This window comes from Lentzea flava (assembly GCF_014648475.1).
In the GTDB taxonomy this organism is placed as follows: Bacteria; Actinomycetota; Actinomycetes; order Mycobacteriales; family Pseudonocardiaceae; genus Lentzea; species Lentzea flava.
In genome coordinates this window covers 54497-167944 of sequence record NZ_BMRE01000002.1, presented here as the reverse complement: position 1 = coordinate 167944, position 113448 = coordinate 54497, and the positions used below count along the sequence as shown (strand labels likewise).

The window sequence follows — 113448 nt, the reverse complement described above, 5'->3', positions numbered from 1 at the left end:
GGCAGCACCACCCACGTACGTGATCCGGCCGTCGACGACGTCCACGACCGCGTCGCGCAACACGGAGCAGGACGGGTCGCAGGGCAGGACCACCGGGGCGTGCAGGCGCAGTGACATGCGGGGAATCCTGCCACTGTGATGCCGCTCACAAGCATGCATAGTCCGCATCGAGTGGGAATCCTGTCGCCGTCGGGTGCGGGCCGACCCCCAGGGTCCGCCCCGATTCAGACTTCTCCCCAACCGAGGGGCCCGTCGAGCACTACCCGGCGGGCCTTTCGTGCCTCCGAGGCAACCCCGGCGGCTCCGGCGACGTCACATGATCATGTCGAAGAAGCCGAGCACGTCCTGTGGAGACTTCCGGCGCGCGCAGAAGCCCGCCACCCCCAAGCCGCCGACTCGGCGCTGAGTTGGCATGATCACGCCTGCACGGGTACGGGCGTGATCATGCGGAGGCATCAGTGGCCGACATCGACCCTCAGAACGACGACCAGTTCAGCGATGTCGAGATGACGCAGGAGTTCGACGTCATTCGCGACGACCGCTAAACAGTAGGACGAGTACTAGGCAAGCGGCAGTTCGGCGCGAACCGTCCACCCGGTCGGTTCGCGTCGGCCTGCGGAGAACGTGCCACCCAGCAGTTCCACGCGCTCGCGCATGCCCACGAGCCCGTAACCTCCCGATCCGCCAACGGGAACGCCGGATGCGATCCCGTCGTCGGACACCGTCAGGAACAGCGAACCGTCCCGCGAGGACAGCGAGACGTCCACTGAGGACACCGCGGCGGCGTGCTTCTGGGTGTTGGTGAGGGATTCCTGCACCAGCCGCAGCACCGAGCGCGCGAGTTCCTGCGGCACCGCGTCCTGCAGGTCGAACGACAGCCGCACCGGCAGCCCGGACTCCTCCGCGAGCGCGCGGACGTCGTCCACCAGCGACGAAGACGCGGCCGGACCGGCGGATTCGCCGTCGCGCAACGTCCCGACCAGCCGCCGCATCGCGGTCAACGCCTCGTAGCCGGACGACTCGATGGTCGGCAGCACCTGCTCGGCCGCCTCACGACTCAACTGACCTGCCTGGGCGTGCACGACGATCGCCGTCACATAATGCGCCACGACGTCGTGCAGTTCGCGCGCCAACGCCATTCGCTCCGCGTTCTGCGCCGCCGCGACGGACGCCGCCAGTTGAGACGAGCGTTCGTTGTCGCGGGCCCGGAAGTACAGCCCGGTGCCCACCGCCATGATGAGCAGGACGGCAGCGGCGATCGAGTAGTTGAAGGCGTCCGGGCTCCACTCGTCGTACGCGACCGGTGCCACGATCGGCCAGCCGAGGACCTCCGCGGCCGCCATCGCGGCGAGCACCAGCACGGTTCCCACGACCGCACGAGCGCGGGAGGCCTCGCGCACGAGGATCGCGATGGTCGCCATCGCGGCGCCCGTCATCGAGATGTTCGAGCCGCTCCAGAACAAGTGCGGCGTGATGGCCACGCCGAGAAGCCGCATGTAGACGGCCGTGCAAGCGATTGCGAACGTCAGCGCCAGCGCCGCGTCGAACGGCCTGCAGGGCGCCAGCACGGCGATCACGCAGATCACCACGACACCCGGTACCTGCCACCAGCCGGGACCGGTAGTGATCGCATTGGTTTCCAACAGGGCGATCGCGGTGAGCGAGAGCGCCAGCGGCCACTGGCGTTTGGCGAGCAACCGCCAGTTCAGATCCGTGCTCTCCACCCGGTACACGGTAAAGCCGGGAGTCTGATTCCGCGTCCGACCGCAGGCTCACCCGGCATCAGCCAGAAGGCTGAGTGGGCGACCTGCGGAAATACCCTCCCGGCGGATGCCGGATCACGCCCCGGTCACGGACTCTGGAAGAGCGGAAGTCGGGGAAAACGGAGGACGCCATGTTGTCAGTTGTGTTCACTTGGGCCGCCGCTGTGGTCGGCCTGTTGGTCCTTGCGCTGATGGCCCTGTCGGGCGTGATGATCGACTCCCAGAGGTAGGCACAGCGTTAGGGAAAACTCGCACGCCAGCGTGTGATGGGGAAGTCAGACGCTGGTCAGGGAGTGTTGCTGGCGGAGCAGTTCCGCCAGCCTGCTGGTCGGTTGCGGACGGGTCTCGTCCAGCGCGGCGGTGAACCGTGCGGGCGCACCGGTACGAGCACGGGCGGCGGCGGCCGGGTCCAGGCGGAACGCGGGCCTGGCCGCGGAAGGACGTTGGCGGGAGCGCAGCCACGCGAGCCTGTGCAGCGCCTCCGCGTGGTGGTCCGTGATGGTCACGGACGCCTTGTCGAACGAGTGCAGCACTGCGGCGTTCAGGTGAACGGTCGCGAAGTCCCGCCACAGCGTGCGTTCGGACGAAGTGTCCAAACCCAACGCCTCGGCGACTTCGCGTGCCACACCGTAAGCGCCTTCCTCTGCCAGTGACCGAGTGCCGATCTCGGCGCCCACGAACCAGGAGTTGAACGGCGCGGCGGGGTAGTTCACGCCACCGATCGACAGCCGCATGTTCGAGATGACCGGAACCGCGTGCCAGCGCAGGCCCATCTCGCCGAACCACGGCAACGTCGGGTGTTCCAGCGGGACTTCGTGCACGATCTCGGACGGCAGCGTGAACAGCCTCGGGCCCTCGTGCTGGGTCTCCACCACCAGCGGCAGCAAGTCGAAGCGCGAGCGGCGCGCCGGCGGCCGCCATCCCATGCCCTGCATGGTTTCGGTGAACTGGGTGTAGCGACGGTCCCCCATCCCGTCGGCGTACCCGGCGTACCGGATCAGCTGTTCGTTCCAGATCACCGGACCCGGCGATCCGGGCGCGTCCGGCGCGAAAACCGTTACCAGCGGCCGGATTTCACCGCCGTTCGTCGCCAGTCGCAGGTGCTCGACGCATTCGCCGGCGACAGCGGCGGCGTTGCGATAGCCCCGCAGATCGCGGACTTTCAGGCGTCGCCAGGGAACACCCGAAGTGCACCAGCCGGAGTCTCGCAACGCGATCCGCGCGCCGTACGCGAGCTCGTTCGTGGTGTGGCGGTAGGTTCCGGTCTCGGCGATCTCGGCGCGCACCTGGGCGATGCGGGCGGACAGCGAGCCTGCGTCGGAGTGCGCCGCGTGGAACATGCGGACGAACTCCTCCGCGACAGGGAGGACGTCGGGGGTCACGGAGCGGAAACCTAAGGCCGGAACGGCTTCACGCGTCACTGCCACTCGGGGCATTTCGGGTGATCAACACCCGCCACCCGATGGGGTGACAGTTAGACCCGTAGTGGCCGAACCCCCAGCTTGAGACCTCGATCAGGTGAGGTCGTTCCGCTTGAACATCAGATCGTGGGAAACGCGGCCCTCGTTCACGGCCCGCTGCTCGAACTTCGTGACGGGCCGCCAGTCCGGACGAGGCGCCCAGCCGTCGTACATGTTGGTCAGCAGCCGCTCGCCGGAGCACACCTCGAGCATCTGCTCCGCGTAGTGCTCCCAGTCCGTCGCGAGGTGCAGCACACCGCCCGGCTCCAGCCGCGACGCGACCAGCGCCACGAACTCCGGCTGCACGAGCCGGCGCTTGTGGTGCTTCTTCTTCGGCCACGGGTCCGGGAAGAAGATCCGCACGCCGTGCAGCGACGCGGGTGCGACGTGGTCGGTGAGCAGGTCGACGGCGTCACCGCGCAGCACGCGCAGGTTGTCCAGCCCGCCGAGGTGCTCGGCGCGCAGCAGCAACTGGGCGAGGCCCGGCTTGTAGACCTCGACGGCCACGTAGTTCAGCTCGGGCGCGGCGGCCACGAGCTGTGAGGTCGTCTCGCCCATGCCGGACCCGATCTCCAGCAGCACGGGCGCGGAGCGGCCGAACCACGACGTGAAGTCGACGGGGCCTTCCGGCAGCGACTTCACGTCGTTGCCCATCTTCTCCCAGTACGTGTCCCAGGCACGCTGCTGACCCACCGTCATGCGCTCGCCGCGCTGGACGAAGCTGACGATGGAACGGTGGAACTCAGGCCTGGTCACGACCGGACAGTCTAGGCAATCAGTTCGATGTCCTCGATCTGGTCACGCAGGTCGGCGACCGTGAAGTCGATCGGGTGGGCGTGGCCGGGCCCGCGGTGGGCCGGGAACAGGTGCACGAACCCGCGGTGCGAGTCGGTGAACTGCACGGTCGTGGGGGTGGCGGGTCCGTAGACACCGCTCTCCGACGGCACGAACTCCCAGTACCCGACCTCGCCGAGGTCGACCCAGGGCACGAACACCCAGCCGGGACGTGACGAGAGCAACTCGGTCACCGCGTCCTCGACGGCGTGACCTTCGGCACGGGAGCGCAGCCGGCCGCGGTCCAGCGCGCGCAGCCACCACGGGGCTGGCGCGTCCTCGACGGCGCGCACCGCGCGGTACATCGTGAGCACTTCGTTCTCGTTCGCGCGGTTCACCCAGGAACGGCGCGCATCTGCAGGGGTGAGGGCGATTTCGGCAGGGTTGGGAGCTTCGAGCGCGCTTGCCCACTCGAGGCCGAGCATTGCTTCGACACGGACCACTGGCCACCTCCGCAGCGGGGATAACCCCATTGAACGCGACTCCAAACGCCGGTGTTGTCCGCAACGCCCCTTTTCACGGCTTGTTAACAGCTCCCTTACGCAACGTGTGACCCCGGGCACGTTGCGCCTCGGCGTGGAAACACGATGTAGGAAACGTGCCCCTGCTCCCCGCGCTCGCTGTCGCGCTGCCCCTGCTGCTCGCCGCGCAGACGATCGAGGAACAGGAGTGGCACCTCGACGCCCTCGACATCTACTCGGCGCAGGACCAGGCCCGTGGTGACGGCGTGGTCGTCGCGGTGATCGACTCCGGCGTCGACGCCAAGCACCCCGACCTCGCGGGACGCGTCTTGCCCGGGACGGGCTTCGGCAGCTCCAAGGGCACCGACGGCACCACCGACACCGACGGCCACGGCACCGGGATGGCCGCGATCATCGCCGCGACCGGGAAGAACGGCGGCGCGCTCGGCATCGCGCCCGGCGCCAAGATCCTCCCGATCGCGAGCGCGGATAAGGAGCAGTTCTCCCTCGACGTCGTCGCCGAGAGCATCAGGTGGGCCGCCGACCACGGCGCCAAGGTCGTCAACATGTCGCTGGGCTTCTCCAGCTCGATGACGCCGAGCCTGGTCAAGGCCGTGAACTACGCGATCGAGAAGGACGTCGTCCTCGTCGCCGCCACCGGCAACGAAGGCAAGGAGGTCTCCGCGCCCGCCAACATCGGCGGTGTGATCGCGGTCGCGGGCACGAACCGCGAGGGCAAGCCGTGGAAGTCGTCCAACGTCGGCGCGGACACCGTGCTCGCGGCACCGGCGGAAGGCATCGTCACCGCCGCGCCGGAAAGCGTCTACGCCAGCGGATACGCCGAAATGGACGGCACGAGCGCGGCGTCGGCGATCGTGTCCGGGGTGGCCGCGCTGGTCCGCTCGAAGCACCCGGAGATGCCGGCCAAGGACGTCGTCAACGCGCTGATCAAGACCGCGCAGGACATGGCGGAACCCGGCCGCGACGCCACGACCGGGTTCGGCATGGTCAACCCCGTGGGTGCGCTCACCGCGCAGTTGCCGCCGGTGGAACGCAACCCGCTGCTGCCGCCGCCGAAACCGTCGACCGCGCAACCGACTCCGACGCTCGCCGCCCAGCGTCCGGTGCAGCCGGTCGTCGAGATGAAGGACCGGTTGCCGTTCGTCGCGGCCGTGGCGGGTGGAACCGCGGTGATGACCGGACTGCTGATCGCCTTGCCCGCCATCAGGTCCCGGCGGCCCAAGCCGGTCGTCAGTGCGCGTGATACTCCACCGACTCCTTGGTGAGCTGCATGAAGGCCTCCTCCAGCGACCCGCGCTGAGGGCTGAGCTCGTGCAGCACGATCTGGTTCTCCGCCGCGATCTCGCCGATCTGCGGAGCCGGGATGCCGTGCACCACAAGGGCTCCGTCCACCGCGTCCTCGGTGACCGTCGCACTGGCCGCGAGGATCTCGCGCAGCTTCCCCGCGTGCGGTGACCGCACCCGGACGTGGTCCTGGGTGGCGTCGCTGATGAACTGCTCGGTGGTCGTCTGCGCGATCAGCTGGCCCTTGCCGATCACGATGAGGTCCTGGGCGGTCTGCGCCATCTCCGAGAGCAGGTGGCTCGACACGAACACCGTGCGGCCCTCGTCCGCGAGCCGGTGCATGAACTGCCGGATCCAGAGGATGCCCTCGGGGTCGAGACCGTTGACCGGCTCGTCGAACAGCAGCACCTCGGGGTCGCCGAGCAGGGCGCCCGCGATGCCGAGCCGCTGGGCCATGCCGAGCGAGAACCCGCCGGCCCTCTTGTGCGCGACCTCGCTGAGGCCGACGATCTCCAGCACCTCGTCGACGCGGCTGACCGGGATCTTGTTGGAGACGGCCATCCACTTGAGGTGCGAGCGCGCGGAACGGTTGGGGTGCACCCACTTCGCGTCGAGCAACGCGCCGACCTTGCGCAGCGGCTGCTTGAGCTCGGTGTAGTGCTTCCCGTCGATCGTGACGTCACCGCCGGTGGGGGTGTCGAGGCCGAGGATCATCCGCATGGTCGTGGACTTGCCGGCGCCGTTCGGGCCGAGGAAGCCCGTCACACGACCGGGTTTCACGATGAACGACAGGTCGTCCACGGCCTTCGTCCGGCCGTAGTGCTTGCGCAACCGCACTGCTTGGATCATGGCCTCTCCCGTTCACTCGAAGAACTGATCGGGACGCAGGCCGTCCCCCCGATGGACGGCCTGCGTCCCGCTCCCCCTTTATTCGGAACCGGTCACGCGTCGCGGCGCTTCGCGACGACCAGCGCGACCACCAGCAACGCGACCGCGATGCCGGCGAAGTAGGCCAGCGATCCCCACTGGCTCAGCTTGAAGTCGATGCCCGCACCCGGCTGTTCCGCGGTGTTGCCGCCGCCCAGGGCCAGGAAGTGGTTGGCGTTCTGGAACGGCAGCCACGCCTGGATCTTGATGCCGACCTTCGGGATGATCCCGATCAGGCCTTCGAGCAGCATGGTCCACACGAGCAGGATGGCCACGGCACCGGCGGTCTGGCGGACCAGGATGCCGACCGCGATCGCGAGGACCGCGCCGATCCCGTACAGCAGCCCGACACCCGCGACGTGCCGCCACTCGGCGCCCGTGTTGATTGCGAGGTCCGACGTCGGCGACATCACCTTCGCGAGGCCCCACGAGCCGAACGCGATGATCTCGCCGAGAGCGGCGGCGATGAACGCGACCACGACGGTCTTCGCCACCAGCGCGGACGTGCGGCTCGGCACCGCGAGGAACGTCGCGCGGATGGTGTTGAAGCGGTACTCGGTGGTGACCGCGAGCGCCGACATGACCAGCACGACGGCGAGCGCGAGCTGGCTGCTGCCGAACTGCGTCAGGCCGATGGACATCTGGCCCTTCTCCGTCGTCCCCGCGATGATCGCGGTGAGACCGACACCCAGGACCAGGGCGAGCGCCGTGCACCAGTAGGGCGAACGGGTCGAGAAGAGCTTGATTCTCTCAACTGCCAACAGGGTCATCGCCACTCACTTCCCGATCTCTGCGTGGTACTCGACAGCATCGCCGGTCAGCTGCATGAACGCCTCTTCGAGCGAGCCGCGCTGCGGGCTCAGCTCGTGCAGAACGACACCGTTGGCTGCGGCGATGTCCCCGATCTGGTCACTCGTTGCACCCGATACGGACAACGCACCGTCCGCGCCGTCACGAACCGTGAAGCCCTTGTCCACCAACAACGGCCCGAGTTTGAAGAGCTGGGGGCTGCGCACCAGAACGGAGTTCCCCGTCGAGCGGTCGATGAACTCCGCCGTGCTGCTCTGCGAGATCAGCTTCCCCTTGCCGATCACCACGAGCTCGCTCGCCGTCAGCGCCATCTCGGACAGCAGGTGGCTCGACACCAGGACCGTGCGGCCCTCGGCGGCGAGGTTCTGCATGAACGTGCGGATCCAGAGGATGCCCTCGGGGTCCAGGCCGTTGACGGGCTCGTCGAACAGCAGCACCTTCGGGTCGCCGAGCAGTGCCGCCGCGATCCCCAGCCGCTGCGACATGCCGAGCGAGAACCCGCCGGCCTTCTTGCCGGCCACCTGCGTGAGGCCGACCGCCTCCAGCACCTCGTCCACGCGCCTCGCTGGCAGCCCGTTGGAGACGGCGAGCCACTTCAGGTGCGACCGCGCCGACCGGTTGGGGTGGACCCACTTCGCGTCCAGCAGGGCACCCACCGTCCGCAGTGGACGGTGGAGCTCGGTGTAGGGCTTCCCGTCGATCAGCACGCGGCCTGCCGTCGGTCGGTCGAGCCCGAGGATCATCCGCATCGTGGTGGACTTGCCGGCGCCGTTCGGACCGAGGAACCCGGTCACCCGTCCAGGTTGGACGGTGAACGACAGGTCGTCGACCGCGACCGTCCTGCCGTATCTCTTGGTGAGGCCGATTGCCTCGATCATCAGCGTTCCCCTCTCGGTGACAGGCACAACTCTCCTGCTCCGAGGGGGTCCGCCACATCGCCCAGCGGTCTGCGGCCACCGTCAACTTCAGTCGTCCGGTGCCGCTACCTGAGTCGTAGTTGAATGCTTCTCATGGGTTACACCGAAGCTCCAGAAGGCTGGTGGCGCGAGTTCGTGCTGGCCAAGCCCGCCCGCACCGGCAAACTCGCCGTCACCCGCAAGGACGGCAGCCCGCACGTCGCCCCGGTGTGGGTGGACCTCGACGGTCCTGACGTCGTCTTCCTGACCTCCCGCGACACCATCAAGGGCAAGTCCATCCTGCGCGACGGCCGGGTCGCCCTCTGCTTCGACGACGAGACCCCGCCCTTCAACTTCGTGACCATCACGGGCCGCGCCCAGGTGGACGAGGATCCCGATCAGCTGAAGTACTGGGCGGGGCGCACCGCCGCGCGGTACATGGGCGACGACCAGGCCGACCGCTACGCCGAACGCAACGGCGTGCCCGGCGAGATGGTGGTCAGGGTCAAGGTCGACAAGGTCGTCGCCAGGGTGAACATCTCGGACTAGACGGTGGCGACGGGCTCTCGGCCGTTGTTCTTGGCGTACGCGTCCTCCACGCCGACCAGCACATCGACCACCTCGAAGTAGTGGTCCCAGAACGGGGTTTCCCGCAGCGCGTCCACGAGCAGCTGGTACGACTCGTGGTCGCGCGCCTCCCACACCCAGACGTCGCTCACCCGCACCGAGTAGAACTCCGTGTCGTAGAAGCGCGATCGCACGCCGTCGACCTTCTCCCGCAGCACGGGCAGGATCTCGGTCTCGAACGCCTCGAACCGCTGCGGGACGGTGAGGGACAGCCACTTCGGCGTGGCCTTGATGAGCATGAACGCGGTCAGCTTCGCTTCAAAGGTCATGGTCACGACGCTAGAAACCGGCCAGGCTTTCGTGCCACGCAACTTCAGCAAGGTTGAGTTGCATACGATGCAAACATGCCGGACCAGCTCGATCTGAACCTCCTGCGCGTGTTCGACGCACTGCTGCAGGACAACAGCGTCACCACAGCCGCCGAGCGCCTGCACCTGTCCATCCCGGCGACCAGCAGGGCGTTGGCACGGCTGCGGCGGGCGATGAACGACCCGATCCTGGTCCGCGCCGGCCGGGGGATGGCACCGACGCCGTACGCGCTGCGCGTCGCACCGAGGGTCCGCTCGCTGCTCGACGAGGCCTCCGCGTTGATCAACGCCAAGGAGCTCGACCCCGGCGAGCTGCGGCGGACGTTCACCATCCGGGTGGCGGAAGGTGTGGTGACGCCGCTGGTCAAGGCCGTGGCCGCGCAGGCGCCCGGCGTGGTGCTGCGGTTCGTGGCCGAGGGCGACGAGAGCGCCGAGGCGTTGCGGGACGGGTCCGTCGACCTCGACATCGGCGCCGGAGACGACACCGAGTCCGACATCCGGTCCGTCGTGCTCTTCCGCGAACGGATGGTCGGCATCGTCCGCGCTGACAGCCCACTCGGGAATCGCCCGACGCTGCGGCAGCTCTGCCGCTACCCGCACGTGTCGGTGTCGCGTCGAGGCAGGGTGCGCGGCCCGCTGGACGTGGCGCTGCAAGCCGCGGGCCTGCACCGGCACGTCGCGGCGGTCGTGCCCTTCTACTCCGCGGCCGTCCAGCTGGTGGCGTCGAGCGACTACGTCGGCCTCGCCTCCCGCCGACTCGCCGAGCAGTACCCCGGCACCCTGCGCTGGTTCCCGATCAGCGCGGATCTGCCCGAGGTGGAGGTCCGCATGCGCTGGCACGCCCGGCTCGACGCCGACCCCGCGCAGCGCTGGCTGCGCGAGACCGTCCAGGCCTGTGTCTAGGCGGGGAAGAACCGCTCCAACGCCACCGCCGCGCCGTCCTCCAGCACGGTCGCGGTGACCTCGTCGGCCACCTCCTGCACGGTCACCGGCGCCTGACCCATCGCGATGCCGTGCGCGGCCCACTGCAGCATCTCGACGTCGTTGGACCCGTCGCCGATCGCGAGCGTGTCCTCGGCGTCGATGCCGAGCGAGACGCGCAGCTCCTCCAGCGCCCGGCCCTTCGTCACGTCCGGCGGCACCACGGTCATCCATGCCTCGGTGTGGTCGACGTGCCACGAGACACCCGGCAGTTCCAGCTCCCGCACGGCGAACGCCAGCTCTGCGGGTGTGTGGTCGAGCCAGCGCATGACCAGCCGGGCGGTCGGGGTGGCGGCGATCTCGTCGAACGACGCAGGAGTGACCACGCCCCACAGGTCGCCCGGCAGGAACTCGCCGAGCGAGAGGCTGCCGACGCCGGTCTGCTCGACCGCGAACACCGAGCCGGGCAGCAGCGCCTGCAGCGTCTTGATCGTCGGGCCAGGTTCGAACGTCGTGTGCTTGAGGATCTCGTCGCTCACCGGGTTCCACCACACGGCGCCGTTCGCGCACAGCGCCAGCGATGTGGGCAGCTGCGGGGCAATGGGTGTGGTGCCGACGATGCTGCGGCCGGTGCAGAGCACGACATGAGTGCCGTGTTCCGCCACTCGCGTGATGGCCGCCTTCACTGCAGGTGAGATGTCGTTCGAGCCGACAGTGGTCAGGGTTCCGTCGATGTCCAACGCGACCAGGCGCGGTCTCCAGTTCACGTGGAGCCACCCTATGCGAAGGTTAGTGAATTGTGGTTCACTAATCGGGTGGCACGGCCTCGCACCATCTCCGACGAGCGGATTCTCAGTGCAACCGCGACGGTCATCGACCGGCGCGGACCGGAGTTCACGGTGGCGGACGTGGCGGCGGAGGCCGGGGTGTCGGTCGGCGCGGTGGCGAAGCGGTTCGGGTCGAAGAGCGGCCTGCTGCAGGCGCTGACCCGAGCGGGGACCGAGGAGGTCACCCGCCGGATGCGCGAGGCGGGCACCGTGCGCGAGGCGTTGCTGACCTGGTTCGACCGGCTGGCCGATCCCGTCGTCGCGACGAACAACCTCGCGCAGCTGGGCGTCGACCTGATCGACCCCGAACTGCGGGCGTTGCTGGCTCGGCACTACGCGGTGCTGGAGTCGGAGCTGGAGGTCCTGTGCGCGGCGGAAGACCTGCCGCCCAACGCGGCTCGCGTGCTGGCCGCGCTGGTGTACGGGATCGCGATGGACTGGTCGGTACGACCACGCGGGGAGCTGTTGGCACGCATGGAGGAAGACATCGATCTGGTGCTGGAGGGGATGCGCTGATGGCCACCTGGGCCGAGTTCACGGCTGAACAGCCCGACCTGGCCGCGTTCGCGGAGAGCAGGTTCGCCGTGGACCGGCACGCGTTGATCGCGACTCTGCGCAAGGACGGCTCGCCGCGGATCAGCGGTGTGGAGCCGGACTTCGCGCACGGTGAGCTGTGGGTCGGCATGATGCTCGACTCGCTGAAGTCGCGTGATCTGCGCCGCGATCCGCGATTTTCGTTGCACTGCACCACGACCACGGCCTCGATGACCGCGGGAGGTGACGCGAAGATCAGCGGGACGGCCGAGTACTGGACCGACAAGGAGCAGTACCTCAAGGACCTCTACGACCGCACCGGGTGGATGCCGGAGGGCGGCGAGCTCGACCTGTACCGGCTGAACGTCACCGAGGTCGTGTCGCTGACCGTCGAGGGCGACGAGATGATCGTCCTGTCCTGGCACGAGGGAAGGGGAATCCGCCGTGTCGCCAAGAAGTGAACCCGATCTGAGCGGGAAGGTCGCGGTCGTCACGGGCGCCACGAGGGGTGCGGGCCGGGCGATCGCGGTCGAGCTGGGCGCGGCGGGGGCGACGGTGTTCGTCGGCGGTCGCACGACGCGCACGCAGCAGTCCGAGGTCGGCCGGTCCGAGACGATCGAGGACACCGCGGACCTGGTCACCAAGGCCGGTGGCGAGGGAATCGCCATCAGGTGCGACTTCACCGATCCGTCCGATGTGGACGCTTTCGCGGCGCGGATCGACAAGCTCGACATCTTCGTCGACAACGCCTGGGGCGGCGAGAACCTCGTCGAGTGGGGCAAGTTCTGGGAGCACGACCTCGACCGGCAGCTCCACCTGTGGCGCAACGGCGTCGAGTCGCACCTCGTGGCGATCCACAAGCTGATGCCGCTCGTGATCCAGTCCGACGACGGTCTCGTGGTCGAGGTGACCGACGGTGAGGACGGCGAGGCGTACTTCGTGAACCTCGCCTACGACGCCGTGAAGAACACCGTCCGGCGGTTCGGCGAGGTCCTGGCGAAGGACCTCAAAGATCACCCGAACGTGACGGCGGTGGCGGCGACGCCGGGCTTCCTGCGCTCCGAGCAGATGCTGGAGACCTTCGGCGTCACCGAGGCGAACTGGCGCGACGCGATCGAGAAGGTGCCGGACTACGCGCTGTCCGAGACGCCGCACTACCTCGGCCGCGGCCTCGCCCACCTGGCGGCCGACAAGAACCGCAGGCGGTTCGCCGGGCAGTGCCTGTCGTCGTGGCGGCTCAAGCGCGAGTACGGGTTCACCGACCTCGACGGCTCGCAGCCGGACTGGGGCCGGTGGTGGGACGACGTGGTGAAGCCGCGGATCGCCGGGACGATCGTGAACGCGGATCCGGAGGACTACCGCTAGGCGTCGCCGGGGCGGACGAGACCGGTCTCGTAGGCGAGCACCACGGCCTGCACCCGGTCTCGCAGCTCCAGCTTCGCGAGGATCCGGCCGACGTGCGTCTTCACCGTCGCCTCCGACAGGAAGAGCTTGCGGGCGATCTCCGTGTTGGACAGGCCCTTCGCGATCAGCACGAGCACCTCGCGCTCGCGTTCGGTCAGCACGTCCAGCACGCCTGCGTCGCGCAGCTCACCGCCGCCGTCGCCGAGGAACCGGCCCAGCAGCCGCTTCGTGACGGACGGCGAGACCACCGCGTCGCCCGACGCGACCGCGCGCAGGGCGGACACCAGGTCGGACGGCGGCGTGTCCTTCAGCAGGAACCCGCTGGCACCGTTGCGCAGCGCGGACAACGCGTACTCGTCCATGTCGAACGTGGTCATGACCAGCACCTTGGCCGTGTCGGCCTCGGTGATGCGCTTGGTCGCCTCCACACCGTCCAGCACGGGCATGCGGACGTCCATCAGCACGACGTCGGGGCGCAGCTTGTCGGCCATCTGCACCGCGTCGAGACCATCGGCGGCCTCGCCGATGACGTCGATGTCCTCCTGCGCTCCCAGCACCATGCGGAAGCCCATGCGCATGAGTTCCTGGTCGTCGACCAGCAGCACCCGAATCACGTGATCACCCTATGCGGCGAGCGGGAAGCTCGCCCGCACGCGCCAGCCCCCGCCGGGGTTGGGGCCCGCCTCGAACTCGCCGCCCAGCACCGCAGCCCTTTCCCTCATGCCGATCAGTCCGTTGCCGCCGGACACCTTGACCACGTCGTGCGGTGTGCCGAAGCCGTTGTCGATCACTTCCAGCCGGAGCTCCTCCGGCGTGCGGGCGAGGCGCACCAACGCCGTCGTGCCCGCGCCGGCGTGCTTGATCGTGTTCGTCAGCGCTTCCTGCACGATCCGGTAGACGCTCAGGCCGACGCCCGCGGGCAGGTCGTCCACGTCGCCGGAGATCTCCAGCCGCACCGGCACGCCGGCCGCGCGGGTGTTCTCGGCGAGCTCGACGACGCCTCGTGCGTCGGGTTGCGGAGCCCATTGCGTCTCGGCGTCATCGCTGCGCAGCACGCCCAGCAGGCGCCTCATCTCGGTCAGCGCGAGGCGGCCGGTCTCCGCGATCGTGCGGACCGCGTTCTCGGCGACCTCCGGCTGCGTCCTGATCGTGTAGGCGGCCCCGTCCGCGTGGACGATCATGACGCTCACCGCGTGCGCGACCACGTCGTGCAGCTCGCGGGCGATCCGGGAGCGCTCCTCGCCGACCGCGATCTTCGCCTGCTGGTCGCGTTCGGTCTCGAGCAGCTTGAGGCGTTGTTCCAGCTCGCTCTGGTAGGCGCGGCGGGCCCCGATGAACTCGCCCATCGCCCAGCTGAAGCCGAAGATCACGAAGACCATGAACACCAGGAACACGGCCTGGATCTCGGCGATCTGGAAGACCGCCCACAGCAGCGTGCCAGCGAGCAGCCAGCCCGAGTAGATCAACGCCGACCTGCGGCCGATGTACGCGACGAGCGTGTACAGCGCGATGGCCAGCGCGAAGTCCGACATCCGGACCGGTATGCCGCTCTCGCCGCCGTGCGTGAAGAGCTGCAGGAACCCGCCCGCGAGGATCAGGTAGCTGGTGCCGAGCGGGTGGTAGCGCCGGAACGGCAGCGGCCCGAGCATCAGGAGTGTGACGGCGAGGTACGCGGAGAACGACACCCCGCGGTCGACCGCGGAGACCGCGACCGCCATGTCGAAGATCAGCAAAAGCCCGGCGATCAGGGAGTCCCCGAACGCCGGGTGAGCCTTCATCCACAGGCTGAACCGCCGCACTGGACAAGGTTAGGTGCGGGTCGAACTTCCGCGCGTCGCGCCACGGAATGACGTCGTCTACGACTCCAGTGTGAGTTATTGTGTCGAGGGGTTGGTACAAAGTTTGGGGGCGCGATGGCCGAGTGGGCCTGGACCGTTGTGATCATGGGCGCCATCGGCCTGGTGCTGACGATGATGCTCTGGCCGACGCCGTCGACGGGCAAGCGTCTGCTGAAGAAGTGGCAGGTGCCCGATCCCACGGAGGCGCAGGTCACGGACGCCGTGCGCTACCTGCGGAAGCGCCGGCTGCTCTACCCGTGGATCTACGTGGCCGGTGCGTTCGGCCCGGAGTTCGACAGCGACATGACCCGCCTCGTGATCATCGTGCTCGGTGGCGCGCTGCTCGCCGAGCTGATCGCGTTGCGGCCACCGCGCAGCGCCCAGCGGGTGGCGTCACTCGTCCCGCGCGGGCTCACCGACATCGCGGCGAAGGGTGTGTTGATCTCGTACATCGTGATCGTCCTCGGCGTCCTGGTCCACCTCTGCCTCCAGCAGGAGTGGCAGCGCGTGTTGTGGCTCGGGGTGTCCGTGGCGGCGGTCGCGGTGATCACCTGGGCGGCGGTCGCCCGTCCTGCCACCGGCGACCAGCAGGTCGACATGGCGTTGCGCACCCGCAGCGTGCACGTGTCGGCCGGTCTCGGCGCGGCGGTGGCCGCTGTGCTGATCCCGGGGAAGTGGGGGTTCATCGGGATCCTCGCGTGGATCGCGATGGCCCACACCAAGCCGCTGCCGACGAAGATCAACCGGTGACCGCTCCCCGAATCGTCGTCGACGTCGACAACGGCGTCGCGCCGTGGCGTCAGGTCCGCGACCAGCTGATGAGGTTGATCAGCGGTGGCGTGCTGCCGGTCGGGTCGCGGTTGCCGACGATCCGCCAGCTCGCCGCCGACCTCGGACTCGCCGCCGGCACCGTCGCGCGGGCGTACCGCGAGCTGGAGACCGACGGCGTCCTCACGACAGGACGAAGGCAGGGCACCGTCGTGGCTGCCCTGCCTTCGCATTCACCGGACCCGCTCTCCGCCGCCGCGGCGGAGTTCGTCGCCGTCGCTCGGTCGCTCGGCGCCAGTGAGGGGGAGGCACTGGACGCCGTGCGCGCCCGTTACGGGGCTGAGTAAGGCGACTCGATCTTGGGTGCGGGTCGCGGTTCGCCGACGTGAGCGTGCCGCTCCTCGTAGATGCGGTGCTCCTCCGCCATCTGGTCCGCGAGCTGCTGTTGGAGCTGGCGGTCCCGAATCCTGGCCAGGATCGCCATCGTGACGCCGTGAGCCAGTGCCAGCAGCAAGAGGACGATGCCGAGCTTCATCACGACATCCTTGGTGGCGTTTCCGGTCTCGACGCTGATGAGCGACACCAGCGCGAGCAAGCCCAGCACGACGAGGTGGAACAACACCACCGCGAGCCGGATCATCGAGGTGGCTTCTTCGTCGTCGTAGGCGCGTTTCAGATAACCCCTGCCGCTGTGGTAGATCAGCTGGCCGTCGATGACGACCAGGACGATCCCCAGCACTAGGAACGTCACGTAGCTGTCTTCCATGAGCTGTGGCTACCCGCGCACACACGCGCACAAACCGTGGCACGATCAGTGCCCGTGACGGCGTTGCAGGGACAACAACTGGCCGGTCCGCTGTGCGCGGCGGTGGCCCAATTGTGTGTTGCCTTGCAACCACAGGTTTCCCAGCAGACCGCCCTCGGTTTCCAAGAGGTGTTGCGGCGGCTGCACGCGCCGTTGCAGGTCGCGGTGGCCGGGCGGATCAAGTCCGGGAAGTCGACGCTGGTCAACGCGTTGATCGGCCGCCGGGTCGCGCCCACCGACGTCGGCGAGTGCACCCGGCTCGTGACGCGGTATCAGTACGGAACGGTCGACCGCATCGAAGTGGTGCTGCGGGACGGCCGGCGGCAGGTGCTGCCGTTCGACGCGAACGGCATGATCCCCGCTTCTCTTGGCGTGGAAGACGTTTCGCACATCGAGGCGTACCTGACGAACGCGGTGCTGCGTGACTTCACAGTCATCGACACGCCAGGTCTCGGTTCGCTGGACGCGGCGTCGGTCGCGCGCACCGAGGAACTGCTGGATCCCGTGTCCCGCAACGCGGTCGCGGGCGCCGAGGCCGTCCTCTACGTCGTGACGCAGGGCATCCGCGCGGACGACCACTCGACGCTGGCCGCGTTCACCGCCGCGACCGCCTCCCGCGAGGCAGGGCCGGTCAACGCCATCGCCGCGCTGAACAAGGTCGACGCCGTGGCGCCGGAAACCGTCGAGGGATCGGACGGCGACGTCTGGCGGGCAGCGGAGATCCTGGCGGGCAAGCAGGCGGCGCTGCTGAAGCCGCGGGTCGCGGATGTGCTGCCGGTGATCAGCCTGCTCGCCGAGTCGGCGGAGACCGGGGAGTTCACGTCGGCGGACGCGGAGGCGTTGCGGCAGCTGGCGGCCCTGGACGCGGACACCCGCACGATGATGCTGATGTCCGGCGACCTCTTCACCTCGTGGGACTGCGACGTCCCGGCGGGCGTGCGGTCGAGGTTGCTGGAGAAGCTCGACCTCTACGGCATCGGCCGTGCTCTCGCTGCGCTGGACGCCGAGCCGGCGCTGACCGCCGGTGCGTTGCGGCGCGTGCTGTTCGACGCCTCCGGGTTCGCCGCGGTGCGCGGACGGCTGGACGCGGTGTTCCGCGCGCGGGCCGACGGCATCAAGGCGGCGGCCGCGCTGGCGTCGGTCACGTCGCTGGCCTCGGGCGACCCCGGCGAACGGCAGCGCGTGCACGACGCGATCGAGGTGCTGCTCGCCCGGCCGGAGGCTCATCAGCTGCGGCTGCTGGAGGCGTTGACGCTGGTCTCGTCCGGCGCGGTGACGCTGCCACCGGATCTGACGGAGGAGGTGCTGCGCGTCGGCAGCACCCCGGACGTGCCCGGCCGGCTCGGGCTGACCGGCCGGCCGTTGCCGGAGCTGGTCGCGTACGCGCTGGAACGGGCCGGGTGGTGGCGTTCGTACGCCTCGTTCGGCGCGACGCCCGCGCAGGCTCGGGTGGCGCACGTCGTCCACAGGGCGTATTTCCTCATCTGGCAGCAACTACGTGCTGGGGGGCACCGATGAGCGTGAATGGAACCGATCCCACCGGTGTGGCGTCGGACGACGGTGTGGAGACCATTGCCGACGAGCTGCTCGACCAGGCGCTGGCCGAACGCCGCGCACTGGTGCAGCTGTGCCTGTACGCGCTGGACCGCGCCAGTGCGGGTGTGGTCGAGCGGATCGAGGAAGGCCTCTCGACCATAGGGGTCGTGGCCGTGCGCGCCGACGGAGAGCGCTTCGACCCGTCGTTGCACGAGGCCGCCGGAACGGTGCCGACCGATGACGTCTCGCTGCAGGGCCTGGTCGCCGAAACCGAGGTGCCGGGCTTCTGCGACCGCGGCCGCGTGCTGCGGGCTCCGATCGTGACGGTCTACACGGCCCGATGAGCACACTTCCCCAGACCGTCCGGCAGACGCGCGAACGTCTCACCTCTCTCGTGCGCGAGCTCGACCCGTCGATGGCCGACTGGGTCGCACGTCGCTCGGCTCCGGAAGTGTCGTCCGTGGTGATCGTCGGTGAGACCAACCGCGGCAAGTCGTCGCTGGTCAACGCCCTGCTGGCCACCCCAGGCCTGTCCCCGGTCGACGCCGACGTCGCCACGTCCACCTACCTGGTCTTCCAGCACGGCCCCGACTGGGCCGCCCGCGCCTGCTACCCCGGCCTGCTCGCCCCGGTGACGTTCCCGCTGCCCGCGTTGATCAACTGGGTCTCCGCTGCCCACGAGCTGCCCGAGGGTGAACTGCCCCCGCGCTACGTCGAGGTCGACGCCCCGATCCCGCTGCTGGAACGGATGTCCGTTGTGGACACTCCGGGCGTCGGCGGCCTCGAGTCGGTGCACGGCGAGCTGGCGCTCGAAGCCGTCACGTCCGCCACCGCGCTGGTCTTCGTCGTGGACGCCTCGTCGCCGTTCACCCGCGGCGAGCTGGACTTCCTCAAGCGCGTCGGCGATCGCGTCGAAACCGTCGTCTTCGCGCTGACCAAGACCGACCAGTACCGCGGCTGGCGCCAGGTCCTCGACGCCGACCGCGCGCTGCTGGCCGAGCACGCCCCGCGCTTCGCCGACGCCGTCTTCCACCCGGTGTCGTCGCGCATGTTCGAGATGGCCGCCCAGGCCCCGAACCCGGACGCCGCCGCCATGCTGCGCGAACGGTCCGGCATCGCGGCCCTGCAGACCGCCTTGCAGGAACTGGTGGCCGGTCGCGCCGGAATGCTCGCCGAGGCCAACGCCCTGCGCGCGCTGTCGACCGTTCTGGACGAGCTGGCCGTCCGCCTGGAACACGAGAAGCGCGCTTTGTCCGTGGGCGAGGACGAAGCAGCCGTTCTGCGTGCCCGCCGCGAGGAGCTGCAGACCGAACGCCGCTCGTCGACCCGCGGCTGGCAGGTCCGGCTGCGCGGCGAGATCCAACGCGCCCGCGTGGAGAACTCCCACGAGATCTCGCGGCAGATGCGCGACCTGCAGACCTGGTACCGCCAGGCCATCGACACGGCCGACCGCGCCGCCCTGGCCGTGCTGCCCCAGCAGGTCGACACGGCCCTGCAGGTCGTGTCGGGCCGCATCTCCACGGCGCTGTCCGTGCGCCTCGCTCAGGTGACCGACGCGGTGCTCGCCACGCTCTTCAGCGCCGAGGAGCTGACGTTGATCCGCGGCCAGTTCGCGCGCGGCGAGCAACCGCCTGTCGTGTTGCGCCCCAAGGAAAAGCGCCCACCCACGGCTGAGGACAAGCTCCTGGTGTTCATGGGCGTCTCCGGCGGTCTGGGTGCGGGCAAGCTGGCCGTCATGCCGCTGGCGGGCCTCGGCATCGCGGTGCTGAACCCGGTCGTGCTCCCGGTGACCATCGCCCTGGGCCTCGGGGCGGGCTGGTGGATGGCCCGCACCCGCACCCACACCGCGGAGAAGCAGCACGTCAAGCAGTGGCTCTCCGACGCCATCGCCGACGCACGCTCCACAGTGGACCAACTGGCCGCCGAGCAGCTGATCGAGGCCGAGCAGGCCCTGTCGCTCGCGTTGGACGAGGCCCTCGCGAAGCGCATCGAGGCGATCGAGGCGGAACTGCGCGAGGTCGACAAGGCGCTGCGGATGGAGGCCGGTGAGCGCGGCCGCGAACTGCAGTCCGTGACGCGGCAGCTCGCCGAGGTCGAGTCGGGCCGCGCCAAGGCGGAGGAACTGCTCGGTCGGATCAGGTCCGTGCGCGACCGGGCGTGAGGCCGAAAAAGGCTCAACGAGCGACTTGTCAGACAGGTACGGGTGCCTGTCCAATTCACCTGGGTGATCGACTGAACTTAATCGAGTGATGCTCATTTTGCCTGGTCAAGGCGTTCTTGCTGGAACAACTTAATTCGGCGTTTCCCCGTGCGCACGGCTTGCTACAAAACGAGTGAGCAAGCTAGTTCACGATTGCGTCACTGAATGGGAATGGCCGGTAATAGCGGAACTGCTTCGCTGCCGAATATGAAGCTGCAACGAGACCAGGTGGTGGCGGCGACCCTCGTGGGCACCGTGGTCGTCGTGCTCGGGTTCGCGTCGGGCATCGGCCGCATCCCGCAGGCGCAGAGCACGGTCAGTCAGCCGGACCACCACGCACAGGCGCCGGTCCCGTCGCCGACCGGGCAGCCGCACCAGCCCGCCGTTCCCGTGCCGCAGCCGGTGGCGCACAACCCGGTCCCGGCCCCGGTCCCGCACCTGCCGGCGGGGCCGCACGTTCCGGCGCCCACGCATCCGCATCCGACCACACCGCCGGTGACGACGAAGCCGCCGACCACGCCTCCCACGACCGAGCCTCCCGAACCATGTGACGCCGGCGCGATCACCAAGCTGCTGCGACAGCTGGGACTGCTGTCGCTGCTCGACGAACTGCCGATCGTGCACGAGCTCCCGGCAGGCACGAAGAAGGCCGAGCGACTGTCCCTTGTGGAGCTTCCGCTGCTCGGTGACCCCGTCGACCTGCTCGACGACCTGCTCGGCACGACGTGCACGCTCGTCGTGGACGAGAAGACCGACCGCGTCACGGCACTGCTGGACACGCCATGACCGAAGCGGCGAAGTCGTGGTTCCTGTTCGCCAGGTCGTTCGACTACCTCGGAACGACGCTCTTCGTCGGCGGCTTGGCGTTCATCGCGTTGTTGTGGCCCGACGGCGCGGACACCGCACGAGCGAGGCGGTTGATCGTGTTCGGCTGGCTGTGCGGTTTCGCCGGCACCGTCGCGAGCCTCGCTCTCAACGCCGCCTGGGTCGCGGGCCGTCCGCCGTCCGCCGCGTTCGACCCGTCGGTGCTGCTGCCGCTGTTCGACGCCCCGTTCGGCCGGGTGTGGTTCGCCCGCACGCTGTTGTGGCTGCTCGCGGTGGTCGTGCTCGCCGACCTGTCCCGGCGCGGCGCACGGGCGGCCAGGTCGTGGTCGTGGCGCGTCGGCGCTGGTGTGGTCGCACTCGGTGTGTTGCGCACCAACGGGATGACGGGCCACGCCCTGGACCTGCCCGGCTGGGGTCAGGCGGTCGTGTTCGTGCACCTGCTGGTCGTCTGCGTGTGGGTCGGCGGGCTGCTGGTGTTGCTGCTCGCCGTGCTGCCCGCCCGTGACCGCGAGGTCCTCACCGCGGTGCTGCCGCGCTACTCGAAGCTCGCGATGGTCTCGGTCGCGGTGCTGACGGTGGCGGGCGCGCTGCTCGCGTGGCGGCTGGTCGGCTCGCTGAACTCGTTGCTGCACACCGGATACGGCCAGCTGCTGCTGCTCAAGCTCGGTCTCTTCGCCGTGCTGCTGCTCCTCGGACTCGCGAGCAAGACCTGGGTGGACCGGCGGCTGAGCGTGGCCCCGACCACCCGCGCGCTCGCGCTCTCGGTCACCGCCGAGGCGGTTCTCGCCGTCGCCGTGCTCGGAGTGGCCGCCTTCCTCGTCACGACCGGCCCCGGTCGCTGACCCCGCAGAAGAAGGGAATCCACTGTGGACAAAGGAAACCGGTTCGCCGTGCTGGTAGCGGCACTCGGCATAGCGGGAACCGCGCTGTGCCTGAGCCTCGTGGGCCCCGGCCAGGCGGCTCCGGTCGGCGTCGATCTCGCCGCCCAGCAGGGCGAGGCCGCGCCGGCAGCTCAGCAGTCGACGTCCGTCGAGATCATGGGCTACGCGTTCCAACCGGCCACGCTCACCATCAACGCGGGCGACACCGTCGTCTGGACGAACCACGACACCGCACCGCACAACGTGGTCGTGACCAACGGCCCGGAGAAGTTCACCTCGCCCACGCTCCAGCAGGGCCAGACCTACACCTACACGTTCACCAAGCCGGGCACGTACTCGTACTACTGCTCGATCCACCCGGACATGAAGGCGTCGGTCACGGTCAACGGCAGCACGCCCACGACCACAGCGCCTCCGACGACCACCACCCCGCCCACCACGACTCCTCCGACCAGCCACCCGACGACGCATCCCACCCCGACGACGACCACCCCGCCGACGGGAACGCCCGAGTGCATCAAGAAGGAAGCGCTCGCGCCGTTCATCGCGCACCTGAAGGCGGCGCACCTGGAGACCTCGCCGCTGCAGCAGGCGCAGGACGCGCTGGCGTTCGACAACTACATCAAGGCGCACACCGTGCTGCTGGAACAGATGCTCGACCCGGTCCTCAGCTCGTCGCTCGACCGTGACGTGCTGGCCCCGTTCATCGCGCACCTGAAGGCGGCGCACCTGGAGACCTCGCCGCTGCAGCAAGTGCAGGACGCGCTGGCGTTCGACAACTACATCAAGGCGCACACCGTGCTGCTCGAGCAGATGCTCGACCCGGCGTTCAACCAGGCGATCTGCTGATGAAGCGCGGCCTGGCCGGCGTTGTCCTGGCCGCGTTCGCCGTGCTGACCTTCGCCGTCAGCACGGCGTCCGCCGCCGAGACGCACCAGATCCCGATCGCGCGCTACGCCTACGTCCCAGCCACGATGACCGTCCACGTCGGCGACGTGGTCACGTGGACCAACAAGGACGAGGCCTCCCACGACGTCGCGGGCGGCACGTTCCGCTCGCCGATGCTCGCCACGGGCCAGTCGTGGAGCTACACGTTCACCCAACCGGGCACGTTCGACTACATCTGCTCCGTGCACCCGGACATGCGCGCGCAGATCGTCGTGCTCGCCCACGAGACGACCGCCGCCCCACCACCGCCCGTGCAGCAGCAGCCAGTCGTGCAGCAACCCGCGACGACGACCACGACCACTTCCGTGCCTCCGACCACCACTTCGACCAGCGCTGTTGCGGCGGTCGCGGCACCGCAGCCGACGTCACCGGCGTTGCCGCCGATGCTGCTGCTCGCGGGTCTGGTCGCGGCGGTCACGACGTTGTGCCTGCTGATGATCGGCTCGCGGCCCGACCGGACCTAGCGGCAGGCCGCCGGATGGCGGAGGTTGGCGAGGGAACCGAACCGGCATAACGTGGGTCATACCGGTACATGAGCAGTAGGAGGTGTGTCCCGGTGTACATCGACGAGAACGGTGCGGCCGACGCCGAGCTGAAGGTGACCGTCGAGGACGAGGAGTACACCGCCGACGTCACCTTCGACCTCAACGACGACGGCGTGAACGACTCCGCCGTGGTCGAGACGGATGACGGTGGCCACCTCGCGTTCACCGACACGAACGGCGACGGCGACGCGGATCTGATGAGCACGTTCGACAAGGACGGCAATCTGCTCAGCCAGGCGCGGTTCGAGGAGAATTCCGGTGAGTGGGTTGCCGTCGACCCGCACGACACTCAGCAACAAAAAACAAATTCCGCGCCTCAGCAGACGATTGTCGTGGACACCGACGAAGGCGATCGAAACGTCGGGCAGGCGACGGAGGACACCGACGGCGACGGCAAGGCCGACACCGCGGTGGTTCGTGACGACGCCGGGGACACCTGGCTGTTCACCGACAAGAACGGCGACGGCAAGGCCGACGTGGCGACCGAGATCACACGATCGGGCGAGGTCACGATGTCGGAACACCGCGGTGACGACTGGGTCGAGGTCGAGCACGGGCACATCGAGGCCGACGGCCGGTACGTGACGGACTCCAAGAGCGGCATTCTGGACGACTCGGACGACTGGTTCGAGGAAGAACGGTTCGAGGGAGTCGTCCGAATCGATTCCACCACCGGGCAGTGGATCAGCCCGAACTGAAGCGCAGGTCACAGGCCCCGGTGTGGTGAGAACCGCACCGGGGCCTCTTGTGTTTTTCCGACCTCAAGCGCGCCTTAACGCCGTCCGAGTGCTGAATCGATTCCAGAATCGGTTTTGTGAGAGAAGCGACAGGCTGGGGGTGCGTTACCTGCCATTCACCGGGCTAACCTCGATCCATCCCCTTCCACGCACGCCCGGCCCCACCGGGCGTCTGGAGCTATTCCCGAGGACGACGAAGTCCCCACACCGGACGACCCACCGCGCGTCCTCGGGCAGCCGAGGCGTTCAGTCAGGAGACGAGACGAGATGACGGCAGTGACCATTCCCGGTCTCGAACAAGCACCTACCAACCACGCGCGTTTGCTCGCATGGGTTCAGGAAGTCGCTGAGCTGACCTGCCCCGACGAGGTTGTTTGGGCTGACGGGTCCCAGGGCGAATGGGACCGTCTCACGCAGAAGCTCGTCGATGCCGGCACGTTCGTGCCGCTCAAGAAAAAGCCCAACTCGTTCTGGGCCGCCTCGGACCCGAGCGACGTCGCTCGCGTGGAGGAGCGCACGTACATCTGTTCGGTGCGCGAGGAAGACGCGGGCGCGACGAACAACTGGATGGACCCTTCCGAGATGAAGGCCATCATGACGGAGCTCTACCGGGGCTGCATGCGTGGCCGCACGATGTACGTGATCCCGTTCTGCATGGGCCCGCTCGACGCGGAGAAGCCGATGCTCGGTGTGGAGATCACCGACTCGGAGTACGTCGTCGTCTCGATGCACATCATGACCCGGATGGGCACCAAGGCCCTCGCGCTGTTCGGTGAGGACGCCGACTTCGTCCCGGCGCTGCACTCGCTCGGCGCGCCCCTCGAGCCCGGCCAGGAAGACGTGCAGTGGCCGTGCAACGAGACCAAGTACATCTCGCACTTCCCGGAGACCCGCGAGATCTGGAGCTTCGGTTCCGGCTATGGCGGCAACGCCCTGCTCGGCAAGAAGTGCTACTCGCTGCGCATCGCGTCCGTGATGGCGCGCGACGAGGGCTGGCTCGCCGAGCACATGCTGATCCTCAAGCTCACCTCGCCGGAGAACAAGGCGTATTACATCGCGGCCGCGTTCCCGTCGGCCTGCGGCAAGACCAACCTCGCGATGCTCGAGCCGACCATCCCCGGCTGGAAGGTCGAGACGCTCGGCGACGACATCGCGTGGATGCGCTTCGGTGAGGACGGCCGCCTCTACGCGGTGAACCCGGAGAACGGCTTCTTCGGCGTCGCGCCCGGCACCGACTACCACACGAACCCGAACGCGATGCGCACCATCGCCAAGGGCAACTCGCTGTTCACGAACGTGGCGCTGACCGACGACGGCGACGTCTGGTGGGAGGGCATGGGCGAGCCGCCGGCCCACCTCACCTCGTGGAAGAAGCAGGACTGGACGCCGGACAGCGAGGAGCTCTCCTCGCACCCGAACTCGCGCTACTGCACGCCGATCGAGCAGTGCGACATCAAGGCGCCGGAGTGGGACGACCCCAAGGGCGTGCCGATCTCGGCGATCTTCTTCGGTGGCCGTCGCGCCACGACGATCCCGCTGGTCACCGAGTCGCGCGACTGGCAGCACGGCACCTTCATGGGCGCCACGCTGTCGTCGGAGACCACGGCCGCAGCGGTCGGCAAGACCGGCGTCGTGCGCCGCGACCCGATGGCGATGCTGCCGTTCATCGGCTACAACGCCGGCGACTACTTCCAGCACTGGGTCGACCTCGGCAAGCGCGCCGACGCCGACAAGCTGCCGAAGATCTTCTACGTCAACTGGTTCCGCCGCGGCGACGACAAGCGCTTCCTGTGGCCGGGCTTCGGCGAGAACTCGCGCATCCTGAAGTGGGCCATCGAGCGCATCGAGGGCAAGTCCGCCGCTACCGAGACCCCCATCGGCTACATCCCGACGGCAGCCGACCTCGACCTCGAAGGCCTGGACGCGCCGGTCGAGGACATCGAGGCCGCGCTCGAGTTCAACGCCGACGAGTGGCGCGCCGAGATCCCGCTGGTCGAGGAGTGGTTCGCGAAGATCGGCGACAAGGTCCCGACCACGCTGCGCGACCAGCTGGAAACCCTGAAGCAGCGCCTGGGCTGAGTTCCTGGGTGTGTTTGATGACCCAGCGGTCAACGGCGACCGCTGGGTCACCTTTTTGAGGTACTACTAGTGGTGTGACGCAGGACGAGGACTTCCTCGGCGGACTCCACTACGACGGCACCAGGCGCGACGTCGAGGTCGGCCCGACAACGGGCATCGTGCGCTACTACCCGGTGCCACCCGCTCCTCCTGCCCGCACTCCGTGGTGGCGCTACACCCTCGTGTTCGTCCTCGGTTTAGCGATCGGTACCGCTGTCGGAGTCGTCCTGTGCAGCAATTTCCTCTGAATCAGTGCAGCTCACCGTCCATTTGAGACGAAGTTGTCCACAGGTGTGGACGGCTCTGTGCACAGGTTGTGGATAGCTGTGGACAGCCCCGGGGACTTCTCCACAGCTCGCGAAAACGGTCTTGCCGCAGGAATGAACCTGCCCCGCTCCGGGAACGTCTTAGGTACGTGATGACGGTCACAAAGATCGTCGCCGGAGGAGAGGGAGGTGTGCCGTGGGGATCGCAGGAATCGCGATGCTGGTGCTGTCCCTGGCCGCCGTGCTGATGGTCGTGGTCGCCGGGTCAGTTCGGGAGCGGGTTGTCGCGGATGCCGAGGAGAGTGCCGCTGAAGGTCTTGGTGGCCTCGGCGTAGCAGATCGCGTACGTCCAACCCTCTGACCAGCCCTGGGAACCGGGCATCCGCCACGCGGGGAACACGTCGGTGCGCTTGTCCGAGCCCACGTAGTCGTGCACGGCCTTGGTGCACTTGTCCTTGGCGATGGCGTTCATCTGGTCCTTGGACGGCGTGGGGTCGTTGTACTTGCCCAGCGGGACGACGCCACCGGGGACGGCCTCGGCCATGTGCGCGCCGTTGCACGCGGTCGGCTTCACGTCCGGGTCCTTCGACGGCGAGCCGCCCAGGCAGATCTGGTACGTGTTGAAGCTGGAGCCTTTCAGGACGTCCTTCAGGGAACCCTTGCGCGGCAAGGCCTTCCCGTCTGGGGTGAGCTCGACGACGGTGCACAGCCGCCAGCGGTCGCCCTTCTTCCAGCTCGCCTCGTTCGGCCAGAACGCCCACACCTGCAGGCGGGTCGCACCCGCGTCGGCGCTGCCGAGGTAGTCGCTGATCGTCGAGTAGCACGACGGCAGCGCCGCCTTGCGCAGCGCCTGCGTGTCCGGGTAGGTCGACGGCAGGCCGGAGATCTCGCCGACCGCCATCACCTCGGCGTCGTGGCTCGCGGCGCAGTCGACCGGCTTGAGCTCCGAGGAGTTCATGCACTGCCCCGGCTTGGGCAGCGTCGGCGCGTCTGCGGCGGCGGTGGACGGCATCGGGCCTGGGACGGCCTGACCACCGACCTGGATGGCACAGGCGCTCAACGCCCAGACGATCGGGATGATTGCCACCGCCAGCCGCACACGAGTCACACCACAGAGACTAGGGCCTTGACCTGATCGGCGATGTCCCGACGCTGTTTTTCGAAGGTCGAATCCGTCAGCGCGGCCGGATCGGCCGGCTGGCCGAGCACCGGCGTGTGGAGGTGTCCGCCGAGGACATTCGTTGCGCCGTAACCGATTCGCACGCGGTTGGCCCGGTACATGCTCTCGTTGGAGAGGTAGTTCCCGCCGCCACCGACAGCCGCGACACGGCCCGGCGTCGGTTCGTCCGTGCGGCACTCCTGCGTGCTGCCGACGACGACCCACTCGCAGAAGCTCCGGTTCAGCACGACCGGGAACGGGCCGGTGCCCGCGTCGATCATCTTCTGGAACGGCAGCGTCGTCTCGATGAACTCGATGGCCGGCTGCGGCCAGCCCGCGGCGTCCGGGACGCTGCCGTACGAGCCGACGTTGTTGTTGTCCGCCGAACCGCCACGCCAGCGCGCCGCCCACCGCTCGATGTCGAAGCGGCCCGGCCTGCCCTGGCTGATCGTCACGAACGCGTCCGGCTTCTGCTCCAGCGCGGAGCCGTAGAACTGCTCGACGATCCCCTCGTCGAACCCGCCCCACAGCACCGGCAGCACGGCCGCCTGCAGCACGACCCTGCCGGACGGCGTGGTGATCTCACGGCCGTCGAGCTGCAGCGCCGCCGCGCCGGCCGGGTTGGCGCGCCGCACGTTCGTCCCGGTGAGCTGGAACGGGTCGAAGCCGGTCACCGCGACCTTGCGCACGCCCGGCCTGGCGGGGAACGCCGAGTCGCGCAGTCCTCGTGAGGCCCAGTCGAACTGCTGGATGAGCTTCGCGCGGTCGTGCACGGACAGCGCGAACCGCGGCTTCCACTGGCGCAGCGCGGTGGTGAGCTGCAGACGCGCCCAGTACAGCGGGCGGTCGTCGTAGGCGTCGTGCGGCAACGGCTGGGTGCTCTGCGCACGGGCGACGGCGGCCTTCCACAGCGCGTTGCCCTCGCGTTCCGCGAACTGCTGCGCCTGCCTGAGGACGGCCTGCCGGCAGAGCTTGGTGGTGAAGTCCGTGACGCGGCCGTCGAACCCGGCGAGCTTCACGAGAGAGGGGCCGACGGCGGGACCGCCGGGCACGAGTGTGTCGTCGAGCCGTTGTTCCTCGACGGTCAGCGGGACGGTGGTGTCGTAGCAGTCGGCGTCCTGGGCTTGGGCGACGCCCGGCACGACCGCGAGGCCTGCCGCGATGACGAGTCCGGCGATGATTTTCACGCTTCGATCTCAACGGAAAAGGGCCACCCGTCGAAACCGACGGGTGGCCCTTTTCGTTGACCGAGTTGTCTCAATGGGTCGCGACGGGCTTGACCCTCGGGCTGTCCTCGTCGACGTGGTAGTCGGACGGATCCGTCTGGTCGGTGCCGTTGAACGCCTTGGCCCGCTTGGCGATCAGCGTGACGATCACCGCGACCAGCAGGTTGACGAAGAGCGCGACGATGCCGACGTAGATCTGCGTCGTCGACGCCCCGAACGGGTGCCAGCCGAAGATCGAGATCTTGCCGAGCGGCAGTGCCGAACCGGCGAAGTGCGCCTTGTTCACGGCCGGGTTGCCGATGTTGTAGAGCAGCCACATGCCGTAGCCCATGCCCGCGACCCAGCCCGCGACGAGGCCGTAGACGTGGAACCAGCGGGTGTAGAGCGCGATCGCGACCGCCGGCAGCGTCTGCAGGATCATCACGCCGCCGATGAGCTGCAGGTCGATGGAGAACTGCGGGTCGACGAACACGATGAACGCGACCGCGCCGAACTTCACGACCAGCGACGCGATCTTGGCCTGCTTGGCCTCCTGCGCCGGAGTGGCGTGCTTGTGGATGTACTCCTTGTAGACGTTGCGCGTCCACAGGTTCGCCGCCGCGATCGACATGATCGCCGCCGGCACCAGCGCGCCGATGCCGATGGCCGCGAACGCGATGCCCGCGAACCACGACGGGAAGTTGTGGCCGAAGAGCTCCGGCACGATCGTGTTGGTGTCGGGACGGCCGGTCGCCTGGTTGACGATCGGCTTGGTGCCCGCGCTGATCGCGACGTAGCCCAGCAGCGCGAGCAGACCCAGCACCAGCGAGTACGCCGGCAGCGCGACCATGTTGCGCTTGATGACGTTGCGGCCGCGGCTCGCGAGGATGCCGGTCAGCGAGTGCGGGTAGAGGAACAGCGCCAGCGCGCTGCCGAGCGCCAGCGTGGCGTACTGCAGCTGGTTGGTGCCGGTCAGCAGAATGCCGTCGGTCTTGGACTGCGTGGCGTCGAACTTGGCCTGCGCGTCGTTGAAGATCTCGCCCCAGCCGCCGAACTTCGCGGGCAGGTAGACGATCGCGACGAGGATGACCAGGTAGATCAGGATGTCCTTGACGAACGCGATCAGCGCAGGCGCCCGCAGACCGGACTGGTAGGTGTAGAGCGCGAGGATCACGAACGCGATGAACAGCGGCAGGTGGCCGAGGATGCCGCCGCCGTTCAGGCCCATCGAGCGCAGCACGGCCTCGAGACCGACGAGCTGCAGCGCGATGTACGGCATGGTCGCGACGATGCCGGTGATGGCGATCAGCAGCGCCAGCCAGTGCGAGCCGTACCGGCCCTTCACGAAGTCGGCCGGCGTCACGTAACCGTGCACGCGGCTGACCGACCACATGCGCACCAGCGGCAGGAACACGATCGGGTAGAGGATCACCGTGTACGGCAGCGCGAAGAACCCGGTCGCGCCCGCGCCGAACATCAGCGCCGGCACCGCCACGAACGTGTAGGCGGTGTAGAGGTCGCCGCCGACCAGGAACCACGTGATCCAGCTGCCGAACTTGCGGCCGCCCAGCCCCCACTCGTCGAGGTGGTCGAGCGTCTCGCCCTTCTGCCACCGCGCGGCCACGAAGCCCATGACCGTGACGAGCAGGAAGAGGGCGCTGAAAACGATCAGCTCAGTCCACTGCATCACTTCGCTCCCTCGTCCAGGTCGTCGACGCCGAGCTTGTCCGGCTTGCCGGTGACGACGGGCTTGTCCTTGGTCTTGACGTAGACCAGGCCCACGCACAGCACGCCGAGGGGCACGAACGCGAACTGGTACCAGTAGAAGAACGGGAGCCCGAAGATGCGGGGCTCGTCCATGTTGAACCACGGCGTGATGAGCATGAGCAGCGGAACTATCAGCAGCAGGTTCCAGTTGCTCCAGCGCAAGCCGGTCTTGGGATCCGACGGCATGGTGGGCCCTCCGTGTACGCGGTGTTGCGCGGATGTTAGGCCTGATGACACGTGTCGTCAGCTCCGTGATCGGAATCGTTGCACTCGGCTTAACAGTCCCTTTGGACTATTGCGCGTCCAGGCGGTTGACGAGGTCCTCCTCGGCGGCGTCGAAGTACTCGTTGAGCTGGTCGACCGCCTCGCTGACCTGCCCGTTGTTCAACAATTCGACAATCCGGCGATTCCACGGCACGTACGTCTGGTAGAAGTCGTTGATCTCCTGCGCCACCCGGAAGGCGAGCATGAGCTCGGCGAAGAGGCGGTCGGACTCGTCGCTGAGCCGCGTGCTGCCGGCGAGCCTCACGATGCCGCGGTGGAACTGGATGTTCGCCTGACCGGCCTTGGTCCAGTCGTTCTTCTCCGCCCTGGCGACGGCCTGGCGGACGGGCGCCCTGACCGCCTCGCGCTGGGCCTCGGTCACGGTGTCCCACAGGCGGAGCGCGCCGCACTCGATCACCCGGCGGGCGGCGTAGAGGTCGCGCACGTCGTCGCCGGTCGGCCTGCGGACGAACACGCCTCGGCTGTGCTCGTGCACCAGCAGCCGGTCGCGGGTGAGCAGCCGGAACGCCTCTCGCAGCGTGTTGCGGCTGACTCCCAGCGCACCGCCGATGGCTTCCTCGCTGAGCCGCAGGCCGGGCGCGAGCTCGCCGTCGAGCACCCGCTCGCGCAACATGTCCGCGACCTTCTGCGCGGTGCTCGCGCGCTCCAGGTCGGCCTTGCCCTGCGCCAGCGTCGACACCCACGTCTCCGTCACCTGCCAAGTCTATTGCAGGATCGTTCTATTGCAGTATCGTAGAATCGTTCAACAATCCAACGATCCAACAAAACCGCAAGCGTTGGAGGACGGCCATGGACCTGAACGCGGACCTCGGCGAGGGCTTCGGCCACTGGACGCTAGGCGACGACCGCGCCCTGCTGAAGGTCGTGACCAGCGCAAACATCGCCTGCGGCCACCACGCCGGCGACCCGGACACCATGCGCGAGGCGTGCGCCCACGCCGCCAACGCAGGCGTAGCCATCGGCGCACACGTCGGCTACCGCGACCTGCCGGGTTTCGGCCGCAGGTTCATCGACGTCGCCCCGGACACGCTCACCAACGAGGTCCTGGCCCAACTAGGAGCGCTGTCGGTGTTCGCCCGAGCCGCCGGAACACGCATCTCCTACGTGAAGCCACACGGCGCCCTCTACAACACCCTGGTCCGCCACGAGGCCCAAGCCGACGCCGTGGTGGACGCGGTCCGCCTGTTCGACCCGTCCCTGGCCGTCCTGGGCCCACCAGGCGCAGTGTGGCTGAAGCGCGCCTCAGTAGCGGGCCTGCGCGTCTGGCACGAGGCGTTCGCCGACCGCGCCTACACCTCCGCAGGAACCCTGGTACCGCGCACCGAACCCGGCGCCGTCCTGCGCGACCCCGCCGAAATCGCGGCGAGGTGCGTCCAACTCGCGACCGAGGGCTGGGTCCGCAGCGTCAGCGGACGTCCGGTGCGCATCGCCGCCGACTCCATCTGCGTGCACGGCGACACCCCGAACGCCGTGGAGATCGCCCGCACGGTCCGCACGGCCCTGGAATCGGCCGGTGTCGCGGTCGGACGTGTCGAATCGCCCCTGCGCCACACCCGTCAGGCGGTCTGACCGACTGCGCCACACCCGCGAGGCGGTCTGACCGACAGATGGCGGCCTGACACCGCGAGGCGATCTGACTGTCAGACCTGCTCGGTACGTTGGGTCGCGGGGGATCCGGCACCCAAGGGGACCCTTGCGCGAGCGTGCCTAGCGCACCAGCGCCGCCGTTCCACAGCCCAACATGCCCGCTCCGCTGGGCCGCCCGCACCTCGGAGCCCGGCCAGCTACGACAGCCCCGGTGTGCGTCTTCAGCGCCCTCCGCACGGGTTCGAGCAGCAAACTCTTCTGTGTCGCACCCGCGAGGCCGGTTAGCGAACGGGGACGGCCGCCCCCAATCCGCCTAGCCGCGCCGCCCGCCTCCAGCCCAGCCAGGTACGACAACCGGCGCGCACCTTCACCGCCCTCCGCACAGGCTCAAGCGGCAAACCCGCTGCACCACACCCGCAGCCCGGTCAGCGCACCAGCGCCGCCGCCCCCACCAGCCCGGCCTCCCCACCCAGCCGAGCCGCCCGCACCTCCAGCCCAGCCAGGTACGACAACCCGGCGTACGTCTTCAACGCCCTCCGCACCGGCTCGAACAGCAACTCCCCAGCCTGCGCCACCCCACCCCCGATGACCGCCAGCTCCAGGTCGCACACGGCAGCGGCACCGGCGATAGCCATCCCGACGGCCTGACCGGCCCGGTCGAACGCCTCGAGCGGGATCTCGTCCCCGGCCAGCGCGGCGGCGGCCAGCACGGCGGCGTCCGCGTCGTCGGGCGCCTGCCACCCGGCGCGGCGGGCCCACGCCACCATCCGGGGGCCGCCGGCCACGGTCTCGACGCACCCGCGCCCACCGCACGTGCAGAGCTCGCCGTCGGGCTCGACGACGATGTGGCCGATGTGCCCGGCGTTGCCGGTCCGCCCGCCGAACGGCCGCCCGTCGAGCACCAGCCCGCCGCCGACACCGGTCGACACGACCAGCCCGACCATGAACCGGCTGCCCTGCCCGGCCCCGCGCCAGTGCTCGCCCAACGCCATGCACACGCCGTCGCCGGCCAGCTCCACCGGCACGTCGGGGAACAACGACGACACCGCGGACCGCAGCGGGAACGCCTGCCACGAGGGCACGTTGATCGGTGAGACGGTGCCGGCGACGGTGTCCACGGGCCCGGCCGAGCCGATGCCGACGCCCGAGACGGCCTCACCCCGCACCACCGACGACACCACGGACACGACGGCGTCCCAGGGGTCGGAAGCCGGCGTGGGCACCCGAGACGACCGCACCACCGCACCCGACGGGTCCACCAGAGCGGCAGCGATCTTGGTGCCGCCGAAGTCCAGTGCCAGCACCAGATCAGTCACGGTGACCCATGTTAACCAGCCACTTCGAGCCTGATCACCGGACTGGTCCTGACCAGCTCACCGGCCGCCACCTTCACCACGGCCGACCACGAGCCGGCCGCCGCCCACGCCGGCGGCGAGAAGTCGAAGTCGAGCGCCAACCGCCCCTGACCGGGCACCACACCGGACGTGCTGAACGGCCCGACCAGCTCCCAGGTCTCCCGCGGCGACAAGATCCAGGCCTGCACCGGCAGGTCGCCGTGCGCTCCGGAAGCCAGCACCACCCGCAACGACGACGAAGTGCCGGGCGCCGCCGACACCACCGAGGGCGACGAAGCCACCCACAACACCTCGACGGGATCCTCGAAGTCCCACTCCGGCACGGTCAGCAGCACCACGTCGTAGACCTCGAACGGCAGTCCGTCCAAAGTGGCCCGCACCGGATAGCAGCCAGGTGTCCGCGGCGGCACCAGCCGCACGTCGGCTGACACGTACCCACCGGCGGGGAGCGACACCGGCAACGTGTCCCACGAAGCCGACCACCCGTCCGGCAGCGACAACCGGACGACACCCTCGAACGCCTCCCCGTCCGACACCGCGACCACCCGCAGCCGGGTCGGGCCGAGCACCTCCAGGTGCACGTTCGCGGCGAGCCCTCCCAGCGGCGCGGGCTCGTGCAGCCAGTACCGCCCGAACACCGGCGTGACGGCGGGCGAAACCGGTCCCAGCGGTGGCCCGGCCACCGTCAGCCGCGGGGCCACGGCGGACAGCGAACCGTGCGACGGCGACCGCGAGCCCAGCACCCCCACCAGCGGGGAAGGCCCGAGGTGGTCGACCTCGTGCCACAGCGTGAACGTCGACGACCCGACCATCTTCTCGCCGACCTCGCTGTGCCAGACCGTCACGGGCCCGGTCAGCCGCGGCGGCTCCAGAACGGGACCGTCCACAGCGACCAGAGAAGCGATCGGGTCGTACGACAGCACGTAGTGCGTGGACGCGATCTCCGTGCCGAAGCCCTGCTTCCACCCGTGGTCGACGTCGTCCTCGACCAACGAACACGTCCGCCATCCGCGCGCCGGCACGTCACGCGCCAGGAACGTCACGGTGGTCCCGTCGACCAGTGTCGGCAAGGCCTCACCGTCGTGGGCGACGTGCACGTTCCGAGGCGAAGGCAGGTGCACGGACACGACGTCCGTGCACGGCACGTTCAACGGGTTCCACACGACCACCGACGAGTCCACAGTGGACGTCAACGCCGCCAATGACCGCGAGATGATCTCCGAGTGCAGGTCGAAGGCCTCACGCGGATGCGCCGCCGCAGCCCGTGTGAGCGCAGCGGTCGGATAAGCCGCACCGGTCAGCCGGGCAGCGTGCGTCGCGAACACCGCCGCGGCCGAGTCGTCGAGCGGAGCGGGAGGCACCGGCACCTTGCCGCGCACGTAGTAGTCGCGCGGCAACGAGCAGATGACCCGCGGCCACGTGTAACGGGCCTGCCAGTCGTGGTGGATCGCGGTCGTCCACGGCGAGGGCATCGAGCGCGGCGCCCCGACCGGCAGCATCACGTGCGGCGCCGAGGCGGAAGACCGTCGCGCCAGGAACGACGAGTAGACCGCCCGCTCGGCCTCGCCCAGCGACGAAGCCTCCAACGGCGATCCGGCAGGCAGCGACCAGAGCAACGGCGCTACACCGACCACATTGGACGGAGAGCCGACGACCTCGATCCGTCCCTCGGAGATCAGCCGCAGCAGCAGCGACCGGTGTTGCGGAAACGTGTCCCAGTAGGGCTGCAGCAACTCCACCGACGTCACGGCGAACCGGTAGGCGGGATCGGTCAGAGCCAGGTCCAGATGAGCCCGCAACACCGGGAAGGGCGCATTGGCCGCCACGTGCCCGACGAGGTGCACCGTCCACCCTGGAGTGCCCACGACCAGCGAGAACGTGCACGAATCCTCGCCGGCCGCCGACCTCACGACGGCCTGAGCGGGCACCACCGAGCCGGGGGAGTGCTCGGACACGTCGACGGCGACCTCGTAGCCGAACGGTCCCGGCATCAGCGCACCGCCGTGCCGCGGCGAGTGCAGACCGGGTCCGGAGACGTGCGCGTGCACCGGTCCCGCCAACGTAGGCGAGGTCACCCGCACCACCTGCAGCAGCGCGGTCCGAGGCCCGACGAAGAGCTCGGTGGACTCGGCGGCGATCACTGAACGATCGCACCACCGTTCAGTACCAGACGAAATACCCCGATGGTGGCGTCATCGTTTCAACATTCGTGTCAAACCAGCGGCCACCGTCGTCGCGAGAATCCAGCCCGTCACGATCAGTCCCGACGCGATCCACTGCGACGCACCCGGCGTCTGCCAGCGGTTCTTGTTGCCGAAGTCGACGATCGGCACCACCAGGTCGATGGTGTAGAGCCACGCGTTCCACGGCAGGTGGTCCTGCTCGTTGATCGGCACCAGCGGCCCCTTGAACTGGAACCACATGCTGCCGAGCATCCACGCCGCGATCAGCCATCCGAGAGCGCGCGCCGGCCGGTAGCCGTAGCCGACCATCGAACGCTGCAGGAAGCTCCACAGCAGCACCAGCGGACCGAAGAACCGCATGCCCTCCGCGACCGCGCGGTACCGCAGGCGTTGCTTCTCGATCAGCACCGTCGAGGCGTGTTCCTCGTTGCCCGCCGCGGTCAGCATTTCGGCGAACTGGTCGTACGGGCGCGGGCGGTAGCTGCGCCGCATCGCGTGCCGCAGCCAGCGCAGCCGTTGCTGGACCTGGGCGTCGTCGCGGAGGTCGATCGGGTAGGCGAGCGAGTCGTAGCGGAAGTCGTCGAGGTCGATGAAACCCGTGGCGTTCCAGAAGTTCTCGTTGTCGTCCAACGACGTGCAGCGCGCCTGCCGCAGCGTCACGAGGCCTTTCGGCGGCGACACGACGTTGAGCATCAGTTCCTGCACCTGCATGCCCATGGCGTTCAACGCGTGGCTGTCGAGCTTGTAGCCGAGCACCGCGCCGTTGAAGTTCGCCATGCGGCCGATGGTCGCGCGACGGCACCGAACGCCGCCGTGTGCGACGAACTCCTTGTCGCCGCGCGCGCAGATGAGGTCGCGGCCGATCGTGGCGCCGCCGATGTCGAGCGACGGCTTCTCCCGCGGCTGGTGGCGGTACTTGCCCGGCTTGATCAGGCGGCTGCCGCGCAGGTCGAGGTTCGCGCCCACGGTGATGCCGCGCAGCTCCAGGCCGCCGGAGATCTCCGACTCGCGCACCACGAAGTTGCTGCCGATCTGCGAGCGGTTGGTCAGCAGGGCGTCGGCGGCGGGATTGTCCACAACGGCCCGCTCGATCGTGATGCTGCCGCGCACGTGCGTGTCGACCATGCGCAGCTGACCCTTGATCCGCACACCGCGGCCGACGATGTCGCCGCCGATCTCCGCGCCGTCGACGTGCAGCGCGCGGCCGGATCCGGTCGGGTCGGTGCCCACGGCGGGTGGCGACACGGCGTCCAGCACGGCGTCTGCCAGCGACATCGTTCCGCCCACGCGGGCGTTCACGGCGCGGACCGTGCCGTGGCTCGTGAAGCCGCGGTCGAGCTCCAGGTCGCCGGACACGTCGACGCGGTCGAGGATCAGCGTCGCGGACGGGTCGGCGTGCGGGTCGGTCGTGTCCTCGAACGCGTCACCGCGCGAGAGCATGGCGCGGCTCAACGACAGCGTGGAGCTGATCCTGGCGTTGGCGAGGAACACCACGCCGTGCGAGGTGAACGCGCCGAGCAGGTTGCCGCCGACCTGCATGCCGTTGCCGTTCAACGTGAAGCCGTCGGCGTTCTCCAGCACGGCGCTGCCGAGGTTGACGTTGCCACCGATGCGGGCGCCCGCGAGGCGCACCTCGCCCTCGGTGTGGATGCCGAACGCGAGCAGCGCGCCCGCGACGGTCAGCCGGTCGCCGTGCACGCACAGTCCGCCGGGAACGCTGAACCTGCTGTCGCGCAACAGGACCGAGCCCGCGATCTCGGCGTCGGTGAGGTCGATCAGGTCCGACACCCGGCAGGCGAGCAGCGAGACGTCGTTGCTGCTGCTGAGGTTGCGCGCCTGCAGCCCCGGCAGATCGCAGTCGGTGAAGGAGATGCCGGCGAGGTTCGCCTGCCGCAGGTCGGGTGCGGCTTCGAACTGGCAGCGCTCGAACTCGAGCACGTACGGCACCTCCACCGCGCGCAGGTCCAGCACGTCGGTGACCACACGGTCCACCACGCGGATGACGGGCGGGGTGCTCGGCCTGCGCCGAGGCAACCGCCACCCGCCCGTTCCGTCGTTCTCCCCCGAGAGTCCCCGCAGCACCTCGGCCGCGGTGACTTTCCCCCTCGCCACGCGGCCCTACTCCGGGTCGCCAGGACCGTGGTGCGTCGGGTCGAGGACGCGGCGCAGGAACGTCCTGGTGCGTTCCTCCTGCGGGTTGCCGATCACCTCGGCCGCGGGGCCCTCCTCGACGATGTAGCCGCCGTCCATGAAGATCACCTTGTCGGCGACCTCGCGGGCGAACTGCATCTCGTGCGTCACGACCAGCATCGTCATGCCCTCGTCGGCGAGCTGGCGCATCACGCCGAGCACGTCACCGACGAGCTCGGGGTCGAGCGCCGAGGTCGGCTCGTCGAACAGCATCACCTCGGGGTCCATCGACAGCGCGCGGGCGATCGCCACGCGCTGCTGCTGGCCGCCGGAGAGCTGCGCGGGCATCGCGTTGGCCTTCTCCTTCAGCCCGACCCGCTCGAGGTTGCGCAGTGCGACCTGCTGGGCTTCCTTCTCACCGCGCTTGAGCACCTTGCGCTGCGCGACGGTCAGGTTGTTCAGCACGCTGAGGTGCGAGAACAGGTTGAAGGACTGGAAGACCATGCCGATCTTCGTGCGTGCTTTGTCGATGTCGACGTCCGGGTCGGTCAGCTCGACGCCGTTGACGACGATCTTGCCGCCGTTCGGTTCCTCCAGCAGGTTCACGCACCGCAGCAACGTCGACTTGCCCGAGCCGGACGGGCCGATGATGCAGACCACGTCACCCCGGTTGACCGTGACGTCGATGCCCTTGAGGACGTCCAGCGTCCCGAACGACTTCTTCAGTCCGGAGATCTCGACGAAGACCTCGCTCATACGACCGACACCTTCTTCCCGCCGGTGCGACGCTCCAGGTGCCGCGACAGATAGCCGAGCGGCAGGGTGATGATCAGGTACAGGAAGCCCGCGATCACGATCGGCGTCATGCCCCGGTACTCGTTCATCGCCTGCCTGCCGAACTGGGTGAGCTCCCGCTCGCTGGCCGCGAGACCGATGACGTAGATCAGCGACGAGTCCTTCGTCAGCATGATGAGCTCGTTGGTGAGCGGCGGCAGGATGATCCGGAACGCCTGCGGGATCACGACCGTGATCATGGTGCGGGACGCGGACATGCCGAGCGACCGCGCGGCCTCGATCTGGCCCTTCGGCACCGCCTGGATGCCGGCGCGGATCGTTTCGGCCATGTACGCGCCCGCGACGATGCCGAGCGCCAGCATGACCGTGGAGTAGGTGTCGAAGCGCAGCTGGAACGCGGTCGGGACGCCGTAGGCGAAGGCGATGAAGACCAGCAGCGCGGGCACACCGCGGAAGAACTCGATGTAGGCCGTCGCGATCCAGCGGTACGGCCCGACCGAGGAGAGCTTCATCAGTGCCAGCACCAGGCCGAGCGCCAGACCGAACGCGAAACCGAGCGCGGAGTAGATGATGGTGTTCTTCAGCGCGACGACGATGATGTTGGGGAAGAGCTTCGCCGCGACCTCGAAGTCGAGGAACGCGTGCTGGATCTTGCCCCAGTCGGCGAACACCGCCAGCAGGACGATCGCGACGATCAGGACGCCGTACTGCACGCCTCGGAACACTTTGGCGCGTTGGCGCTTGGACATTGCCATGAGGTGCTACCTCGCGAACTGAGGTTGGACAAGGAGCAGGGCCGGTGCGCGCGCACCGGCCCTGGGGCAAGCCGGGTTACTTCTTGTCCGGCTTCTTGCCGAACCACTTCTCGTAGATCTTGTCGTACTCGCCGCTCTCCTTGGCCTTCTTGAGCGTCGCGTTGATCTTGTCGAGGAGGGCCTTGTTGCCCTTCTTCACGCCGATGCCGTACTGCTCACCGGTCTGGAACTCGGTGACGACCTCGAGGTCGGCGTTCTTCTTGACGTAGTCGTAGAGGACGCCGTTGTCGTTGATCGCCGCGTCGACCGCGCCGGTCTGCACCGCGGTCAGCTGCAGGGCGAGGTCCTCGAACTCGATGATCGTGTAACCGCCGGCCGCCTCGTTCTTCTTGGCGTACTCCTGGCCGGTCGTGGAGGCCTGGACACCGATCTTCTTGCCCTTGAGCGCCGCGAGGTCCTTCGCGCCGGAGCCCTTCTTCGCGACGAGCGCCTGCGTGGCCTCGAAGTACGGGTCGGAGAAGTCGAAGTTCTGCTTGCGGGTGTCGGTGATGGTCATACCGGCGGCCGCGGCGTCGCACTTGTTGTTGTTCAGGTCCTGGCCGGACTGGATGCCCTCGAACGGCGTGTCCAGGATCTCCTGCTTGACGCCGAGGTCCTTGGCCACGAGGTTGCCGAGGTCCACGTCGAAGCCGACCGTCTGGCCGTCCTTCTCGAACTGGAACGGCTCGTACGGCAGGTGCGTGCAGACGGTCAGCGTGCCGCTCTTCACGAGCGGGACCCCGCTGTCCGTGCTCCCGGTGGTCTGCGTGCTCGTCGCGCATCCGGCCACGGCGAGGGCCAAGGCGGGGAGTAGGGCGAGCAAATGTTGCCTGGTTCGACGAGCCACTGCGTCACTCCTCGTAATGTCGCGGACGAGTGAACGGGATCCTGCCACTCGGGTGACGTGGTGGACAGCACGTGCGTGTTACAGGCCACTTGCTTGCAATAATTTTGCGTCAAATGGCGATGACAGCCGCAGGATCTTGCGCGAAATAGCCTATATCACACAATGTCTGCACGTATTGCACCCGAATGGTAACCGACTGCGATCGTGTCCTTGATCAGGATTTGATCACGGCAGGCGCTGCTCAGCGCCTGCGTGCGGTCAACAGGCCCGCCACCAGCGCCGTCCATCCGGTCTGATGGGTCGCGCCGAGCCCTTCGCCCGTGTCGCCGTCGAAGTACTCGCTGAACGTGACGTGGTTGCGCCAAAGCGGTGACTCCGAGGCTTCGATCCGCTTGCCGTCCGACGGCCGCCGCCCGTCGCCGTCTGGCAGGAAGAGCGCGATCAACCGGTCGCTCAGCTCGTCGGCCACCTGCCCCGCGGTGAGGTGGCGGCCGGAGTGCGTCGGCATCTCGACCTGGAACGTGCCGTCGTGGAACGCGCAGACGGTCCTGAGCGCCTCGACGAGCAGCGCGTTGGTGGGCAGCCAGACCGGGCCCCGCCAGTTCGAGTTGCCGCCGAACATCGGGCTGGTGGACTCGCCGGGCTCGTAGCCCATCCGGTGCTCCTGACCGGCGACCTTGACCTCGAGCCCCTCGCGGTGGGCGGCGCTGAGCGAGCGGATCCCGTGCGGCGAGAGGAACTCGTGCTCGTCGAGCATCCGGTGCAGCACGCGGCGCAGCTTGTGCTCGTCCAGCAACGACACGAACGCGCCGCGCTTGTCGTGGAACGTGATGAACTGCCGCAGCTCCGGCCGGCGCTTGAGCAGGTGCTCCAACCGGCTGGTGAACCCGTGCAGCTCACTGAGCACCCACGGCTCGAGGACCGCTGACGCGAGGAGCGGGATGAGGCCGACCATCGACCGCACCCGCACCGGTTCGGACTCGACGCTGCCGTCGGGGTGGCGGCGCGAGACCCGGTCGTAGCAGAAGCCGTCCTCGTCGTGCCAGATCCCGCTGCCCGACGACCCGAAGTGCGTGAACGCCTCCGCGATCGACAGGAAGTGCTCGACGAACTTCGTCGCGACGTCCTCATAGGACTCGTCGGTGCGCGCAAGCTCCAGCGCGATTTGCATGAGGTGCAGGCTGTACGCGGCCATCCACGACGTGGCGTCCGACTGCTCCAGCCGCCACTCGCCCAGCATGGGCTCGGACCTGTTGACCGGCCCGATGTTGTCCATGCCGAGGAACCCGCCCTCGAACAGGTAGCTGCCGTCGGCGTCCTTGCGGTTCACCCACCACGAGAAGTTGAGCAGCAGCTTGTGGAAGATCTTCGCCAGGAACTTGCGGTCCTTGCTGCCGTCGGCCCGGTAGACCTGCAACGCCGCCCACGCGTGCACAGGCGGGTTGACGTCGCCGAACTCCCACTCGTAGGCGGGAATCTGGCCGTTCGGGTGCATCATCCACTCACGGCAGAACAGCAGCAGCTGCTCCTTCGCGAACGCCGGGTCGACCAGCGTGAACGGGATCGTGTGGAACGCGAGGTCCCACGCCGCGAACCAGGGGTACTCCCACTCGTCCGGCATGGAGATCACGTCGGCGACGTCGAGGTGCCGCCAGTGCACGTTGCGAGCCTCTGGCGTGCGTCTGCTCGACGGTGCTTCCGGCTTGGTGGGATCGCCGTCGAGCCAGTCCCGCGTCCGGAACCGGTAGTGCTGCTTGGTCCACATCAACCCGGCCAGCGCCCGCCGCAGCACGTGCTTCTCTTCGGGGTTCGCTTCGGGCGCGATGGCGTCGTGGAACTCGTCGGCCTCGAGCTTTCTCGCCCGGAGGGTCTCGTCGAAGCTGGGCCCAAAAGGGTCCGGGTGCCCGTCGCCGCCGGTCAGCCGCAGCCGGATCGCCACCGTCTCGCCCGGCTCCACGGGGTCGAACGAGTACCAGGCCGCGAACTTCGTGCCCGCCGCCTCGTCGCCGTCCGGCCCGACCACCTGACAGGTCGACGTGCTCCCGTGCACCACGTAGTTGCAGATGCCGTCCTTGGTCCACGGCGACGGGTTGCGCTCGGCCCCGAAGAGCGACATCTCGTTGCTCTCGTTGTCCGTCATCAACATCGACGGCGCCCCGTCGAGGTGCAGCGTGTACCGCCCGAGGTTCCCGTGGTCAGCCGTCACCGTGCGGCCGGTGGCCGTGCTGGCCACGAGCTGACAGGGCCGCTCGTCCCGGCCCCAGGCCCACGTGTTGCGAAACCAGAGCTGAGGGAGCAGGTGCAACGGCGCGTCGTCGGGCCCGTGGTTGGTCGCCCTGATCTCGACGCAGATGTCGTCGGTGCCGGCCTTCGCGTAGGTGACCTCGACGTCGAAGAACCGGTTCTCGTCCAGCACCCCGGTGTCGGCCAGCTCGGGCTCGCGGTTCTCCCGCCCGGCGTTGCGCGCCATCTCCCGCAGCTGCCCGTACGGGAACTCCTTCTGCGGATACCGGTACACCACCTGCATCCACGAGTGCGTGGGCGTCCCGTCCGTCAACCACCAGTGCTCCTTGACGTCCTCACCGTGGTTGCCCTCGCTGTTGGTGAGGCCGAAGTACCGCTCCTTGAGGATCGGGTCGTTGCCGTTCCACAGGGCCACGGCGAGGTTGAGGAACCCGTGGACGTCGCAGATCCCCGCGATGCCGTCCTCGCCCCACCGGTACGCGCGCGCACGGGCGTGGTCAAAAGGGAACGACGCCCACGCATCGCCCTCGGGCGAGTAGTCCTCGCGGACCGTCCCCCACTGGCGGCCGGACAGGTACGGCCCCCACAGGCGCCAAGGCGAGGTCGGGGTCTCCGACTCCGCGAGGCGCGCCCGTTCCGCTTGTTCGCCCATCGCCCCAGTGTGGGACACGGGGCCCGGCACCTGGTCGGGCCCACGTCAGGTCTGAGTCATTCCTCACTAAAAAGCCGGGTGGAGCATGACCTGAACGGCCCATTTCGATCGGGCTCGAACGAGTGCACCATTCCGTGGTGGACGAGACGCAAGTCTTCGAGTGGGCACTCAGCGTGGGTCTGCAAGACAACGAGATCCGCAGGCAGATTGACGCTGGTCTCATTACCGAGCGCGATCTGCGCGAGTCGGCCCGCCGTGCCCAGTCCGACATCCTCGCTACCGCACGATCTGAGCAGGAAACGTTCGAGGCGGTGAACCCGTTCGCGCCGTTCGTCCTGTGGGCGGCGCGGATCGCGGTTGCTCTGGTGCCAGTTGTGGCGGGGCTGGGGTTCGTGCTTCCTTTCGGCTGGTGGTGGATTGTCGCGACCGTGGTGACCGCGCTGGTCCTGTTCTTCCTCGTCGCGGTTGACTTGTGGATCCCCGGCGGGAAGAGGTTTCTCGCCAGCTACCCGAACAGGGCGCGCGCCGACTGGATGTTCGCGATGGCGGAACGGGGAGTGCTGCCAGTCCTCCGCGCAGAGGTCAACAGTGTGGACGTGACGCGCGGTACGACGTTGCCGTTCACGGACTCGAAGGGTCTGTTCGGAGGCACGCCGTTGGTTGCCCATCAGCGGACCCTTGCCGGTGAACGACTTGCCGAGTTGGTGCGGTCGGTCAACGGCGGCAGCTTCGCGCTCGCCGGCCCGCGTGGCGTGGGCAAGACGAACCTGCTGCGGGCGTTTTGCGCCGGTACCTATGCCGTACCCGATCAGCCAGAGGATCTGACCGTGCTCGCTTCAGCACCCGTCGAGTACGTGCCGAGGGAGTTCTTACTGCACCTGTACGCCGAGATCTGCCGGGCTGTTATCGCCCGAGGTAACGCGCCTCACCTGGTCAAAGCCGCAAAATCTGGGCTCGTCTCCATTGCGTACGTCCAGACTCGCAGCAACGAGGTGAGCGGTAAGTACGGCTTCAAGGGCGCTGAGATCAGCCTCAAGCGCGGAGACAGCATGGCAGGCCGGGCGCCGACTTATCCCGAGGTCGTGAACGACTTCCGGGCGTTCGTCCAGGCACTCGGCCGGGTCGTCATCGCAATCGACGAGATCGACAGGATCGGCGCCGGGGAGCAGGCGCGGCGGTTCCTCAGCGAGCTGAAAGCAATCTTCGACATCCCTGGTTGTTATTACCTGGTGTCCGTGTCGACCGAGGCCCAGCATGACTTCGAGTTGTCCGGGATGGGCCTTCGCAGCGTCTTCGACAGTTCGTTCGACGAGGTCATCAGGGTCGACTACCTGGACTTCGATCTCGCCAGGAGGCTACTCGGTCGGTTGGTGATCGGGTTGCCCGAACAGTTTGCCGCGCTGGCTTACGTGTTCTCCGGCGGGTTGGCACGGCAGTTGATCCGCGCCGCTCGGGACGTGCTCAGGCACAAGGAGGGCACAACACTGAGCGAAGTTGCGCGGACGCTCGCCAACGACGAACTCTACCGCGTGTGTGAGACGACCTCTGATGCCCTGACCGCGCTGGACGATCCCGAGGGAGTTACAACGCTGTTGCGAGCGTTGATGAGTCGGCCGGTCGACTTGCAAGGCGTCTACCAGGGCGAATCCAAGGCAGTCCGTGAACTGCGAGACCTAGCCGCAGCCCGGATCCGGTTCCTGGAGGTTGTGGTCGAGATCTTCACCGACGGCCTCGACGAGGTGCTCCTCGACGATCTTGACGCGCTCGCGAGGGCGCGTCGCTACGTGGGGAGCAACCCCGTCACCGGCCTTGCGTTGCTTGAGGAGTTCAGCGCTGCTTGGACTGCGCGTCCAGCACCAACGCGACCGCCTCGGTGATCCGAGCCGCGTGCGCCAGGTGCAGCCACTCGTCGGGAACGTGGCAGTTCGAGTCCGGCCCGACCGCGCCCGTGACCAGGAACTGCGCGTCCGGGTAGGCCTCGTGCAGCAGCCCCATGAACGGGATCGACCCGCCCAGCGACACGGTCCGCCACGGCGCCCCGAACACCTCCTTGCCGGCGTCGTCCAGCGTCGCCGCCAACCACGGCGCGAGCTCGGGCGCGTTCCAGCCGTCCGCGGCCTCGACGCGCGAAAGCTCGACAGTCGCGTTGTAGGGAACGTCCGTGGTCAGCCGCTCCTTCACCGCCTCCAAGGCAGCGGCGGAGGAAGCCGTGGGCGGCAGCCGGAACGAGAGCACCAACGACGTGAACGGCCGCAGCACGTTGCCCGCGTCCTCCGGCGACGGCAGGCCGTCCGCGCCCGTGATCGAGAGCGTCGGCCGCCACCCGGTGCCCAGCGCCTGCTCCACCTCGTCGGTGGACATCGGCTGCAGGTCGCCGACCCGCGGCACCGGACCCCACAACGCGCCCGGCGCGGCCTCGACGGCCTCGCGGACCTCGGCCAGGCGGTGCGGAGGGATCTCGACGTGCATCTCCGGGACCAGGATCTCGCCGGTCGCGGAGTCCTCCAGCCGGTCGAGCAGCACGCGGGCGATGCGGAACGACGACGGCACCATGCCGGACGACATGCCGGAGTGCAGACCGCCCTCCAGCACCCGCACGGTCAGCGTGACCTGCACCAACCCGCGCAGCGACGTGGTCAGCCACATGCGGTCGTAGTCCGAGCCGCCCGAGTCGAGGCACACGACCAAGGACACCTGGCCCAGGCGAGAAGACAGGTGCTCCAGGTAGGCGGGCAGATCGGGCGAACCTGACTCCTCGCCGGTCTCCAGCAGCACGACGCAGCGGGAGTGCGAACCGCCTGCCGCGCGCACGGCCTCGATTGCGGCGATTGCGGCATATCCGGAGTAACCGTCATCCGCGGAGCCACGGCCGTAGAGACGTCCGTCACGCAGCACCGGGGTCCACGGGCCGAGCCCTTCGCTCCAGCCGCCCACCGGCGGCTGCTTGTCGAGATGTCCGTAGAGCAACACCGTGTCGTCGCCCGCGTTACCGAACGCGGGGACGTCGACGAGCAGAAGCGGCGTGCGTCCCGCCAGTTGGACGACCTCGAGCACCGCGCCGGGCAGCGAGCGGGAGGCGATCCAGGCGCGCACGTGCTCGATCGCGGCGGCCAGTTCGCCGTGCTCTTCCCAGGCGGGATCGAACGCGGGCGAGATCGCCGGCACGGCGACGAGCTGAGACAGGCTCGGGACGATGTCGTCGTCCCAGAGCGTCCGGACAGTGCTGGTCACAACTGAGCGGTCCACCTCTCGATCCTGTCACGACTCGCCCTCCGCTCGCGTCCACAACCGTGTCCGTGGAGACCTCCGACGAAGTTAACGATCGGTAACCGGGACAACGACGTCCGGTAATCGGACGGCGTAGTCGGAGGGCAAAAGGTCGAACCTCCGACTGTTGTCGCTGATCAGAACGTTGACTCGTGTGTTACGAAGTGGGACGGGTCTCACCAACACGGGTGAGGCCGTGTCAGGATGTGGTCGTAAGCCACCGTCAACGCCGACGGATGCCTCCGGCCCCACAGGGTTGGCGGTGACCGCCGGCGTCGCCGCACGAGGTCGTCACGAGCGATCGGGCGGTCGGAGAGACAGAGGAGAAGGCGCATGTCGTCCCCTGAGCAATGGACGCACCCTGAGCCGGACGCAGCGCCGGCCGCCACTGCCGCAAAACCGACAGCGGAACAGGTGATCGCAGGCTTGCGAGCGACAGACGAGGGTGGCGCCGACCTGGTGCAGCTCCTCACTCCCGAAGGTGAGCGGGTCACGCACCCGGACTTCGACATCGACATCTCGGCGGAGGAGCTGCGCGGCCTGTACCGCGACATGGTCCTGATCCGCCGGGTCGACCGCGAGGCGAACGCGCTGCAGCGCAAGGGCCAGCTCGGCATCTGGGTGCCGCTGCTCGGCCAGGAGGCCGCGCAGATCGGCGCCGGCCGCGCGATGCGCCCGACCGACATGGCGTTCCCCAGCTACCGCGAGCACGGCATCGCGTGGACCCGCGGCGTGCACCCGACGGAGTTGCTGGGCATCTTCCGCGGCACCGACCAGGGCACGTGGGACCCGGTCGAGAAGCGCTTCCACCCGTACACGATCGTCATCGGCAACCAGGTCCTCAACGCGGCCGGGTACGCGATGGGCCAGAAGTTCGACGGCAAGGTCGGCGACGACGACGGCGAAGCCACCATGGTGTTCTTCGGCGACGGCGCGACCTCCCAGGGTGATGTGCACGAGGGCTTCGTGTGGGCCGCGGTCTACGACGCGCCGCTCGTCTTCTTCTGCCAGAACAACCAGTGGGCCATCTCCGAGCCCACCGAGCGCCAGTCGCGCCTGCCGCTGTACCAGCGCGCCCGCGGCTACGGCTTCCCCGGCATCCGCGTCGACGGCAACGACGTGCTGGCGACCCTGGCCGTCACGCGCTGGGCGCTGGACGAGTGCCGCCACGGCAACGGCCCGATCCTGATCGAGGCGTTCACCTACCGGATGGACGCGCACACCACCTCCGACGACCCGACGCGCTACCGGCTGTCGGACGAGCTGGAGCTGTGGAAGCTCAAGGACCCGATCGAGCGGGTCAAGGTCTACCTGGTCCGGCAGCAGTGGGCCGACCAGGAGTTCTTCGCGGGCGTCGAGGCGGAGGCGGACGAACTCGCCGAGAACCTGCGCGAGTTCTGCGTCAACATGCCCGACCCGCCCGCTGAACGGATCTTCAGCAACGTCTACGCCGAGGGCAACCCCAACCTCGAAGCGCAGCGCGACGAATTCCTCGACTACGTCTCGGGTTTTGCTGGAGGTGAGCACTGATGGCTGCTCCGACCATGGACCGATCCACGACCGCTGCCCCGGCGACCCCGGTGCAGACGCTCACGATCTCCAAGGCGCTCAACATGGGCCTGCGGGCGGCCATGGAGGCCAACCCCAAGGTCATCATGATGGGCGAGGACATCGGCAAGCTCGGCGGTGTCTTCCGCATCACCGACGGCCTGCAGAAGGACTTCGGTGAGCAGCGCGTGCTCGACACGCCGCTCGCGGAGTCCGGCATCATCGGCACCGCCGTCGGCCTCGCGATCCGCGGCTACCGCCCGGTGTGCGAGATCCAGTTCGACGGCTTCATCTTCCCCGGCTTCGACCAGATCGTGTCGCAGGTCGCGAAGCTGCACTACCGCACCCAGGGCAAGATCAAGCTGCCCATGGTGATCCGCGTGCCCTTCGGCGGTGGCATCGGTGCCGTCGAGCACCACTCGGAGTCGCCCGAGTCGTACTTCGCGCACACCGCCGGCCTCAAGGTCGTCTCGTGCTCGAACCCGTCCGACGCGTACTGGATGATCCAGCAGGCGATCGACTGCGACGACCCGGTGCTCTTCTTCGAGCCCAAGCGCCGCTACTACGAGAAGGGCGAGGTCGACACCACGGCCCAGCCCGGCCCGTTGTTCGCGTCGCGGACGCTGCGCACCGGCACGGACGCGACCCTCGTCGCGTACGGCCCGATGGTCCGCACGGCCCTCGACGCCGCCACCGCGGCCGCGGAGGACGGCACGTCGCTCGAGGTCATCGACCTGCGCACGCTGTCGCCGCTGGACCTCGCGCCGGTGTTCGAGTCGGTGCGCCGCACCGGTCGCCTGGTCGTCGTGTCCGAGGCGCCGTCCGAGTCCTCGATCGCCAGTGAGATCGCGGCCAAGGTCCAGCAGGAGTGCTTCTACTCGCTGCAGGCACCGGTGCTGCGGGTGACCGGTTTCGACACCCCGTACCCGCCGTCGAAGCTCGAGGAGGAGTTCCTCCCCGACCTCGACCGGGTGCTGCACGCCGTCGACCGCTCTCTCGCCTGGTAAGGGGACAACCGGAAATGCCGCAGTACAAGCAATTCCCCCTGCCCGACACGGCAGAGGGGCTGACCGAGGCCGAGATCCTCACCTGGCACGTCAAGCCGGGTGACACCGTCACGGTCAACCAGATCATCGTCGAGATCGAGACGGCCAAGGCCGCCGTCGAGCTGCCCTGCCCGTGGGCGGGCGTCGTGACCGAGCTGCACGCCGAGCCCGGCCAGACCGTCGAGGTCGGCGTCCCGATCATCACGATCGACACCGACCCCGGTGGCGCCGCCGCACCCGCACCCGCACCTGCTGCCGCTGAGGCGAACGGCACCTCGTCGGGCAAGATCGGCGAGGAGATGCCGGGCGGTCGCATCGCGACGCTTGTCGGCTACGGCCCGAAGTCCGGCACGGCCAAGCGCCGCGCACGCAAGGACACGGCTGCCCCCGCTGCCGCTGTCGCCGCTCCGGCTCCGGTCGTGGCACCGCAACCCGTTGCGGCGCCTGCTCCCGCTCCGGTCCAGGCTCCCGGCGGTTACGTGCCGCTGGCCAAGCCGCCGGTGCGCAAGCTGGCCAAGGACCTCGGCGTCGACCTGTACTCGCTCACGGGCTCCGGCCCCGACGGCGTGATCACGCGCGAGGACGTCGAAAGCGCCGTCGCCGCACCGGCTCCCGCCGCTGCACCGTCCTCTGTGGACAACGGCGCGCGCGAGCGCAGGGTGCCGATCAAGGGCGTCCGCAAGGCGACCGCGCAGGCCATGGTCGACAGCGCCTTCACCGCACCGCACGTCACCGAGTTCCTGACGGTCGACGTCACGCCGATGATGGAGCTCCGCGCCCGCCTGAAGAACCACCCGGAGTTCCGCGGCGTGAAGCTGACGCCGCTCGCGTTCTGCGCCAAGGCCGTCGTGCTGGCCACCCGCCGCACGCCGGACGTCAACGCGACGTGGGACACCGCGGCGAACGAGATCGTCTACAAGGACTACGTCCACCTGGGCATCGCGGCCGCCACGCCGCGCGGCCTGGTGGTCCCGAAGGTCCGCGACGCCGACCGCATGTCGCTGAAGGAACTGGCGATCGCACTCGATGAGCTCGCCACCGTCGCCCGCGACGGCAAGACCGCCCCGGCCGACATGATGAACGGCACCATCACGATCACCAACGTCGGCGTCTTCGGCGTCGACACCGGCACGCCGATCCTCAACCCCGGCGAGTCCGCGATCCTCGCCCTGGGCGCGATCCGCGACATGCCGTGGGTGGTCGACGGCGAGATCAAGATTCGCAAGATCTGCCAGCTCGCGCTCTCCTTCGACCACCGCGTGGTCGACGGCCAGCAGGGCTCGCAGTTCCTGGCCGACGTCGGCGCGCTGCTGGCCGACCCCGGCTTCGCGATGACCTACTGAGAACAGCTCGGTATGTGACGGGCCCGCGGATGTCGATCCGCGGGCCCGTTCGTTCGACGCCCGTGCATGAACAAGCGACTCTCTCTGTTGATCGCCGCAGCCCTGCTGGCCAGCCCGGTCGGTGTGGCGCAGGCTTCCGAACCCGGCCTCGTGCGCACCGACGCCGGCCCTGTCCGCGGCACCGTGCTCGCCGATCGCCAGGTCTACCAGGGCATTCCGTACGCGGCGCCGCCGGTGGGTGAGTTGCGGTGGCGCTCGCCGCAGCCGGTCGCGCCGTGGACGACACCTCGTGACGCCACCAGGCCGGGCCCGGTCTGCGCCCAGTCGGCTGGTGCTGGATCGCCGAGCAGCAACGAGGACTGCCTGTACCTCAACGTCACCACGCCCTCCACGCACGGCCGCAGGCCGGTCATGGTCTACCTCCACGGCGGCGGCAACAGCTACCTGTCCGGCGACGGCTTCAACCCTCGGCGCCTGGTGGTGCAGGGCGACGTCGTGGTCGTGACGATCAACTACCGGCTGGGCTTCTTCGGTTTCTTCGGACACCCGGACCTGCCGGAATCGGGCGCGTACGGCATCGAGGACCAGCAGGCCGCGCTGCGGTGGGTGCAGCGCAACGCCGCCGCGTTCGGCGGGGATCCGCGCAACGTCACGGTTTTCGGTGAGTCCGGCGGCGCGTTCGACGTGTGTGCGCACGTGACGTCACCGAAGTCGCGTGGGCTGTTCCAGAAGGCCATCGCGCAGAGCGGCGGCTGCTCCACCAAGTGGGGTGCCAACGGCGTGATCCACGACAAGCCGGCCGGTGCTCCTTGGATCACGAAGGACGCGGCCGCGGCCGATGCGGTGGCCATCTCGGCTCAGCTCGGTTGCTCGGACGTCGCGTGCCTGCGTGCGTTGCCGCCCACGGCTTTCACCGCCATCGACCGCGGCGCGACCCCGGTGGTGACGGGCAACAGCGTGCTGCCGGTGCACCCGGTCGACGCGCTGAAGTCCGGCCGGTTCAACCGCGTCCCGGTGATCTGGGGAAACACCCGTGACGAGGGCAGGCTGACGTCGGCGACCGTGCCGGAGCCGTTCGACTACCAGGCCCTGCTGGTGCAGGGCTTCGGTCAGGAGAAGGCCGCCAAGATCGCCGCCGAGTACCCGGAGGGCGAGTCCGCACGTCTTGCCTACGGCTCGGTGCTCACTGACGGCGTGTGGGCGTGCAACCAGCTGTCCGACGATCGGTTGCTCTCCCGCTACACGCCGACGTACGGCTACGAGTTCGCCGACCGCACCGCGCCCGTTGGGTGGTTCAAGGACCTCTTCTCCGAAAGCTTCCCCGGCGGTGCCGCGCATTCGTTCGACCTGGCCTACTTCTTCGACATCCCGATGTTCGACCTCAACCCGGCACAGCAGCAGCTCGCCTCGACGATGATCCGCGACTGGACCACGTTCGCGCGGACGGGCAAGCCGGGCTGGGCGCGGGGCACCGTGCAGGAGTACTCGCTGGAGCGTGTCGGCCCGATCAACGGCCTGACCAGGCACAACTGCTCGTTCTGGAACTCGATCGGTTAATCGGGTTTGACTCTCCAGTCACTGGAGGGTTCAGAGTTGTCCCCGTGACGCGCTACCAGATCGGCGAGCTGGCCAAGATGACCGGCCTCACCGTCAGAACAATCCGGTTCTACTCCGACCAGGGCCTCATCCCGCCCACCTCGAGAACGGTCGGCGGCTACCGGACCTACGACGGTGAGGCGGTCGCGAAGCTCAAGCTGGTCCGCACGCTCAGGGATCTGGGCGTGGACCTGCCGACCGCCGGGCGGATTCTCGCCCGCGAGGTGACGGTGACCGACGTGGCGCGGGCACATGCGGAAGCGATCGACGCACAGATGAAGACGTTGCGGCTGCGCCGCGCCGTCCTGCGCGCCGTCGCCAAAGGAGGGGAGATGGAACTGATGAACGAGTTGGCACGGATGTCGGACGAGGAGCGCCAGCGCATCCTCGACGACTTCTTCGAGGAGGTGTTCGGGCCCTACGAGCTGGATCCGCAGTTCGAGCAGCACATGCGATCCGTGCGGATCGAGCTGCCGGACGACCCGACGACCGAGCAGCTGGAGGCCTGGGTCGAGCTCGCGAAGCTCGTGCAGGACCCGGACTTCCGCGAGTCGGTCAAGCGGATGTCCCAGCAGCACGAGGAACGCCGCCGCAACGGCATGGACATGAGTCCGCCGGAGAACAACCAGATGGAGGCGTTCAACTTCGCGATCGACCAGGCGCGGCAGGCCCTCGAGGCCGGCATCGCTCCCGAGTCGGAAGCCGCGAAGGAGATCGTCGACCGCGTGAACGCCAACTGGGCGGAGGCGCTGGGCGTGCCGAACGACGAACGCGTCGTCGAGCGGCTGGGCACGTTCTCCGACTTCGCGGACCCGCGTGCCGAGCGGTACTGGGTGCTGATCGCGAAGATCAACGGGTGGCCCGCCATGCCGGACCACTCACGTGAGCGCGCCTGGCTGCGCGCTGCCGGACAGCCGTTCGGCTAGACCACCTCGCACACGGGAACCGGCTGGGCGCCCAGCTCGTTCCTGTAGCAACGAAGGGGGTCGTGATCATGTCTGCCTTGTTCGAGGTGCTCGGGGGCGTGCTCGGGGAGTTCATCGGTCCGTCAGGCGACGACTACGCCTACGGAGACGGTGATGTCTTCCTGGACGGCAAGTGGGAAGAGGGCGAGTTGTTCTTCGGTCCCACGAAGATCATCTGGGCCGAGCGGATCATCTTCAGCCCCGAGGAGGGTCGGGTCGATCTGATCACCGACCACGACTCGCCGCACCCCAACTTCGTCGTCCTGCACTTCCGCCGGGCCGAGGACACGGTCCTGCTCGCCGTGCACCGCCGCGAGCTCAAGCGCGTGGGCGCGGTTCTGCGGCTGCCGGGCTAGTCGCTCAGGCGCCGACCGGCACCGGCGGCACTTCCTTCGCCGGCGGGTTGACCGCGGCCGGCATCTTCGAGCGGCGGGCGATGATCCGGCGGCCCAGCTCGATCGCCGGGTGCTCGACCCAGCGGAACACCACGTCGGCGAGCAGCAACGACGCCAGCGTGACCACGACGGCCGTGAGCGTGCCGTAGACCTGGAACCGGGGCAGCAGCGCGCCGACCATGAAGCCCGCGATGCCCTGGAACAGGTACAGCGAGTAGGAGCGGTCGCCGACGAAGCGCATCGGGGCGGTCGACAGCAGCCACGTCATCGGGTTGCGGCCCAGCAGCGACACGATCAGCATCGCCGTCAGCACCGCGTAGGCCAGCAGCAGCACCACGGCGTTGCCGGTGGAGTGCCAGAGGGTCTCCATGTTCACGTGCAGCACGGCGAACCCGATCATCGCGACCGGCGCGACCAGCGGGTGGGTCAGCGGCTGGACGAGCTTGAACAGGCGCTTGCTGTTCATGACGATCGCCAGCAGCGCGCCGATCAGCAGCACCACGTAGTGCACCGTCGAGGTGTACAGCGCGGTCATCGAGTAGCTGGTGTACCACCCGGCGGTGAGCGGGATGCAGGCGACGAGCACGGCCATCGCGCCCAGTGCGATGTAGACGCGGCGCCGGGCGGCGGCCACGCCCGCGAAGACCATCAGCGCGGGCCAGACAAGGTAGAACTTCTGCTCGATGCCGAGCGTCCACGAGCCGGAGAAGTAGTCGTTCGGAGCGCCCTTCATGCCCTCGGGCAGGAACTCGTTCATGAACGTCAGGTAGTACTTCAGCGTCTCCGGGTAGCGGATCGTGAAGAAGTCGCCGCGCAGGTAGAAGAACGCCATGATGAAGGCGAAGATCACGAAGTAGGGCGGCATGATCCGGAACACGCGCCGGATGTAGAAGTTCTTGAGCGAGATCCGGCCCTTGGTGTCCTGCTCGCGCAGCAGCAGCGTGGTGATCAGGAAGCCGGACAGCACGAAGAAGAGGTAGACGCCGACCCACCCGGACAGCCACTTCCACTCGGCGCCGCCGAAGTGGAAGAACACCACGATGACGGCCGCGAACGCGCGCAGTCCGTCCAGCGCGGGGAAGCGCCGCATCGCCATGAACTCGGCATGGGTCAACGTGCGCACGACGTTCCTCCAACATGGGTTCGCCCAGACCGCGGGGCGTCCCGGAGGCTACCAAACTCACCTGAGCCCCTTGACGACGTTCCGCAGCTCGGCTTCCTTGCGGTACAGCGTCGGCACGGCCTTGGTGACCTTCGCCAGCAACACCGTCTGGTCCACCGGCGCCACGGCGTCCCAGGTCAGCCCACCAGGCTTGCTGAGCTGGTCGACCAGCCCGATCGCGGACTTGGCGGTGTCCGCCGCCACCGTCAGCTCGGCCTTGCCGGCCTTGAGCGACTGGGCCTCGACGGCGGCGGCCGCCTCGGTGATCGCCCTGACCTGCCCGGGCAACGTGCACGGCACGTCCGGCGAATGCAGCCCTTTCTGCTGCTCGGCGGCCGCGTGGCCGGCCTCCTTCGCCCTGCCCAGGTACCGCGTGCCGGTGACCGTCGGCACCGCCAGCCCGTCGGCGATGAGCGCCGCGTTGACGAGCGTCCCGTCCCGCGTGGACAGCGCCGCGAACTGCCCTTCCCACGCCACGGTGACCGGAGTTCCCTCCGGCAACAGCTCGCCGAGCCGCTTCCGGGACTCCTCGTGCAGACACTCGTCCGCAGCAGGCGCGTCGACGTTCACGAGCTTGACGGCCACGACGCGATCGCCCTCGCGCACCTCGACCGTCTCCGCGTCGACCACGCGCACGACGTGACTGACCACGACCGGCTTCGGACGGTCCACCACCGTCACGACGTAGGCACTGCCGGCGGCACCGGCCAGAACCGCGGCGGCCAGGACGTACACATTCGGGAGCATCTCGATTCCCCCTAACGCCGTTCCACTGGGCTGATCGGAGCAGTGGATCTGGGCGTTACTGCACGCGTTCGCGGATTTACCGTCGGCTAACCAACGCGACTTACGTTCACGTACGTGCTGATCAAATTGGGAATCGTCACCACCGGCGCAGCCCTGCTCTTCGGGGGCGTCGCACAAGCAGCCGAGGTACCGGTGGTACCGAAGCCGCCGAACTGCTCGACCGCGGTGCAGATCGGCTCGACCGGTGTCGTCAAACGAGGCGCCACCACCGTTGCCACCATCACGCAGTTCGAGGGCTGCGGTGGCAAGTACGGCCACGTCCGCGTGCAGACCACGACGCCGTTCCGCGCGTCGGTCCGGCTCAGCGCGGACGACGTGTCCACCACGCCGGAGCTCGGCCAGCCGAACCAGCGCGACGTGTGGACGTTCAGCAGGACGATGAACGACAAGTGCACGGCAGCCGTGGGCACCGTGACCCACGACAGCGTCTCCCTGTCGGGGCGCAGCGGCCGGTCCTGCTGACGAGACCGAGAGCGGGCGGCCCGAAAGCCGCCCGCTGTCGAATCACTTGATCTGCATCCCGGAGATCGCGCGCGACACGACGAGCCGCTGGATCTCCGAGGTCCCCTCGAAGATGGTGAAGATCTTGGAGTCCCGGTGCATCCGCTCCACCGGGTGCTCCCGCGTGTACCCGGCCCCACCGAGGATGTGGATCGCCCGCTCGGTCGCCCACACCGACACCTCGGACGCCTTGAGCTTCGACATCGAGCCCTCACCCGCGGTGAATGGCACGTTGTTGCGCCCCATCCACGCCGCGCGCCACACCAGCAGCCGCGCCGCGTCGATCTCCATCCGCATGTTCGCGAGGTCGAACGCGATCGACTGGTTCTCGATGATCTTTCGCCCGAACGCCTCGCGGTCCTTCGCGTAGTCCAGCGCGTACTCGTAGGCGGCTCGGGCGACACCGACGGCCATCGCGCCGACGGTCGGGCGGGTGGTCTCGAACGTCGCCATCGCGGCCTGTCCGCCGGCCTTCTGGCCCTCGCGGGCACGCGCCAGCCGGGCCTCCAGCCGCTCCCGGCCGCCCAGCACGCAACGGCCGGGCACGCGCACGTCGTCGAAGAACACGTCGGCGGTGTGCGAGGCGCGCATGCCGTGCTTCTTGATCTTGCCCGGCGACGACAGGCCCGGCGTGCCCGGCGGGACGATGAAACCTGCCTGGCCGCGAGCGCCGAGCGACGGGTCGACGACAGCGGTCACGACGTGCACGTTCGCGATGCCGCCGTTGGTGGCCCACGCCTTCTGGCCGTTGATGACCCACTCGTCGGTGGCCTCGTCGTAGCGGGCGCGCGTGCGGTAGCCCGCCACGTCGGAGCCCGCCTGGGGCTCGGAGGCGCAGAACGCGGCCAGCTTCGGCTCGTTCTCGTCGCCGAAGCACTCCGGCACCCACTCGGCCAGCTGCTCGGGCTCGCCGGAGGCGAAGATGCCCGCGACGGCCAGGCCGGTGCCCATCAGCGAGAGCGCGATGCCGGCGTCACCCCAGAACAGCTCTTCGGTGGCGATGGGCAGGGACAGGCCGATCGGGTCCGCGAACCAGGTCGCGAGGGCCTCGAAGCCGTAGAGGCCGATCTTCGCCGCCTCCTGGATCACCGGCCACGGCGTCTCCTCGCGCTCGTCCCACTCGGAGGCCGCCGGCCTGATCACGTCGCGAGCGAAACCGTGCACCCAGTCGCGCAGGTCGGTCTGGTCTTCGTTCAGCTCGAGCGAGAAGCCACCCACTGAATCTCTCCTAGGCCTTCGGGATGTTGAAGAGGCTCATGAACCCGGCCGCGAACCCCAGGTCGCCCTTCACCTTCAGCTTGCCCGTCATGAACAGCACGGGAGCGGAGGCGTTGCCGGTCGCGAGCTTCAGGAAGTCGGCGGGCGTCAGCGTCACGACGGCACGGGCCTCGCGCGTCACGCCCTTGTTGATGGTGCAGGTCGCGTCTTCGATGATGGCCTCGTAGACGTCCTCCAGCACGTGGAAGTGCACGACGGCACGGGTGGCGCCGGCCCGGTCCGCGCGGAAGTGGACCTCCATGCGGCGGAACACCTCGTCCAGCACGCGCGTGCGCAGCGCCGGGTCCGAGACGACGCCCTCGATCTGGTCCTTCGAGGCGCGCGAGATGATGCGGGCGAAGTTGGACGGGTCCATCTTCGCCAGGTCGAGGTCGGCGCCGCCGTCGGCGAGCCTGCCCAGCGCGGACAGCAGGGCCGCGAAGTCGTCCTTGCCCAGCTTCTTCGGGTCGATGCCGCGGGCGACGACGTCGATGTTCACGTCCTTGAGCGCGGGATCGTCCGGCGAGATCTGCTGCAGCGTGCTGATCAGCTCAGCCGGGCTGAGCTTCGCGATCGCCTCGGTGGTGAGGTCGAGCGTCATTGACACACCTCCTGGTACCTACTCGTGAGTAAGACTACTGGCGAGTAGATAGCGCGGCAAGCCGATCGGATAATCTTGTTCCTCCATACCGAGGGGGTTTCATGCGCACAGAAGGTCGAGCCAAGCGCTTGCCACGCGCGGTGCGCGAGCGGCAGATCATGGACGCCGCCGTCGACGTGTTCTCGCGGCTCGGCTTCCACGCGGCCTCGATGGACGAGATCTCCGAGGTCGCCGGCATCTCCAAGCCGATGCTCTACGCCTACCTCGGTTCGAAGGAAGAGCTCTTCGCGACCTGCATCCGGCGTGAGGCCACCCGGATGATGGAGGCCATCGCGACCGGCGTCGAGCCCGACCAGGAACCCGACGTGCAGCTGTGGAGCGGCCTCAGGGCGTTCTTCGGGTTCGTCGGGGAGAACCGGGCGAGCTGGATGGTGCTGCACCGCCAGGCGTCGACCCAGGGCGGGCCGTTCGCGGTCGAGCTCACGGACATGCGCACGCGGGCGGTGTCGCTGGTCGCGGCGCTGCTCACCCAGTCGACGAAGGCACCGGCGACCAAGCTCGAGGCCGAGTCATTGGCCGCCGCGCTGGTCGGGGCCGGCGAGTCGCTCGCGGAGTGGTGGCTCGACCACCCGGAGGAACCCGCCGGCGTCGTCGCCGCACGCCTCATGAACCTCGTCTGGATGGGCTTCGGCGACCTCGTCGAGGGCAACGTCTGGCACCCGCCGTCACGGCGTTAGATCTTGGGCTGAGCCCACCAGGTGGGGTCCCTTGCCCCACACGGCGAACTCCCAGCCGGAACCGTTCTCGCGTGCCGAGAACTCGACGCGACCGGGGATCAGCAGCGGCTTCTTGAACCGGACGTCGACGGTCACGGCCTCCGGCAGCCGTCCTTCCAGCGCGGCCAGGCAACGCGCTTTCGTCCACATCCCGTGCGCGATCGCCCGCTTGAACCCGAACAGCTTGGCGCTCAACGGGTACAGGTGGATCGGGTTCCGGTCACCGGACACGGCCGCGTACCGCCGCCCGATGTCCCCAGGCACCCGCCACACCGCCGACCCGACCGGCCGCTGCAGCTCCTCGCTCGAACCCGAAGAGCCTCCGGTCCGCCGCAGATAGGTCGAAACCCCTTCCCAGACACCGGAAACCGACGTCACGACGTCGACCTGCATCCCCTGCGGGTGCGGGCGGAGATCACGTGCCGACACGGTGATCTCCAGCGGTTCGCACAGCGCCAGCGGCCGCGACTGCGTGATCCGGTTCGCGACGTGCACCAGGCCGGGCAACGGGAACGGGAAGCCCGCCCCCGTCATCAGCTTCATCTGCAACGGAAAACCCAGCACGTGCGGGTAGGTCAACGGCAACGCGTCGCGCAACCCGAACCCGCACACCGCGTTGTAGGCCGTCAGGTGCTTCAACGAGACGTCGAAAGTGGCCGAAACCGGCTGGGCGGCCAGGGTTTCCCCACGCCGGAACGACGTCAGGGCGGCACGCAACAACATCAGGCCCCCAGCAGCATCTGGCCGCACACGCGCACGACGTTCCCGTTCACGCCACCGGATCCCGGCGACGCGAACCACGCCACCGTCTCCGCCACGTCGACCGGCAGGCCGCCCTGCGCCAGGCTGTTCATCCGGCGTCCGACCTCACGGGTCAGGAACGGCACGGCCGCGGTCATCTTCGTCTCGATGAAACCGGGTGCGACGGCGTTGATCGTGGCCCCACGAGCAGCCAGGACAGGCGCCAGGGAGTTGACCATCCCGATCACGCCCGCCTTCGACGTCGCGTAGTTGGTCTGGCCGACGTTGCCCGCGATGCCCGCGATCGACGACACCCCGACGATCCGTCCGCCCGCGCGCAGCACGTCGCCTTCGAGCAGCGCCGCGTTGATCCGCTCCTGGCAGGCGAGGTTGACCTCCAGCACCGCGTCCCACAGCGAGGAGTCCATGCGCGCCAACGTCTTGTCCCGCGTGATGCCCGCGTTGTGCACGACGATGTCCACGCCGCCGTGCCGTTCGAGCAGGTAGGACGTCAACCGGGACGGATCTCCGGTGATGTCGAGCTGCAACGCCGACCCGCCGACGGCGTTCGCGACCTTCGACAGCTCGTCGCCGGCGGCCGGAACGTCCAGGCAGATCACGTGCGCCCCGTCGCGGCCCAGCGTCGTGGCGATCGCCTCGCCGATGCCCCGCGAAGCACCGGTGACCAGCGCGACCTTGCCCTCCAGCGTGCCGGTCGAGGCAGCCCCGGAGATGTGGATGACCTGCCCGGACACGTAGGCCGACCGCCCGGACAGCAGGAACCGCAGCGTGGATTCGACGCCGTCCTCGGCACCGTCCGCCACGTACACGAGGTTCGCCGTGCCGCCGCGCCGCAGCTCCTTGCCGACCGAGCGGACGAAGCCCTCCAGTGCTCGCTGCGCCACGGAGTCCGGCGACCGCCCGATGACGATCACCCGCCCGCACGGCCCGAGCTGCGTGATCACCGGGTGGAAGAAGTCGTGCAGCTGTCGCAGGTCAGCGACGGAAGTGAGGTCGGACGCGTCGAACACCAACGCGCCGTAAGGGGCGGACCCTGTTTCGAGCTGCTTCAGAAAGGGCAGCCGGGAGGCGCCACCGACCAGCACGGGTGTGGCCAAAGCGGCGTCGCGGCGCAGTGGATAGGGGTTCGGCAGGCCGAGCCTGCGCACGAGCTGGCGACCGAGCCCCGACGATGCGAACTTCTGGTACCTGTCCACGTCACACAACCTACTCGCTAGTAAGTCTACCCGCTAGTAGGTAGTATGGCGGTATGCGAGTAGCGATCATCGGCGGCAACCGCATCCCGTTCGCCCGCTCGAACGGCCCGTACGCGACCGCGTCGAACCAGGACATGTTCACCGCGGTCCTCGACGGCCTGGTCAGCCGCTTCAACCTGCAGGGAGAACGCCTCGGCGAGGTGGTCGCCGGCGCCGTGCTCAAGCACTCGCGCGACTTCAACCTCGTCCGCGAGTCGGTGCTGGGCAGCAAGCTCAGTCCCGAAACGCCCGCGTACGACCTCCAGCAGGCATGCGGCACGGGCCTGCAGGCGATCATCGCGGTGGCCAACAAGATCGCGCTCGGCCAGATCGAGGCGGGCATCGCGGGCGGCGTCGACACCACGAGCGACGCCCCGATCGGCGTGAACGAGAACTTCCGCAAGCTGCTGCTGGAGTTCAACCGCACCCGCAAGATCAGCCTGCTCACCAAGCTGCGCCCCAGCCACGTCGTGCCGCACCTGCCCCGCAACGGCGAACCGCGCACCGGCATGTCCATGGGCGAGCACGCGGCCATCACCGCCGCCAAGTACGGCATCACGCGCGAGGACCAGGACGAGCTCACCGCGCGCAGCCACCAGAACCTCGCGCGCGCCTACGACGAGGGCTTCTTCGACGACCTCGTCACCCCGTACCTCGGCCTGACCCGCGACCAGAACCTCCGCCCGGACAGCAGCGTCGAGAAGCTCGCCAAGCTCAAGCCCGTCTTCGGCGACACGATGACCGCGGGCAACTCGACCCCGCTCTCCGACGGCGCCTCCGCGGTCCTGCTCGCCACGGAGGAGTGGGCGAAGGCGCGCAAGCTGCCCGTCCTCGCCTACCTGACGTTCGCCGAGACCGCCGCCGTCGATTACGTGCACGGCGACGAGGGCCTGCTCATGGCCCCGGTCCACGCCGCACCGCGCATGCTCGAGAAGGCGGGCCTCAAGCTGCAGGAGTTCGACTTCTACGAGGTGCACGAGGCGTTCGCGTCCCAGGTGCTCGCCACGCTGAAGGCCTGGGAGTCCGACCTCGGCGAGATCGACCGCACCAAGCTCAACGTCAACGGCTCGTCGCTCGCGGCAGGCCACCCGTTCGCCGCGACGGGCGCCCGGATCGTCGCGACCCTGGCCAAGTTGCTGCACCAGAAGGGCAGCGGGCGCGGGTTCGTGTCGATCTGCGCGGCGGGCGGTCAGGGAATCACGGCGATCCTGGAGCGATGAGTTCTCCGAACTCCTGAAGTCGAACCATCCGAACCCGATCAGGAGAAGGATGGCGACCCATGACGCTGCAGGAAGTTCTGGAGGCACACCGCGAAACCACGCCCAACGCGGTCGCGCTCGTCGCCAGGGGTGACGAGGTCGAGTTCGCAGCGATCGGCGAGGAAACCCGCGAGTCGGTCTTCCCGATCGCCTCGATCACCAAGCCGATCGTCGCCACGGCCGCGATGGTGCTGGTGCGGGACGGAAAGCTCGGCCTCGACGACCCGATCGCGACCTGGCTGCCGGAACTCGCGAACCCGGTGGTCGTGCGGACGCAGAGCAGCAAGATCGACGACGTCGTCCCCGCGACGAGGCCGATCACCGTCCGGCACCTGGTGACGTCGCGTTCCGGCTGGGGCTTCACGGCGGACTTCTCGTTGCCCGCCACGCAGAAGCTCTTCGAAGAGGCGCATCTGCACGGCCGCGAGGACCTGCCGTCGCCGGAGGAGTGGCTCGAGCACCTCGCCCTGGTGCCGTTGCTGCACCAGCCGGGCGAGGGCTGGGTCTACAACACGTCGTACGACGTGCTCGGCGTGCTGCTGCACCGCGTCACGGGCTCGCTCCCGGACTTCATGGCCGAACGCTTCTACGAGCCCCTCGGCATGAAGAACACCGGTTTCATCAGCGACGTCCTCCCGTCCGGCGCCGGTGGCCTGAACTCGACCGCGGACGACCTTTTGGCGTTCACCAGGTTCCTGCTGAACAGCGACCTGCTCGTGGAGCTGGCGGTCGACACCACGACGGCGGAGGAACGCGAGGCCGGGCGGATCTTCCTGGAGGGCCAGGGCTGGGGATTCGGCGGCAGCGTCGACATCGCCGAGATCGACCCGTGGAACGTCAAGGGCCGCTACGGCTGGGTCGGTGGCTCCGGCACGGCAGCCCACGTGGTGCCGTCGCAGAACCTCATCACGATCCTGCTCACGCGCACCGCGATGACCAGCCCCACACCTCTGGCAATCATGCGTGATTTCTGGCGGAGCGCCGTGCACACTCTCTGAACCGCGATAGCGCGGTTCTGGGGGGAAGTGTTCGTGATGCGTGCTGTGGTCGCGGTCGCGCTGCTGGTCGGGGTGTACGTCCTCGTGCTGGCCGTGCTGGCCGGAATCGTGCTGGTCGACGTGCTGATCTTCGTGAACGACCGGCCGATCGGCTTCATCTGGTGGGCCGTGATCGGAGGGATGCTGGCGTTCGCGCTGCTCAGCGGCCTGTTCACGATCGCGGGCACCTCGGACGACGAGGTGCGCGGCGAGCTGGTCGGCGAGCAGGACGAGCCCGAGCTGTGGGCCTTGGTCCGCCGGCTCTCCGCCGAGGTCGGCACCCGTCCGCCGGATCGGATCTTCATCGTGCCGGAGGCCAACGCCGCGGTGTCGCAACGCACCAGGCTGCTCGGTCTCGTCGCGACCACCCGCCGGATGTACGTGGGGGCGCCGCTGCTCGCGTGCCTGACCGAGCGGCAGCTGAGCTTCGTCCTCGCGCACGAGCTGGGGCACTACGGCAACCGCGACACGAGGTTGATGGGCGTGGTCGTCGCCGGGCGTGTGGCGTTGATCCGCATGCTCACCAAGCTCAACAACCGCTCCTGGTACCACGCAGTGGTCGCCGTGATGTTCACGTACTACGCGAAGATCTACTTCGCGGTCACGGCGTCCTTGTCCCGTCAGCAGGAGTTCGCCGCCGACGCTACGGCGACCCGGATCGCGGGGACCGAGGCCGCGGTGAGCTCGCTGCGGGAGCTGCCGGTCGTCGAAGCGGCCTGGACCCTGTTCCACGACAGGCACTTCCGTCCCGCCTGGGAGGCGGGGTTCCTGCCCACGACGATCTTCGAGGCGTTCGCGGGACTCCGCGGCTCGCCCGAGCTCCGCGCCCACCTCGACGCGATCCGGGAGAACCCGCCCCAGCGCCAGGCCGGCGAGTTCGACTCCCACCCACCGCTGCCGGACCGGATCGCCGCGGTGACAGCGCTGGCCGTGCCCAGCAAGGGTGCCGACCGCCCGGCCGGTGCGCTGCTCGCCGACAACGGCGCGGTGATGGACAAAACCCTGGTCAGCACGCTGGTCGAGGAGCTCGGCGTGAAGAGGCGCGTCGACTGGGCCACGTTGTCGCACACCGCCGCCCGCGCGACGCGGGTCGACCGGTCGCGGCGGCTGGTGCGCGTCGGCGGCGGTTCGCTCGGCTCCGTCCTCGACGCGCTCGACGAGGGCAAGCTGTCCTCGTTGCTGCGCACCGACGTCCGGCCGGGCAGCGGAACGTCGGGCAAGAGGGTGCGGCGCGAGTTCGCCCGCGGACTGCTGATCGCGGAGCTGACCGCGCTCGTCGAGCTCACCCTCGCTGACCAGCACCAGGCGCGCTGGGAGTCCGACTGGCTCGGCACCACCACGTTCCACGGCGCCGATCTCGGCGCGGAGATCGAACAGGCCACCGACGACAGGGGCTCCACGGCGGGCCTGCGCGCGGCGCTCGCCGGACTTCGCCTCGACCAGGCCCCGACCCGCTAGGAGAACGACGTGGTGCTCGACCCGACCAGACACGCCGATCCCGCGCGCTGGGGCCTGGTGCCGGACGTGGACGTCCGCGACTTCTTCCCCGAGGAGGACCCGGTGCTGGCGAGCGCGGTCAAGTCCGCCTCCCGCGGTCAGTGGCGTGAGGCCGCCGACGTGATGGCGCCGACGTGGGGCGACTGGGACCGCCGTGCCCGCGTGACCGAGTCGCTGGCCCGTGAAGGGGCGCGCTCGGACGAGTGGCTGAACAACTGGCGTGACGAGCGCCCGGACCGCGATCTGGCCGTGCTCGACGCGGCCTCGTGGGTCCGCGTGGCGAAGGAGATCCTCGGCGACAGCGAGGAGCAGGACCACGTCGACGGCTTCCACCGCGTGCTGCGCCGGGCCGAACGCGCGGCGCGGCACGCGGCCGAACTCGCCCCGCAGGACCCGACGCCGTGGTGGACGATGATCCAGATCGCCGGCGGACTCTCGTTCGACCAGTCGCGCTTCGCCGAGATCTGGCACGAGCTCCTCGTCCGCGCGCCGCAGCACCGCGCCGCCCACGAGGACGCGCTGGAGTACTGGGCGGGGCAGTCGTCCGAGGTGATGCTCGACTTCGCGGCGAACGCCGGTCCGGCGCTGGTGCTGCGGGCGGCGTTCCTGCTGGAGGACGACGACCCGGTCATCTGGCGCACGAGCCTCGTCGCCGACGCGATGGAACAGCTCCTGGCCGCGGACGACCTGTCGAACGACGACCGCGGTTACCTGATCCTCGCGCTGTACGACCACAACCGCTTCACCGACGCGATCGAGCAGTTCAGGGCGCTCGGGGGCCGGGCGGACGGAGCGCCGTGGAAGCGCTACGAGGACCCGAAGGGCACGTTCCTGGAGTACCGCGTGAACTCCTGCCGCAAAGCCAAGCTCTAGTCGAGCAACGACCAGGCGGCCGTGCAGGAGGCGGACACGGTGATCTGCTGCGCCTTCAGGTTCAGCTGGTCGACCATCCCGGCCGCCCCCGCCATCTCGAACGACGCGGACCGGGCCATCGGCGCGTAGTGCCCGCCCTCGGTGTCGCCGATGCGCAGCAACGGCCCGAGCCGCCGCCCGAGCGCCGACGCGTACCCCTCGGCGCGGCGCAACGCGTCCGCCACGGCCTCCTTCTGCGCCTCGCGGATGGCCTCGGTGTCGTCGACGAGCGTCCACGTCGGTCCGTTGATCCACGACGGCTCGGCCTGCACGAGCTCGGCCAGCAGGCCGTCGAGCCGGTCCAGGTCGCTCACCCAGATCACGTACTGCTGCGACGCGCGGCTGCCCGCGCGCTGGTTGTTGTCCCAGTTGTCGTGCACGGACAGCTGCCGCGAGCGCACCTCGAAGTTCTCGAGCAGCGGCTCCACGGCGGAAATGCGCTGGTTGAGCGTGCTCACCGCCTCGGAGCGTTCGGCACCGAGAGCCTCGAACGTCACGTCCACCTGGGCGCGGTCGGCGGTCCGCTCGACCTCGCCGGTCCCCTTCGTCACGACTTCAGCCACGTGGGCCAGCCAACCGGTGCCCCGGTCGATCCGCAACTATTCGACTCTATTGCTCAATCGCTAGAAAACTGAATACAGATCCAGTCGAGGTTCGTCTGCGCGTCTCTACTTCAGGCCCTAGAAACGCCGATACGGTGCGAGCCATGGACCCGGTGCGCAATCCGTTCGCCCCCGGTGCAGGCCAGCGGCCTCCTGAGCTCGCCGGCCGGGACAAGGAAGTCGGAGCGTTCGAGGTGGTGCTCGAACGCGTGGCCCGCGGCCGTCCCGAACGCAGCCTCGTGCTGACCGGGCTGCGGGGTGTCGGCAAGACGGTGCTGCTCGGCGAGCTGCGGTCCATGGCGGTCAAACGCGGGTGGGGTGCGGGCAAGGTCGAGGCCCGGCCGGACGCCGACCTGCGACGACCGCTCTCGGCCGCGCTGCACCGGGCGATCCGCGACCTCGCGGTCCGGCACCGCGCGCCGGACCGGGTCGAGGCGATCCTCGGTGTCCTGAAGGCGTTCGCCCTCAGAGCCGCTCCGGACGGGGCCAAGCTGCGCGATCGCTGGCAGCCCGGCATCGACGTTCCTGCGGCGAGCGGCAGGGCCGACTCCGGTGACATCGAGATCGACCTGGTCGAGCTGTTCACCGACGTCGCTGAACTGGCGCAGGACGTCGGCACGGGCGTCGCGCTGCTCATCGACGAGATGCAGGACCTCAAGCCCGACGACATCAGTGCGCTGTGCGCGGCGTGCCACGAGCTGTCGCAGCTGGGCGCGCCTCTGGTGGTCGTCGGCGCGGGCCTGCCGCACCTGCCGGCGGTGCTCAGCGCCAGCAAGTCGTACTCGGAGCGGCTCTTCCGCTACGTCCGCATCGACCGGCTCAGCCGGGAGGACGCCGACCGCGCGGTGCTCGCGCCGGTCGAACGGGAGGACGCGGGCATCACCGACGAGGCGCTGGACGCGCTGTTCGACGCGAGTGGTGGCTACCCGTACTTCATCCAGGCCTACGGCAAGGCCGCCTGGGACGCGGCCCCCGCCGATCCGATCTCCGCGCTGGACGTCTCCGTGGCCGCTCCCGAGGCCGACGCGGAGCTGGCCGTGGGCTTCTTCGGCTCCCGATACGAGCGTGCGACGCCCGCTGAACGCGAGTATCTCCGGGCGATGGCCGAGTTGACCGACGGAAAGGATGCGGGGGTCAACACCGCCCAGGTCGCTGAGCACCTGGGACGCAAGCCGTCGTCGCTGTCGCCCGCGCGGGACTCGCTCATCAAGAAAGGCCTGGTCTACAGCGCGGAACGGGGTCAGATCGCCTTCACCGTGCCGCACTTCGGGAGGTTCCTGCTCGGTCGGGAGGACTAGCCGAGGCTGCCTGGCGTTGTCCGGTCGTTCACGTTGTCAGCCGATGATTCATCGGCGTGTGCCCCAACTCACCGGATAATCGCGTGCTTTCGTGGGTAGGAGGGTGCATACTTGAGTTACCAACACAGCAGACCTCCGAGAGGGAAGTGCAGACCGAGATGAACTTCGCAGCGAAGCTCCGCGCCCGTCGTGCCGAGGCGCGCAACCGGAAGGCCGTGGCTCGCGCGATCGACATGGCCACCACCCCGTCCATGCGTCACGAGCTGATGGCAATCGCCCAGGCTCAGGTCACGACCCTGCGCTGACTCTTGACCCGGCACTCGCACGGCGCCCCGTCGCGAGTGCCTCCCCAACGGGAACCCCTGGAGCACCTCCCGCGCTCCAGGGGTTTCATTCTGTTAAACGTGATCCACGCCACAGTATGCTGGCGTTGTAACGGTGCACGTCGGTCCGCCGATGTCACGGTTGACCTCGCGGTGCTGTCGGACCCCCGACCTGGCAGCACCGCGAGGTTTCTTGTTTGCTGGGGACATGAAGATCGCCGTGCTCGGCACCGGCCTCATGGGTGCCCCGATCGCAGCCAACCTCGCCGCCGCCGGACACGACGTCCGGGTCTGGAACCGCACGCGCGCCAAAGCCGAACCGCTCGCCGATCAGGGCGCCACCGTCGCCGGCACGCCCGCTGAAGCCGTCGAAGGCGTGGAGATCGTCCTGACGATGCTCAACGACGGCGCCACGGTCACGTCGGTCATGCAGGACGCGGCTCCCTCGCTGCCGCACGACGCCGTGTGGATCCAGGCGTCCACGGTCGGTGTCTCGGCCACCGAGGACCTCATCGCGCTCGCCCGCTCGCTCGGGCTGGAGTTCGTCGACGCCCCGGTGCTGGGCAGCACGAAACCCGCGGCCGAGGGCAAGCTCGTCGTGCTCGCTTCCGGCGCGCCTGAACTGCGTGATCGCGTGCAGCCGGTGTTCGACGTGATCGGTGCCCGCACGATGTGGGTGGGCGAGGCCGGCGCGTCCTCGAAGCTGAAGCTCGTCGCGAACAGCTGGGTGCTCGCGCTGACCGCCGCCGTCGGTGAGGCGGTGTCGCTCGCCGAGGCGTCCGGCCTCGACCCGAAGCTGTTCCTGGAAGCCGTGTCCGGCGGGCCGGTGGACTGCGCGTACCTGCAGATGAAGGGAAACGCGATCATCGAGCGGTCCTTCTCTCCCGCGTTCACCGTGCAGAACGCGTTGAAGGACGCCCAGCTGGTCAACGAGGCGGCGCTGCGGGCCAACGTGCAGCTCGACGTGGCGCAGGCGTCGAGCGCGCGGCTGAACCGCGCGGTCACCAAGGGCCACGGCGACGAGGACATGGCCGCGTCTTACTACGCGAGCTTCTGACAAGCGCCCGACGATCGACGGGTCCGGCGAGACGGGTGGGCTCACTAGCGTGGCCGGGTGAACAGACTCGTGCGCTCCCTGCTGGCGTTCGGCCTGGCAACGACTCAGGCCCTGGCAACGGCCGCTGTCGCATCCGCATCCCCCGACATCAAGGACCGCATCGCCGCCATCCCCGGTGTGCGGATCATCAGCGAGGGCACGTCCGGCACCGCCAGGACGTTCGTGCTCGGCATCCAGCAGCCCGTGGATCACCACCGGCCGCGCGGCGCCCGGTTCGAGCAGCGCTTCTCGTTGCTGCACAAGGCGGAAACGAAGCCGATGGTGCTGCACACCTCCGGCTACCACCTGCCGGGAACGATCAGCGCGTCCGAGCCCGCACGGCTCGTCGACGGCAACCAGATCAGCGTGGAGCAGCGGTTCTTCCCGCCGTCCCGGCCGTCGCCCGCCGACTGGGACAAGCTGACCATCTGGCAGGCGGCCAACGACCACCACCGGATCGTCAGCGCGTTCAAGAAGATCTACGGCGCTCGCTGGCTCTCGACGGGTGCCAGCAAGGGCGGCATGACGTCGGTCTACCACCGGCGGTTCTTCCCGCGCGACGTCGACGCGACCATCGCGTACGTGGCGCCAAACGACGTGGTGAACGACCGCGACGTCTACGGAGAGTTCATCCGCAACGTCGGCAACGACCCGACGTGCAACCGGCGGCTGGAGGGCGTGCAGCGGCAGATCCTGCAGCACCGCGACGAGATCGTGTCCCGCCTGGAGGCCAAGGGGTACACGTACGAGCAGTTCGGCGGTGCGCACCGGGCGCTGGAGGTTCTCGTCCTGGACACGCCGTTCACGTTCTGGCAGTACGAGACCCAGGCCCGGTGCGCACTGGTTCCGGGTTCGGGTGCTTCGGTCGACGACCTCTGGACGTTCATCGACAAGACCGTCGGCTGGGACTTCTACACCGATGCGGGCGTCGCGCCCTACGAGACGTACTACTACCAGTCGGGCACGCAGCTCGGCTGGCCGGAAGCCGACGAGTCCGCGGTGCGCGACCTGCTGCGCCACCCCGGCGTCAGCGTGCCGCGCACGATGGTGCCCGCGGAGATCGAGTTCCCGCGCTTCGACCGGCGCGCGATGGCCGACATCGACCGCTGGGTGCGCTACCAGGGCTCGCGGCTGCTGTTCGTGAACGGGCAGAACGACCCGTGGAGCGCGGAACCGTTCCGCCTCGGGCCGGGCACGCGCGACTCGCTGTCGTTCGCGGTGCCGGGCGGCAACCACGGCTCGAACATCGCGAAGCTGCCGGAGGAGGAACGCGCTCTCGCGACCGCCGCCGTGCTGCGCTGGGCCGGTGTGTCCGCGCCCGCAACGCTTTCTGCCTCCGACGACGAAGGACCTGACTCGCTGGACGCGCTGCGGGCCCGCCGCGACTGAGGCAGGCTGGGACGCGTGAAGCCGTTGCTCGTGGTCGACGCAGCCAACGTCGTGGGTTCGGTGCCCGACGGGTGGTGGCGCGACCGGGCGGGCGCGGCCGAACGCCTCCGCGACGCCCTGCGCGGCCGCGACGAAGAGGTCGTCCTGGTCGTGGAAGGCAAGGCGCGCACCATCTCCAGCGTCGACGACGTCCGGGTCGTCGCGGCTTCCGGCACCGGTGACGACAAGATCGTCGAGGTGGTCCGTGCGGAAGGCGCCGGACGACCGGTGACGGTGGTGACCGCCGACCGGGAACTGCGGCGGCGCGTGACGGCCCTGGGTGCCGAGGTGGCAGGCCCCACCTCGGTGCCCCGCCGTTAGAGGCGGAACAGCCGCTCGATGACCTGGGCGACACCGTCCTCGGTGTTGGGCGGCGCGTGGTTCACGCAGGCCCGCTTGACCGCCGGGTGCGCGTTGCCCATCGCGTACGCCGTGCCGGCCCACCCGAGCACCGACAGGTCGTTCGGCATGTCACCGAACGCGATGACCTCGTCCTTGCTGATTCCCCTTGCCTTGCACAGGGATTCGAGAGTCAACGCCTTCGAGACACCGGGCGGGCTGATCTCCAGCAGGCCCAGCCCACCCGAGTGCGTGACGGTGACGTGCTGCCCGACGGCCTCTCTCGCGATCTCCATCAGGTGGTCGGCCTCCGCGTCCGGTGCCCACGCGAGCATCTGCACGACCTGGTCCGCCTCGGCGAAGACGTGCTCGAGCAACTCCAGTGTCCGATGTGGATTCTTCGGCCCGAACCCCTGGAAACCGGGCTCGGACAACACCTCCAGCCCGGTCTCGACCGCGATGCCGACGTCCGGGATCACCTCGGCCAGCGCCGCTGACACCTTCCGCACCACGTCCACCGGCAGCGTCCGTGCATGCGTGACCTCCCGGTTCGTCAGGTCGTAGACCATCGCCCCGTTCGCGCAGATCGCCGTGCCGGTGAGCGCGAGGTCCTGCACGAACCGGGGCGGCCGCGCGGTGACGACCACGACGTCGGCGTCCACGGCGTCGAGCGCGGCGCGGGTGCGATCGCTCAGCACCCCGCCCGGCTGGAGCAGCGTGCCGTCGAGGTCGGTCGCGATCAGCCTGATCATCGGCCGATTATCGGGCAGGATCGCCTCATGACCCATCGAATTGACGACATGCCGCTGCCGGTCTGGCTCCCCGAGTCCGGCTCCGGCCCCGGCATCGTGCTGATCCAGGAGATCTTCGGCCTGGACGGCTACCTGCGGGGCGTGGCCGAGAAGCTGGCCGCACTCGGTTACGTCGTGGCCGTGCCCGAGCTCTTCCACCGCTTCCAGCCGGGCTGGGTGGGCGAGCACGACGAGGCGGGCATCCAGAAGTCGATGGAGGTCGTCGGCAACCTCGACTTCCCGCTGGCCGTCCAGGACGTCGTCAAGTCGGTGCAGTACCTGCGCGGCCTGCCAGAGGTCACCGGTGGCGTGGGCGTGCTCGGCTTCTGCCTCGGCGGCACCCTGGCCTACGCGGCGGCCGTCGCCTCCGACCCGGACACCGCCGTGTCGTTCTACGGCTCCGGCGTGCCGGACCAGATCGGCACGCTCGACCAGGTCTCGTGCCCGATCCTGTTCCACTTCGGCACCGAGGACTCGTTCATCACCGAGTACCAGAAGGTCGTCGACGCGGTGGCCGAGCACGAGGGCGCCGAGATCGCCCTGGAGCCCGCCGGTCACGCGTTCCTCAACCACCTGGGTCCCTGGTACGACAAGGACGCCGCCGACCGCGCCTGGGACCTGACCGCGGCCTTCCTCGCCCGCACGCTGCCGGCCTAGGAAATGCAGGGCACCGCGAGCTGCTGCGAGAAGAACCTCTCCAGCGGCTTGCGGTGCAACCGGCGCTCGACCGCGATCAGCTCGTTCTTGCGGTAGTGGCAGATCTGCGTGCTCGTGACGACGAACCCGTTGCGCTCGGTCGTGGGCATCTCGTCGTAGAGCAGCGCGTGCCCTCCTTGCGGCACAACGACATCCGCCAGCCCGTCCGGAATCTCCCTGGCCCGCACGGCGACGGTGGCGGCCAGCGAGTCGGGCCGGTTGCGCACCTTCCGGTGCGGCCACGGCACGCCGTGGTGCTCGGCCTCCAACGTCCGGTGCAACGCCCGCGCCGCATGCCGGATCGCCTTGATCGAGTCGCCGGCCAGCACGTGCGCGTGCGGCACGTCGAGGCTCGTGTCCCTGCGGAAACCGGTGCAGACAACGACCTTGTCGTACCGCAGCTGCCCGGTGCCGTCGATCGTCGCGACGAACTCGTTGCCGCGCTTGACGATTCGCTGCACCGACCGCCCGACCGTGTGCGTGATCCTCGCCGTGGTCGCGATGTGGTCGGCCGTCTCGAACGCGCTGTGCCCACGCCCGATGATCAGCACCCGCTTCCCCGCGTACTCCGTCGGATCCGTGCTGGCGCTCGCGTACGTCTCGGCGTGCTCGACCCCGGGAATGCCCGGCACGTACGGCTTCTTGCCCGTGGCGAGGATGACGTGCCGCGCGTCGAACTGGTCCAGGCGCGTGACCCGCGTGTTGTAGCGGACGTTCAACGGCCGCGCGAAGTCCTCCAGATACCGCACCAGATCGTCGGCGCCGGGAAACGCCCGCTTGCTGTACCGCGCGAACGGCACCCCGTCGAACAGCGAGTTGTCGTCCGTGGCGAGAACCCTGTGCCTCGGAAACCTCCGGAAGAAGCTCCCCGGTCCCGGCTCCGCCTCGACGATCACGTAGTCACGACCCGCCTGGTGCAGAAAGCGCCCCATCTGCAGCCCCGCGGGACCCGCACCGACCACCAGGTACTCCACCATCGCGCACCTCCCGGGGACCTCTACGCCAAAGGCAGCGCAAAGGTTCAGGTGGGCGGTTACTTCTCATCATGATGGATTCCGGGCTTCTTCGGTCAGTCAGAAGGTGCATAAGCCTCGCTGTGCTGATCGGCCCAGCCCGGCCTAAAGCATCCGGCCGCGTGACCGTTCGGCGGCATGGTCGCCCGTTCACATCGTGGAACGCGGAACAGTGCGACCGTCCACAGTGTTGGATACGGCCGTGACGACTGCGAAGCGCCGAGCCCGTGTCCGAGCCCCCGAACTGGTCGGACGCGGCTGGCTCAACACCGGTGGCGACCAGGTCAGCCTCAAGGACCTGCGCGGCAAGATCGTGCTGCTCGACTTCTGGACGTTCTGCTGCATCAACTGCCTGCACGTGCTCGACGAGCTGCGCCCCCTCGAAAAGGAGCACGAGGACGTCCTGGTCACCATCGGCGTCCACTCGCCGAAGTTCGTCCACGAGGCGGACCCGGAAGCGCTGAAGGCCGCCGTGGAGCGCTACGAGGTGCACCACCCCGTTCTGGACGACCCGGAGCTCACCACCTGGCAGAACTACGCCGTCAAGGCGTGGCCGACGCTGGTCCTGATCGACCCCGAGGGCTACGTCGTCCACGTGGCCGCGGGCGAGGGTCACGTCGAGGCGCTCAGCACGATCATCAAAGAGCTCGTGGCGGAGCACGACGCCAAGGGAACGCTGCACCGCGGCAACGGCCCGTACGTCGCCCCTGAGCCCACGAACACCACGCTCAGGTTCCCGGCGAAGGCGATCGTCACCCCGAGCAACACGATCCTGGTCAGCGACTCGGCCCACCACAGCATCGTCGAGCTCGAGCAGGACGGCGAGACCGTCATCCGTCGCATCGGCACCGGCGAACGGGGGCGCGCGGACGGCCTGAACCCCACCTTCTCCGAGCCCGCGGGCCTCACCCTCGTGCCCAACACCCACGGCTACGACGTGGTCGTCGCGGACACCGTCAACCACCTGCTGCGCGGCCTCAACCTGGAAACCGGCGAGGTCACGACCCTCGCGGGCACCGGTGAGCAGTGGCGCGACGGCGAGACCGACGGCCCGGCCGACAAGATCGACCTCACCAGCCCGTGGGACGTCGCGTGGTGGAACGGCGGTGTGGCCATCGCCATGGCCGGCAACCACACGCTCGGCTTCTTCGACCCCGAGACCAACCAGGTCAGCCGTCTTGCGGGCACCACCGTCGAAGGCATCAACGACGGGCCCGCGCAGGAAGCGTTCTTCGCCCAAACGTCCGGTCTGGCCGCGGACGGCGACCGGTTGTGGATGGTCGACTCCGAGACCAGCGCGCTGCGCTACCTCGAGAACGGCGAGGTCCGCACCGTCATCGGCAAGGGGCTCTTCGCGTTCGGGCACAAGGACGGCGACGCGGACGAAGCGCTCCTCCAGCACCCGCTCGGCGTCACGGTCCTCAAGGACCACTCCGTCGCCATCTCGGACACCTACAACAACGCCATCAGGCGTTACGACCCCGAGACCAACACCCTCACCACGATCGCGACGGACATCGCCGAACCGTCCGACGCCCTGCTGATCGACGACGAGCTCGTCGTGGTGGCGAGCGCCGCCCACCGGCTGGAACGGTTCTCCGCGGCCGCCACGAAGATCGACGGTGAGGCCCACGAGGTCAAGCGGCCCAGCACCGACATCGCGGCCGGGGAGATCGAGCTGGCCGTCATCTTCACCCCGCCGACGGGCACCAAGCTCGACGAGCGGTACGGGCCCTCGACGCGGCTGGAGATCACCAGCTCGCCGCCGGAGCTGATCTTGGAAGGCGCCGGTGTCAGCACCGAACTGGTACGGGCGTTGCGGATCAACGATCAGGTCACGAACGGCGTTCTGCACGTCGTAGCGCAGGCGGCCAGTTGCAGTGACGATCCTGCCGACGAACACCCGGTCTGCCGCCTGACCAGGCAGGACTGGGGCGTTCCCGTTCGAGTGGTTGCCGATGCACCTACCCGTCTGCCCCTGCTCATGGGCGGCATGGACGAGGAGCCTCAGCAGGCCACGTAGACTCTGCTGGTGCCTGATGTCAAGCTCGAGATCCAGATGCTGTACGACCGTGTCATGGTGCGCATCTCGCCGGAGGACGGCGAGCGACGTTCCAGCGGAGGCATCGTGATCCCCGCGACGGCCCAGATGGCGAAGCGGTTGGCGTGGGGCGATGTGTTCGGAGTCGGTACCGGCGTGCGTCACGTGAAGGTGGGCGACCGGGTGCTGTTCAACCCGGAAGATCAGCTTGAGGTCGAGGTGCAGGGCACCACGTATCTCGTGATGAGGGAACGCGACCTGCACGCGGTTGCGACGGAGCTCACCGAGCACGGTACCGGTCTGTACCTATGAGCCGCCGGTTCGTGATCTGCGCCTGATAGCTACACACATATGCCGCCTCACCAGAGACAGGGCAACGGGGAGAGCTGTGCCGTACGACGCTGACAAGACGAGAGCGATGCCGCCGGTCAACCCCGGAGGCACCGCCTCCGAGCAGACGACGAAGATCTCGCCTGTGAACGTGGACGCCTCCACGGCGGCGTGGCCGTCGGAGGAGCCGGACAACGAGCCGACCGTCACCGCGGCCGTGCCCGGCGTCGGCTTCCCCGCGGGCGAGGACGCCACCGAGTTCATGCAGCCGGTGACCCCGCCGCAGCCGCAGCCGGACGACTCCGGCGTCTACGGGCCCGTGATGATCGAGCCGGGCGAGGACGAGGACCAGCCGCGCACCGGCAAGAAGAAGGCCCTGCTGGTGGCCGCGGCCGTCGTCGGCGCGTTCGGCCTGCTCTACGGCCTCGACATCCTGATCTCCAGCGGCAACGTGCCGCGCGGCGTGACCGTGGCGGGCGTCGAGGTCGGCGGCCTGGCCCACGACGAGGCCGAGAAGAAGCTGCGCGACGAGATCGGCCCGCGCCTGAGCAAGCCGGTCGCGCTCAAGGCAGGCGACGTCACCGCGGAGCTCGACCCCAAGACGGCGGGTCTGGAGCTCGACTGGGACGCCACGATCGATCGCGCTGGCAGCCAGCCGCTCAGCCCCATCACGCGCATCACCTCGTTCTTCACCAGCCGTGAGGTCGGTGTGGCGACGAAGGGCGACGACGCGAAGGTCAGCGGCGCGCTCGAGGCGCTGCGGCCGAAGGTCGACCACGAGCCGATCGAGGGCACGATCAAGCTCGAGGGCGCCAACCCCGTCGCCGTCGAGCCGCACGACGGCCAGAAGCTGAAGGTCGAGGAGGCCGTCAACAAGGTCGTGTCGAACTGGGCCTCCGGCAACCCCGTCGAGGTCCCGATGGACTTCACCCCGGTCAAGACGACCAAGGAGGGCGTCGAGAAGGCGCTGAACGAGGTCGTCAAGACCGCGGTCTCCGGCCCGGTCAAGATCAAGGGTGAGGGCAAGGACGCGACCCTCACGCCCGAGCAGATCTTCGCCACGCTGGCGTTCGAGCCGGGCGACGGCGGCGCGCTCAACGTCAAGCCGAACAAGGACAAGCTCGTCGAGGCGGCCCTCCCGCAGCTCAAGGACACGGTCAAGGAGGGCAAGGACGCCCAGATCGTCTTCGAGGGCGGCCGGCCGACGGTCAAGGAGTCGGTCGACGGCCTCGACCTCGACTGGGACAAGAACCTCCAGCCCTACTTCGACACCCTGAAGAAGACCGACGGGCGCGAGGTCAAGTTCGAGTACAAGCACACGCCCGCGAAGGTCACCACCGAGCAGGCGAACAAGATGGGCATCAAGGAGGTCATCGGCGAGTTCCAGACCGGTGGCTTCGCCGCCGCCTCCGGCGTCAACATCCGGGTCGTGGCCGAGAAGGTCAACGGCGCGATCGTGAAGCCCAAGGAGACGTTCAGCCTCAACAAGTACACGGGCCCCGCGGCACCGCGCAGGGCTACGTCGAGGCGGGCATCATCGAGAACGGCATCCCCGGCAAGGCGGTCGGTGGCGGCATCTCGCAGTTCGCGACCACGCTCTACAACGCGTCGTACTACGCGGGCATGAAGGACGCGGGCCACAAGGAGCACAGCTACTGGATCACGCGGTACCCGAAGGGCCGCGAGGCCACCGTGTTCATGGACGGCGCGGGCAACAGCCTGATCGACATCGCGTTCACGAACCCGGACGACACGGGCGTCGCCATCCAGACGATCTGGACGCCCTCGTCGATCAAGATCGTGCTCTGGGGCACCAAGAACTACGACGTCACCGGCTCCACCAGCGCCGAGTTCAACCCGACCCAGCCGCAGGAGAAGAAGATCTCCAAGGAGGGGTGCACGCCGAGCAACGGCGCCCCCGGCTTCTCGGTGACGGACACCCGCACGATCACGGACCGCCGCACCGGCCAGACCCGCACCGAGTCGCGCACGGTCCGTTACGACCCGCAGTTCAAGATCATCTGTGAGCCGCCACCCGGCGGCTGAGGCCGAGCTTCAGGTTCACAGTGGCCACGCGCGGGTATTCACCCGTTCGTGGCCACTGTTGCGAATGAGGCGCGAAGACACCCGGTCGTCCAGACGCTCGGGCGGGTGGGGATGGTTGTGTACGGGGCGGTCCACGTGCTCATCGCGTGGCTCGCGCTCCAGGTCGCGTTCGGCGGGGACGCCGAGCGGACGGATTCGAAGGGCGCGCTGACCGAGATCGCCCAAAACGGTGCGTGGCTGCTCTGGGCAGTGGGCATCGGCCTGGTCTTCTTCGCGCTGTGGCAGGCACTCCTGGCCTGCGTCGGTTACTCCTACCGCAGCGAGAAGCGCAAGCGGATCACCAAACGGATCGGCTCCGCCGCCCGCGCGATCACCTCCGGCGCGATCGCCTTCGGTGCCTTCAAATACGCGACGAGCGGCGCCGCCGGCGACACCACGCAGCAACAGCAGGAGCTGACCGCGCAGGTGCTCTCCTGGCCGGCCGGCCAGTGGATCGTCGGCGCAGTCGCGATCGGCGTCATCATCACCGCGGGCGTGATCGTCTACAAAGGCGTCAAGAAGTCGTTCGAGAAGGATCTCGACATGAGCCGCGCGCCGTCGTGGATAGAGCCGGTCGGCCGCATCGGCTGGATTGGCAAGGGCTTCGCGTACGGCGTGATCGGTGTCCTCATCGGACTGGCGGCGATCTACGCCGACCCCCAGCAGTCCGGTGGCATGGACAAGGCACTGCACACGTTGGCAGCACAGCCTTTCGGCCCGTACCTGCTCGCGGCCGTCGCGATCGGCATCGCCGCGTTCGGCGTCTACTGCTTCGTCGCTGCGCGCGCTTTCCGGGGCTGAAAACCGAGATGTGTTGCCCGGCGCCGCTGGGCTAACGTGCGAGGCATGTCGAGTCCGGAGGCATCCAGGGTCGGGGCTGCGGTCCAACCGTCAGCCCCCACAACCCTCAGCCCCGGAGCACCGCTGTGCCTTTTTCGCTGTACCTGCTCGCCCTGGCCGTGTTCGCCATGGGCACCTCCGAGTTCATGCTCGCCGGCCTGCTGCCCGCCATCGCGGTGGACCTCGACGTCGCGGTCGGGACCGCAGGCCTGCTCACCTCCGCATTCGCCGTCGGCATGGTCGTCGGCGCACCGCTGATGGCCGCGCTGGCCCGCGCCTGGCCGCCGCGGATCAGCCTGCTGTCGTTCGTCGTGGTCTTCCTCGTGGCACACGTGATCGGTGCCGTCACCGGGAGCTTCGCCGTGCTGCTGGTGACCAGGGCGCTCGCGGCGCTCGCAAACGCCGGTTTTCTCGCGGTCGCACTGACAACGGTCACCTCGCTGGTGCCTGGGCAACGGCGCGGTCGTGCGCTCGCGGTCCTGTTGTCCGGCACCACCGTGGCCACGATCGCCGGGGTGCCAGGAGGGTCGGTCCTCGGCACCGTCTTGGGCTGGCGCGCCACGTTCCTCGCGGTCGCCCTGCTCTGCGTGCCGGCCGCACTCGGTGTGCTGAAAGGGATTCCGGCACGACCGGCGGACGTCGTGACGCCGTCGCTGCGACCGGAGCTGGCGCAGCTCGGCAAGCCGCGGCTGGTGCTGGTCATGGTGCTCGCCGTGATCGTGAACGCGGTGACGTTCGGACACTTCACGTTCCTCGCCCCGGTCGTCACGGACGTCGCCGGGCTGAGCGAGTGGTGGGTGCCCGTCGCGCTGGTGCTGTTCGGCGTCGGCTCGTTCGTCGGGGTCACCGTCGGCGGCCGGCTTGCCGACTCCGCGCCGCGTCCGGTCATCGGGATCGGCGGACCGCTGGTGCCGGCCGGGTGGCTGTGCCTCGACCAGCTCGGCGCGGAACCGGTGTTGTTGCTGTCGCTGGTCTTCGTGCTCGGCGTGCTGTCGTTCGGCGTCGGCAGCACGTTGATCGCGCGGACGCTGCACCACGCGGCGGGAGCGCCCACGATGGCGGGCGCCTACGCGACCGCCGCGTTCAACCTCGGCGCGGTCACCGGACCGTTGGCGATGTCGTTCTGACGCAATGAAAACGGGTCCCGCACCTCGGGCAGGAGGTGCGGGACCCGTCGTCGGCGGAACGTCCTAGAAGACGCTCTCGTCGATGTCCATCAGCGAGTTGTCGGTGGACTCGGCGACCTTGCGGCGAGCGGTGAGCTCGGGCAGCACGGTCTTCGCGAAGAACGACGCGACCGCGACCTTGCCCTCGTAGAACGCCTTGTCCTTGGCCGACGGGGTGCCGCCGAGCTTCTCCAGCGCGACCTCGGCCTGGCGCAGCAGCAGCCAGCCGACGAGCACGTCACCCGCGGTCATCAGCAGGCGGACCGAGTTCTGGCCGACCTTGTAGAGGTTGCGGACGTCTTCCTGCGACGAGGTCAGGAAACCGACCATCGCGCCGAGCATGCCCTGCAGGTCCTCGAGACCCTGCTTGAGCAGCGCCCGCTCCTCCTTCAGGCGACCGTTGCCGCCTTCGTTGTCGAGGAACTTCTGGATCTCGCCGTTGATGAACGCGAGCGCCTGACCCTTGTCGCGGATGATCTTGCGGAAGAAGAAGTCCAGCGACTGGATGGCCGTGGTGCCCTCGTACAGCGAGTCGATCTTCGAGTCGCGGATGTACTGCTCGATCGGGTACTCCTGCAGGAAGCCCGAACCGCCCAGGGTCTGCAGCGACTGCGCCAGCTGCTCGTACGCGCGCTCCGAGCCGACGCCCTTGACGATCGGCAGCAGCAGGTCGTTGACCTTGGTCGCGAGCTCCGCGTCCTCGCCGCCGAGCATCACCTTGTCCTGGAACGTCGCGGTGTACAGGTACACGGCGCGCAGGCCCTCGGCGTACGCCTTCTGCAGCATCAGGCTGCGGCGCACGTCCGGGTGGTTGGTGATGGTGACGCGCGGGGCGGTCTTGTCCGTCATGCGGGTCAGGTCGGCGGACTGGACGCGCTCCTTGGCGTAGGACAGCGCGTTCAGGTATCCGGTCGACAGCGTCGCGATGGCCTTGGTGCCGACCATCATGCGGGCGTACTCGATGACGTCGAACATCTGCGCGATGCCGTCGTGCACCTCGCCGAGCAGCCAGCCCTTGGCCGGGATGCCGTGCTGGCCGAACGTCAGCTCGCACGTGGTGGACGCCTTGATGCCCATCTTGTGCTCGACGTTGGTCACGAAGGCGCCGTTGCGCTCGCCCAGCTCACCGGTCTGCGGGTCGAAGTGGAACTTCGGCACCAGGAACAGCGACAGGCCCTTGGTGCCGGGCTTCGCCTCGATGCCCTCACCCTCCGGGCGGGCGAGCACCATGTGCATGATGTTCTCGGTCAGGTCCTGGTCGGCGGACGTGATGAACCGCTTCACGCCCTCGATGTGCCAGGAGCCGTCGTCCTGCTTGATCGCCTTGGTGCGGCCGGCGCCCACGTCGGAACCGGCGTCCGGCTCGGTCAGCACCATCGTGGCGCCCCAGCCGCGGTCGATCATGATCTGCGCCCAGTGCTTGTCGCGCTCGGTGCCGTTGTTGTAGACGACCGTCGCGAAGCTCGGGCCCGCGAGGTACATGTAGATCGGCGGGTTGGCGCCGAGGATCAGCTCGGACGCGGCCCATGCCACCGATGGCGGGGTGCCGAAGCCGCCCAGCTCCTCCGGCAGGAACATGCGGTACCACTCGCCGTCCCAGATCGCCTGGTACGACTTCTTCAGCGACTCCGGCAGAGTTGCCGAGAACGTCGTCGGGTCGTACTTCGGCGGGTTGCGGTCGGCGTCGGCGAACGAGTCCGCGAGCGGACCCTCCGCGAGAGTCTTCATTTCGGCCAGAACGCCGCGCGCGGTGTCCTCGTCGGACTGCTCGAACGGCCCCTTGCCGAGGTGGTCCTGCACGTTGAAGACCTCGAACAGGTTGAATTCGAGATCCCGGACGTTGCTCTTGTAGTGGCCCATCTCGTCAGCTCACTCCTCAGGGTCGCGGCGGGGTCGCCTACTGACCGGTAACAACAGAGTATTACCCGACAGTAACCCCGGCAAGGGCGACCACCCACTGGTGGCGAAGTAGACAGTGCGCCCGGTCACCTGAATCGGGCATGAGGGCCGGTCAGACGCGTATCGGGCGCTCGGGGACCATGTCGAGCAACCCTGCGTTCGTGCGCTCCTGTGCGTCGATCGCGCGCGGCAACATGACCGATTCGTAGGCTCGGACGCCCTCTCGGATACCGTGCTCGGCGATCGCGAGCGCGAGATCGGCCGCGTCCTCCATGGCGAGGTTCGCGCCGACGCCCAGCGGGGGCATCAGATGAGCGGCGTCGCCGAGCAGCGTCACGCCCGGCGTGTGCTCCCACGTGTGCGGCACGGGCAGCGCGTACAGCGGCCGGTGGATCAGCTCGCCGGTGAGGAACGCGCGTAACGACGGGTGCCAGTCGGCGTACAGCTCCAGCAGCTCGGCGTTGGAGGGCCTCCAATCCTCATCCGCGCGCATGCACGCGTACGCGCGGAGGTGATTGCCGCTGTTGCGCTGAGCCCACAGCATCAGGCCGTCATCGTCGGCGACCATCGTGCCCTGGCCGGTGAGGCCCAGCAGCTGCTCGTCGTCGTGCCGGGTTTCCACGAACATCACGCCGGTGTACTGCGGCGTGGCTGGCGAGACCGCTCCGCGCACCCGCGACCAGGCCCCGTCCGCACCGATGACCAGGTCGAACGTGGCGGTCGAGCCGTCCAGGAACGTCACCTCGCCGGGCCTCGCCGCCCCGACGCCGAGGCCCCAGCGGACGGTTCCGGGCGCGAGAGAGTCGAGCAGCAGCTTCCTGAGCTGCCCGCGGTCGATCTCCGGGCGGAAGTCGCCCTCCGGTGGCTCGTGCTCGATCAACTCGGCCGTGGCCGGGTCGACCTTGCGCTGCTCCTGCCCTTCGAACCGGGCGAGCGCACGCCACTCGTCGAACAGGCCCGCGGCGCGGATGGCCTCCTGGCCGCTGCCGGCGTGCAGGTCGATGATGCCGCCCTGCTGGCGGGCGTCGGGCGAGCTCTCGCGCTCGAACACGGTGACGTTCTCGAAGCCGTGCAGCTGGAGAACGCGGGCACAGGTGAGGCCGCCCAGTCCTGCCCCGGCGATGGCGATGCGTGGTGAGGTCATGACGTCATGTAAGCGTATCGAGTTCAAAAGTGCAACCGCTACACTTTTGAACCTGCTCAACCAATGCGGTATGGTGAAGCGGTGACCGAGCTCGGCCGTCGTGAGCGCAAGAAGCTGCAGACCCGTCAGTCGATCTCCGACGCGGCGACGAGGCTGTTCCTCGAGCGCGGTTTCGACGAGGTGGGCGTGAAGGAGATCGCCGACACCGCGGACGTGTCGGTGACGACGCTGTTCAAGCACTTCCCCAGCAAGGAGGCGCTGCTCTTCGACGAGGACGAGGCGCAGGAGTCCGCGCTGGTCGCCGCGGTGCGCAACCGCGGGGGCAAGTCGATCCCGATGGCGTTGCGCGACCACTTCGTGCAGGCGGCGCGGGGTCACGCCGACCACCCGCAGTTCGAGATCTTCCAGCGCCTGGTGCTGGAGACGCCCGCGCTGCGCGAGTACGGGCACCGGATGTGGACGCGGCACCAGGACGCGCTGGCGCGGGCCATCGCGGAGGAGACGGGTGCTCCTGCGGACGACGTCAGGTGTGCCGCGCTGGCCAGGTTCGCACTGGACGCCAGGGACGTGATCTTCGGCCGCGCCGATCGCGAACGGGCGGCCGACGAGGTGTTCGGCTTACTCGAGCACGGCTGGGCGGCCGATCAGCAGGCCTGACCGGTAGGCGAGCGACACCGCGTGCGTGCGGTCGCGCGCGCTCAGCTTGCGCAGGATGCCCTTCACGTGGGTGCGCACGGTCTCCACGGACACGATGAGCTCGTCCGCCACCTGCTGGTTCTCCAGGCCGTCCGCGATGAGCGTGAGCACCTCGTACTCGCGCCGCGTCAGCGTCGGTCGTTCCTTCGGGCGCAGGTCGGGATGCACGTAACCGCGTGACCGGCAGGTTTCCAGGATGACGCGGACGATCTGCTCCGGCTGGGCGCTGCGCGGCACGACACCGCGCACCCCCGATTCCAGTGCGGTCGTGACGTAGTTCGCGTGTGAGTGCGCGTCCCGGACCAGGCCGATGACCAGCAGCACCGGATCGCGTTCGACCAGCAGCCGGGCCAGGTGGCCGACCGGGTCGAGCACGGAGTCGACGAGGAGCACGTCGGGGCGCAGGCGTTCGTGCAGGCGAACGGCGGCGTGCAGGTCGCCGGTCGAGCCGAGCCAGCGCAGACCGGGAGTCCGCTTGACGAGGCCGGACAGACCCTCGCGGTAGAGCGGTACGGGGTCGATCAGCGCGACGCCGGGAGCAGGGCGGCCGGGCGGGAGCATCAGCACCTCCGTTCGTACATCCGGAGGTGAGACGTCGTTCCCTCGGACGTGTGACGCGGAATAGCCGGTTCACGTGCATGAACAAGGGTCACAAACGTGATTCAAGACCGCCGAAGCTCTTCCGTCCCGGGGCAACAGTCTCGTAAGACCTACGTCACATATCCCGTGCGGATGTGCCAGGTTCCCGCCGCCATGAGGCCTGGTGCTCTCGCGGGCACACGTGTGTGCACGCAAGGAGGTCACATGGGCACCCTCGATTGGATCGTGGTCGCCGGTTACTTCGTGGTGATGGTCGGCATCGGGCTCTGGTCCCGCGGGCGGATCAACAACATCGCCGACTTCTTCACCGCGGGCGGCAAGATGCCCTGGTGGTTGTCGGGCATCTCCCACCACATGTCCGGGTACAGCGCCGTCATGTTCGTCGCGTTCGCGGCGGAGGCGTACCGGCTCGGCCTCACGGTCTACATCTGGTGGTCGCTGACGATCGGTCTCGGTGTCGGCATCGGCGCGTTCCTGTGGGCGCCAGCGTGGAACCGGCTGCGGGCCAAGCACGACGTGAAATCGCCGCTCGAGTACCTGGCCATCCGCTACAACGTGCCGACCCAGCAGCTCATGGCGTGGGCGGGTGCGGGCCTGAAGGTCGTCGACATCGCGGCCAAGTGGGTCGCCGTCGCGTTGCTGCTGCAGGGCTTCGCCGGCGTGCCGGTCGGCTGGGGCATCGCGCTCGTCGGCGTCGTCACGATGGTCTACTCGGTGCTCGGCGGTCTGTGGGCGGACGCTCTGACCGACTTCGGCCAGTTCATCATCCAGGGGCTCGCCGGCTTCGCGATGTTCTTCGCGGTCGCGGCGCACTTCGGCGGCATCGACTTCATGTGGAACATCTGGGACCAGCTCCCCGCGAGCCACAGCGACCCGCTCACCGGCCCCTACACGCTGACGTTCTTCATGGCGCTCTTCCTGATCAAGACGCTCGAGTACAACGGCGGCATGTGGAACCTGGCCCAGCGCTACATGGCGGCCCCCTCGGGCTTCGCCGCCAAGCGCTCGGCCCTGCTGTCCGCCGTCCTGTGGCTGGTGTGGCCGCTCGTGCTGTTCTTCCCGATGTGGGCGGCGCCGCTGATCGTGCCGGGCATGGACGCCAACGCCGAGCAGGCCTACGTCGCGATGGGCAAGGCGATGCTCCCCGCGGGCATGGTGGGCCTCGTCCTCGCCGGATTCTTCTCGCACACGATGGCGATGGTCTCCTCCGACGCCAACGTCATCACCGCCGTCATCACCCGTGACATTCTCCCGCGCATCTGGAAGGGCGCACGGACGATGTCGGCGGACGCGCAGCTGAAGCTCGCACGCATCACCACGTTCGCGTTCATCGGTCTGTCGATGACCATCGCGTTGACCGCGGACACGAAGGGCTTCGTGCTCAAGGTGGTGATCGCCCTGGTGGCGGCCACGATGGGCCCGATCGCGATCCCGTTGATGCTCGGCCTGCTCCCGTGGTTCCGCAAGGTCGGCCCGACGGCTGCGCTGACGTCGACCATCGGCGGTCTGGCCACCTGGGTGTTCCTCTACACCGAACAGCAGTTCCTGAAGGACTTCACCGTCTCGCAGGCGCTGATCGTCTCGACGCCGCTGCTGGTCTCCCTGGTCCTCTACCTGGTGATCGGCTTCGCGAAGCCAGAGCCGTCGGCCGAGCGCGACGCGCTGATCGACTCGCTCAAGACCGACGCTCCCGACGTGGAAGCGGTCAAGGCGTAGCGCGTTCGTTCTTCATGATCCTCGCGGCGGCGCACCCGAACAGGGTCGCCGCCGCGAGCCACACGTAGGGCATCGGCGTGCCGGTGTAGGACTCGGCCGTCGTCGCCAGGACCGCGGTCGCGCCCACGACGAGACCGGTCGTGTGCGTGACCGGGAACGGACTCTTCAGCACGGTGATCACGGCGATCGGCACGAGCAGGAAGCCGTAGGCCAGCACCCTGGTGAGCAGGGTGGCCTGCTCGACGACCTCGTACTTCAGCGCCGGCACCGCGAGCAACGTCAGCAGAACACCGATGGCGAGCCCGATCGCGAGACTGAGCAGCACGGTCCGCCCTTGCCACACACGCGTCATGCGGTTCAAGACGCGCACATCACTCGATGGTTGTCGTGGCGTGCGTCATCGTCACGAGACTCATGCGCCGCAGCGCATGCACAGTGGATGGCATGAGTGCCTGGTTTCCCGCGGACGACGCGGAACTGACCGCGGGCTGGCGGCTCTGGCTGGAGCTGAGCGACCGCGTCTACCCGGACGCGTCGTGGGACGGCACCCCGGCAGACGCCATCCGCCAGGTCCGCGAACTCCTGGCGGCGTGCGAGGCGATCCGCCTGGACTACCTCGCCGAGACCACGCAGCCCTCGGTCGCGCTGCTGCAACTCCTGCAGTCCATGCCGTTCGTGGCGTCGTTCCCGGTCGACCTGTGGCACGACGACACGCATCCGTTGGACGTCGAACGCGCCGAACTGCTGCACGGCGACCTCGCGTCGTTCGCGCAACACGTCGCCGGCGTTCGAGCGGCCTTGGCTCGCGGTGGAGGCTGGGTCGAGCTGGACCGCCGTCCGTGGGGTCTCCCGGTCGACTGACTTGTCGCGGTGCTGAAAAGCCGGCCGCCTTCGGCTTTTCAGCACCGGTGCGATTCACACCTGCAGTTCGGATTCGATGCGCTTGAGCTGGTGCCTGGCCATGGCGAGATTCGCGACATCTCTTTCCAGCACCAGGTAGAGGAAGAGCGAACCTCTGGACTTCACGCCGCCCATCAACCGGATCAGGTGGTACTGGCGGTGCAGTGTGATCAGGATGTCCTCGATGCTGTCGTTGAGGCCGAGTGCCTGCATCACCCGGAGCTTCGACCGGATGACCTCGGTGTTCCCGGCCGCGGCGATCTCCAGGTTCAGCCAGTCGCCCCCGCCGCTGGTGCCGAGCGACATCCCGCTCTCGTGGTCGACCAGCGCGACGCCGATGGCGCCGGCGATGGACATGGCCTCTTTCAACGCGATATCGATGTTCATCAGACTCCACTTTCCTGTGTCAACTGGTGGTCGAGACGGCGTGGCCGCTTTCCGGTGTCGCGCTGGCATGCGGACACGCCTCCATGCGGAAAAGATCGTCGTTGAGAAAAATGAGCCAAGCGTGGACATGCGCCGCGACCATTTCTCGGAGATGTGTGCCGGTGTGAGCAGAGCGCCCGAGAAGGCGCAGCACCCGTTGGTCGCTCACCTGGTGCGCTAGGCGGCCAGGATCGCGCCGACCCGTTCGATCACGGGCCGGGACTCGTGCAGGAGGCGTCCGAGGTTCAGCCCCTTGTCCCCGAGCACGACCATCAGCGACAGCCGGCCGATGGCGTACACGGCCATGTAGCCCTCGCTGCCGAACACCACGGTCTGGCCGAGGGAGCCGAGGCCGACCACCTCGGTCGTCTGGCGTGCGATTCCGAGTCCGGACGCGGCCAGCGCGGAGATGTGCGCGGGATCGACGTTTTTCGCCACGTCGGCGAGGATGGGAATACCGTCGGACGCGGCGATCACCGTGTCGGTCACTCCGGCCACGTTCTCTCGAAGCTTCTTGAGTTCGGCGCCCAGGGCGTCGTAGTTCAATTCACTCCATTCCTGGATTGGAAAGGTCGAACCGCTCAGGACTAACATTCCACCTCCCTGGGGGCCCGAGGGTGCAGTGAAGTGAGCCCCCAATGCGAAAAGCTGAACGATGTCGTGGGTGGGGCGATCTCCAGCAGGCCGTCGGCGAGCATCCGGGAGATCTCGACCGTGACCGAGTGCAGGCCGAGGCCGAGCGCGAAAGCGATGTCCCGCGCATTGCGCCTTCCGGTGGCGTGCTCGACGATCTCCCGCTGCTCCGCGGTGGCCGGCTCCGCCCCGTGGACGGCCACCACGCGGTCGCGGTAGGGCGACAGGGGGAACGGGAGCGAAGCGAGGGCGTCCAGCCGGCTAGCCGTCTCCACCAGCAGGACGTCAGGAGCAACGGCCGTCGATGCAGGTAGCAGGGGGTGCTCGACGGACTCGTCGACGGAGTGCCGCTCGATCTCACCGGCGGCGACGGCGAACGCCCCGTCCAGCACGGCGGCCGCCGTGACGTCCTGGACTCGGGCCGGTGTGACTCCTCTGGCGACGAGCGCCGCCTGCAGCGACCGCGTCTCGACACTCTCGATCAGAGCCGCCGCCCAGTCCTCTTCTCCGATCAGTCCCGAACTCAGCAGGAGCGTGTCCGCGCCGGGTGACCCCGGGCTGTCCACCGCGATCACCAGGCCGTCGCGCAAATGAAACAGTCCGCCCGCGTTGCCGACAATGCGCAATGCGCCGGTGACTCGTTCTTCGTGGCACTGCGCCAGGGCGTACGCGAGGACGTCGAACGAGGCTCGATTATCGCGTCTCAGAGGTCACTCCGGGTGAATTCGGGCCTACAGAGCGGTATCGGACGAACCAGCCGATCGAGTACTTCAGATTCATCGAAAGAGCGATCAGCAGGGGTACTTCTTACCCGTTGTCACGGCCCGATTGAGACAGGCGTCACCCCATTGAGTGAAGCATTCCAGTTCGCCCGGCAAACAGGCCGACCGGTCGGTTCGACCGCTGGAGGACCCGGGAAACGACGAAGGCCCTCACGAGGAGGGCCTTCGGGTCGAGAGCGGGTGACGGGAATCGAACCCGCCTCTACAGCTTGGGAAGCTGTCGTTCTACCAATGAACTACACCCGCACGAGCAAGCTCGCAGCCGATCATACACAGGCGTGCAACGAGGCGTGCCGCCGTCTTCGGTTAGCCTGTCGGAGTGCTGCTGAGTGACCAGGATCTGCGCAAAGAGGTCGAGTCGGGCCGTCTGCTGCTCGACCCGTTCGACGTCGGGATGGTGCAGCCGTCGAGCATCGACGTGCGCCTCGACCGGTTCTTCCGGGTCTTCAACAACACCAAGTACACCCACATCGACCCGTCGGTGCAGCAGGACGACCTGACGAGCCTGGTCGAGACGCCGGAGGGCGAGCCGTTCGTGCTGCACCCCGGCGAGTTCGTGCTCGGGTCGACCTACGAGATGGTGACGCTGCCGGACGACCTGGCCGGTCGGCTCGAGGGCAAGTCCAGCCTCGGGCGGCTCGGGTTGCTCACGCACTCGACGGCGGGCTTCATCGACCCCGGCTTCTCCGGCCACATCACGCTGGAGCTGTCGAACGTGGCGAACCTGCCGATCACGTTGCACCCCGGCATGAAGATCGGGCAGCTCTGCCTGTTCAAGCTGTCGAGCCCGGCGGAGCACCCGTACGGCTCGAAGCAGGCCGGCAGCCGCTACCAGGGGCAGCGCGGCCCGACGCCGAGCCGCGCGTACCTGAACTTCCACCGCACCGACACGCGCCGCTAGAAGCCGTAGCGGTCGAGCACGCGCCGGCGCAGGTCCGGGTCGGTGCGCGGGACCGGCTCCAGGAAGATCTCGTCGAGGTCCGGGAACGTCCCACGCAGTTCGGCGGAGATCCGCACGCATGCGGTCTCCAGCTCGAAGGCCGTCAGCGTGTCGGTGAAGTCGAGCCGCGCGCACAGCAGCACGCGGTCGGTGCCGATCAGCATCGTCAGCACGTCCACGACGGCCTCGACCTCCGGCACCTCGGACAGCCGCCGCCAGATCGCCTTCACCATCACGGGATCCGCCTGCCGTCCGATCAGGAGCCCCTTGTTCGTGCGCGCCAGGACGTAGGCGACCAGTGCCAGCAGCAGGCCGATCGCCAACGACGCGAGGCCGTCCCACAACGACGACCCGGTCAGCTGGTGCAGGCCGAGGCCCGCGAACGCCAGCACCAGGCCGATCAGGGCGGCCGAGTCCTCCAGGAACACCGTCTTCACGGTCGGGTCGTCGGACATGCGCAGGAAGTCGAAGAACCCGCGGCCGTGCGCGGCGGACTCGGAGCGCACCTGCCGGAACGCCTGGGTCCACGAGATGCACTCGAGCAGGAACGCCAGCGTGAGCACGATGTACCCGACGAGGGGCCGGGTCTGCTCCTCCTGGTCGCCGAACACGGTGCGGAAGCCCTCGTAGAACGCGAACATCGCGCCGGAGGCGAAGATCGAGACGGCCGCCAGCAGCGACCAGAAGTAGCGCTCCTTGCCGTAGCCGAACGGGTGGCGGCGGTCGGCGGGGCGGTCCGAGCGGCGCAGTGCGGTCAGCAGCAGGGCTTCGGTGAACGTATCGGCGACCGAGTGCGCGGCTTCGGAGAGGATCGCCGCCGAACCGGTCAGGACGCCCGCGACGGCCTTGGTGATGGCGATGGCGAGGTTCACCACCAGAGCCAGGACGACGGTCAGTGTGCTTTCGCCCGAGCCCGACGGCTTCTCGCTCATGGCGATCAGCCTAGGCCCGGCCGGGGCTTACTGCATTCGAGTGACAATCGCCCTGCGGGGCAACATCGAACAGGGCTGCGGTGTCTTAAGGCTGGGATCTGCTCCGGGGGGACGCTGATCACCAGGGGGTAAGACGGAACCGCCCGCGTCCGGGAGAGACGCGGGCGGTTCCGCGTTCCGGCGCAACTACGATCGTGAGATGGGCGAGCGTGGTGCGGACGACACCGATGCCGAGGTCGAGTCGTGGAGGGCCATGGTTCCGGCGATCGATCCGGTGGTCGAGGGCGTGGTCGATCGGGTGCACCAGATCAGCAAGTACCTCGACTTCCTCGCGACGGAGATCGCGGCGCCGCACGGGCTGAACCGCGCGGACTACGAGATCCTCGCCCGCCTGTTCTGGATCGGGCCGCCCCACCGCCTCACGCCCAAGCAGCTCGCGAACGGCACGTTGAGCCCCGCCACGACAATCACGAGCCGCCTCGACCGGCTGGAGAAGGCGGGCCTCGTGGTCCGCGAGCTCGACCCGAGCGACCGGCGGTCGTTGCCCGCGACGCTGACCGACGCGGGTCGCGCGATCTTCCTCGAGATCGTGGCCGGTCAGGCGCAGCGGGAGAAGGAGCTCTTCACCGCGTTGCCCGGCAGCGACCTGGAGAACCTGCGCGACCTGCTCCGTCAGGTGATGGAGGTGCTCGCGGGTGAGCTGGGTCCAGCCCACCGCCGCACGAGGCTCGCTCTCGACGGCAAGGAGTAATTGCTACGAACTCGTACTATCCGATATCGTGCTAACCGGCGCGAGAGGGAGGGGTGCGACATGGGTGGCTATCCGCTGTCGGAGTGACTGACATCACGCAACGCCGGTACCCCGGGATTTCGATTACCCGTGTGGAGTAGTAGAAATCCTGGGGGATCAAGTGAGGAACTTCTGCGCCGTCGCGATGACGGCTGCCCTCGTGCTGTCGGCGGGCGTACCCGCTCTCGCGCAGGACGAGAAGATCACCGTCGAAGGTCTGTTCTTCTTCGACCGCAACGGCAACAACGTCTACGACGCGGGCGACGCGGTCCGGAAGAACGGCCGTGGTGTGAGCGTCCGGAACGTCGACACGGGCCAGATGCTCGGCGACTTCCGCACCGGCGCGGACGGCCGGTACCGCGTGGAGCTGCCCAAGGGGCCGAACTACGAGATCCGCAACTCGGACATCTTCGACTACACGAGCACCAAGGTCGGGTACAACATCAGCGAGTCGCTGACGACCGCCGACTTCCCGTTGCGGGGCAGCAGGGTCTTCGGTTACTCCTTTGTGGACGCCAACGGCGACAAGGTGTTCAACCCCGGCGAGCAGAAGCAGCCCGTCAGCGACGGCAGCCACAGCGGCCGCGCGTGGATCACGGGCACCTCGGCCGACGGGGTGGAGGTCAACCTCCTCGCGGGCCCGACCGCGGCCGACGGCACCTACAGCATCGAGGACGTGCCTTCCGGTGATCTCACCCTGCACGCGCCGAACCTCGCCTACCGCGGTCTGGTGCTCGATGCCGACACCCCCGACGTCGACCCGGCGACCCTCACCCGCAAGCTCGACGCCTTCCAGGACAGGCAGATGCGGGTCGACCTGCGTTACCTCGTCGCGAAGTCGGACCCGGCACTGGTCGGTCTGACGCTCGTGCCCGCGAAGCCCAGCTATCGCAGCGGTGAGAAGGCGAAGGCCGTCATCGAGGTCGCGAACAAGGGCAACTTCCCCGAGAAGATCAAGTTCATTCTCGACGGCCACAACACCACTGTGGACTCGGTGGGCGACAACGCCGTTCGCGTCGAGGGCAACATCATGTCGCTGAAGGAACCGCTCGCGGCGGGCGCGACCGCGAAGGTCGACGTCGGCTTCACCTTCACGTGGGACTCGCCGGACTCGGTGCGCGCGCTGGTGCAGCGCAGCGACTCGTTCAACGACGCCGACGCGAAGAACAACGAGATGTCGATCGACGTCACCATCGACCCGCCCGTCGTGGACACGCCGGCGACCCCGTCGTCGGAGGGCACCGCCACGCCCACGCCGAGCAGCTCGGCTCCTGCCCCGGCTCCCGGCGGCGCGGTCACGAACGAGAAGCTCGCGTCCACGGGCGCTTCGCCGCTGGGCTTCCTCGCCCTTGGCGGACTCCTGCTCGCCGCCGGCGCGGGTGCGTACTTCGTCGCACGCCGTCGCCGTTCGTAAAACACCTTGGGGGAACAAGTGAAGAAGCAGTTCGCCGTCACGCTGACGGCTGCTTTCCTGCTGGCCGGTGCGGGTCTGCCCGCCGCCGCGCAGGACGAGACGATCACGGTCGAGGGCGTCATCTTCCTGGACCGCAACGGAAACGAGGCCTACGACGCGGGCGAGACGGTCCGCGCGAACGGCGTCGGCGTGTGGGTGAAGAACCTCGATAGCAACGAGAAGGCCATCGAGGTTCGCACCGACGCGAACGGCCGGTACCGCGCCGTGCTGCCGAAGGGCCCGCGGTACCTGGTGATCAACCAGGACAAGGTGGACTTCGAGCTGCCCTGGGGCGCCCGGCCCACCGACAAGGACATGACCCTCGACTTCCCGCTCTGGGGTCGTTTCGTCGAGGGCTTCAGCTTCGTCGACGCCAACGGTGACGGCGTGAAGCAGGCCGACGAGAAGGCCACCACCGGCGAGATCAAGGCCAGTGGCAAGACCGGGAGCGGTGCCCAGGTCGAGGTGGCCGCCACGCCGGCCGCGGACGGTTCGTTCCGCTTCGAGCTGCCGGTCGGCGACTACACGGTGACCGCGCCGGATCTCGCGAAGCAGGAGCTGGCGCTGGCCAAGCCGCTGGGCGCGAACGACATCGACTGGCTGACGGGCCAGGCGAAGGTCGGTGGTGACCGCAACAAGCGGATCGACGTGCGCTACTTCGCGCCCAAGGCCGACGTCGCCGCCGAAGAGCTCACGATCAGCCCGGCCAAGGACACCTACACCGTCGGCGACCAGATCGACGTCCACGTGAAGCTGACCAACAAGGGCGACGTCCCCGGCAAGCTGTCGTTCATCCTGTTCGGCCCGGACGGCAACATCCTGTCGCACAGCGACAACGTCACCGGCGCCAACCGCGACTACGAGACCGTCGCCAAGGTGCTGCCCGGCCAGTCGGTCGTGGTCGACCTGAAGCTCGAGCTGACCGCGGCCGAGACCACTGAGATCTGGCCGATCGCCCGGCCGTGGGTCGACGGCCACAAGGACGTCGACCGCAAGAACCAGGGCGTGCAGCTGAAGAAGACGATCAAGATCGTCGAGAAGACCACGACCACGCCGACGACCCCGACCTCGGAGACGACCGCTCCGGCGACCACCACGACCACGCAGGCCGTGGCGAAGGCGGGCAACAAGACCGGTCTCGCGTCGACGGGTGCCTCGCCGCTCGGGTTCCTGGCCCTCGGTGCGGTGCTGGTCGCGGCCGGTGTGAGCGCGTTCTTCGTGGCTCGCCGTCGACGTTCCTGACCACATAGGACCTGCCACGGTTAGTCTGCGGCATGGGCATCTTGGTGCATGTGCTGCTGACTGCCGTGGCGGTCTGGGTGTCGACCGCCCTCCCCGGCATCGACCTGGGCGAGGGCACCACCGGCTCGAGAATCCTCACGCTGATCGGCGTCGCGGTGATCTTCGGCCTGGTGAACGCCATCGTGAAGCCGCTGGTGAAGTTCTTCGGCTGCTTGTTCTACCTGCTCACCCTGGGCCTGATCGGGCTCGTGGTGAACGCGCTGCTGTTCATGCTCACCGGATGGCTCGCCGAGCAGCTGGACCTGCCGTTCCGCGTCGACGGCTTCTGGCCCGCGTTCTGGGGCGCGATCATCGTCGCCCTGACCGGCTGGGTGCTGAACGTGATCTACGACAAGGTCACCGACAACGACTGACCCACCAACGCGAAGAGGCCCCGGTCCACATCGGACCGGGGCCTCTTCGGTGTTCTCAGACCTTCGACTTGTCCTCGTCCGGCAACGGCGTGCCGGTGGGGACCTCGTCGGTCGGCGTGTCCTTCTTCTCCGTGCCGCGCTTGACGGACTCGAGCAGCATCTGCGCGACGTCCACGACCTCGACGTGCGCTCCGGCCTGGCCGTCGGACTGACGCGCGGTCACGCCGTCGGTCAGCATCACGCGGCAGAACGGGCAGCCCGTCGCGATCTTGGACGGCGCGGTCGAGAGCGCCTCGTCGACGCGGTCGACGTTGATGCGCTTGCCGATCCGCTCCTCCATCCACATGCGAGCGCCACCGGCACCACAGCACATCGACCGCTCTTCGTGGCGCGGCATCTCGCGCAGCTTCGCGCCGGACGCCCCGATGAGCTCACGCGGTGCCTCGTAGACCTTGTTGTGGCGGCCCAGGTAGCACGGGTCGTGGTAGGTGACGTCCTCGGTGACGGGGGCGACCGGCACCAGACGGCGTTCCCGCACCAGCTTGTTGAGCAGCTGCGTGTGGTGCACGACCTCGTAGGTGCCGCCGACCTGCGGGTACTCGTTGGCGAGCGTGTTGAAGCAGTGCGCACACGTCACGACGATCTTGCGCTGGCCCGCGGGCCGGTCCTCGAAGACCGAGTTGAGGACCTCGACGTTCTGCTGCGCGAGCATCTGGAAGAGGAACTCGTTGCCGGCGCGGCGGGCCGGGTCGCCGGTGCAGGTCTCCTCCGGGCCGAGCACCGTGTACTTGACGCCCGCGGTGTGCAGCAGCTCGGCCACGGCACGGGTGGTCTTCTTCGCGCGGTCCTCGAACGCACCGGCGCAGCCGACCCAGAACAGGTACTCGGCGTCGCCCAGCTCGCCCTCGAACACCGGCACCTCGAAGTCGAGGCCCTCGGTCCACGCAAGGCGGTCCTTGGCGTTCTGGCCCCAGGGGTTGCCCTTGTTCTCGAGGTTCTTGAACATGCCGCCGAGCTCGGTCGGGAAGTTCGACTCGATCAGCACCTGGTAGCGGCGCATGTCGACGATGTGGTCGACGTGCTCGATGTCGACGGGGCACTGTTCGACGCACGCGCCGCAGGTCGTGCACGACCACAGCACCTCGGGGTCGATGACGCCCAGCTCGTCGGGGCCGCCGACCAGCGGGCGCTCGGACTCGGCCATCGCCAGCACGTCGATGGACTCGAGGCGCTTCTTGTAGTCCTCGTACTTGTCCTCGACCAGGCCGACCTCGTCACCCGCCATGTCGCGCGAGCCGCCGGCCAGCAGGTACGGCGCCTTGGCGAACGCGTGGTCGCGCAGCTGCGTGATGACCAGCTTGGGGGACAACGGCTTGCCGGTGTTCCAGGCGGGGCACTGCGACTGACAGCGGCCGCACTCGGTGCAGGTGGAGAAGTCGAGCCAGCCCTTCCAGGTGAAGTCCTCGACCTTGCCGACGCCGAACACGTCCTTGTCGGGGTCGGCTTCCTCCAGGTCCAGGACCTTGCCGCCGGACATCATCGGCTTGAGCGCGCCCAGGGCGACGCCACCGTCGTCCTCGCGCTTGAAGTAGATGTTGAAGAACGCCGAGAACCGGTGCCAGGCGACACCCATCGTCAGGTTCTTGCCGACCACGACCAGCCAGATCATGCCGGACAGCAGCTTGATCAGCGCCATCACGGACACCCAGATCGGCGCCGCGGGCAGCAGGTGGGCGAGCGGCTGCGTCACGAACGACGTCCACAGCGGCGCGGCTTCGAGACCGCTCGACTGCTTGAACGCCTTCACGCCGAGGATGCCGAGACCCTCGATGATCACGACCGCCTCGACGAAGTAGGCGGACTTGAAGTCCGAGCCCTGGAACCGGGAGACGCGGTCGGCGCGGCGCGGGTGGTTGCGCTGGCGGATGATCGCGAGGGCCACACCACCGACGACGGTGCCGAGGCCCAGCAGCTCGACGAGCAGCAGCCAGACGGACCACGTGCCAATGATCGGCCAGTGGAAGTGCGGGTCGAACACCTCGCCGTAGGCCTCGAACAGCACCGCGGAGCCGATGAGGAAGCCCCACATCACCATCCAGTGCCACGGGGCGACCGAGCGGAACTTGGCCATCCTGGTGTGCGCGACGAACTCGACGATCAACGTCTTCAGCCGCGGCCAGAACGGGCCCTTGCGAGTGCCGTCCGGCTGGCCGAGCCGGATGATCTTGATCATCTTCCAGACGCCAGCGACGAACACGCCCCAGGCGACGACGCTCACCGCTACGGCGACGAGTCCGAGAACCAGCTGGAGGGTCATGGCGGGAGTCTAGGCCACGTTACTGGTGAGTAACCACTTGGACGTGGCCGGTGTCTCCTCACGTACCGGTCAAGTGCCCGGAAATTGATCAAAAACTTGTGGAACAATCGTTCAAGTAGTTGGGTTCACCGTCCGGAGGTCGCCGTGTTGTACCTGTATCTCGCTGCGGCGATCGTGGGAGAGATCGCCGCCACCGTGTCGTTGAAGCTGTCCGAGGGCTTCAGCAGACCGTGGCCGTCGGCCGTGGTCATCGTCGGATATGCGATCGCCTTCACAGCTCTTTCGCGCGCGTTGAAGTTGGGTATGCCCGTGGGCGTCGCCTACGCCGTGTGGTCCGCCATCGGCGTCGCAGCCGTCGCGGTGATCGGCTGGAAGTTCCTGGGCGAGACCCTTAACCCCACGATGGTCATCGGGTTGGCTTTGATCATCGGAGGCGTGGTGACGCTCGAACTCGGGAGGACGCACTGACCGCTCTCATCGACGGACGCAAGGCGCGCGGGGAGAAGAAGCGGCGCGCCATCGTCGAGGCCACCCTGCGGGTGATCGAACGTGAGGGCATCGCCGGCGTGACGCATCGCAGCGTCGCGCGTGAAGCCGGCGTGCCGACGACGGCGTCCACCTACTACTTCGCGACGCTCGACGACCTGTTGATCGCCACGCTGCTGTGGGTCGCCGAAGAGCTGTGCGAGGACATGCTGCAGATCGTCGCGAGCGGTGGCACGGCCCGAGAGATCGCACGCTCGCTCGCCCGTGCTGTGAATGAGAACCGTGCGCGCACACTCGCCGAGTACGAGCTGTACCTGCTGGCGGGTCGTCGTCCCGAACTGAAAGCCGCCGCACGCAGGTGGCTGGACCTGGCGGTCGAAGCGGCCCGGCCGGCGGACCCGGTGGCGTTCCGCGCGTTCCTCGCGGCTGTCGACGGACTGCTGATCCAGGGTCTGATAGCCGACGTTGCTCCGAACGAGGACGAGCTGGAGCCAATCGTGTCCTTCTTGATCTGCGGCCGCGACGATTCCACCCCCGCGACACGGGAACAATGAGGGCATGAAGTTCGCGCGAGAGGTGTCCGGCATCAGCCACGGGGTGAGCCTGGGGCTGCTGGCCGCGCTCTACGTCCGCGACTCACTGGCGTTGTCCGTCGACGTCGAGCCGCACGTGCCCGGCCTGGAGCCGTCGCTGCCGGTGCAGGTCCCGGCTGGCGTCGACCGCGCGGCCGTGACCCGCGAGTGGCCGGGCTGGTGGACCGACGCGCTGGACGCGTGCACGCGAGGCGCGGAGCCGGCCGTGCCGGAGGACGCCGAGGCGTTGCTGACCCGCCCTGCCTGCCGTGCCGCCGTGCTGGCCCTCAAGCCGGGCATCGAGCAGCTGCACCGGGTGCAGGCTCCTGTCGCGCTGCCGATCGGCGACGTGCTGCGCGGCATCGAGTCGCGGATCGGCCGGTGGGCGCAGAGCGTCGAACTGCACATCGTCGAGGTGCCCGTGGATGGCCTGCTGTGGGAACGGATCGCACCGGCCCACGTCCTGGCCTCCACGCGGTTCCTGAACGACCCGGCCCGCACCGCGCCGGCGTTGCGCGCGGTCCTGGAAGACCTGGTCTGAGCCAGGTAGGGACAACCCCACCCCGCCTTCGGGGGCTGACTGCCGTGTCGCTGGGCACCGCCACCTCTACTTTTGTGCCCATGATGAGGACAGCGCTGGTGGCGTTGCTGGTGGGGGCGGTGCTCACGGCCTGTGGCATCCGCATCGTGAAGTACGAGTTCGCCGAAGACAACGCGGTCGCGGAGAAGTTCACGTCCGTGCGCGTGCGCACGGGCTCGGGGGTCGTGGCGATCCGGTACGTGCCGGGGCTGTCCGAGACGAAGATCCACCGCAGGGTCGAGCACAACAAGGACAACAGGCCGACGGGCGTCTCGCACCGCATCGAGGGCACCACCCTGGTGCTGGACGACTGCGGCAGGGACTGCGAGGTCAACTACGACGTCCAGGTGCCGTCCGCGGAGATCGCCGTCCAGGGTGACGTCGGGTCGGGCGACGTCACCCTGGAGGGTCTCGCGTCCGTCGACTACCAGACGGGCTCCGGCCGGATCGTGGTCCAGAACATCGCGGGCAACGTCCAGGTCACCAGCGGCTCTGGCGACATCAACGTCCGCGACGTCGCAGGTGACGTCAAGGCCATCACCGGCTCCGGCAAGTTCGAGGCCGCCAAGATCAAGGGCAGCGTCACGGCCGACCTGGGCTCCGGCAACATCACGCTGGACCAGCTGCAGGGCAAGGTCCTCGTCAACACCAGCTCGGGCAACATCACCGGCACCGCGATCGACAACGACGTGACCGCCGACGCCGAATCCGGCAACGTCGAGCTGAACTTCGTCTCGGCGCGCACGGCCCGCGTCGTCAGCGGCTCGGGGAACATCACCGTGCGGGTGCCGGTGTCCGCCGGCCCGTACAAGGTCACCGCGGAGTCCGGCAGCGGGGACCGCCGGGTCGACGTGCCGACCGATCCGGCGGCGAAGAACGAGCTCAAGCTGACCGCCGACTCGGGCAACGTGAAGGTGCTGGCCGTCTGAGGCCGCCCGAATCAGGGGGAATGTGGAGGCCGCTGCTCGTCGGCGGCCTTCATCCTTCACCGGGCTCGTCCTCGTTCGGCGGGTCGGTGTCGGCCGGCGGACTACGCCTGAAGGGGCCGAGCTGCAGGTCAGCTTTGAACAGGGTCGCCAGAGCCCGGATGACCGGGGCTTTCTTGTCGCTCGGCACGCCTCTGAGTGCAATCCACACGATCAACACTTTGGCCAGGGCGGCCACGGTCATGCCGGCGGCCAGCGCGATGCCCCAACCAGGAACCAGTCCGGCCAGCTCCGCTTGCATCTTGAACTTCGCCCCTTCGCGTCCCTCCGGTCGAGAGGGGCGGTGGGCATGCCTCAGCTCAACCAGAACATCTGGTGGAACTGAGTCGAGCCCTCGGCGAAGCCAGATCTCAGGTAAGCGTGGGTTACGAGCCCGGGAGCGTAGGTCCTTCTCGACATGTGGGTGCCATGCCCGAACAGAGTGCCGGAATCACCGTCTACATCGTCTGCGGAGCATCGATGCCGAGTTCCGATACGCCGCGAGGTGAAAAGTGAGTTCCGGGTCCACGCTGTCGAGCGAGACTCATTGATCGAACGGCCGAGTGTCCTTGAAGGGCGGTCGACCGTTCGCCACTGTACCCGATCGACCGCGCCGGGTGTGCCGCGCATCACTCCACGCGGGGTGGTCCTCAGCGCGTTCTGAGGGAACAACCAGACCTGGTCAGCCGTTGGGACCATCAGAAAGCTTGAGTCGGGTAGGCTCAACGTTGGGCAAGATGGCAAACTTGAGTCAGCAACGCTCAACAAGTACTAGCGGAAGGAACTCCAATGGCGCGTGCAGTCGGCATCGACCTCGGGACGACCAACTCCGTCGTCGCCGTCCTCGAAGGCGGTGAGCCGACGGTCATCGCCAACTCGGAGGGCTCGAGGACGACCCCGTCCATCGTCGCGTTCGCCAAGAACGGCGAGGTCCTCGTGGGTCAGCCCGCGAAGAACCAGGCCGTCACGAACGTCGACCGCACCATCCGCTCGGTGAAGCGGCACATCGGCACCAACTGGAAGACCGATGAGATCGACGGCAAGCAGTACACCTCGCAGGAGATCAGCGCGCGCGTGCTGATGAAGCTCAAGCGCGACGCCGAGGCGTACCTGGGCGAGGAGATCACCGACGCCGTCATCACCGTCCCCGCCTACTTCGAGGACGCGCAGCGCCAGGCCACTAAGGAGGCCGGCCAGATCGCGGGCCTCAACGTGCTCCGCATCGTCAACGAGCCGACGTCGGCCGCTCTGGCCTACGGCCTCGACAAGGGCGAGAAGGAGCAGACCATCCTGGTCTTCGACCTCGGTGGCGGTACGTTCGACGTCTCGCTGCTCGAGCTCGGCGACGGCGTTGTCGAGGTCCGCGCGACCTCCGGTGACAACCACCTCGGTGGTGACGACTGGGACCAGCGCATCGTCGACTGGCTGGTCGACCGCTTCAAGCAGGCCAACGGCATCGACCTGACCAAGGACAAGATGGCCCTCCAGCGCATCCGTGAGGCTGCGGAGAAGGCCAAGATCGAGCTGTCCAGCTCCAGCACCGCGAGCATCAACCTGCCGTACATCACGGTGGACGCGGACAAGAACCCGCTGTTCCTCGACGAGACGCTGTCGCGGGCCGAGTTCCAGCGCATCACGTCCGACCTGCTCGACCGCACCCGCGCGCCGTTCAACAACGTGATCAAGGACGCCGGCATCTCCGTCGGCGACATCGACCACGTCGTGCTCGTCGGTGGCTCGACCCGCATGCCCGCCGTCGCGGAGCTCGTGAAGGAGCTGACCGGCGGCAAGGAGCCCAACAAGGGCGTGAACCCGGACGAGGTCGTCGCCGTCGGCGCCGCCCTGCAGGCCGGTGTCCTCAAGGGTGAGGTCAAGGACGTCCTGCTGCTCGACGTCACCCCGCTGTCCCTCGGCATCGAGACCAAGGGCGGCATCATGACCAAGCTGATCGAGCGCAACACCACGATCCCGACGAAGCGTTCCGAGACCTTCACGACGGCCGACGACAACCAGCCGTCCGTGCAGATCCAGGTCTTCCAGGGCGAGCGCGAGATCGCGGCGCACAACAAGAAGCTCGGCATGTTCGAGCTGACCGGCCTGCCCCCGGCCCCGCGCGGCGTGCCGCAGATCGAGGTCACCTTCGACATCGACGCGAACGGCATCGTCCACGTGTCGGCGAAGGACCTGGGCACCGGCAAGGAGCAGTCGATGACCATCACCGGTGGCTCCGCGCTGCCGAAGGAGGACATCGACCGCATGGTCAAGGACGCCGAGGCCCACGCGGAGGAGGACAAGCGCCGCCGCGAGGAGGCCGAGGTCCGCAACCAGGCGGAGACCCTCGTCTACCAGACCGAGAAGGTCGTCAAGGAGAACGACGAGAAGCTCCCCGCCGACGTCAAGGAGAAGGTCACCGCCGCGATCGCCGAGGCGAACGAGGCGCTCAAGGGCACCGACATCAACGCCATCAAGGCCGCGGTGGAGAAGCTCGCGACCGAGTCGCAGGCCATCGGCCAGGCGATGTACGCCAACGCTCCGGGTGCCGCCGGTGCCGAGGCCCCCGGTGCGGACGCGCCGGGAGCGGGCCAGGCGAAGGCCGGCCAGGACGACGTCGTTGACGCCGAGATCGTGGACGAGGACGAGAAGAAGTGACCGAGCCGAGGCACGCCGCCCCTGACGAGGAGCAGCCTCAGGTAGTCGTGCACGACCGGCGCCGGATCGACCCCGAGACGGGTGAGGTCCGGGCGCCGGCCCACGCTGCCGACGAGGAAGGCGCTGCTCCGGTTTCCGAAGAGCCCGTGGTCGCCGAGGTCGTGGACGAGGTGGCCGCCGAGCTGAAGACCCAGCTCGACGAGCGCACCGCCGACCTGCAGCGGCTCACCGCCGAGTACGCGAACTACCGCAAGCGGGTGGAACGCGATCGCGAAGCGGTGATCAACAACGCGAAGGCGTCCGTCGCCTCCGAGCTGCTCTCCGTGCTGGACGACGTCGAACGGGCCGCCGCGCACGGCGACCTGACCGGCGCGTTCAAGGCGGTGGCGGACAAGCTCGTGTCCACGTTGCAAAAGACCGGCCTGGAGCCGTTCGCGCACGAGGGCGAGGCGTTCGACCCTTCGGTGCACGAGGCCGTGCAGCACAGCACGTCCCCGGACGTCGACGGCCCGACCGTCACCGCGGTCCTGCGCCGCGGTTACCGGTTCGGCGAGAAGCTCGTCCGGCCCGCGCTCGTCGCGGTGACCGACCACGAGCCCGCCCCGGCGGAACCGCAGGCCGAAGAGGACTAATGGGCGTGACGCGGCACGTTGGCGGTGAATTCACGCTCGGCAGGACGCCGCGCGGCACCCGTCTGACCGCGAGTTCGCGCGTCAACGTGCCGCGCCACACCACTGCGAAAGGAGGGGACGTCCGGTGAGTGCCAGGGACTGGATCGAAAAGGACTTCTACCGCGAGCTGGGCGTCTCCTCCGACGCGTCGGCGGACGAGATCAAGAAGTCCTACCGCAAGCTCGCCCGCGAGCTGCACCCCGACGCGAACCCCGGCGACGCCAAGGCCGAGGCCCGCTTCAAGGCGGTCTCCGAGGCCTACGGCGTGCTGTCGGACCCGGCCAAGCGCAAGCAGTACGACGAGGCCCGTCGCCTGTTCGCGGGCGGCGGCGGTTTCCCCGGCGGTGGCTTCGGCTCCGGCGGCTTCGACGTCAACGACCTGTTCGGCCGTGCCGCGCAGGGCACCGGCGGCGGTGGCCTCGGCGACCTGCTCGGCGGCCTGTTCAACCGGCGTGGTGGAGCGGCTTCCGCCACGCGTCCGCGCCGCGGCGAGGACGTCGAGACCGACGTCCGCATCGACTTCACCGAGGCGGTGAAGGGAGCGACGGTGCCGCTGCGCCTGTCGTCCCCCGCCGCCTGCACGACGTGTGGCGGCTCCGGTGCCAAACCGGGCACGACGCCGCACGTGTGCGCGACCTGTTCCGGTTCGGGCCTGGTGACCCGTTCGCAGGGCGCGTTCGCGTTCAGCGAGCCGTGCCGCGACTGCCGCGGAACCGGCCGGATCATCGACGACCCGTGCCCCGAGTGCGGTGGCGACGGCGTCAGCACCCGCACCCGCACGCTGACCGTGCGGATCCCGTCGGGCGTCGACGACGGCCAGCGGATTCGCCTTGCCGGACAAGGTGAACCCGGCCGCAACGGCGGACCGTCCGGCGACTTGTTCGTGCGCGTGCACGTCAACCCGCACAGCGTTTTCGGGCGCCAGGGCAACGATCTGACGCTCAGGGCACCGATGACGTTCCCGGAGCTGGCTCTGGGAACGACGTTGACCGTGCCGACGCTGGACGGCAAGGTGACCTTGAAGGTGCCTGCCGGCACCGCCTCAGGGCGTGTGCTGCGGGCTCGGGGCAAGGGGATCACGAAGCGCGACGGCACCTCCGGCGATCTCCTGATCACCCTGGAGGTCGCGGTGCCGAACAACCTCTCGTCCGAGGCGCGCAAGGCGCTCGAGGCGTACGCGGACGTGACGAAGGACCACGACCCGCGTGGTGATCTGAACGCACTTCTCGAAGGGCGGTGAGTTCCATGGGTTTTCCGTTTCCTCCTGGGACTGACGAGGACACGCCCTTCTTCGTGATCTCGGTTGCGGCGCAGCTGTCCGGTCTGCACGCCCAGACGTTGCGGTCCTACGACCGGATGGGTCTGGTCTCGCCCGGTCGCACGCCCGGCGGTGGCCGCCGTTACTCGATGCGCGACATCGTGCTGCTGCGCGAGGTGCAGCGGCTCTCCCAGGAGGAGGGCGTCAACCTCGCGGGGATCAAGCGGATCATCGAGCTGGAGAACCAGGTCGACGCGCTGCGGTCGCGGGTAGCCGAGCTTCAGCAGGAGCTCGCTCAGGCGTTGGCGGCGGCGGACAACGCGGCTGCCGCGGTGCACGCCTCCTACCGGCGGGACCTGGTCCCGCTCCGGCAGGAGACGTCGCTCGTCGTGTGGAAGCCCAAGCCCCGCAAGTGAAACCGGAGATCGAGCGCCTCTACGAGGTGTTCGCGGCACCGCGTCCGGCGGTGGTCGAGTTCTGCGATCACTGCGTGGACGCGGCCGACATCGCGCCGTTCACCACCGTGCCGTTGCGCGAGCTTTCCGCTGAGCAGGTGGAGAAGTACTGGCTGAAGTCAGGCACGGTCGGCGACGAGGCCTTCGTGCGCTACCTGCTGCCGCGCGTGCTGGAACTGATCGCGGCCGGCGAACTCGACGTGGACTTCTTCTGGCTGCGCATGGCCACCGGCACCCATGAACGCGGTGACGAGCGGAAGAAGCGAGCGATCGAGGAGTACTTCGAAGCGACACCGCGAGCCCTGGCCGCCCTGGTGGAGGAGGAGCTCAGGAACGGCAAGGGCGTCGACGAACGCCTGGCCGAGTGGCTGCGCCGACCGGAACCTCTTGCCGTCCTCGAGGAAGCCGCGCTCACCGGACCGGATCCGGACGGTGCGCTCTCCTCCGCCCACCTGGTGCTCGAAGCTCACCTCTGGTCGAAGTAGAACCCGGACTCCAGGTCTTCCAGGAGGCCGGGTTCCTTCGTTTCCCAGCCCAGCAGCGCTTTCGTGCGCGCGCTGGACGTGGGTGCGTCCCGCGCGACCATGTTCGCGAGCGGGCCGAAGTGCTCAGCCGGAACGCTCTGGACCGGTACCTCCAGCCGCCGCCCGATGACCTCGGCGATCTCCTTCAGCGTCACGGCCTCCTCGGCGACCGCGTGCAGCACCGAACCGGCGGGTGCCTTCTCCACCGCCAGCCGGTACAGCCGTGCCGCGTCCAGCGTGTGCACGGCCGACCAGCGGTTCGTGCCGTCGCCGGGATAGCCGGAAACCCCGGTGTCGCGGGCGATTCTCACCAGCAGCGGGATGAAGCCGGCCGTGTCGAGTTCACTGTGGACGGTCGGTGGCAGCACGACCACCGCGCCCCGGACGTCCTGGGCGTCGATGACCAGATTCCGGGCGGTGCCGCGGCTGTGGTCGTCCGGGACCCGTTCCTCCTCGGTGGCGACACGACCGAGCCCGGAGTACGACAACGTGCCGCCGGTGCCGATGAGCGCCTTGCCCGTGCCGGACAGCTCGTCGAGGAACGCCCGGACGACCGCGATGTCGGCGGCGGACGCACCGGCGTAGTTCCCGGCGAACATCTCCTCGTGCTTGAACGCCAGGTGGATCACCGCGTCCGCCTCGGCCGCGCCCTTGCGCAGCCCGTCCAGGTCGTCGAGGTCGCCGCGCTGGACCTTCGCGCCGAGATCGGTGAGCTTGGTGGCCGAGGCGTCCGAGCGGGCCAGCCCGACGACCTCGTGACCAGCGTGGAGCAGTTCCGGGACCAGCGCCGAGCCGATGTGTCCGCTGGCACCTGTGACGAAGACCTTCATGGTCCGCACTTCCTCAAAGTGATGGGACTTGGTCTCATCAACCGTAGCAGAGTGATGGGACTAAGTCGCATCACTTAGGATGGGGGCATGGGCCGATGGGAGCCGGACGCGCGAGATCGGTTGGTGCGCGCCGCACTCGACCTGTTCAGCGAGCAGGGGTACGAGAACACCGGGGTCGCGCAGATCGCCGAACGGGCTGGGCTCACGAAGAGCACCTACTTCCGGCACTTCCGGGACAAGCGCGAGGTGCTGTTCGGCGGCCAGGACGAGCTGCTGGAGCTGATCACCGAGGGAGTCGCCGGCGCGCCCGAGTCAGCCGGCGCGCTGACCGCGGTCGAGGCGGCGCTCGTGGCCGTGGCCGTCGCCTTCACGGAGGAGCGCAGGGCGAACGGGCCGCGGCGGCTTGCGGTGATCGCGAGCAACGACGAGCTGCGCGAGCGGGACGCGTTGAAGATGGCCGGGTTCGCCCGCGCGATGAAGGACGCGCTGCGGCAGCGCGGTGTGTCGGAGCTCGACGCCGACATTGCCGCTGAACTGGGGATTCTGGCGTTCCGCCGCGGCTACGCCCGATGGCTCGAGACCGGCGGGGACTTCGCGGCAGTCGCCCGCCGGGCGCTAGAGGAGGTTCGTGTCGCCGCCGCCAGCCTGGAACGCCCCCATCCCAGCAACTGATCGCCCGGTTGCCGGACGGCACGCGGGGCCCTTTCGTACTGTCAGAACGCACGAAAGCTCCCCGCGTGCGCCACGGTGGGGCTGGTGAGGGACCTGTGGGTGACTACTTGACCGGCGCTCTAGAGGGTGCCGAGCAGGTCCTCGACCTCGGTGGCGATGCGGTCCAGCGCCTGCTCGTTGTCGTGGGCGGCGATCACCCGGTCGATCCAGTCCGCGATCAACGGCATCTGCTCCGGCTTGAGGCCGCGCGTGGTGATCCCGGCCGTGCCGAGCCGGATGCCCGACGGGTCGAACGGCTTGCGCGGGTCGAACGGCACCGCGTTGTAGTTCAGCTCGATGCCCGCGCGGTCCAGCGCCTGCGCGGCGGGCTTGCCGGCGATCGCCTTCGAGGTCAGGTCGATCAGGATCAGGTGGTTGTCCGTGCCGCCGGAGACCAGGTCGAAGCCGCGCTCCAGCAACGCGTCCGCCAGCGCTTTCGCGTTCGCCACGACCGTGTGGGCGTACTCGCGGAACTCCGGCTGGGCGGCTTCGTGCAGCGCCACGGCGATCGCGGCGGTCGTGTGGTCGTGCGGACCGCCCTGCAGACCGGGGAACACTGCCCGATCGATCGCCTTCGCGTGTTCGGCGTCGCACAGGATCATGGCGCCGCGGGGACCGCGCAGGGTCTTGTGCGTGGTCGTGGTGATCACCGGCGCGTGGCCGACCGGGGACGGGTGGGCGCCGCCTGCCACCAGACCGGCGATGTGGGCGATGTCGGCCACCAGGATCGCGTCGATCTCACGGGCGATCGCGGCGAAGGCCGGGAAGTCGATCGTGCGCGGGATCGCCGTGCCGCCGCAGAAGATGACCTTCGGGCGTTCGGCGAGGGCCAGGTCGCGGACCTCGTCCAGGTCCACGACGCCGGTGTCCTTGCGGACGTCGTACTGCACCGCGCGGAACCACTTGCCCGTCGCGGAGACGCTCCAGCCGTGCGTCAGATGGCCGCCCATGGGGAGCGACATGCCCATGACGGTGTCGCCCGGCTGCAGGAACGCGAGGTACACGGCGAGGTTCGCCGGGGCACCGGACAGCGGCTGCACGTTGGCGTGGTCCACGCCGAACAGCGATTTCGCCCGGTCGATCGCCAGCTGCTCGACCTGGTCGATGATCTGCTGGCCCTCGTAGTACCGCTTGCCGGGGTAGCCCTCGGAGTACTTGTTCGTCAGCACCGAGCCTGTTGCTTCAAGCACGGCTGCCGAGACGTCGTTCTCGGACGCGATCATCCGCAGCTTGCGGGACTGCCGCGTGGCCTCGGCCTGGATCAGGGCGGCGATTTCAGGGTCGACGTGTGAGAGCACGGCGCATCTCCGTACCGGGCACCCAGGCGTTCGGTGCGCACGGCCGTCGCTTCCCGGTGGTCAGTTCCACCCTCGGCACGCCAGTCGCTTCGACGTGCCGAGTCTAGTCCAGGGTGAACGGGTCGTACTTGATCCTGTCCAGAGGCGTGCCGGCGACCAGCATGCGGGACACGGTCGAGCGGATCATGGCCGGGCTGCCGCAGACCAGGACGTCGCGGTCCTCCCACGCTCCGTAGCGCGTGACCACGTCGGCCAGGGTGCCCTGCTCGACACCGCGGACGCCGGGGTCCGACTCGAGCACCGGCACGACCGTGAGCCACGGGTTCGTGGTCGCGATGCGCTGCAGGTTGTCGAGGTCGTAGAGGTCCTCGCGGGTGCGGCCGCCGTAGAACAGGTGCACGCGGGGGTTGTCGCCCCACTGCGCCATCTCGTCGATGATCGCGTGCATCGGCGCGACGCCCGTGCCGCCGGCGACCATGAGGATGTCCGATCCGGCCGTGCGGTCGACCTGCAGACGTCCCATGGGCGGTCCGATCCGCCACGTGTCACCGGCCTGGGTGTGGCCGACCACGGAGCGTGACACCCAGCCGCCGTCGACGGACCGGATGTGGAACTCGATGACACCGTCCTCACGCGGTGCGTTCGCCGGCGAGTAGTACCGCCACAGGCGCTTGCGCTGCGGCGTCTCCACGCTGACGTACTGACCGGCCCGGTAGTTGACCGGGTGGTCGGGCTGCAGCCGGACGACGGCCAGGTCCCACGAGACGCGCTGGTGCTCCAGCACGGTGGCGTGCCAGTAGGCGGGCCCGTTGTCGGCGTCGGCGGCCTCCTGCATCGCCCGCGCCATCAACGTGTAGGCCTCTGCCCACGCCATCTCGACCTTCGGCGTCCAGGCGGCGCCAGCGAACTTCTTCACCGCGGACAGCAGTGCGGTGCCGACAGCCTCGTAGTGGACGTTGATGACACCGAACTTGCGGTGGTCACGGCCCAGCTGGCGGAGGAAGGGGATGAGGTCGTCCGGCCGGTCGACCATCTGCACCACGTGCACGAGAGCGCGCAGCAGGCGGCTCCGCTGCACCTCCATGTTCGCGGGGAACATCTCGCGTGTGGCAGGCGAGAGCGAGAAGAGCATGCCGTAGAAGAACTTCGCCACTTCTTCGGCGTGCGGCTCCACCACCGCGAAACTCTCCCGGATCATCCGCACCATCGCGGTGACGCCAGGCGGGGGTTCTCGGTGGGGCGGGGTAGGGATGGGGCTCAGCACAGCGTTCGCAGTCATGGTCCGCGCGCAGTCTCCACGTTCTCATTGGCGCCAGCAAGGCGCGGTAGTCCTCGTCAAGCATCCGTCCCCCGACAGAGTGGACAGTAACCCCTGATCGGTGGGTTTGGTTCCTTGATGCCACCTTCGAGCGAAGTCTGGTTACCCTACGCAACTAGTTGTTAGCGCAACAGTGTGAAATGCGCTAGGCGTCTGTACCGACTTGCTCGCTTGCGTGCAACGGTGTGGCACGTGTCCCTGCCTGAGCTGACTGAAACCACCTCACCCGACCGTGTTGAGCTACCTGGCTCACGCGGTGAGCACTTCCTCCAATGTGCCCTGGAGACCCAGGATCGCGCCACACGCTTCTACTCGGACCAGGTCCTGGACCACCTCAACCCCGCGATGGCCGAGTTCGTCGGCCGGATGGAGATGGCCTTCATCTCGACCGCTGATGCCGACGGGGAGTGCGACTCGACCCTGCGGGCCGGGCCGGCGGGGTTCATCCAGGTGATCGACTCCCGGACCGTCGCGTACCCCGAGTACCGCGGCAACGGCGTGATGGCCTCCCTGGGCAACATCATGGAGAACCCGCACGTCGGGATGCTGATGGTGGACTTCACCGACGACCTGATCGGGCTGCACGTGAACGGCCGCGCCCGGATCGTGTCGCGGGACGAGATCCCCACCGAGGACAAGAAGGTGGAGCGGTGGGTGGTGGTCGAGGTGCAGGAGGCCTACATCCACTGCCGCAAGCACATCCCGCGGATGATCCCGGTCGATCGGATTCGCGACTGGGGCACCGACGACGTGAAGCGCAAGGGCGGCGACTACTTCGGGGTCAAGGCGGGCAAGGCAGCCGACTGACCCGCGCGGGTGCTTGAACAGGGCCGCCAGGCGAACGTGCCTGGCGGCCCTCGTCGTGCGTGTGACCCATCAGCCACCGAATTAGTTGGCCTAGCTAACTATCTCCGGATATAGTTGTATCGCATCAACTAACTACTGGAGGTGTGCTTGAACCGGCCCTCGTCGCATCGGGAGATCCTCGAAGCGCTGTCCGGCATCTGGGTGGCGCTGCTCGTCGCGATCCTCAGCTCCACCATCGTCTCGAACGCCCTCCCGACGATCCTGGCCGAACTCAAGGGCACCCAGACCCAGTACACGTGGGTCATCACGTCGATGCTGCTCGCCTCCACGGCCAGCACGCCGCTGTGGGGCAAGCTCTCGGACCTCTTCGACAAGAAGACGCTGCTGCAGACGAGCATCGTGCTGTTCGTCGTCGGTTCGGTCCTGTCCGGCCTGAGCCAGAACATGGAGCAGCTCATCGCGTTCCGGGTCGTCCAGGGCCTCGGCATGGGCGGCGTGCAGGCGCTCGGCCAGGTCGTGGTCGGCGCGTTGCTCAGTCCCCGGGAACGCGGCCGCTACAGCGGCTACACCGGCATGGTGATCTCCGCGGGCACGGTCGGCGGGCCGCTCGTCGGCGGGTTCCTCGTCGACTGGCCTGGCTGGCGCTGGTGCTTCTTCGTCTGCGTGCCGCTGGCGCTCGTGGCGCTGGCCGTGCTGCACAAGACGCTGCACCTGCCTTCGAAGAGGCAGCACGTGAAGATCGACTACCTGGGTGCCACGCTCATCACCGGCGGTGTGAGCCTGGTGCTGATGTGGGTGTCGTTCGCGGGCAAGGACTTCGCCTGGATCAGCGAGGAGAGCGCGCTCTTCGCCGGTGGCGCCCTGCTCGCCCTGGTCAGCGCCTACTTCGTCGAGCGCCGCGCCAGTGCCCCGGTCATCCCGCTGCACCTGTTCAGGAACCGGACGGTGGTGCTGGCGATGCTCGGCGGCATCGCGGTCGGCACGGCGATGTTCGGCGCGTCGGTGTTCATGGGGCAGTACTTCCAGATCGCGCGCGGGTTCTCGCCCACGAAGGCGGGGCTGCTCACGGTGCCGTTGGTGCTGGGGCTGAGCATCTCGTCCACGGTCAGCGGGCAGCTCATCGCCAGGAACGGCAAGTGGAAGGGCTACCTCGTCTGGGGTGCGTTCTCGCTGGTCATCGGGCTGGCGCTGCTCGGCACGATCGACCACACCACGAACCTCGTCCTGATGGGCTCCTACCTGCTGCTCGTCGGTGTCGGCGTGGGGCTGACCATGCAGAACCTGGTGCTGGCGGTGCAGAACGGCGTCGGCATGGCGGACCTGGGCGCGGCGAGCTCCACCGCCACGTTCCTGCGGTCGCTGGGCGGGACGGCCGGCGTCTCGGTGCTGGGCGCGGTTCTCGCCGCCCACGTGAGCACCAAGACACTCGACCGCGGCTCCCTCTCCCCAGTCGTGCGGGACTCCTACGGCGATGCGATGGGCGAGTTGTTCCTCATCGCCGCCGGTCTCGCGGTCTTCACGGTGATCGCGGTTCTGCTGATCAAGGAACAGCCGCTGCGCGACTCCGTGGATGTCACTCCAACGGCTTTTGGTGCACAGACGGTCGCCACTGAGCTTGATTCACCTGTGGATACTGACCAGCGGATTGTGGACAAGTCCACCTCAGCTGTGGACAAGCTGTTGGTACTTTCGAGTGACGGCGGTCAGGAGGTCGCGGCGCGTTCGGCTGCGCTGCGTTCCACGCAGAACTCGTTGCCCTCGGGGTCGCGCATGGTGACCCAGCCGGTGCCGTCCGCCTTGCGGTGATCCTCGTAGACCGTGGCGCCGATGCCGAGCAGCCGCTCGACCTCCTCGTCGCGGGTCACGTCAGCCGGCTGCAGGCACAGGTGCATGCGGTTCTTGACCGACTTGTCCTCCGGGACGTTGATGAAGAGGTAGCGGATCCCGTTCGGCAGCTGGATCAGGCACTCCGGGTCGCCGGGGTTGTCGTCGGGGTGCATCGGCAGGTCGAGCACCTGGCTCCACCACGACGCGACCGCGTACGCGTCGCGCGCATCGACGCTGATGTTGTGGATGATCGAAGTCATGGCGCCGATCTTCGCCTACCTCACACCTTCTGCCGAAGGATTTGACGCGATCGCCGTCACGTTCTCGTAGTTGAGCGGAACAGACTCAACTTTTCTGACGTTGTGCGGGATGATGGTCCATGCTGGAAGCTGACCACGAGGTGGAGGAATGGACGCTTTCAACCCGACGACGAAGACGCAGCAGGCGGTTTCCGCGGCGGTGCAGGCCGCCACGCTCAACGGGAACCCGGACGTGGGGTCCGTGCACCTGCTCAGTGCACTGCTGGCGCAGACGGACGGGTTGACCGCGCCGTTGCTGTCGGCCGTGGGCGCCGACCCGACCCTCGTGCGCAAGGAGCTGGAGCAGCTCTCCCGCTCGTTGCCGAGCGCCTCCGGCTCGACCGTCTCCGCGCCGCAGCTCTCCCGCGACGCCGTGCGCGTGCTCGGCAAGGCTCAGGAGCTCGCCACCGAGATGGGCGACGAGTACGTGTCCACCGAGCACCTGCTCGTCGGACTCGCCCAGCACGGCGGCCAGGTCGCCGACCTGCTGCGCCGCCACGGTGCGACGCCGGACGCGTTGAAGGACGCGTTCCAGAAGGTGCGCGGCTCGGCGCGGGTGACCTCGCCCGATCCGGAGGGCACCTACAAGGCGCTGGAGAAGTACGGCGTCGACCTCACCGAACGCGCCCGCAAGGGCGAGCTCGACCCGGTGATCGGCCGTGACGCCGAGATCCGCCGGGTCGTGCAGGTGCTGTCGCGGCGCACCAAGAACAACCCGGTGCTGATCGGCGAGCCCGGCGTCGGCAAGACGGCGATCGTCGAGGGCCTCGCGCAGCGCGTGGTGGCCGGTGACGTGCCGGAGTCGCTGCGCGGCAAGCGCGTCGTCGCCCTCGACCTGGGCTCGATGGTCGCGGGCGCCAAGTACCGCGGTGAGTTCGAGGAGCGGCTCAAGGCCGTCCTGAAGGAGATCACCGACTCGGCCGGCCAGGTCATCACGTTCATCGACGAGCTGCACACGATCGTCGGCGCCGGCGCGACCGGTGAGTCGGCCATGGACGCCGGCAACATGATCAAGCCGATGCTGGCCCGCGGCGAGCTCCGCATGGTCGGTGCCACGACCCTGGACGAGTACCGCGAGCACATCGAGAAGGACGCCGCCCTGGAACGCCGCTTCCAGCAGGTGCTGGTCGGCGAGCCGTCGGTGGAGGACACCGTCGGCATCCTGCGTGGCCTGAAGGAGCGTTACGAGGTGCACCACGGTGTGCGCATCACCGACGCCGCCCTCGTCGCCGCCGCCACGCTCTCGGACCGCTACATCACCGCGCGCTTCCTGCCGGACAAGGCGATCGACCTCGTCGACGAGGCCGCGTCCCGGCTGCGCATGGAGATCGACTCCCGCCCCGTCGAGATCGACACCGTCGAACGTGCCGTCCGCCGGTTGGAGATCGAGGAGATGGCGCTGTCGAAGGAGTCCGACGCGGCCTCGCTGGAGCGCCTCTCCGCTCTGCGCGCCGAGCTGGCCGAGAAGCGCGAGGAGCTGTCCGCGCTGACCGCCCGCTGGCAGAACGAGAAGGGCTCGATCGATCGCGTTCGCACGCTGAAGGAGCAGCTGGAGTCGTTGCGCGGCGAGTCGGAACGAGCCGAGCGCGACGGCGACCTCGGACGTGCCGCGGAGCTGCGCTACGGCCGGATTCCCGCGCTGGAGAAGGAACTCGAGGCAGCCTCAGAAGCGTCCACTCAGGACGCGGCCATGCTCAAGGAGGAGGTCGGCCCGGACGACGTCGCCGACGTCGTGTCGGCGTGGACCGGCATTC

At 68.5% G+C, this 113448-nt stretch carries 111 protein-coding genes, 1 tRNA gene, 2 pseudogenes and 1 riboswitch (2 of these 115 only partly in view); of the genes and pseudogenes, 64 read left to right on the top strand and 50 right to left on the bottom strand.

Annotated elements, in window-relative coordinates:
• From IEZ09_RS05005 to IEZ09_RS04985, 5 genes are all read right to left on the bottom strand, one after another.
• On the bottom strand, positions 1–117 hold the 5' portion of the coding sequence (locus tag IEZ09_RS05005) for an amidohydrolase family protein (protein WP_189252376.1). The gene continues 1188 nt to the left of window position 1, outside the view; the window shows 117 of its 1305 coding nt (coding positions 1–117); the start codon lies at positions 115–117; its stop codon lies beyond the left edge, outside the window.
• A 443-nt stretch (positions 118–560) separates the two neighbouring features.
• Positions 561–1724 carry a sensor histidine kinase gene (locus tag IEZ09_RS05000; RefSeq protein ID WP_189252375.1) on the bottom strand — a complete coding sequence of 388 codons (1164 nt, stop codon included), beginning with the start codon at positions 1722–1724 and terminating at the stop codon, positions 561–563.
• A gap of 314 nt (positions 1725–2038) precedes the next feature.
• The gene (locus tag IEZ09_RS04995; RefSeq protein ID WP_268247599.1) at positions 2039–3145 is read right to left on the bottom strand and encodes a nitric oxide synthase oxygenase; all 1107 of its coding nucleotides are present in this window, start codon (positions 3143–3145) and stop codon (positions 2039–2041) included.
• A 132-nt stretch (positions 3146–3277) separates the two neighbouring features.
• Positions 3278–3922 carry a tRNA (guanosine(46)-N7)-methyltransferase TrmB gene (gene trmB / locus IEZ09_RS04990; RefSeq protein ID WP_229812291.1) on the bottom strand — a complete coding sequence of 215 codons (645 nt, stop codon included), beginning with the start codon at positions 3920–3922 and terminating at the stop codon, positions 3278–3280.
• A gap of 68 nt (positions 3923–3990) precedes the next feature.
• Entirely contained in the window at positions 3991–4395 is a 405-nt protein-coding gene (locus IEZ09_RS04985; RefSeq protein ID WP_189252372.1) for a hypothetical protein, read from the bottom strand.
• Positions 4396–4655: 260 nt separating this feature from the next.
• On the opposite strand from IEZ09_RS04985, the gene mycP reads away from it, so the two are divergent.
• Positions 4656–5804 (top strand): type VII secretion-associated serine protease mycosin, encoded by a 1149-nt coding sequence (gene mycP, locus IEZ09_RS04980; RefSeq protein WP_229812250.1) that lies wholly within the window; start codon positions 4656–4658, stop codon positions 5802–5804.
• Here the strand turns inward: mycP and IEZ09_RS04975 are convergent.
• From IEZ09_RS04975 to IEZ09_RS04965, 3 genes are all read right to left on the bottom strand, one after another.
• Positions 5770–6672 carry an ABC transporter ATP-binding protein gene (locus tag IEZ09_RS04975; protein ID WP_189252371.1) on the bottom strand — a complete coding sequence of 301 codons (903 nt, stop codon included), beginning with the start codon at positions 6670–6672 and terminating at the stop codon, positions 5770–5772. The two genes, mycP and IEZ09_RS04975, sit on opposite strands and share 35 nt — an antisense overlap.
• Positions 6673–6764: 92 nt before the next feature.
• On the bottom strand, positions 6765–7520 hold the full coding sequence (locus IEZ09_RS04970) for a hypothetical protein (RefSeq protein ID WP_189252370.1): 756 nt from the start codon (positions 7518–7520) through the stop codon (positions 6765–6767).
• Positions 7521–7526: 6 nt separating this feature from the next.
• Positions 7527–8438 carry an ABC transporter ATP-binding protein gene (locus IEZ09_RS04965; RefSeq protein ID WP_189252369.1) on the bottom strand — a complete coding sequence of 304 codons (912 nt, stop codon included), beginning with the start codon at positions 8436–8438 and terminating at the stop codon, positions 7527–7529.
• Between the two features lie 132 nt (positions 8439–8570).
• On the opposite strand from IEZ09_RS04965, the gene IEZ09_RS04960 reads away from it, so the two are divergent.
• Positions 8571–9005 (top strand): PPOX class F420-dependent oxidoreductase, encoded by a 435-nt coding sequence (locus IEZ09_RS04960; protein WP_189252368.1) that lies wholly within the window; start codon positions 8571–8573, stop codon positions 9003–9005.
• Here IEZ09_RS04960 and IEZ09_RS04955 read toward each other — a convergent pair.
• The gene (locus tag IEZ09_RS04955) at positions 9002–9352 is read right to left on the bottom strand and encodes a darcynin family protein (RefSeq protein ID WP_189252367.1); all 351 of its coding nucleotides are present in this window, start codon (positions 9350–9352) and stop codon (positions 9002–9004) included. The two genes, IEZ09_RS04960 and IEZ09_RS04955, sit on opposite strands and share 4 nt — an antisense overlap.
• A gap of 75 nt (positions 9353–9427) precedes the next feature.
• On the opposite strand from IEZ09_RS04955, the gene IEZ09_RS04950 reads away from it, so the two are divergent.
• Complete coding sequence (locus tag IEZ09_RS04950) at positions 9428–10294, top strand: LysR family transcriptional regulator (RefSeq protein WP_189252366.1); 867 nt, start codon at positions 9428–9430, stop codon at positions 10292–10294.
• On the opposite strand, the gene IEZ09_RS04945 is transcribed toward IEZ09_RS04950, so the two are convergent.
• Entirely contained in the window at positions 10291–11079 is a 789-nt protein-coding gene (locus IEZ09_RS04945) for an HAD family hydrolase (RefSeq protein WP_189252365.1), read from the bottom strand. The two genes, IEZ09_RS04950 and IEZ09_RS04945, sit on opposite strands and share 4 nt — an antisense overlap.
• A 48-nt stretch (positions 11080–11127) precedes the next feature.
• Here IEZ09_RS04945 and IEZ09_RS04940 point away from each other — a divergent pair, with 48 nt between their 5' ends.
• The 3 genes from IEZ09_RS04940 to IEZ09_RS04930 are packed head-to-tail and all read left to right on the top strand — an operon-like array spanning position 11128 to position 13038.
• Complete coding sequence (locus tag IEZ09_RS04940) at positions 11128–11655, top strand: TetR/AcrR family transcriptional regulator (RefSeq protein WP_189252364.1); 528 nt, start codon at positions 11128–11130, stop codon at positions 11653–11655.
• On the top strand, positions 11655–12134 hold the full coding sequence (locus tag IEZ09_RS04935) for a pyridoxamine 5'-phosphate oxidase family protein (RefSeq protein ID WP_189252363.1): 480 nt from the start codon (positions 11655–11657) through the stop codon (positions 12132–12134). The genes IEZ09_RS04940 and IEZ09_RS04935 overlap by 1 nt, the downstream gene beginning before the upstream one ends.
• Positions 12118–13038 carry an SDR family oxidoreductase gene (locus IEZ09_RS04930; RefSeq protein WP_189252362.1) on the top strand — a complete coding sequence of 307 codons (921 nt, stop codon included), beginning with the start codon at positions 12118–12120 and terminating at the stop codon, positions 13036–13038. The genes IEZ09_RS04935 and IEZ09_RS04930 overlap by 17 nt, the downstream gene beginning before the upstream one ends.
• Here IEZ09_RS04930 and IEZ09_RS04925 read toward each other — a convergent pair.
• Both IEZ09_RS04925 and IEZ09_RS04920 read right to left on the bottom strand, forming a co-directional pair.
• Positions 13035–13691 (bottom strand): response regulator, encoded by a 657-nt coding sequence (locus tag IEZ09_RS04925; protein ID WP_189252361.1) that lies wholly within the window; start codon positions 13689–13691, stop codon positions 13035–13037. The two genes, IEZ09_RS04930 and IEZ09_RS04925, sit on opposite strands and share 4 nt — an antisense overlap.
• Before the next feature lie 9 nt (positions 13692–13700).
• Positions 13701–14876 carry a sensor histidine kinase gene (locus IEZ09_RS04920; RefSeq protein ID WP_308202368.1) on the bottom strand — a complete coding sequence of 392 codons (1176 nt, stop codon included), beginning with the start codon at positions 14874–14876 and terminating at the stop codon, positions 13701–13703.
• A 114-nt stretch (positions 14877–14990) separates the two neighbouring features.
• Here IEZ09_RS04920 and IEZ09_RS04915 point away from each other — a divergent pair, with 114 nt between their 5' ends.
• Positions 14991–15665 (top strand): hypothetical protein, encoded by a 675-nt coding sequence (locus IEZ09_RS04915; RefSeq protein WP_189252360.1) that lies wholly within the window; start codon positions 14991–14993, stop codon positions 15663–15665.
• A complete protein-coding gene (locus tag IEZ09_RS04910; RefSeq protein ID WP_229812249.1) occupies positions 15662–16030 on the top strand; it encodes a GntR family transcriptional regulator in 369 nt (122 codons plus the stop codon). The genes IEZ09_RS04915 and IEZ09_RS04910 overlap by 4 nt, the downstream gene beginning before the upstream one ends.
• Here IEZ09_RS04910 and IEZ09_RS04905 read toward each other — a convergent pair.
• A complete protein-coding gene (locus IEZ09_RS04905; RefSeq protein WP_189252359.1) occupies positions 16015–16449 on the bottom strand; it encodes a hypothetical protein in 435 nt (144 codons plus the stop codon). The genes IEZ09_RS04910 and IEZ09_RS04905 overlap by 16 nt on opposite strands.
• Before the next feature lie 54 nt (positions 16450–16503).
• Between IEZ09_RS04905 and IEZ09_RS04900 the strand changes: the two genes are divergently transcribed.
• The 10 genes from IEZ09_RS04900 to IEZ09_RS04855 all read left to right on the top strand — a co-directional run bounded on the left by IEZ09_RS04900 (position 16504) and on the right by IEZ09_RS04855 (position 26526).
• Positions 16504–18006 (top strand): dynamin family protein, encoded by a 1503-nt coding sequence (locus tag IEZ09_RS04900; RefSeq protein ID WP_189252358.1) that lies wholly within the window; start codon positions 16504–16506, stop codon positions 18004–18006.
• Positions 18003–18368: a nucleotide exchange factor GrpE gene (gene grpE / locus IEZ09_RS04895; RefSeq protein ID WP_189252357.1), complete on the top strand. Its 366-nt coding sequence runs from the start codon at positions 18003–18005 to the stop codon at positions 18366–18368. The genes IEZ09_RS04900 and grpE (IEZ09_RS04895) overlap by 4 nt, the downstream gene beginning before the upstream one ends.
• Entirely contained in the window at positions 18365–20185 is a 1821-nt protein-coding gene (locus IEZ09_RS04890) for a dynamin family protein (protein WP_189252356.1), read from the top strand. The genes grpE (IEZ09_RS04895) and IEZ09_RS04890 overlap by 4 nt, the downstream gene beginning before the upstream one ends.
• A gap of 246 nt (positions 20186–20431) precedes the next feature.
• Positions 20432–21010 (top strand): hypothetical protein, encoded by a 579-nt coding sequence (locus tag IEZ09_RS04885; protein ID WP_189252355.1) that lies wholly within the window; start codon positions 20432–20434, stop codon positions 21008–21010.
• Positions 21007–21891 carry a CopD family protein gene (locus IEZ09_RS04880; RefSeq protein ID WP_189252354.1) on the top strand — a complete coding sequence of 295 codons (885 nt, stop codon included), beginning with the start codon at positions 21007–21009 and terminating at the stop codon, positions 21889–21891. Before IEZ09_RS04885 ends, IEZ09_RS04880 begins: the two co-directional genes overlap by 4 nt.
• A gap of 24 nt (positions 21892–21915) precedes the next feature.
• Positions 21916–22779, top strand: a complete 864-nt coding sequence (locus IEZ09_RS04875; protein ID WP_189252353.1) for a cupredoxin domain-containing protein — start codon at positions 21916–21918, stop codon at positions 22777–22779.
• Positions 22779–23342, top strand: coding sequence for a cupredoxin domain-containing protein (locus tag IEZ09_RS04870; protein ID WP_189252352.1), 564 nt, complete (start codon positions 22779–22781; stop codon positions 23340–23342). Before IEZ09_RS04875 ends, IEZ09_RS04870 begins: the two co-directional genes overlap by 1 nt.
• 92 nt (positions 23343–23434) lie before the next feature.
• Positions 23435–24121 (top strand): hypothetical protein, encoded by a 687-nt coding sequence (locus IEZ09_RS04865; protein ID WP_189252351.1) that lies wholly within the window; start codon positions 23435–23437, stop codon positions 24119–24121.
• Between the two features lie 306 nt (positions 24122–24427).
• Positions 24428–26239: a phosphoenolpyruvate carboxykinase (GTP) gene (locus IEZ09_RS04860; RefSeq protein WP_189252350.1), complete on the top strand. Its 1812-nt coding sequence runs from the start codon at positions 24428–24430 to the stop codon at positions 26237–26239.
• 74 nt (positions 26240–26313) lie between these two features.
• On the top strand, positions 26314–26526 hold the full coding sequence (locus IEZ09_RS04855; protein ID WP_189252349.1) for a hypothetical protein: 213 nt from the start codon (positions 26314–26316) through the stop codon (positions 26524–26526).
• A 283-nt stretch (positions 26527–26809) separates the two neighbouring features.
• On the opposite strand, the gene IEZ09_RS04850 is transcribed toward IEZ09_RS04855, so the two are convergent.
• The 5 genes from IEZ09_RS04850 to IEZ09_RS04830 all read right to left on the bottom strand — a co-directional run bounded on the left by IEZ09_RS04850 (position 26810) and on the right by IEZ09_RS04830 (position 31654).
• On the bottom strand, positions 26810–27652 hold the full coding sequence (locus IEZ09_RS04850; RefSeq protein WP_189252348.1) for a septum formation family protein: 843 nt from the start codon (positions 27650–27652) through the stop codon (positions 26810–26812).
• On the bottom strand, positions 27649–28890 hold the full coding sequence (locus IEZ09_RS04845) for a pyroglutamyl-peptidase I (RefSeq protein WP_189252347.1): 1242 nt from the start codon (positions 28888–28890) through the stop codon (positions 27649–27651). Before IEZ09_RS04845 ends, IEZ09_RS04850 begins: the two co-directional genes overlap by 4 nt.
• 70 nt (positions 28891–28960) lie before the next feature.
• The gene (gene mctP / locus IEZ09_RS04840; RefSeq protein WP_189252346.1) at positions 28961–30595 is read right to left on the bottom strand and encodes a monocarboxylate uptake permease MctP; all 1635 of its coding nucleotides are present in this window, start codon (positions 30593–30595) and stop codon (positions 28961–28963) included.
• Positions 30595–30861 carry a DUF3311 domain-containing protein gene (locus tag IEZ09_RS04835; RefSeq protein WP_189252345.1) on the bottom strand — a complete coding sequence of 89 codons (267 nt, stop codon included), beginning with the start codon at positions 30859–30861 and terminating at the stop codon, positions 30595–30597. The genes mctP and IEZ09_RS04835 overlap by 1 nt, the downstream gene beginning before the upstream one ends.
• A gap of 106 nt (positions 30862–30967) precedes the next feature.
• Complete coding sequence (locus tag IEZ09_RS04830; RefSeq protein ID WP_229812248.1) at positions 30968–31654, bottom strand: GntR family transcriptional regulator; 687 nt, start codon at positions 31652–31654, stop codon at positions 30968–30970.
• Between the two features lie 95 nt (positions 31655–31749).
• Here IEZ09_RS04830 and IEZ09_RS04825 point away from each other — a divergent pair, with 95 nt between their 5' ends.
• On the top strand, positions 31750–32529 hold the full coding sequence (locus IEZ09_RS04825) for a LamB/YcsF family protein (protein WP_189252344.1): 780 nt from the start codon (positions 31750–31752) through the stop codon (positions 32527–32529).
• 443 nt (positions 32530–32972) lie between these two features.
• Here the strand turns inward: IEZ09_RS04825 and IEZ09_RS04820 are convergent, their stop codons facing one another.
• The 7 genes from IEZ09_RS04820 to IEZ09_RS04790 form a co-directional block, all read right to left on the bottom strand.
• Positions 32973–33863, bottom strand: coding sequence for an ROK family protein (locus IEZ09_RS04820; RefSeq protein WP_189252343.1), 891 nt, complete (start codon positions 33861–33863; stop codon positions 32973–32975).
• 11 nt (positions 33864–33874) lie between these two features.
• The gene (locus IEZ09_RS04815) at positions 33875–36043 is read right to left on the bottom strand and encodes an NEW3 domain-containing protein (RefSeq protein ID WP_189252342.1); all 2169 of its coding nucleotides are present in this window, start codon (positions 36041–36043) and stop codon (positions 33875–33877) included.
• 51 nt (positions 36044–36094) lie between these two features.
• Entirely contained in the window at positions 36095–38197 is a 2103-nt protein-coding gene (locus tag IEZ09_RS04810) for a hypothetical protein (protein ID WP_189252341.1), read from the bottom strand.
• Positions 38198–38203: 6 nt separating this feature from the next.
• Complete coding sequence (locus tag IEZ09_RS04805) at positions 38204–38971, bottom strand: amino acid ABC transporter ATP-binding protein (protein WP_189252340.1); 768 nt, start codon at positions 38969–38971, stop codon at positions 38204–38206.
• The gene (locus IEZ09_RS04800) at positions 38968–39765 is read right to left on the bottom strand and encodes an amino acid ABC transporter permease (protein ID WP_189252339.1); all 798 of its coding nucleotides are present in this window, start codon (positions 39763–39765) and stop codon (positions 38968–38970) included. Before IEZ09_RS04800 ends, IEZ09_RS04805 begins: the two co-directional genes overlap by 4 nt.
• A 76-nt stretch (positions 39766–39841) precedes the next feature.
• Entirely contained in the window at positions 39842–40651 is an 810-nt protein-coding gene (locus tag IEZ09_RS04795; RefSeq protein WP_189252338.1) for an ABC transporter substrate-binding protein, read from the bottom strand.
• A gap of 241 nt (positions 40652–40892) precedes the next feature.
• Positions 40893–43547, bottom strand: coding sequence for an MGH1-like glycoside hydrolase domain-containing protein (locus IEZ09_RS04790; protein ID WP_229812247.1), 2655 nt, complete (start codon positions 43545–43547; stop codon positions 40893–40895).
• Between the two features lie 137 nt (positions 43548–43684).
• On the opposite strand from IEZ09_RS04790, the gene IEZ09_RS04785 reads away from it, so the two are divergent.
• Positions 43685–45424 carry a P-loop NTPase fold protein gene (locus tag IEZ09_RS04785; protein WP_189252336.1) on the top strand — a complete coding sequence of 580 codons (1740 nt, stop codon included), beginning with the start codon at positions 43685–43687 and terminating at the stop codon, positions 45422–45424.
• Here the strand turns inward: IEZ09_RS04785 and IEZ09_RS04780 are convergent.
• Positions 45375–46793 carry a M20/M25/M40 family metallo-hydrolase gene (locus IEZ09_RS04780; protein ID WP_189252335.1) on the bottom strand — a complete coding sequence of 473 codons (1419 nt, stop codon included), beginning with the start codon at positions 46791–46793 and terminating at the stop codon, positions 45375–45377. The two genes, IEZ09_RS04785 and IEZ09_RS04780, sit on opposite strands and share 50 nt — an antisense overlap.
• Before the next feature lie 354 nt (positions 46794–47147).
• Between IEZ09_RS04780 and pdhA the strand changes: the two genes are divergently transcribed.
• The 6 genes from pdhA to IEZ09_RS04750 all read left to right on the top strand — a co-directional run bounded on the left by pdhA (position 47148) and on the right by IEZ09_RS04750 (position 53668).
• Positions 47148–48344: a pyruvate dehydrogenase (acetyl-transferring) E1 component subunit alpha gene (pdhA, locus tag IEZ09_RS04775; RefSeq protein ID WP_112226479.1), complete on the top strand. Its 1197-nt coding sequence runs from the start codon at positions 47148–47150 to the stop codon at positions 48342–48344.
• Positions 48344–49369 carry an alpha-ketoacid dehydrogenase subunit beta gene (locus IEZ09_RS04770; protein ID WP_189252334.1) on the top strand — a complete coding sequence of 342 codons (1026 nt, stop codon included), beginning with the start codon at positions 48344–48346 and terminating at the stop codon, positions 49367–49369. Before pdhA ends, IEZ09_RS04770 begins: the two co-directional genes overlap by 1 nt.
• Positions 49370–49383: 14 nt before the next feature.
• Complete coding sequence (locus IEZ09_RS04765) at positions 49384–50751, top strand: dihydrolipoamide acetyltransferase family protein (protein WP_189252333.1); 1368 nt, start codon at positions 49384–49386, stop codon at positions 50749–50751.
• Positions 50752–50817: 66 nt separating this feature from the next.
• Positions 50818–52308 (top strand): carboxylesterase/lipase family protein, encoded by a 1491-nt coding sequence (locus tag IEZ09_RS04760; RefSeq protein ID WP_189252332.1) that lies wholly within the window; start codon positions 50818–50820, stop codon positions 52306–52308.
• A 44-nt stretch (positions 52309–52352) separates the two neighbouring features.
• Positions 52353–53273 carry a helix-turn-helix domain-containing protein gene (locus IEZ09_RS04755; protein WP_189252331.1) on the top strand — a complete coding sequence of 307 codons (921 nt, stop codon included), beginning with the start codon at positions 52353–52355 and terminating at the stop codon, positions 53271–53273.
• Between the two features lie 68 nt (positions 53274–53341).
• Positions 53342–53668: a hypothetical protein gene (locus IEZ09_RS04750; protein WP_189252330.1), complete on the top strand. Its 327-nt coding sequence runs from the start codon at positions 53342–53344 to the stop codon at positions 53666–53668.
• Between the two features lie 4 nt (positions 53669–53672).
• On the opposite strand, the gene IEZ09_RS04745 is transcribed toward IEZ09_RS04750, so the two are convergent.
• Positions 53673–54830 carry an acyltransferase family protein gene (locus IEZ09_RS04745; protein WP_189252329.1) on the bottom strand — a complete coding sequence of 386 codons (1158 nt, stop codon included), beginning with the start codon at positions 54828–54830 and terminating at the stop codon, positions 53673–53675.
• A gap of 57 nt (positions 54831–54887) precedes the next feature.
• A complete protein-coding gene (locus IEZ09_RS04740) occupies positions 54888–55616 on the bottom strand; it encodes a thermonuclease family protein (RefSeq protein WP_189252328.1) in 729 nt (242 codons plus the stop codon).
• A 114-nt stretch (positions 55617–55730) separates the two neighbouring features.
• Between IEZ09_RS04740 and IEZ09_RS04735 the strand changes: the two genes are divergently transcribed.
• Positions 55731–56138: a hypothetical protein gene (locus tag IEZ09_RS04735; protein WP_189252327.1), complete on the top strand. Its 408-nt coding sequence runs from the start codon at positions 55731–55733 to the stop codon at positions 56136–56138.
• Positions 56139–56180: 42 nt separating this feature from the next.
• Here IEZ09_RS04735 and IEZ09_RS04730 read toward each other — a convergent pair whose 3' ends face one another.
• Positions 56181–57395, bottom strand: a complete 1215-nt coding sequence (locus tag IEZ09_RS04730) for an acyl-CoA dehydrogenase family protein (protein ID WP_189252326.1) — start codon at positions 57393–57395, stop codon at positions 56181–56183.
• A 10-nt stretch (positions 57396–57405) separates the two neighbouring features.
• Entirely contained in the window at positions 57406–58035 is a 630-nt protein-coding gene (locus IEZ09_RS04725) for an SCP2 sterol-binding domain-containing protein (protein ID WP_189252325.1), read from the bottom strand.
• A 101-nt stretch (positions 58036–58136) separates the two neighbouring features.
• On the opposite strand from IEZ09_RS04725, the gene IEZ09_RS04720 reads away from it, so the two are divergent.
• A complete protein-coding gene (locus IEZ09_RS04720; protein ID WP_189252324.1) occupies positions 58137–58772 on the top strand; it encodes a TetR/AcrR family transcriptional regulator in 636 nt (211 codons plus the stop codon).
• On the opposite strand, the gene IEZ09_RS04715 is transcribed toward IEZ09_RS04720, so the two are convergent.
• Together IEZ09_RS04715 and IEZ09_RS04710 are read right to left on the bottom strand one after the other, a co-directional pair.
• Positions 58761–59534 (bottom strand): MaoC family dehydratase, encoded by a 774-nt coding sequence (locus IEZ09_RS04715; RefSeq protein WP_189252323.1) that lies wholly within the window; start codon positions 59532–59534, stop codon positions 58761–58763. The two genes, IEZ09_RS04720 and IEZ09_RS04715, sit on opposite strands and share 12 nt — an antisense overlap.
• The gene (locus IEZ09_RS04710) at positions 59534–60769 is read right to left on the bottom strand and encodes a 3-oxoacyl-ACP reductase (protein ID WP_189252322.1); all 1236 of its coding nucleotides are present in this window, start codon (positions 60767–60769) and stop codon (positions 59534–59536) included. Before IEZ09_RS04710 ends, IEZ09_RS04715 begins: the two co-directional genes overlap by 1 nt.
• Before the next feature lie 53 nt (positions 60770–60822).
• Here IEZ09_RS04710 and IEZ09_RS04705 point away from each other — a divergent pair, with 53 nt between their 5' ends.
• The 4 genes from IEZ09_RS04705 to IEZ09_RS04690 are packed head-to-tail and all read left to right on the top strand — an operon-like array spanning position 60823 to position 65474.
• Positions 60823–62028 (top strand): acetyl-CoA C-acetyltransferase, encoded by a 1206-nt coding sequence (locus IEZ09_RS04705; protein ID WP_189252321.1) that lies wholly within the window; start codon positions 60823–60825, stop codon positions 62026–62028.
• A 59-nt stretch (positions 62029–62087) separates the two neighbouring features.
• Positions 62088–63065, top strand: coding sequence for a serine hydrolase domain-containing protein (locus tag IEZ09_RS04700; RefSeq protein ID WP_189252320.1), 978 nt, complete (start codon positions 62088–62090; stop codon positions 63063–63065).
• Between the two features lie 36 nt (positions 63066–63101).
• Entirely contained in the window at positions 63102–64562 is a 1461-nt protein-coding gene (locus tag IEZ09_RS04695; protein WP_189252319.1) for a M48 family metallopeptidase, read from the top strand.
• 9 nt (positions 64563–64571) lie between these two features.
• Positions 64572–65474: a DUF4034 domain-containing protein gene (locus IEZ09_RS04690; RefSeq protein ID WP_189252318.1), complete on the top strand. Its 903-nt coding sequence runs from the start codon at positions 64572–64574 to the stop codon at positions 65472–65474.
• On the opposite strand, the gene IEZ09_RS04685 is transcribed toward IEZ09_RS04690, so the two are convergent.
• A complete protein-coding gene (locus tag IEZ09_RS04685; RefSeq protein ID WP_189252317.1) occupies positions 65471–66076 on the bottom strand; it encodes an SIMPL domain-containing protein in 606 nt (201 codons plus the stop codon). The two genes, IEZ09_RS04690 and IEZ09_RS04685, sit on opposite strands and share 4 nt — an antisense overlap.
• Before the next feature lie 143 nt (positions 66077–66219).
• On the opposite strand from IEZ09_RS04685, the gene IEZ09_RS04680 reads away from it, so the two are divergent.
• The 5 genes from IEZ09_RS04680 (at position 66220) to IEZ09_RS04660 (ending at position 70581) form a co-directional block, all read left to right on the top strand.
• Positions 66220–67413 carry an ATP-binding protein gene (locus IEZ09_RS04680; RefSeq protein ID WP_189252316.1) on the top strand — a complete coding sequence of 398 codons (1194 nt, stop codon included), beginning with the start codon at positions 66220–66222 and terminating at the stop codon, positions 67411–67413.
• A 158-nt stretch (positions 67414–67571) separates the two neighbouring features.
• A complete protein-coding gene (locus IEZ09_RS04675; protein WP_169746017.1) occupies positions 67572–67718 on the top strand; it encodes a hypothetical protein in 147 nt (48 codons plus the stop codon).
• 226 nt (positions 67719–67944) lie between these two features.
• The gene (locus tag IEZ09_RS04670) at positions 67945–68793 is read left to right on the top strand and encodes an NAD(P)-dependent oxidoreductase (protein ID WP_189252315.1); all 849 of its coding nucleotides are present in this window, start codon (positions 67945–67947) and stop codon (positions 68791–68793) included.
• A 57-nt stretch (positions 68794–68850) separates the two neighbouring features.
• Positions 68851–70221, top strand: coding sequence for a S28 family serine protease (locus tag IEZ09_RS04665; RefSeq protein WP_189252314.1), 1371 nt, complete (start codon positions 68851–68853; stop codon positions 70219–70221).
• A 15-nt stretch (positions 70222–70236) separates the two neighbouring features.
• Positions 70237–70581 carry a PIN domain-containing protein gene (locus IEZ09_RS04660; RefSeq protein ID WP_189252313.1) on the top strand — a complete coding sequence of 115 codons (345 nt, stop codon included), beginning with the start codon at positions 70237–70239 and terminating at the stop codon, positions 70579–70581.
• On the opposite strand, the gene IEZ09_RS04655 is transcribed toward IEZ09_RS04660, so the two are convergent.
• A complete protein-coding gene (locus tag IEZ09_RS04655) occupies positions 70578–71351 on the bottom strand; it encodes an HAD family hydrolase (RefSeq protein WP_229812246.1) in 774 nt (257 codons plus the stop codon). The two genes, IEZ09_RS04660 and IEZ09_RS04655, sit on opposite strands and share 4 nt — an antisense overlap.
• Before the next feature lie 27 nt (positions 71352–71378).
• On the opposite strand from IEZ09_RS04655, the gene IEZ09_RS04650 reads away from it, so the two are divergent.
• Positions 71379–72047, top strand: coding sequence for a dienelactone hydrolase family protein (locus tag IEZ09_RS04650; protein WP_189252311.1), 669 nt, complete (start codon positions 71379–71381; stop codon positions 72045–72047).
• Here IEZ09_RS04650 and IEZ09_RS04645 read toward each other — a convergent pair.
• On the bottom strand, positions 72044–73063 hold the full coding sequence (locus IEZ09_RS04645; protein WP_189252310.1) for an NAD(P)-binding domain-containing protein: 1020 nt from the start codon (positions 73061–73063) through the stop codon (positions 72044–72046). The genes IEZ09_RS04650 and IEZ09_RS04645 overlap by 4 nt on opposite strands.
• A 238-nt stretch (positions 73064–73301) precedes the next feature.
• Here IEZ09_RS04645 and IEZ09_RS04640 point away from each other — a divergent pair, with 238 nt between their 5' ends.
• The 5 genes and pseudogenes from IEZ09_RS04640 to IEZ09_RS04620 all read left to right on the top strand — a co-directional run.
• Complete coding sequence (locus tag IEZ09_RS04640) at positions 73302–75122, top strand: NHL domain-containing thioredoxin family protein (RefSeq protein WP_229812245.1); 1821 nt, start codon at positions 73302–73304, stop codon at positions 75120–75122.
• Positions 75123–75131: 9 nt separating this feature from the next.
• Entirely contained in the window at positions 75132–75452 is a 321-nt protein-coding gene (locus IEZ09_RS04635; protein WP_189252309.1) for a GroES family chaperonin, read from the top strand.
• 280 nt (positions 75453–75732) lie between these two features.
• Positions 75733–77516 (top strand): annotated as a pseudogene (locus tag IEZ09_RS04630) (VanW family protein).
• Between the two features lie 111 nt (positions 77517–77627).
• On the top strand, positions 77628–78356 hold the full coding sequence (locus IEZ09_RS04625; protein WP_189252657.1) for a DUF1206 domain-containing protein: 729 nt from the start codon (positions 77628–77630) through the stop codon (positions 78354–78356).
• Positions 78357–78481: 125 nt separating this feature from the next.
• Positions 78482–79507 (top strand): annotated as a pseudogene (locus tag IEZ09_RS04620) (Cmx/CmrA family chloramphenicol efflux MFS transporter); the annotation flags it as partial.
• A gap of 78 nt (positions 79508–79585) precedes the next feature.
• Here the strand turns inward: IEZ09_RS04620 and IEZ09_RS04615 are convergent.
• Together IEZ09_RS04615 and IEZ09_RS04610 are read right to left on the bottom strand one after the other, a co-directional pair.
• Positions 79586–81421: an acyl-CoA dehydrogenase gene (locus IEZ09_RS04615; RefSeq protein WP_189252307.1), complete on the bottom strand. Its 1836-nt coding sequence runs from the start codon at positions 81419–81421 to the stop codon at positions 79586–79588.
• A gap of 151 nt (positions 81422–81572) precedes the next feature.
• A complete protein-coding gene (locus tag IEZ09_RS04610) occupies positions 81573–82604 on the bottom strand; it encodes an FAD-dependent oxidoreductase (protein WP_189252306.1) in 1032 nt (343 codons plus the stop codon).
• 81 nt (positions 82605–82685) lie between these two features.
• Between IEZ09_RS04610 and IEZ09_RS04605 the strand changes: the two genes are divergently transcribed.
• Positions 82686–83261 carry a TetR/AcrR family transcriptional regulator gene (locus IEZ09_RS04605; protein ID WP_229812243.1) on the top strand — a complete coding sequence of 192 codons (576 nt, stop codon included), beginning with the start codon at positions 82686–82688 and terminating at the stop codon, positions 83259–83261.
• Here the strand turns inward: IEZ09_RS04605 and IEZ09_RS04600 are convergent.
• Positions 83223–83861: a response regulator transcription factor gene (locus IEZ09_RS04600; RefSeq protein WP_189252304.1), complete on the bottom strand. Its 639-nt coding sequence runs from the start codon at positions 83859–83861 to the stop codon at positions 83223–83225. The two genes, IEZ09_RS04605 and IEZ09_RS04600, sit on opposite strands and share 39 nt — an antisense overlap.
• A gap of 243 nt (positions 83862–84104) precedes the next feature.
• On the opposite strand from IEZ09_RS04600, the gene IEZ09_RS04595 reads away from it, so the two are divergent.
• Entirely contained in the window at positions 84105–85616 is a 1512-nt protein-coding gene (locus IEZ09_RS04595) for a sodium:solute symporter family protein (RefSeq protein WP_189252303.1), read from the top strand.
• On the opposite strand, the gene IEZ09_RS04590 is transcribed toward IEZ09_RS04595, so the two are convergent.
• On the bottom strand, positions 85606–85968 hold the full coding sequence (locus IEZ09_RS04590; protein ID WP_189252302.1) for a hypothetical protein: 363 nt from the start codon (positions 85966–85968) through the stop codon (positions 85606–85608). The genes IEZ09_RS04595 and IEZ09_RS04590 overlap by 11 nt on opposite strands.
• Before the next feature lie 92 nt (positions 85969–86060).
• On the opposite strand from IEZ09_RS04590, the gene IEZ09_RS04585 reads away from it, so the two are divergent.
• Complete coding sequence (locus tag IEZ09_RS04585) at positions 86061–86477, top strand: hypothetical protein (RefSeq protein WP_189252301.1); 417 nt, start codon at positions 86061–86063, stop codon at positions 86475–86477.
• A gap of 54 nt (positions 86478–86531) precedes the next feature.
• Here IEZ09_RS04585 and IEZ09_RS04580 read toward each other — a convergent pair whose 3' ends face one another.
• The 4 genes from IEZ09_RS04580 to IEZ09_RS04565 form a co-directional block, all read right to left on the bottom strand.
• Positions 86532–86903 (bottom strand): hypothetical protein, encoded by a 372-nt coding sequence (locus tag IEZ09_RS04580; protein ID WP_189252300.1) that lies wholly within the window; start codon positions 86901–86903, stop codon positions 86532–86534.
• Positions 86904–87119: 216 nt separating this feature from the next.
• A complete protein-coding gene (locus tag IEZ09_RS04575) occupies positions 87120–87488 on the bottom strand; it encodes a roadblock/LC7 domain-containing protein (protein ID WP_189252299.1) in 369 nt (122 codons plus the stop codon).
• Between the two features lie 41 nt (positions 87489–87529).
• Entirely contained in the window at positions 87530–88141 is a 612-nt protein-coding gene (locus tag IEZ09_RS04570; protein ID WP_189252298.1) for a MarR family transcriptional regulator, read from the bottom strand.
• Between the two features lie 391 nt (positions 88142–88532).
• Positions 88533–88603: transfer RNA gene (locus tag IEZ09_RS04565), tRNA-Gly, on the bottom strand.
• 73 nt (positions 88604–88676) lie between these two features.
• Here IEZ09_RS04565 and dcd point away from each other — a divergent pair.
• Positions 88677–89258, top strand: coding sequence for a dCTP deaminase (gene dcd, locus IEZ09_RS04560; protein WP_189252297.1), 582 nt, complete (start codon positions 88677–88679; stop codon positions 89256–89258).
• Here dcd and IEZ09_RS04555 read toward each other — a convergent pair.
• Complete coding sequence (locus IEZ09_RS04555) at positions 89255–90229, bottom strand: cation diffusion facilitator family transporter (protein ID WP_189252296.1); 975 nt, start codon at positions 90227–90229, stop codon at positions 89255–89257. The genes dcd and IEZ09_RS04555 overlap by 4 nt on opposite strands.
• Positions 90230–90428: 199 nt before the next feature.
• Here IEZ09_RS04555 and IEZ09_RS04550 point away from each other — a divergent pair, with 199 nt between their 5' ends.
• The 4 genes from IEZ09_RS04550 to IEZ09_RS04535 all read left to right on the top strand — a co-directional run bounded on the left by IEZ09_RS04550 (position 90429) and on the right by IEZ09_RS04535 (position 94127).
• Complete coding sequence (locus tag IEZ09_RS04550; RefSeq protein ID WP_189252295.1) at positions 90429–90980, top strand: MarR family winged helix-turn-helix transcriptional regulator; 552 nt, start codon at positions 90429–90431, stop codon at positions 90978–90980.
• Positions 90981–91140: 160 nt separating this feature from the next.
• Positions 91141–92433 (top strand): LPXTG cell wall anchor domain-containing protein, encoded by a 1293-nt coding sequence (locus tag IEZ09_RS04545; protein WP_189252294.1) that lies wholly within the window; start codon positions 91141–91143, stop codon positions 92431–92433.
• An 18-nt stretch (positions 92434–92451) separates the two neighbouring features.
• Positions 92452–93714, top strand: coding sequence for a hypothetical protein (locus IEZ09_RS04540; protein WP_189252293.1), 1263 nt, complete (start codon positions 92452–92454; stop codon positions 93712–93714).
• A 32-nt stretch (positions 93715–93746) separates the two neighbouring features.
• Entirely contained in the window at positions 93747–94127 is a 381-nt protein-coding gene (locus tag IEZ09_RS04535) for a phage holin family protein (protein WP_189252292.1), read from the top strand.
• Between the two features lie 55 nt (positions 94128–94182).
• On the opposite strand, the gene IEZ09_RS04530 is transcribed toward IEZ09_RS04535, so the two are convergent.
• The gene (locus IEZ09_RS04530; RefSeq protein WP_189252291.1) at positions 94183–96444 is read right to left on the bottom strand and encodes a (Fe-S)-binding protein; all 2262 of its coding nucleotides are present in this window, start codon (positions 96442–96444) and stop codon (positions 94183–94185) included.
• 144 nt (positions 96445–96588) lie between these two features.
• On the opposite strand from IEZ09_RS04530, the gene IEZ09_RS04525 reads away from it, so the two are divergent.
• From IEZ09_RS04525 to IEZ09_RS04510, 4 genes are all read left to right on the top strand, one after another.
• Entirely contained in the window at positions 96589–96912 is a 324-nt protein-coding gene (locus tag IEZ09_RS04525; RefSeq protein ID WP_189252290.1) for a DMT family transporter, read from the top strand.
• On the top strand, positions 96909–97484 hold the full coding sequence (locus IEZ09_RS04520) for a TetR/AcrR family transcriptional regulator (protein ID WP_189252656.1): 576 nt from the start codon (positions 96909–96911) through the stop codon (positions 97482–97484). The genes IEZ09_RS04525 and IEZ09_RS04520 overlap by 4 nt, the downstream gene beginning before the upstream one ends.
• A 4-nt stretch (positions 97485–97488) precedes the next feature.
• Positions 97489–98043 (top strand): hypothetical protein, encoded by a 555-nt coding sequence (locus tag IEZ09_RS04515; RefSeq protein ID WP_189252289.1) that lies wholly within the window; start codon positions 97489–97491, stop codon positions 98041–98043.
• An 80-nt stretch (positions 98044–98123) separates the two neighbouring features.
• Positions 98124–99011 (top strand): DUF4097 family beta strand repeat-containing protein, encoded by an 888-nt coding sequence (locus IEZ09_RS04510; protein WP_189252288.1) that lies wholly within the window; start codon positions 98124–98126, stop codon positions 99009–99011.
• A gap of 49 nt (positions 99012–99060) precedes the next feature.
• Here IEZ09_RS04510 and IEZ09_RS04505 read toward each other — a convergent pair whose 3' ends face one another.
• Positions 99061–99309, bottom strand: a complete 249-nt coding sequence (locus tag IEZ09_RS04505; RefSeq protein WP_189252287.1) for a hypothetical protein — start codon at positions 99307–99309, stop codon at positions 99061–99063.
• Positions 99310–99836: 527 nt separating this feature from the next.
• Here IEZ09_RS04505 and dnaK point away from each other — a divergent pair.
• The 5 genes from dnaK to IEZ09_RS04480 all read left to right on the top strand — a co-directional run bounded on the left by dnaK (position 99837) and on the right by IEZ09_RS04480 (position 104565).
• Positions 99837–101696 (top strand): molecular chaperone DnaK, encoded by a 1860-nt coding sequence (dnaK, locus tag IEZ09_RS04500; RefSeq protein ID WP_189252286.1) that lies wholly within the window; start codon positions 99837–99839, stop codon positions 101694–101696.
• Positions 101693–102328 carry a nucleotide exchange factor GrpE gene (grpE, locus tag IEZ09_RS04495; protein WP_189252285.1) on the top strand — a complete coding sequence of 212 codons (636 nt, stop codon included), beginning with the start codon at positions 101693–101695 and terminating at the stop codon, positions 102326–102328. Before dnaK ends, grpE (IEZ09_RS04495) begins: the two co-directional genes overlap by 4 nt.
• A gap of 124 nt (positions 102329–102452) precedes the next feature.
• Positions 102453–103607, top strand: coding sequence for a molecular chaperone DnaJ (gene dnaJ / locus IEZ09_RS04490; RefSeq protein ID WP_189252284.1), 1155 nt, complete (start codon positions 102453–102455; stop codon positions 103605–103607).
• A gap of 5 nt (positions 103608–103612) precedes the next feature.
• Entirely contained in the window at positions 103613–104041 is a 429-nt protein-coding gene (locus IEZ09_RS04485; protein WP_189252283.1) for a heat shock protein transcriptional repressor HspR, read from the top strand.
• The gene (locus IEZ09_RS04480; RefSeq protein ID WP_189252282.1) at positions 104038–104565 is read left to right on the top strand and encodes a hypothetical protein; all 528 of its coding nucleotides are present in this window, start codon (positions 104038–104040) and stop codon (positions 104563–104565) included. The genes IEZ09_RS04485 and IEZ09_RS04480 overlap by 4 nt, the downstream gene beginning before the upstream one ends.
• Here the strand turns inward: IEZ09_RS04480 and IEZ09_RS04475 are convergent.
• Positions 104547–105434 (bottom strand): SDR family oxidoreductase, encoded by an 888-nt coding sequence (locus IEZ09_RS04475; RefSeq protein WP_189252281.1) that lies wholly within the window; start codon positions 105432–105434, stop codon positions 104547–104549. The genes IEZ09_RS04480 and IEZ09_RS04475 overlap by 19 nt on opposite strands.
• An 87-nt stretch (positions 105435–105521) precedes the next feature.
• Here IEZ09_RS04475 and IEZ09_RS04470 point away from each other — a divergent pair, with 87 nt between their 5' ends.
• Positions 105522–106106 (top strand): TetR/AcrR family transcriptional regulator, encoded by a 585-nt coding sequence (locus IEZ09_RS04470; protein WP_189252280.1) that lies wholly within the window; start codon positions 105522–105524, stop codon positions 106104–106106.
• Between the two features lie 119 nt (positions 106107–106225).
• Here IEZ09_RS04470 and glyA read toward each other — a convergent pair whose 3' ends face one another.
• Both glyA and IEZ09_RS04460 read right to left on the bottom strand, forming a co-directional pair.
• Positions 106226–107443, bottom strand: a complete 1218-nt coding sequence (gene glyA, locus IEZ09_RS04465; protein ID WP_189252279.1) for a serine hydroxymethyltransferase — start codon at positions 107441–107443, stop codon at positions 106226–106228.
• A gap of 13 nt (positions 107444–107456) precedes the next feature.
• Positions 107457–107541, bottom strand: a riboswitch (ZMP/ZTP riboswitch).
• A gap of 5 nt (positions 107542–107546) precedes the next feature.
• Positions 107547–108650: an FAD-binding oxidoreductase gene (locus IEZ09_RS04460; protein WP_229812242.1), complete on the bottom strand. Its 1104-nt coding sequence runs from the start codon at positions 108648–108650 to the stop codon at positions 107547–107549.
• Positions 108651–108944: 294 nt separating this feature from the next.
• On the opposite strand from IEZ09_RS04460, the gene IEZ09_RS04455 reads away from it, so the two are divergent.
• Positions 108945–109568 (top strand): pyridoxamine 5'-phosphate oxidase family protein, encoded by a 624-nt coding sequence (locus IEZ09_RS04455; RefSeq protein WP_229812241.1) that lies wholly within the window; start codon positions 108945–108947, stop codon positions 109566–109568.
• Positions 109569–109715: 147 nt separating this feature from the next.
• A complete protein-coding gene (locus IEZ09_RS04450; RefSeq protein ID WP_229812240.1) occupies positions 109716–111374 on the top strand; it encodes an MDR family MFS transporter in 1659 nt (552 codons plus the stop codon).
• Here the strand turns inward: IEZ09_RS04450 and IEZ09_RS04445 are convergent.
• The gene (locus IEZ09_RS04445; protein ID WP_189252277.1) at positions 111272–111655 is read right to left on the bottom strand and encodes a VOC family protein; all 384 of its coding nucleotides are present in this window, start codon (positions 111653–111655) and stop codon (positions 111272–111274) included. The two genes, IEZ09_RS04450 and IEZ09_RS04445, sit on opposite strands and share 103 nt — an antisense overlap.
• A gap of 148 nt (positions 111656–111803) precedes the next feature.
• Between IEZ09_RS04445 and clpB the strand changes: the two genes are divergently transcribed.
• On the top strand, positions 111804–113448 hold the 5' portion of the coding sequence (gene clpB / locus IEZ09_RS04440) for an ATP-dependent chaperone ClpB (RefSeq protein WP_189252276.1). 941 nt of this gene lie beyond the right edge of the window; 1645 of the gene's 2586 nt are visible here — the first part of the coding sequence; it begins with the start codon at positions 111804–111806; its stop codon lies off the right edge, out of view.

Coding starts and splice junctions, on each gene's coding strand:
- trmB (WP_229812291.1), bottom strand. CDS start 3,922: ATGACGGTGGGTCAGCAGCGTGCCTGGGACACGTACTGGGAGAAGATG.
- IEZ09_RS04975 (WP_189252371.1), bottom strand. CDS start 6,672: ATGATCCAAGCAGTGCGGTTGCGCAAGCACTACGGCCGGACGAAGGCC.
- IEZ09_RS04970 (WP_189252370.1), bottom strand. CDS start 7,520: ATGACCCTGTTGGCAGTTGAGAGAATCAAGCTCTTCTCGACCCGTTCG.
- IEZ09_RS04965 (WP_189252369.1), bottom strand. CDS start 8,438: ATGATCGAGGCAATCGGCCTCACCAAGAGATACGGCAGGACGGTCGCG.
- IEZ09_RS04960 (WP_189252368.1), top strand. CDS start 8,571: ATGGGTTACACCGAAGCTCCAGAAGGCTGGTGGCGCGAGTTCGTGCTG.
- IEZ09_RS04955 (WP_189252367.1), bottom strand. CDS start 9,352: ATGACCTTTGAAGCGAAGCTGACCGCGTTCATGCTCATCAAGGCCACG.
- IEZ09_RS04950 (WP_189252366.1), top strand. CDS start 9,428: ATGCCGGACCAGCTCGATCTGAACCTCCTGCGCGTGTTCGACGCACTG.
- IEZ09_RS04935 (WP_189252363.1), top strand. CDS start 11,655: ATGGCCACCTGGGCCGAGTTCACGGCTGAACAGCCCGACCTGGCCGCG.
- IEZ09_RS04915 (WP_189252360.1), top strand. CDS start 14,991: ATGGCCGAGTGGGCCTGGACCGTTGTGATCATGGGCGCCATCGGCCTG.
- IEZ09_RS04905 (WP_189252359.1), bottom strand. CDS start 16,449: ATGGAAGACAGCTACGTGACGTTCCTAGTGCTGGGGATCGTCCTGGTC.
- grpE (WP_189252357.1), top strand. CDS start 18,003: ATGAGCGTGAATGGAACCGATCCCACCGGTGTGGCGTCGGACGACGGT.
- IEZ09_RS04890 (WP_189252356.1), top strand. CDS start 18,365: ATGAGCACACTTCCCCAGACCGTCCGGCAGACGCGCGAACGTCTCACC.
- IEZ09_RS04885 (WP_189252355.1), top strand. CDS start 20,432: ATGAAGCTGCAACGAGACCAGGTGGTGGCGGCGACCCTCGTGGGCACC.
- IEZ09_RS04880 (WP_189252354.1), top strand. CDS start 21,007: ATGACCGAAGCGGCGAAGTCGTGGTTCCTGTTCGCCAGGTCGTTCGAC.
- IEZ09_RS04870 (WP_189252352.1), top strand. CDS start 22,779: ATGAAGCGCGGCCTGGCCGGCGTTGTCCTGGCCGCGTTCGCCGTGCTG.
- IEZ09_RS04860 (WP_189252350.1), top strand. CDS start 24,428: ATGACGGCAGTGACCATTCCCGGTCTCGAACAAGCACCTACCAACCAC.
- mctP (WP_189252346.1), bottom strand. CDS start 30,595: ATGCAGTGGACTGAGCTGATCGTTTTCAGCGCCCTCTTCCTGCTCGTC.
- IEZ09_RS04835 (WP_189252345.1), bottom strand. CDS start 30,861: ATGCCGTCGGATCCCAAGACCGGCTTGCGCTGGAGCAACTGGAACCTG.
- IEZ09_RS04825 (WP_189252344.1), top strand. CDS start 31,750: ATGGACCTGAACGCGGACCTCGGCGAGGGCTTCGGCCACTGGACGCTA.
- IEZ09_RS04805 (WP_189252340.1), bottom strand. CDS start 38,971: ATGAGCGAGGTCTTCGTCGAGATCTCCGGACTGAAGAAGTCGTTCGGG.
- IEZ09_RS04800 (WP_189252339.1), bottom strand. CDS start 39,765: ATGGCAATGTCCAAGCGCCAACGCGCCAAAGTGTTCCGAGGCGTGCAG.
- IEZ09_RS04790 (WP_229812247.1), bottom strand. CDS start 43,547: ATGGGCGAACAAGCGGAACGGGCGCGCCTCGCGGAGTCGGAGACCCCG.
- pdhA (WP_112226479.1), top strand. CDS start 47,148: ATGTCGTCCCCTGAGCAATGGACGCACCCTGAGCCGGACGCAGCGCCG.
- IEZ09_RS04770 (WP_189252334.1), top strand. CDS start 48,344: ATGGCTGCTCCGACCATGGACCGATCCACGACCGCTGCCCCGGCGACC.
- IEZ09_RS04765 (WP_189252333.1), top strand. CDS start 49,384: ATGCCGCAGTACAAGCAATTCCCCCTGCCCGACACGGCAGAGGGGCTG.
- IEZ09_RS04760 (WP_189252332.1), top strand. CDS start 50,818: ATGAACAAGCGACTCTCTCTGTTGATCGCCGCAGCCCTGCTGGCCAGC.
- IEZ09_RS04750 (WP_189252330.1), top strand. CDS start 53,342: ATGTCTGCCTTGTTCGAGGTGCTCGGGGGCGTGCTCGGGGAGTTCATC.
- IEZ09_RS04740 (WP_189252328.1), bottom strand. CDS start 55,616: ATGCTCCCGAATGTGTACGTCCTGGCCGCCGCGGTTCTGGCCGGTGCC.
- IEZ09_RS04725 (WP_189252325.1), bottom strand. CDS start 58,035: ATGACGCTCGACCTCACCACCGAGGCGATCGCGAAGCTCAGCCCGGCT.
- IEZ09_RS04720 (WP_189252324.1), top strand. CDS start 58,137: ATGCGCACAGAAGGTCGAGCCAAGCGCTTGCCACGCGCGGTGCGCGAG.
- IEZ09_RS04715 (WP_189252323.1), bottom strand. CDS start 59,534: ATGTTGTTGCGTGCCGCCCTGACGTCGTTCCGGCGTGGGGAAACCCTG.
- IEZ09_RS04705 (WP_189252321.1), top strand. CDS start 60,823: ATGCGAGTAGCGATCATCGGCGGCAACCGCATCCCGTTCGCCCGCTCG.
- IEZ09_RS04700 (WP_189252320.1), top strand. CDS start 62,088: ATGACGCTGCAGGAAGTTCTGGAGGCACACCGCGAAACCACGCCCAAC.
- IEZ09_RS04695 (WP_189252319.1), top strand. CDS start 63,102: ATGCGTGCTGTGGTCGCGGTCGCGCTGCTGGTCGGGGTGTACGTCCTC.
- IEZ09_RS04680 (WP_189252316.1), top strand. CDS start 66,220: ATGGACCCGGTGCGCAATCCGTTCGCCCCCGGTGCAGGCCAGCGGCCT.
- IEZ09_RS04675 (WP_169746017.1), top strand. CDS start 67,572: ATGAACTTCGCAGCGAAGCTCCGCGCCCGTCGTGCCGAGGCGCGCAAC.
- IEZ09_RS04670 (WP_189252315.1), top strand. CDS start 67,945: ATGAAGATCGCCGTGCTCGGCACCGGCCTCATGGGTGCCCCGATCGCA.
- IEZ09_RS04655 (WP_229812246.1), bottom strand. CDS start 71,351: ATGATCAGGCTGATCGCGACCGACCTCGACGGCACGCTGCTCCAGCCG.
- IEZ09_RS04650 (WP_189252311.1), top strand. CDS start 71,379: ATGACCCATCGAATTGACGACATGCCGCTGCCGGTCTGGCTCCCCGAG.
- IEZ09_RS04645 (WP_189252310.1), bottom strand. CDS start 73,063: ATGGTGGAGTACCTGGTGGTCGGTGCGGGTCCCGCGGGGCTGCAGATG.
- IEZ09_RS04625 (WP_189252657.1), top strand. CDS start 77,628: ATGGTTGTGTACGGGGCGGTCCACGTGCTCATCGCGTGGCTCGCGCTC.
- IEZ09_RS04615 (WP_189252307.1), bottom strand. CDS start 81,421: ATGGGCCACTACAAGAGCAACGTCCGGGATCTCGAATTCAACCTGTTC.
- IEZ09_RS04610 (WP_189252306.1), bottom strand. CDS start 82,604: ATGACCTCACCACGCATCGCCATCGCCGGGGCAGGACTGGGCGGCCTC.
- IEZ09_RS04600 (WP_189252304.1), bottom strand. CDS start 83,861: ATGCTCCCGCCCGGCCGCCCTGCTCCCGGCGTCGCGCTGATCGACCCC.
- IEZ09_RS04595 (WP_189252303.1), top strand. CDS start 84,105: ATGGGCACCCTCGATTGGATCGTGGTCGCCGGTTACTTCGTGGTGATG.
- IEZ09_RS04590 (WP_189252302.1), bottom strand. CDS start 85,968: ATGACGCGTGTGTGGCAAGGGCGGACCGTGCTGCTCAGTCTCGCGATC.
- IEZ09_RS04585 (WP_189252301.1), top strand. CDS start 86,061: ATGAGTGCCTGGTTTCCCGCGGACGACGCGGAACTGACCGCGGGCTGG.
- IEZ09_RS04580 (WP_189252300.1), bottom strand. CDS start 86,903: ATGAACATCGATATCGCGTTGAAAGAGGCCATGTCCATCGCCGGCGCC.
- IEZ09_RS04555 (WP_189252296.1), bottom strand. CDS start 90,229: ATGAGCGAGAAGCCGTCGGGCTCGGGCGAAAGCACACTGACCGTCGTC.
- IEZ09_RS04550 (WP_189252295.1), top strand. CDS start 90,429: ATGGGCGAGCGTGGTGCGGACGACACCGATGCCGAGGTCGAGTCGTGG.
- IEZ09_RS04535 (WP_189252292.1), top strand. CDS start 93,747: ATGGGCATCTTGGTGCATGTGCTGCTGACTGCCGTGGCGGTCTGGGTG.
- IEZ09_RS04530 (WP_189252291.1), bottom strand. CDS start 96,444: ATGACCCTCCAGCTGGTTCTCGGACTCGTCGCCGTAGCGGTGAGCGTC.
- IEZ09_RS04515 (WP_189252289.1), top strand. CDS start 97,489: ATGAAGTTCGCGCGAGAGGTGTCCGGCATCAGCCACGGGGTGAGCCTG.
- IEZ09_RS04510 (WP_189252288.1), top strand. CDS start 98,124: ATGATGAGGACAGCGCTGGTGGCGTTGCTGGTGGGGGCGGTGCTCACG.
- IEZ09_RS04505 (WP_189252287.1), bottom strand. CDS start 99,309: ATGCAAGCGGAGCTGGCCGGACTGGTTCCTGGTTGGGGCATCGCGCTG.
- dnaK (WP_189252286.1), top strand. CDS start 99,837: ATGGCGCGTGCAGTCGGCATCGACCTCGGGACGACCAACTCCGTCGTC.
- IEZ09_RS04485 (WP_189252283.1), top strand. CDS start 103,613: ATGGGTTTTCCGTTTCCTCCTGGGACTGACGAGGACACGCCCTTCTTC.
- IEZ09_RS04475 (WP_189252281.1), bottom strand. CDS start 105,434: ATGAAGGTCTTCGTCACAGGTGCCAGCGGACACATCGGCTCGGCGCTG.
- IEZ09_RS04470 (WP_189252280.1), top strand. CDS start 105,522: ATGGGCCGATGGGAGCCGGACGCGCGAGATCGGTTGGTGCGCGCCGCA.
- IEZ09_RS04460 (WP_229812242.1), bottom strand. CDS start 108,650: ATGGTGCGGATGATCCGGGAGAGTTTCGCGGTGGTGGAGCCGCACGCC.
- IEZ09_RS04445 (WP_189252277.1), bottom strand. CDS start 111,655: ATGACTTCGATCATCCACAACATCAGCGTCGATGCGCGCGACGCGTAC.